Origin of the sequence: Azoarcus indigens, from assembly GCF_004361735.1 — a bacterium.
GTDB classification, from domain to species: Bacteria; Pseudomonadota; Gammaproteobacteria; order Burkholderiales; family Rhodocyclaceae; genus Azoarcus; species Azoarcus indigens.
This window is the reverse complement of sequence record NZ_SNVV01000015.1, coordinates 1-115343: the sequence shown is the minus strand read 5'-3', so window position 1 is coordinate 115343 and position 115343 is coordinate 1. Positions and strand designations below refer to the sequence as shown.

99 protein-coding genes and 1 tRNA gene (1 of these 100 running past the window's edge) are annotated in these 115343 nt (G+C 67.4%); 50 read left to right on the top strand and 50 right to left on the bottom strand.

Features of this window, described 5'->3' with window-relative positions; translation table 11 throughout:
- The 3 genes from C7389_RS16770 to C7389_RS25175 all read right to left on the bottom strand — a co-directional run.
- Positions 1 to 2271, bottom strand: partial view of an ABC transporter transmembrane domain-containing protein gene (locus C7389_RS16770; RefSeq protein WP_133593576.1) — the 5' portion only. The gene continues 414 nt to the left of window position 1, outside the view; 2271 of the gene's 2685 nt are visible here — the first part of the coding sequence; its start codon is at positions 2269 to 2271; its stop codon lies off the left edge, out of view.
- A gap of 223 nt (positions 2272 to 2494) precedes the next feature.
- Positions 2495 to 2932 carry a PRC-barrel domain-containing protein gene (locus tag C7389_RS16765; RefSeq protein ID WP_133593574.1) on the bottom strand — a complete coding sequence of 146 codons (438 nt, stop codon included), beginning with the start codon at positions 2930 to 2932 and terminating at the stop codon, positions 2495 to 2497.
- Positions 2933 to 3003: 71 nt separating this feature from the next.
- The gene (locus C7389_RS25175; protein WP_211342522.1) at positions 3004 to 4044 is read right to left on the bottom strand and encodes a BON domain-containing protein; all 1041 of its coding nucleotides are present in this window, start codon (positions 4042 to 4044) and stop codon (positions 3004 to 3006) included.
- A gap of 518 nt (positions 4045 to 4562) precedes the next feature.
- Here C7389_RS25175 and C7389_RS16755 point away from each other — a divergent pair.
- The 9 genes from C7389_RS16755 to C7389_RS16715 all read left to right on the top strand — a co-directional run bounded on the left by C7389_RS16755 (position 4563) and on the right by C7389_RS16715 (position 14564).
- Positions 4563 to 5825, top strand: coding sequence for a glycosyltransferase family 4 protein (locus C7389_RS16755; protein ID WP_133593572.1), 1263 nt, complete (start codon positions 4563 to 4565; stop codon positions 5823 to 5825).
- Positions 5822 to 6559, top strand: coding sequence for an SDR family oxidoreductase (locus tag C7389_RS16750; RefSeq protein ID WP_133593570.1), 738 nt, complete (start codon positions 5822 to 5824; stop codon positions 6557 to 6559). Before C7389_RS16755 ends, C7389_RS16750 begins: the two co-directional genes overlap by 4 nt.
- The gene (locus C7389_RS16745; protein WP_133593568.1) at positions 6550 to 7197 is read left to right on the top strand and encodes a D-glycero-alpha-D-manno-heptose-1,7-bisphosphate 7-phosphatase; all 648 of its coding nucleotides are present in this window, start codon (positions 6550 to 6552) and stop codon (positions 7195 to 7197) included. The genes C7389_RS16750 and C7389_RS16745 overlap by 10 nt, the downstream gene beginning before the upstream one ends.
- A complete protein-coding gene (locus C7389_RS16740; RefSeq protein WP_246034827.1) occupies positions 7194 to 8495 on the top strand; it encodes a glycosyltransferase family 9 protein in 1302 nt (433 codons plus the stop codon). The genes C7389_RS16745 and C7389_RS16740 overlap by 4 nt, the downstream gene beginning before the upstream one ends.
- Positions 8496 to 8498: 3 nt before the next feature.
- Positions 8499 to 10229: a carbamoyltransferase family protein gene (locus C7389_RS16735; RefSeq protein WP_133593566.1), complete on the top strand. Its 1731-nt coding sequence runs from the start codon at positions 8499 to 8501 to the stop codon at positions 10227 to 10229.
- Positions 10226 to 11224, top strand: coding sequence for a glycosyltransferase family 2 protein (locus C7389_RS16730; protein ID WP_133593564.1), 999 nt, complete (start codon positions 10226 to 10228; stop codon positions 11222 to 11224). The genes C7389_RS16735 and C7389_RS16730 overlap by 4 nt, the downstream gene beginning before the upstream one ends.
- Positions 11225 to 11292: 68 nt before the next feature.
- Entirely contained in the window at positions 11293 to 12282 is a 990-nt protein-coding gene (locus C7389_RS16725; RefSeq protein WP_133593562.1) for a glycosyltransferase, read from the top strand.
- Positions 12282 to 13232 (top strand): UDP-glucuronic acid decarboxylase family protein, encoded by a 951-nt coding sequence (locus C7389_RS16720; protein ID WP_133593560.1) that lies wholly within the window; start codon positions 12282 to 12284, stop codon positions 13230 to 13232. Before C7389_RS16725 ends, C7389_RS16720 begins: the two co-directional genes overlap by 1 nt.
- Positions 13233 to 13529: 297 nt before the next feature.
- A complete protein-coding gene (locus C7389_RS16715) occupies positions 13530 to 14564 on the top strand; it encodes a glycosyltransferase family 9 protein (protein ID WP_133593558.1) in 1035 nt (344 codons plus the stop codon).
- Positions 14565 to 14663: 99 nt separating this feature from the next.
- On the opposite strand, the gene C7389_RS16710 is transcribed toward C7389_RS16715, so the two are convergent.
- The 4 genes from C7389_RS16710 to C7389_RS16695 all read right to left on the bottom strand — a co-directional run bounded on the left by C7389_RS16710 (position 14664) and on the right by C7389_RS16695 (position 19440).
- Positions 14664 to 15395, bottom strand: coding sequence for a DUF4254 domain-containing protein (locus tag C7389_RS16710; RefSeq protein ID WP_246034825.1), 732 nt, complete (start codon positions 15393 to 15395; stop codon positions 14664 to 14666).
- Between the two features lie 138 nt (positions 15396 to 15533).
- A complete protein-coding gene (locus tag C7389_RS16705) occupies positions 15534 to 17846 on the bottom strand; it encodes a xanthine dehydrogenase family protein molybdopterin-binding subunit (RefSeq protein WP_211342521.1) in 2313 nt (770 codons plus the stop codon).
- Positions 17843 to 18880, bottom strand: coding sequence for an FAD binding domain-containing protein (locus C7389_RS16700; protein ID WP_133593556.1), 1038 nt, complete (start codon positions 18878 to 18880; stop codon positions 17843 to 17845). The genes C7389_RS16705 and C7389_RS16700 overlap by 4 nt, the downstream gene beginning before the upstream one ends.
- Entirely contained in the window at positions 18877 to 19440 is a 564-nt protein-coding gene (locus C7389_RS16695; protein WP_133593554.1) for a (2Fe-2S)-binding protein, read from the bottom strand. The genes C7389_RS16700 and C7389_RS16695 overlap by 4 nt, the downstream gene beginning before the upstream one ends.
- A gap of 315 nt (positions 19441 to 19755) precedes the next feature.
- On the opposite strand from C7389_RS16695, the gene C7389_RS16690 reads away from it, so the two are divergent.
- Both C7389_RS16690 and C7389_RS16685 read left to right on the top strand, forming a co-directional pair.
- Positions 19756 to 20361: a biliverdin-producing heme oxygenase gene (locus tag C7389_RS16690; protein ID WP_133593552.1), complete on the top strand. Its 606-nt coding sequence runs from the start codon at positions 19756 to 19758 to the stop codon at positions 20359 to 20361.
- 2 nt (positions 20362 to 20363) lie between these two features.
- Positions 20364 to 22010, top strand: coding sequence for a sensor histidine kinase (locus C7389_RS16685; RefSeq protein ID WP_211168235.1), 1647 nt, complete (start codon positions 20364 to 20366; stop codon positions 22008 to 22010).
- Positions 22011 to 22062: 52 nt separating this feature from the next.
- On the opposite strand, the gene C7389_RS16680 is transcribed toward C7389_RS16685, so the two are convergent.
- The 9 genes from C7389_RS16680 to C7389_RS16640 form a co-directional block, all read right to left on the bottom strand.
- Entirely contained in the window at positions 22063 to 22500 is a 438-nt protein-coding gene (locus C7389_RS16680; RefSeq protein ID WP_133593550.1) for a response regulator, read from the bottom strand.
- A complete protein-coding gene (locus C7389_RS16675) occupies positions 22500 to 25544 on the bottom strand; it encodes an EAL domain-containing protein (RefSeq protein ID WP_246034823.1) in 3045 nt (1014 codons plus the stop codon). The genes C7389_RS16680 and C7389_RS16675 overlap by 1 nt, the downstream gene beginning before the upstream one ends.
- Positions 25545 to 25761: 217 nt before the next feature.
- Positions 25762 to 25953, bottom strand: coding sequence for a nucleotidyl cyclase domain-containing protein (locus tag C7389_RS25505; RefSeq protein WP_162851769.1), 192 nt, complete (start codon positions 25951 to 25953; stop codon positions 25762 to 25764).
- Positions 25954 to 26350: 397 nt separating this feature from the next.
- A complete protein-coding gene (locus C7389_RS16665; RefSeq protein ID WP_133593548.1) occupies positions 26351 to 27475 on the bottom strand; it encodes a response regulator in 1125 nt (374 codons plus the stop codon).
- Positions 27468 to 28571, bottom strand: a complete 1104-nt coding sequence (locus C7389_RS16660) for an HDOD domain-containing protein (RefSeq protein WP_133593546.1) — start codon at positions 28569 to 28571, stop codon at positions 27468 to 27470. Before C7389_RS16660 ends, C7389_RS16665 begins: the two co-directional genes overlap by 8 nt.
- Positions 28562 to 29668, bottom strand: a complete 1107-nt coding sequence (locus C7389_RS16655) for a sensor histidine kinase (RefSeq protein WP_133593544.1) — start codon at positions 29666 to 29668, stop codon at positions 28562 to 28564. Before C7389_RS16655 ends, C7389_RS16660 begins: the two co-directional genes overlap by 10 nt.
- 2 nt (positions 29669 to 29670) lie before the next feature.
- Positions 29671 to 30786, bottom strand: coding sequence for an FIST N-terminal domain-containing protein (locus C7389_RS16650; protein ID WP_133593542.1), 1116 nt, complete (start codon positions 30784 to 30786; stop codon positions 29671 to 29673).
- Between the two features lie 225 nt (positions 30787 to 31011).
- Complete coding sequence (locus C7389_RS16645; RefSeq protein ID WP_133593540.1) at positions 31012 to 34728, bottom strand: PAS domain S-box protein; 3717 nt, start codon at positions 34726 to 34728, stop codon at positions 31012 to 31014.
- Positions 34729 to 35390: 662 nt separating this feature from the next.
- Positions 35391 to 35723, bottom strand: a complete 333-nt coding sequence (locus tag C7389_RS16640) for an antibiotic biosynthesis monooxygenase family protein (RefSeq protein WP_133593538.1) — start codon at positions 35721 to 35723, stop codon at positions 35391 to 35393.
- 315 nt (positions 35724 to 36038) lie between these two features.
- On the opposite strand from C7389_RS16640, the gene C7389_RS24915 reads away from it, so the two are divergent.
- On the top strand, positions 36039 to 36323 hold the full coding sequence (locus C7389_RS24915) for a hypothetical protein (protein WP_162851768.1): 285 nt from the start codon (positions 36039 to 36041) through the stop codon (positions 36321 to 36323).
- 51 nt (positions 36324 to 36374) lie between these two features.
- On the opposite strand, the gene C7389_RS16635 is transcribed toward C7389_RS24915, so the two are convergent.
- Positions 36375 to 36450: transfer RNA gene (locus tag C7389_RS16635), tRNA-Thr, on the bottom strand.
- A 147-nt stretch (positions 36451 to 36597) separates the two neighbouring features.
- Between C7389_RS16635 and C7389_RS24910 the strand changes: the two genes are divergently transcribed.
- Positions 36598 to 36768: a hypothetical protein gene (locus C7389_RS24910; RefSeq protein WP_162851763.1), complete on the top strand. Its 171-nt coding sequence runs from the start codon at positions 36598 to 36600 to the stop codon at positions 36766 to 36768.
- 28 nt (positions 36769 to 36796) lie between these two features.
- On the opposite strand, the gene C7389_RS16630 is transcribed toward C7389_RS24910, so the two are convergent.
- Together C7389_RS16630 and C7389_RS16625 are read right to left on the bottom strand one after the other, a co-directional pair.
- Positions 36797 to 37279: a CreA family protein gene (locus C7389_RS16630; RefSeq protein WP_133593536.1), complete on the bottom strand. Its 483-nt coding sequence runs from the start codon at positions 37277 to 37279 to the stop codon at positions 36797 to 36799.
- On the bottom strand, positions 37276 to 37689 hold the full coding sequence (locus C7389_RS16625; RefSeq protein WP_133593534.1) for a ProQ/FINO family protein: 414 nt from the start codon (positions 37687 to 37689) through the stop codon (positions 37276 to 37278). The genes C7389_RS16630 and C7389_RS16625 overlap by 4 nt, the downstream gene beginning before the upstream one ends.
- Here C7389_RS16625 and C7389_RS16620 point away from each other — a divergent pair.
- Complete coding sequence (locus tag C7389_RS16620) at positions 37577 to 38788, top strand: YcjF family protein (RefSeq protein WP_342773511.1); 1212 nt, start codon at positions 37577 to 37579, stop codon at positions 38786 to 38788. The genes C7389_RS16625 and C7389_RS16620 overlap by 113 nt on opposite strands.
- An 80-nt stretch (positions 38789 to 38868) precedes the next feature.
- Here C7389_RS16620 and C7389_RS16615 read toward each other — a convergent pair whose 3' ends face one another.
- The gene (locus C7389_RS16615) at positions 38869 to 39219 is read right to left on the bottom strand and encodes a DUF2141 domain-containing protein (protein ID WP_246034821.1); all 351 of its coding nucleotides are present in this window, start codon (positions 39217 to 39219) and stop codon (positions 38869 to 38871) included.
- Positions 39220 to 39828: 609 nt separating this feature from the next.
- Here C7389_RS16615 and infA point away from each other — a divergent pair.
- The 7 genes from infA (at position 39829) to C7389_RS16580 (ending at position 52232) form a co-directional block, all read left to right on the top strand.
- Positions 39829 to 40080 carry a translation initiation factor IF-1 gene (gene infA / locus C7389_RS16610; RefSeq protein ID WP_133593528.1) on the top strand — a complete coding sequence of 84 codons (252 nt, stop codon included), beginning with the start codon at positions 39829 to 39831 and terminating at the stop codon, positions 40078 to 40080.
- A 121-nt stretch (positions 40081 to 40201) separates the two neighbouring features.
- Positions 40202 to 42013 carry a GGDEF domain-containing protein gene (locus tag C7389_RS16605; RefSeq protein ID WP_133593527.1) on the top strand — a complete coding sequence of 604 codons (1812 nt, stop codon included), beginning with the start codon at positions 40202 to 40204 and terminating at the stop codon, positions 42011 to 42013.
- 6 nt (positions 42014 to 42019) lie between these two features.
- Positions 42020 to 43828: a GGDEF domain-containing protein gene (locus tag C7389_RS16600; RefSeq protein WP_133593525.1), complete on the top strand. Its 1809-nt coding sequence runs from the start codon at positions 42020 to 42022 to the stop codon at positions 43826 to 43828.
- Between the two features lie 119 nt (positions 43829 to 43947).
- Positions 43948 to 46035, top strand: a complete 2088-nt coding sequence (locus C7389_RS16595; protein ID WP_133593523.1) for a methyltransferase domain-containing protein — start codon at positions 43948 to 43950, stop codon at positions 46033 to 46035.
- Positions 46036 to 46051: 16 nt separating this feature from the next.
- Complete coding sequence (locus C7389_RS16590; protein ID WP_133593521.1) at positions 46052 to 49813, top strand: glycosyltransferase; 3762 nt, start codon at positions 46052 to 46054, stop codon at positions 49811 to 49813.
- A gap of 14 nt (positions 49814 to 49827) precedes the next feature.
- Positions 49828 to 50958, top strand: a complete 1131-nt coding sequence (locus tag C7389_RS16585; protein WP_133593519.1) for a DegT/DnrJ/EryC1/StrS family aminotransferase — start codon at positions 49828 to 49830, stop codon at positions 50956 to 50958.
- Positions 50955 to 52232, top strand: a complete 1278-nt coding sequence (locus C7389_RS16580; protein WP_133593517.1) for an ATP-grasp domain-containing protein — start codon at positions 50955 to 50957, stop codon at positions 52230 to 52232. The genes C7389_RS16585 and C7389_RS16580 overlap by 4 nt, the downstream gene beginning before the upstream one ends.
- On the opposite strand, the gene C7389_RS16575 is transcribed toward C7389_RS16580, so the two are convergent.
- From C7389_RS16575 to C7389_RS16560, 4 genes are read right to left on the bottom strand one after another with little or no spacing between them, the layout of a single operon-like run.
- Positions 52209 to 54110 carry a hypothetical protein gene (locus C7389_RS16575; protein WP_211168234.1) on the bottom strand — a complete coding sequence of 634 codons (1902 nt, stop codon included), beginning with the start codon at positions 54108 to 54110 and terminating at the stop codon, positions 52209 to 52211. The genes C7389_RS16580 and C7389_RS16575 overlap by 24 nt on opposite strands.
- A complete protein-coding gene (locus C7389_RS16570) occupies positions 54107 to 55189 on the bottom strand; it encodes an NAD/NADP-dependent octopine/nopaline dehydrogenase family protein (protein WP_133593515.1) in 1083 nt (360 codons plus the stop codon). Before C7389_RS16570 ends, C7389_RS16575 begins: the two co-directional genes overlap by 4 nt.
- Before the next feature lie 5 nt (positions 55190 to 55194).
- Positions 55195 to 56004, bottom strand: a complete 810-nt coding sequence (locus tag C7389_RS16565; protein WP_133593513.1) for a class I SAM-dependent methyltransferase — start codon at positions 56002 to 56004, stop codon at positions 55195 to 55197.
- Positions 56001 to 58403, bottom strand: a complete 2403-nt coding sequence (locus C7389_RS16560) for an O-linked N-acetylglucosamine transferase family protein (RefSeq protein WP_162851767.1) — start codon at positions 58401 to 58403, stop codon at positions 56001 to 56003. Before C7389_RS16560 ends, C7389_RS16565 begins: the two co-directional genes overlap by 4 nt.
- A gap of 326 nt (positions 58404 to 58729) precedes the next feature.
- On the opposite strand from C7389_RS16560, the gene C7389_RS16555 reads away from it, so the two are divergent.
- Positions 58730 to 60370: a flagellin N-terminal helical domain-containing protein gene (locus tag C7389_RS16555; RefSeq protein ID WP_133593508.1), complete on the top strand. Its 1641-nt coding sequence runs from the start codon at positions 58730 to 58732 to the stop codon at positions 60368 to 60370.
- A gap of 79 nt (positions 60371 to 60449) precedes the next feature.
- Here C7389_RS16555 and C7389_RS16550 read toward each other — a convergent pair whose 3' ends face one another.
- Positions 60450 to 62384, bottom strand: a complete 1935-nt coding sequence (locus C7389_RS16550; RefSeq protein WP_133593506.1) for an O-linked N-acetylglucosamine transferase, SPINDLY family protein — start codon at positions 62382 to 62384, stop codon at positions 60450 to 60452.
- 300 nt (positions 62385 to 62684) lie between these two features.
- On the opposite strand from C7389_RS16550, the gene C7389_RS16545 reads away from it, so the two are divergent.
- The 8 genes from C7389_RS16545 (at position 62685) to C7389_RS16510 (ending at position 69539) form a co-directional block, all read left to right on the top strand.
- Positions 62685 to 64331 (top strand): flagellin N-terminal helical domain-containing protein, encoded by a 1647-nt coding sequence (locus tag C7389_RS16545; RefSeq protein ID WP_133593504.1) that lies wholly within the window; start codon positions 62685 to 62687, stop codon positions 64329 to 64331.
- A gap of 73 nt (positions 64332 to 64404) precedes the next feature.
- On the top strand, positions 64405 to 64830 hold the full coding sequence (locus C7389_RS16540) for a flagellar protein FlaG (RefSeq protein WP_133593502.1): 426 nt from the start codon (positions 64405 to 64407) through the stop codon (positions 64828 to 64830).
- A 16-nt stretch (positions 64831 to 64846) separates the two neighbouring features.
- The gene (gene fliD / locus C7389_RS16535; RefSeq protein ID WP_133593500.1) at positions 64847 to 66292 is read left to right on the top strand and encodes a flagellar filament capping protein FliD; all 1446 of its coding nucleotides are present in this window, start codon (positions 64847 to 64849) and stop codon (positions 66290 to 66292) included.
- Between the two features lie 28 nt (positions 66293 to 66320).
- Entirely contained in the window at positions 66321 to 66731 is a 411-nt protein-coding gene (gene fliS / locus C7389_RS16530) for a flagellar export chaperone FliS (protein ID WP_133593498.1), read from the top strand.
- 14 nt (positions 66732 to 66745) lie between these two features.
- The gene (locus C7389_RS16525; RefSeq protein ID WP_133593496.1) at positions 66746 to 67072 is read left to right on the top strand and encodes a flagellar protein FliT; all 327 of its coding nucleotides are present in this window, start codon (positions 66746 to 66748) and stop codon (positions 67070 to 67072) included.
- Positions 67073 to 67165: 93 nt separating this feature from the next.
- The gene (gene fliK / locus C7389_RS16520; RefSeq protein ID WP_133593494.1) at positions 67166 to 68278 is read left to right on the top strand and encodes a flagellar hook-length control protein FliK; all 1113 of its coding nucleotides are present in this window, start codon (positions 67166 to 67168) and stop codon (positions 68276 to 68278) included.
- Positions 68268 to 68642 carry an EscU/YscU/HrcU family type III secretion system export apparatus switch protein gene (locus C7389_RS16515; protein WP_133593492.1) on the top strand — a complete coding sequence of 125 codons (375 nt, stop codon included), beginning with the start codon at positions 68268 to 68270 and terminating at the stop codon, positions 68640 to 68642. Before fliK ends, C7389_RS16515 begins: the two co-directional genes overlap by 11 nt.
- Before the next feature lie 120 nt (positions 68643 to 68762).
- Entirely contained in the window at positions 68763 to 69539 is a 777-nt protein-coding gene (locus tag C7389_RS16510; protein WP_133593490.1) for a flagellar brake protein, read from the top strand.
- A gap of 95 nt (positions 69540 to 69634) precedes the next feature.
- Here the strand turns inward: C7389_RS16510 and fliE are convergent, their stop codons facing one another.
- From fliE to C7389_RS16495, 3 genes are all read right to left on the bottom strand, one after another.
- Positions 69635 to 69955: a flagellar hook-basal body complex protein FliE gene (gene fliE, locus C7389_RS16505; RefSeq protein ID WP_133593488.1), complete on the bottom strand. Its 321-nt coding sequence runs from the start codon at positions 69953 to 69955 to the stop codon at positions 69635 to 69637.
- 171 nt (positions 69956 to 70126) lie between these two features.
- Positions 70127 to 71557, bottom strand: a complete 1431-nt coding sequence (locus C7389_RS16500; protein ID WP_133593486.1) for a sigma-54-dependent transcriptional regulator — start codon at positions 71555 to 71557, stop codon at positions 70127 to 70129.
- Positions 71554 to 72726, bottom strand: a complete 1173-nt coding sequence (locus tag C7389_RS16495; RefSeq protein ID WP_133593484.1) for a sensor histidine kinase — start codon at positions 72724 to 72726, stop codon at positions 71554 to 71556. The genes C7389_RS16500 and C7389_RS16495 overlap by 4 nt, the downstream gene beginning before the upstream one ends.
- Before the next feature lie 160 nt (positions 72727 to 72886).
- On the opposite strand from C7389_RS16495, the gene fliF reads away from it, so the two are divergent.
- The 13 genes from fliF (at position 72887) to fliR (ending at position 84490) form a co-directional block, all read left to right on the top strand.
- Positions 72887 to 74608, top strand: a complete 1722-nt coding sequence (fliF, locus tag C7389_RS16490; protein WP_133593482.1) for a flagellar basal-body MS-ring/collar protein FliF — start codon at positions 72887 to 72889, stop codon at positions 74606 to 74608.
- Entirely contained in the window at positions 74605 to 75603 is a 999-nt protein-coding gene (gene fliG / locus C7389_RS16485) for a flagellar motor switch protein FliG (protein WP_133593480.1), read from the top strand. Before fliF ends, fliG begins: the two co-directional genes overlap by 4 nt.
- A 12-nt stretch (positions 75604 to 75615) precedes the next feature.
- Complete coding sequence (fliH, locus tag C7389_RS16480; protein WP_133593478.1) at positions 75616 to 76419, top strand: flagellar assembly protein FliH; 804 nt, start codon at positions 75616 to 75618, stop codon at positions 76417 to 76419.
- Entirely contained in the window at positions 76416 to 77822 is a 1407-nt protein-coding gene (gene fliI, locus C7389_RS16475; RefSeq protein ID WP_133593476.1) for a flagellar protein export ATPase FliI, read from the top strand. Before fliH ends, fliI begins: the two co-directional genes overlap by 4 nt.
- A 93-nt stretch (positions 77823 to 77915) precedes the next feature.
- On the top strand, positions 77916 to 78359 hold the full coding sequence (gene fliJ / locus C7389_RS16470; protein ID WP_133593474.1) for a flagellar export protein FliJ: 444 nt from the start codon (positions 77916 to 77918) through the stop codon (positions 78357 to 78359).
- Between the two features lie 104 nt (positions 78360 to 78463).
- On the top strand, positions 78464 to 79780 hold the full coding sequence (locus tag C7389_RS16460) for a flagellar hook-length control protein FliK (protein WP_162851766.1): 1317 nt from the start codon (positions 78464 to 78466) through the stop codon (positions 79778 to 79780).
- 93 nt (positions 79781 to 79873) lie between these two features.
- Positions 79874 to 80455, top strand: a complete 582-nt coding sequence (locus tag C7389_RS16455) for a flagellar basal body-associated FliL family protein (protein WP_133593468.1) — start codon at positions 79874 to 79876, stop codon at positions 80453 to 80455.
- 16 nt (positions 80456 to 80471) lie between these two features.
- Complete coding sequence (fliM, locus tag C7389_RS16450; protein WP_133593466.1) at positions 80472 to 81482, top strand: flagellar motor switch protein FliM; 1011 nt, start codon at positions 80472 to 80474, stop codon at positions 81480 to 81482.
- Complete coding sequence (gene fliN / locus C7389_RS16445) at positions 81475 to 81942, top strand: flagellar motor switch protein FliN (protein ID WP_133593464.1); 468 nt, start codon at positions 81475 to 81477, stop codon at positions 81940 to 81942. Before fliM ends, fliN begins: the two co-directional genes overlap by 8 nt.
- 281 nt (positions 81943 to 82223) lie before the next feature.
- Positions 82224 to 82634: a flagellar biosynthetic protein FliO gene (fliO, locus tag C7389_RS16440; RefSeq protein WP_162851765.1), complete on the top strand. Its 411-nt coding sequence runs from the start codon at positions 82224 to 82226 to the stop codon at positions 82632 to 82634.
- Positions 82624 to 83397, top strand: coding sequence for a flagellar type III secretion system pore protein FliP (gene fliP / locus C7389_RS16435; RefSeq protein ID WP_133593462.1), 774 nt, complete (start codon positions 82624 to 82626; stop codon positions 83395 to 83397). Before fliO ends, fliP begins: the two co-directional genes overlap by 11 nt.
- Positions 83398 to 83418: 21 nt before the next feature.
- Entirely contained in the window at positions 83419 to 83688 is a 270-nt protein-coding gene (fliQ, locus tag C7389_RS16430; protein ID WP_133593460.1) for a flagellar biosynthesis protein FliQ, read from the top strand.
- Positions 83689 to 83695: 7 nt separating this feature from the next.
- Complete coding sequence (fliR, locus tag C7389_RS16425) at positions 83696 to 84490, top strand: flagellar biosynthetic protein FliR (protein WP_133593458.1); 795 nt, start codon at positions 83696 to 83698, stop codon at positions 84488 to 84490.
- Between the two features lie 23 nt (positions 84491 to 84513).
- Here fliR and C7389_RS16420 read toward each other — a convergent pair whose 3' ends face one another.
- The 12 genes from C7389_RS16420 to flgB all read right to left on the bottom strand — a co-directional run bounded on the left by C7389_RS16420 (position 84514) and on the right by flgB (position 95965).
- Positions 84514 to 85053, bottom strand: a complete 540-nt coding sequence (locus C7389_RS16420; RefSeq protein WP_133593456.1) for a hypothetical protein — start codon at positions 85051 to 85053, stop codon at positions 84514 to 84516.
- Positions 85054 to 85063: 10 nt separating this feature from the next.
- Positions 85064 to 86305 (bottom strand): flagellar hook-associated protein FlgL, encoded by a 1242-nt coding sequence (gene flgL, locus C7389_RS16415; RefSeq protein WP_133593454.1) that lies wholly within the window; start codon positions 86303 to 86305, stop codon positions 85064 to 85066.
- A gap of 14 nt (positions 86306 to 86319) precedes the next feature.
- Positions 86320 to 88314, bottom strand: a complete 1995-nt coding sequence (flgK, locus tag C7389_RS16410; protein WP_133593452.1) for a flagellar hook-associated protein FlgK — start codon at positions 88312 to 88314, stop codon at positions 86320 to 86322.
- Positions 88315 to 88505: 191 nt separating this feature from the next.
- Complete coding sequence (flgJ, locus tag C7389_RS16405) at positions 88506 to 89519, bottom strand: flagellar assembly peptidoglycan hydrolase FlgJ (RefSeq protein ID WP_133593449.1); 1014 nt, start codon at positions 89517 to 89519, stop codon at positions 88506 to 88508.
- Position 89520: 1 nt separating this feature from the next.
- Entirely contained in the window at positions 89521 to 90657 is a 1137-nt protein-coding gene (locus tag C7389_RS16400) for a flagellar basal body P-ring protein FlgI (RefSeq protein ID WP_133593447.1), read from the bottom strand.
- 16 nt (positions 90658 to 90673) lie between these two features.
- The gene (locus tag C7389_RS16395) at positions 90674 to 91348 is read right to left on the bottom strand and encodes a flagellar basal body L-ring protein FlgH (protein WP_246034819.1); all 675 of its coding nucleotides are present in this window, start codon (positions 91346 to 91348) and stop codon (positions 90674 to 90676) included.
- A gap of 13 nt (positions 91349 to 91361) precedes the next feature.
- A complete protein-coding gene (gene flgG / locus C7389_RS16390) occupies positions 91362 to 92144 on the bottom strand; it encodes a flagellar basal-body rod protein FlgG (RefSeq protein ID WP_133593445.1) in 783 nt (260 codons plus the stop codon).
- A gap of 131 nt (positions 92145 to 92275) precedes the next feature.
- A complete protein-coding gene (gene flgF / locus C7389_RS16385; protein WP_133593443.1) occupies positions 92276 to 93022 on the bottom strand; it encodes a flagellar basal-body rod protein FlgF in 747 nt (248 codons plus the stop codon).
- A gap of 42 nt (positions 93023 to 93064) precedes the next feature.
- Positions 93065 to 94402: a flagellar hook protein FlgE gene (gene flgE, locus C7389_RS16380; RefSeq protein ID WP_133593441.1), complete on the bottom strand. Its 1338-nt coding sequence runs from the start codon at positions 94400 to 94402 to the stop codon at positions 93065 to 93067.
- Between the two features lie 15 nt (positions 94403 to 94417).
- Positions 94418 to 95092 (bottom strand): flagellar hook assembly protein FlgD, encoded by a 675-nt coding sequence (locus tag C7389_RS16375; RefSeq protein WP_133593439.1) that lies wholly within the window; start codon positions 95090 to 95092, stop codon positions 94418 to 94420.
- A gap of 41 nt (positions 95093 to 95133) precedes the next feature.
- On the bottom strand, positions 95134 to 95544 hold the full coding sequence (flgC, locus tag C7389_RS16370; protein ID WP_133593437.1) for a flagellar basal body rod protein FlgC: 411 nt from the start codon (positions 95542 to 95544) through the stop codon (positions 95134 to 95136).
- A gap of 16 nt (positions 95545 to 95560) precedes the next feature.
- On the bottom strand, positions 95561 to 95965 hold the full coding sequence (flgB, locus tag C7389_RS16365; RefSeq protein ID WP_133593435.1) for a flagellar basal body rod protein FlgB: 405 nt from the start codon (positions 95963 to 95965) through the stop codon (positions 95561 to 95563).
- 260 nt (positions 95966 to 96225) lie between these two features.
- Here flgB and flgA point away from each other — a divergent pair, with 260 nt between their 5' ends.
- The 6 genes from flgA (at position 96226) to parC (ending at position 102945) form a co-directional block, all read left to right on the top strand.
- Entirely contained in the window at positions 96226 to 96924 is a 699-nt protein-coding gene (gene flgA, locus C7389_RS16360; RefSeq protein ID WP_133593433.1) for a flagellar basal body P-ring formation chaperone FlgA, read from the top strand.
- A 111-nt stretch (positions 96925 to 97035) separates the two neighbouring features.
- Positions 97036 to 97326, top strand: coding sequence for a flagellar biosynthesis anti-sigma factor FlgM (flgM, locus tag C7389_RS16355; protein ID WP_133593431.1), 291 nt, complete (start codon positions 97036 to 97038; stop codon positions 97324 to 97326).
- A 23-nt stretch (positions 97327 to 97349) separates the two neighbouring features.
- Positions 97350 to 97835, top strand: a complete 486-nt coding sequence (locus C7389_RS16350; RefSeq protein ID WP_133593429.1) for a flagella synthesis protein FlgN — start codon at positions 97350 to 97352, stop codon at positions 97833 to 97835.
- A 93-nt stretch (positions 97836 to 97928) separates the two neighbouring features.
- Positions 97929 to 99902, top strand: a complete 1974-nt coding sequence (locus C7389_RS16345; protein WP_133593427.1) for a DNA topoisomerase IV subunit B — start codon at positions 97929 to 97931, stop codon at positions 99900 to 99902.
- Positions 99903 to 99935: 33 nt separating this feature from the next.
- Positions 99936 to 100472 carry a tetratricopeptide repeat protein gene (locus C7389_RS16340; RefSeq protein WP_133593425.1) on the top strand — a complete coding sequence of 179 codons (537 nt, stop codon included), beginning with the start codon at positions 99936 to 99938 and terminating at the stop codon, positions 100470 to 100472.
- A gap of 130 nt (positions 100473 to 100602) precedes the next feature.
- Entirely contained in the window at positions 100603 to 102945 is a 2343-nt protein-coding gene (gene parC / locus C7389_RS16335) for a DNA topoisomerase IV subunit A (RefSeq protein WP_133593422.1), read from the top strand.
- Between the two features lie 102 nt (positions 102946 to 103047).
- Here parC and C7389_RS16330 read toward each other — a convergent pair whose 3' ends face one another.
- The gene (locus C7389_RS16330) at positions 103048 to 103530 is read right to left on the bottom strand and encodes a bacteriohemerythrin (RefSeq protein WP_133593420.1); all 483 of its coding nucleotides are present in this window, start codon (positions 103528 to 103530) and stop codon (positions 103048 to 103050) included.
- Positions 103531 to 103630: 100 nt separating this feature from the next.
- Positions 103631 to 104491: a flagellar motor protein MotD gene (motD, locus tag C7389_RS16325; RefSeq protein WP_133593418.1), complete on the bottom strand. Its 861-nt coding sequence runs from the start codon at positions 104489 to 104491 to the stop codon at positions 103631 to 103633.
- Between the two features lie 179 nt (positions 104492 to 104670).
- Between motD and C7389_RS16320 the strand changes: the two genes are divergently transcribed.
- Positions 104671 to 106293 carry a methyl-accepting chemotaxis protein gene (locus C7389_RS16320; RefSeq protein WP_162851764.1) on the top strand — a complete coding sequence of 541 codons (1623 nt, stop codon included), beginning with the start codon at positions 104671 to 104673 and terminating at the stop codon, positions 106291 to 106293.
- A gap of 37 nt (positions 106294 to 106330) precedes the next feature.
- On the opposite strand, the gene C7389_RS16315 is transcribed toward C7389_RS16320, so the two are convergent.
- The 8 genes from C7389_RS16315 to C7389_RS16280 form a co-directional block, all read right to left on the bottom strand.
- On the bottom strand, positions 106331 to 107071 hold the full coding sequence (locus tag C7389_RS16315; protein WP_133593414.1) for a flagellar motor protein: 741 nt from the start codon (positions 107069 to 107071) through the stop codon (positions 106331 to 106333).
- Positions 107072 to 107172: 101 nt separating this feature from the next.
- Entirely contained in the window at positions 107173 to 107949 is a 777-nt protein-coding gene (locus C7389_RS16310; protein WP_133593412.1) for an RNA polymerase sigma factor FliA, read from the bottom strand.
- A 124-nt stretch (positions 107950 to 108073) separates the two neighbouring features.
- Positions 108074 to 108877 (bottom strand): MinD/ParA family ATP-binding protein, encoded by an 804-nt coding sequence (locus C7389_RS16305; RefSeq protein ID WP_133593410.1) that lies wholly within the window; start codon positions 108875 to 108877, stop codon positions 108074 to 108076.
- Position 108878: 1 nt separating this feature from the next.
- Positions 108879 to 110381, bottom strand: coding sequence for a flagellar biosynthesis GTPase FlhF (gene flhF / locus C7389_RS16300; protein ID WP_133593596.1), 1503 nt, complete (start codon positions 110379 to 110381; stop codon positions 108879 to 108881).
- A gap of 215 nt (positions 110382 to 110596) precedes the next feature.
- Positions 110597 to 112714 carry a flagellar biosynthesis protein FlhA gene (flhA, locus tag C7389_RS16295; protein ID WP_133593408.1) on the bottom strand — a complete coding sequence of 706 codons (2118 nt, stop codon included), beginning with the start codon at positions 112712 to 112714 and terminating at the stop codon, positions 110597 to 110599.
- Between the two features lie 20 nt (positions 112715 to 112734).
- Entirely contained in the window at positions 112735 to 113877 is a 1143-nt protein-coding gene (flhB, locus tag C7389_RS16290) for a flagellar biosynthesis protein FlhB (protein ID WP_133593406.1), read from the bottom strand.
- 184 nt (positions 113878 to 114061) lie between these two features.
- On the bottom strand, positions 114062 to 114430 hold the full coding sequence (locus tag C7389_RS16285; protein WP_211168232.1) for a DUF192 domain-containing protein: 369 nt from the start codon (positions 114428 to 114430) through the stop codon (positions 114062 to 114064).
- Between the two features lie 124 nt (positions 114431 to 114554).
- The gene (locus C7389_RS16280; protein WP_133593404.1) at positions 114555 to 115142 is read right to left on the bottom strand and encodes a pseudouridine synthase; all 588 of its coding nucleotides are present in this window, start codon (positions 115140 to 115142) and stop codon (positions 114555 to 114557) included.
- Positions 115143 to 115343: the final 201 nt, after the last annotated feature.

Below are 115343 nucleotides of genomic sequence, written 5' to 3'. Positions count from 1 at the left end.
CACCACCAGCACGAAGGCGCCGGCGATGGAGGAGGCCGGCAGCACCGGCGGCGCGCCGCCCGCCGCCGCGGGCGCTTCCTCCACCGCCTGCACCGGGAACTCCACCCGCGTCTCGGTGGTGTCGCCATCGGCGGCGCGCACCTCGTAGCGGCCGCCATGCTGTTCGACGATGGCGCGCACGTCCGCCGGCGACAGGCCCTTGCCGTCCGGCAGCGCGCCGGGCGCCGCCGCATGACGGAAGCTGACGCGCAGATGGGTGCCGGCGCGCTCGATGCGCCACTCCACCCGGCCGCCGGGCGGGCTGGCGGTCACCGCGCGCAAGACCAGGCTCCACATCACCTGCTGCAGCCGGCCGGGGTCGCCGACGACGCGCGCCGACTCGGCGGCGATGGTGCTGTAGAAGCCGACGCCGCGGGCGTCGATCTCCGTCCGCAGGCCGTCTATCACTCCCGCCAGCAGGGCCACCAGGTTGACCTGCTGCATCGCCATGCCGTGCTCGGCCTGCTCCATTTCCTGCTGCTGGCGCTGCAGGTGCCACAGCTGGGCGTAGAGGCCGTCCTGCTGCATCAGCTGTTCGTGGGTGCCGCGCTCGACGATGCGGCCGTGTTCCAGCACCAGGATTTCGTCCGCATCCACCACGGTGGACAGGCGATGGGCAATGATGAGCGTGGTGCGGCTGCGGGCGAGGCGGTCCAGCTCCTCCTGGATGGCGCGTTCGGAGCGGGTGTCCAGCGCCGAGGTGGCTTCGTCGAACACCATGATGGGCGGGTTCTTGAGGATGGCGCGGGCAATGGCGATGCGCTGCTTTTCGCCGCCGGAGAGGATCACCCCGCGCTCGCCGACCTCGGTGTCGTATTGCTCCGGCAGGGTGGCGATGAAGTCGTGCACATGGGCGGCCCGCGCCGCCTCGATAACGTCCGCCAGGTTGGCCCCCGGCCGGCCGTAGGCGATGTTGTAGGCGATGGTGTCGTTGAACAGGATGGTGTCCTGCGGAACGATGCCCAGCACCGCCCGCAGGCTGCGCTGGGAGATGTCGCGGATGTCGGTGCCGTCTATGGCGATGCGGCCGCCGCCCACCTCGTAGAAACGGAACAGCAGGCGCGCCAGGGTGGACTTGCCTGAGCCGCTGCCGCCCACCACCGCCACGGTGGCGCCGGGCGGGATGGTGAAGCTCACGTCCCACAGGATCTGGCGGCTGGGCTCGTAGGCGAAATCCACATGCTCGAAGCGCACTTCGCCGCGCGCCACCGCCAGGTCGGGGGCAGCGGCGCTGTCCTCTATCTCCGGCTTCTGCTCCAGCAGGCGCAGCATCTTCTCGGCATTGACCACCGCGTCCCGCGCCTGGCGGAAGACGAAGCCGAGGGAGTTCAGCGGCAGGCAGATCTGGATCAGGTAGGCATTCACCAGCACCAGGTCGCCGACCGACATCGTGCCCTGCACCACGTTCTGGGTGGCGAGCAGCATCACGCTGGCCACGCCCACGGCGATTACCCCGCTCTGGCCGATGTGCAGGGTGGAGAGCGCCTTCTGGTTCTTCACGCCTATCTCCACCCATTCCTCCAGGATGGTGCCGAAGCGGCGCTGCTCGAAGGCTTCGTTGGTGTAGTACTTCACCGTTTCCTGGTTGAGCAGGCTGTCCACCAGGCGGCCGTTGGCGGTGGAATCCAGGTTGTTCAGCGCCCGCTGGTAGATCGCCCGCTTCTCGGTGAACACCACGGTGAAGGTGGTGTAGAACAGGAAGGTGAGCAGGATGATGGCGGTGAACCCGTTGCTGTAGTTGAGGCTCATGATCGCGATCACCGCCGCGATCTCCACCAGCGTGGGCAGGATGGTGAACAGCCCGACGCCGAGCAGGAAGCCGATGCCGGCGGTGCCACGCTCCACGTCGCGGGTGAGGCCGCCGGTGCGCCGCTTGGCATGGAAGCGGGTGCTCAGGCGATGCAGGTGGGCGAACACCTGCAGCAGGAAATTCGCCACCGTGCTCTGGGTGACGCGGACGAAGACGAGATCGCGCACCTCGCTGAAGAAGGTGCCGAGGAAGCGCAGGAGGGCGTAGCCCAGCACCAGGAACACCGGCAGCACCACCGAAGCCGGCACCGCGCCCAGCTGGTCGACGATGCCCTTCAGCGCCAGCGGCACCGCCACTGCCGCCAGCTTGGCGAGGATGACCAGCGCCAGCGCGGCCAGGGTGCGCTGGCGATAGCGCGACAGCGCCGACCCCAGCAGGCGGAGAGCGAAGGCGGTGGTCGACTGGGAGGCCGGTTCTGGCATGGGCGTAAGGGAGTGGGGAGCGTGGGCCGCTCAAGGCGCGCGGCGATCGAGGGTTTTCGGGGGATTGCAGGGCCGGCGCAGGGACGCTTCAAGAGTGCGCCGTCGTGGCCGCGCCCCACCCGGCCGCGGGGGACACAGGGGCGCATGCCCCGGCAGCCGCCCAGGCCCCCCGCCGTTCAGGGGCTGGACGGCTGCCGGGAGGCCAGCCTGGGGCAGGCCGTGCCTACAGGTAATCGGCCGGCTGCCAGTAGGCGCGCTGGCCGTAGTAGGCATGGACCTCGCTGGCCCAGGTGGTATCGGCCATGCTCGGCCAGCTGTCCTTGTCGAAGCCGGGCGCGTTCTTCAGCCGCTCGGCATCCACATCCAGCACGAAGCACTTGCGGCCGATGTCCAGCGTGAGGGCCATCCACGGAATGGCGTACAGCTTGTCGCCCAGGCCGAGGAAGCCGCCGGAGGACAGCACCGCGTAGGCCACCCGGCCGCTGGGCACGTCGATCATGATCTCCTTGATCTTGCCCAGGTCTTCGCCATCGGCATTGACCACCGCGTCGCCCTGCAGGGTGCTGGCGGCCATCACGTCCGGCCCCGGTCCGCGGGGCGTGCGGGTTTCGGTGCCAACGATGGCGGGGCGCTCCCCGTCGGGTGGATATTCTCCTGACATGGCCGTTTCCTCCATCGAGCGCGGCGATGCGCCTGTACCGCCGGTGGCGGCAAAGCGGCGCATCGCCGGCGTCACTCCTTTGATTGCGGCCCTCCCGCGACGGAAGCCACCGCCTGGGGATCGGCCTCCGAGGCGCCGACGGCGGAACCCATGCCGCGCTCGCTGCCGGCCCCGCCCCAGGCGCCGCCCCCGCCCTCACCGCTCCAGCCGCCACGCGGCGCAACCCGGATGTGGTTCACCACATCCCGCACGCCCCAGCAGTTGTCGGCGGTTTCCTCGATCGCATACTTCATCGAGCGCTCGGGCACCGTGCCTTCCAGGGTGACGCAGCCCTCTCTCACCTCCACGCCGACGTCGCTGACATCCAGCCGGTGGTGCTGGGCGAGGCGCTCGCAGATGAACTCGCGTATGCGTTCGTCGGAACGCACATAGCCGCGCGGGCCCTTGCGGTCGCGGGCGACATCGCTCCATGCCTGGCCGCCGGCATTGACGCCGTAGCCGCTGCTGGAGCCGCTGGCCAGCGTGGAGCGCAGATCGCCCTGGTCGGCCCCCCAATGCCCAGGCTGGCTGCGCCCGCGGCTGCCGCCGCCGGATTCCCCCCCGCGCTGGCCACCGCGCTCTCCGCCCCCGCCGGCGTTGCCACGGCCAAAGCCGCGGCGCAGGGCATAGCTCTGGTCATAGGGCGCTTCGTCGAAGTCGCGCCCGCCGAAGTCGCGCTCGCCGCGACCGCTCCCGTACTCGCCGGGGGCGCCGTAAGCCCCGCCGAAGCGCGGTTCATCCCGGCCGAAGGGATCGGTGGTGTAGTCCTCGCCGCCGTAGCGGGAAGTTTCGTCCTCGCGGTAGCCGCGGCGGCCGGCGGGGCGCAAGGCCTCCTCGCCAGGCCGGCCGCGCTGGCCGCCGGCGCGCTGCTCGCCGCTCTGTCTCTGGCCTTCGGAACCGGCCTGGCGGCTGAAGCGGCGGCCATAGATGTCCTGCATCTCCTGGTCGTCGCTCCAGTGCCCGGGCGGCAGGTCGTAGTCGGAATCCTCGCCCACGCCGCGCACACCGAGCTCGTTGCGCATCTGCTCGCGTTCGTTCTGGTAGGGGGAAGACTGCGGATATCGTGTTCTCATCGTCTCGGCTCCTCTTTTCTCCGCCCCGTCCGGGGCGCATGGGATGGAAGAGCGCCTCCCGGCACCACCGCGGCGCCTTCCGTCTCCACCCCGACGCAATCGCCGTGCCCCGCACCCGGGGTTCCGCACTGTCTTCGGCCAGAAGCGGCAGCGCCGGGGAGGGCCCTGCGGCCCGCCTCCCTGGCGGCCGGAGAGGGCCGCGGGCCGGGCGTCTGTCCCCTCTTGCAGCCCCGCGCGTGCGCGCGCTGCGGCGCACAAGGACAGGTGCCGCGCTCCGCCGCCAGCGTCAAGCCGGAAAGGCCTGCAGCCCACTGGCCGCGCGGCTTCCGGGTCCGGCCCGCATTTTCCGTTCCGTGGAAACCGGGCGCGCGCTTGCCGCGGCGCAGTAAATCTTTCCCCGCGCCGGGCGAACTTACACGGTGGGAAAAGCGCCGGGCTTCCCCGCGGTTCCCCCAAGGCCGGGCACAGCGCTTGCCCCAGGCGAAGCACAAGCGATTCCCCCGACATAGGTTCTCAAAATGAAAATTGCGCTGATCAGCGAACATGCGTCGCCGCTTGCCGTGCAGGGTGGTACCGACAGCGGCGGCCAGAACGTCTACGTCGCCTATGTCGCCCGCGAACTCGGCCGCGCCGGCCACACAGTGGACGTGTTCACCCGCCGGGACGACCCCGGCCTGCCGCCAGCCATCGCCTTCGCCCCGAATGTGCGCGTGCTGCCGATTGCCGCCGGCCCCCCGCGGCCGGTGCCCAAGGAAAAGCTGCTGCCCTACATGGCGGAATTCGGCGACGGCGTGGCGCTGCATTGCGCGCCGCCATCCCGCCCCTACGACGTGGTGCATGCCAACTTCTTCATGTCCGGCCTGGTGGGCCTGCGCCTGCGGCAGGCATTCGGCCTGCCGCTGGTAGTCACCTTCCACGCCCTGGGCAAGGTCCGCCGCCTCCACCAGGGCAGTGCCGACACCTTTCCTGAAGCGCGCCTGCGCATCGAGGAGCTGCTGGCGCTCCACGCCGACCGCCTGATCGCCGAGTGCCCGCAGGACAGGGAGGATCTGATCTCCCTCTACGGCGCGGACAAGCGCTGCATCTCCATGGTGCCCTGCGGGGTGGACAGCGCCGAGCTGGGGCCGGGCGACGGCGGCGCGCGCCGGCGCCTGGGCCTGGCGGAGGACGAATTCGTGGTGCTGCAGCTGGGCCGCATGGTGCCGCGCAAGGGCGTGGACAACGTGATACGGGCGGTGGGCGAACTGCGCCGCCGCCACGGCCTGCGGGCCAGGCTGCTGGTGGTGGGCGGCGAATCCGCCGAGCCGGATGCGGCCCTCACGCCGGAAATAGGCCGCCTGCAGGCGGTCGCCCGCGAGGCCGGCGTCGAGGACCAGGTGGTGTTCACCGGCCGCCGCGAACGCCATGCGCTGCGCGACTTCTATTCCGCCGCCAGCGTCTTCGTCACCACGCCCTGGTACGAGCCCTTCGGCATCACCCCGCTGGAAGCCATGGCCTGCGGCTGCCCGGTGATAGGCGCCAACGTCGGCGGCATACGCCATACGGTGGTCGATGGCTGCACCGGCTACCTGGTGCAGCCGCGCGACCCGGCGCAGCTGGCCGAGCGCCTCGCCCGCCTGCAGCGCGACCCGGCCCTGGCGCGCGCCTTCGGCCAGGCCGGCATGCGGCGGGTGCGCCGCCTGTTCACCTGGCGCCACGTCGCCAGCGCCCTGGAAACCGTCTATCGCAGCCTGCAGCCCTCCCCCACCCTCCAGACCACCGAAAGGATGATGAGCCTATGAACACCCAGACCCGCCCCCTGGAAGGCAAGACCGCCCTCGTCACCGGCGGCGCCCGCGGCCTCGGCAAGGCATTGTGCGACGCTCTGTGCGGCGCCGGCGCCCGCGTCGTGGTGGTGGACGTGCGCTCCGACCTCGCCGAGCAGGCCACCCGCCAGCTGGTGGAATGCGGCCACCAGGCCATGCACTGCGTGGTGGACGTTGGCGACGACATCCAGGTGGCCGACTGCATCGCCGCCGCCCGCGAACGCTTCGGCGCCATCGACATCCTGATCAACAACGCCGGGGTGGACTACACCTTGCCCATCGGCGAGCTGGAAGTCGCGCAGTGGGACCATGTGATGGCCACCAACCTGCGCGGCCCCTTCCTGTTCACCAAGCGGGTGGTGGCACAGATGCGGCCGGGGGCCGGCGGCCACATCGTCAACATCGCCTCCACCGCCGCCAAGCGCGCCTGGCCCAATGCCTCCGCCTACCACGCCAGCAAGTGGGCGCTGCTCGGCTTCTCCCACGCGCTGCATGCGGAGCTGCGGCCGCAGGGCATCAAGGTCACCGCGGTGATCGCCGGCGGCATGCGCACGCCCTTCCTGCTCGACCGCTTCCCGGACATCGACCCCGGCGTGCTGCAGCCGCCGGAGGCGGTGGCCGAGGCGGTGCTCCAGGTGCTCACGCTGCCGGCCGGCAGCGTGATCGGCGAGATCTCGGTGCTGCCGATGGGAGAGACCTCATGGCCGTGAGCATCACCGTCGATGCCGCTGCCGCCGGCTCCGGGCCGGCCGCCGGCCTGGCGCCGGCAGTCTTCATCGACAAGGACGGCACCCTGATCCACGACCTCCCCTACAACGTGGATCCGGCCCGGGTGCGCCTGCGCGAAGACGCCGGACCGGCGCTGGCGCGGCTGCAGCAGGCCGGCTACCGGCTGGTGCTGATCACCAACCAGGCCGGCCTCGCCCACCAGAAGTTCGAGGAAGAGGCGCTGCAGCCGGTGTGGGACATCCTCGCCAGCCTGCTCGGCCTCTATGGCGTCACGCTGGACGCCATCTACTACTGCCCGCATCACCCGCAGGGCAGCCACCCGGAATTCGGCCGCGGCTGCGACTGCCGCAAGCCGGCGCCCGGCCTGCTGCTGCGCGCCGCCCGCAAGCACCAGCTGGACCTGGCGCGCTCCTGGTTCATCGGCGACATCCTGGACGACATCGAAGCCGGCCACCGCGCCGGCTGCCGCACCGTGCTGCTGGACGTGGGCGCCGAGACCGAATGGCGCAACTCGCCGCTGCGGCGGCCAGACCGCGTCGCCGCCAGCCTCACGGAAGCGGCGGCCGACATCCTGGCCGCCGCCGCGCTGGCCGGCGCCACCATGGAAATGGCGGAATGACGCAGCCACCCGTTTCTTCCGGCCCGCCCCGGGGCGGCGAGGCCCCGGCCGCGCTCGAAGGCCTGCCCGGCAGCGCCTGGATGGCGCAGCGGGTGGCCGCCCCCGGCAGCGCGGCGGCACCGCCGGTGGAACTGCCGGCCGCCGCCAACTCGCCCTGGGCCCAGGCCAGCCGCATCCTGGCGATACGGCTGGACAACCTGGGCGACATCCTGATGACCACGCCGGCACTGCGGGCGCTGCGGCAGCAGCTGCCGGGCCGCCACATCGCCCTGCTGGCCGGCGGCGCCGGGCTGGCGCTGGCGCCCTTCCTGCCGGAGGTGGACGAAGTCATCCCCGCCGCCTGCCCGTGGATGCCTGGCCCGGCGCCGACGCCGGCCGCGCTGGCGGAAACCGTGGCCCGGCTGCGCGCCGGCCGCTTCGACGCCGCCGTCATCTTCACCGTCTACAGCCAGAGCGCGCTGCCGGCGGCCATGCTGTGCTGGCAGGCCGGCATTCCGCTGCGGCTGGCCTACGGCCGCGAGAACCCCTACCACCTGCTCACCGACTGGGTCGCCGACCCGGAGCCGCACGAACTGCTGCGCCACGAGGTGCGCCGGCAGCTCGACCTGGTGGCCCGCGTCGGCGCGGTGGCGGACGACGACCGCCTGTCCTTCGCCATTCCGCCGCAGGCGCGCGAGCGCGCCCGCGCCCGGCTGGCCGAGGCCGGCATCGACGCCGGCCGCCCCTATGTGGTGGTGCACCCCGGCGCCAGCGCGGCCTCGCGGCGCTATCCGCCGGCGCAGTTCGCCGCCGCGTTGCGCCGGCTCGCCGAACTGAGCGGCCTGCAAGCGCCGCAGCTGGTGTTCACCGGCGACGACGGCGAAGTGGCGCTGGTGGAGGAGATCCGCCTCGGCGCCGGTCCCTCGGCCACGCTGGCGGGCAGGCTGCAGCTGGGCGAGCTGGCCGCGGTGCTGGACGACTCGGCCCTGCTGCTGGCCAACAACACCGGCCCGGTGCACCTGGCCGCCGCCCTGGGCACCCCGGTGGTGGATCTCTACGCCCTCACCAACCCGCAGCACGCGCCGTGGAAGACCCCGGCGGCGGTGCTCTACGAGGACGTGCCCTGCCGCTACTGCTACCGCAGCGTCTGCCCGCAGGGCCACCACGCCTGCCTGCACCTGCTGGCGCCGGAGCGGGTGGCCGCCGCCGCCCGCCGGCTGCTGGACGAAGGCGCCGAAACCGCGGTGGCGGAGCCGCCCGCCCCGCCCCCGCTGCGCCCATCCTCCCCCCTTCCCCCCGCTCGCCCCAACGGAGGCTGAAACATGTACACCCTGGGAATCAACGCGGCCTTCCACGATAGCGCCGCCTGCCTGGTGCATGACGGCAGCGTCGTCGCTGCCGCCGAGGAGGAACGCTTCAGCCGCATCAAGCACGCTAAGCGGCCGGTGCCCTTCTCCGCCTGGGAGCTGCCCTTCTCCGCCATCGACTATTGCCTGGCCGAGGCCGGCATACGGCTGGACGATGTGGACCAGGTCGCCTACTCCTTCGACCCGGCGCAGTTTCCCGGCCGCAGCGAGACCACTCTGCTGACGCTGCCGCTGGAGCCCTCGGCGGTGGGGGTGGAGGGCGAATGGAACAGCCCGTGGGATCCGCTCTTCCTCTCCTACGTCATCAACGCCCCGCGCCAGCTGATGGACGGCGCCCCCCACCACTTGCGCGACCGCTTCGAGAACCTCGCCGCCCACGGCGGCTTCCGCTGGAACTACGTCGAGCACCACCTCGCCCACGAGGCCAGCGCCTTCCTCGCCGCGCCCTTCGAAGAGGCCGCCGTCCTCACCCTGGACGGCCGCGGCGAGCGCGCCACCACCACTCTGGGGGTATGGCGCGGCGGCAGCTACGAGCGCCTGCGCCAGATCGACTTCCCCCACTCCCTCGGCCTGCTCTACGAGGAAGTCACCCGCTACCTCGGCTTCCAGCACGCCAGCGACGAATACAAGGTCATGGCCCTGGCCTCCTACGGCAAGCCGCGCCACCTCGACCTCTTCCGCGACATGCTGGTGTGGGACGGCGACGGCGGCTTCACCATCGCCCCGCTGCTGCTGGAGAACCAGTTCGGCCCGCCGCGCCGCCGCGGCACGCCGCTGGAGGAGCGCCACTACGACGTCGCCGCCTCGCTGCAGGTGGCGCTGGAGGAGACGGTGCTGCACCTGGCCGACTGGCTGCACAAGGCCAGCGGCCAGCGGCGGCTGTGCATGGCCGGCGGCGTCGCCCTCAACTGCGTCATGAACGCCAGGCTGCGCGACCACGGCCCCTACGAGGAAGTGTGGGTACAGCCGGCCGCCGGCGATGCCGGCACCGCCCTGGGCGCCGCCCTGTGGGTGGATTACAAGGAACGCGGCCAGCCGCGGCAGTGGGCGATGGAGCACGCCAACCTCGGCCCCGGCTATGGCGACGACACCATCGAGGCGGCGCTGAAGCGCGCCCGCCTGCCCTACACCCGGCTGGACGACGTGGCCGGGCGCACCGCCGGGCTGCTGGCCGACGGCAAGGTGGTGGGCTGGTTCCAGGGCCGCATGGAGTTCGGCCCGCGGGCGCTGGGCGCCCGCTCCATCCTGGCCTCGCCGCTGGACGCCGGCATGCAGGCACGGCTCAATGAGCTGAAGGACAGGGAGGACTTCCGCCCGGTTGCCCCTTCGGTGCCGGAAGAGGATGTGGCCGAATGGTTCTCCTGCGAGCGCGACAACCCGGGCCGCTCGCCCTTCATGCTCTTCGTCTATGACGTAACGCCAGACAAGGCCAGGCGCATTCCGGCCGCGGTGCATGTGGACGGCACCGCCCGGGTGCAGACGGTGAGCGCCGCCACCCAGCCGCGCTACCACGCCCTGCTGCGCGCCTTCGGCCGCCGCACCGGGGTACCGGTGCTGATCAACACCTCCTTCAACGTCCGTGGCGAACCCATCGTGTGCACCCCGCGCGACGCCATCGCCGCCTTCTTCACCTCGCCCATAGACGCGCTGGTCATCGGCAGCTTCCTGGTGGAGAAGCAGCCATGAGGCCACTGCAGCCGGGCACTGCGCTGGTGGTATCGGTGGTGGTGCCCACCTGCCGGCGGCCGCGCCAGCTGCAGCGCTGCCTGCACGCCCTGCTGACCCAGGAAGGCGTGCCCGGCCGCATGGAGGTCATCATCGTGGATGACGGCCGCTCGCCGCGGCTGGCAGGCGCAGTGCAAGGCTGGCTGCGCCGCAGCCGCAGCCAGGTGGAGGTGCGCTGCCTGCAGCCGCCGGCCGGCCGCCGCGGCCCGGCCGCCGCCCGCAATGCCGGCTGGCAGGCGGCGCAGGCGCCGGTGATCGCCTTCACCGACGACGACACCCTGCCGGCGCACGACTGGCTGCGCGAGGGCCTGCGGGCGATGCGCACCGGCGTCACCGCCGCCTGGGGCGACGTCATCGTGCCGCTGCCGGAGGCGCCCACCGACTCCGAGCGCAACACCGCCGGCCTGCAGGGCGCCGGCTTCGTCACCGCCAACTGCTTCGTCCGCCGCGACGCCCTGGCCGCCATAGGCGGCTTCGACGAGCGCTTCGAGCGGCCCTGGCGGGAAGACTCCGACCTCTACTTCACCCTGCTCGAAGCCCGCGGCCTGGTGGTGCATGCGCCCGCCGCCATCGTCATCCACCCGGCCAGGCGCTCGCCGCCGGGCACCTCCATACGCCAGCACCGCAACCTGCTGTTCGACGCCCTGCTGTTCAAGAAACACCGCCGGCTCTACCGCGAGAAGATCGCCCGCTGGCCGCCGCTGGGCTACTACCTGACGGTGCTCGCCGCGCTGGCGGCGCTGCTCTGCCTGCTCGCCGGCGCCCGCCTCGCCGCCGGCATCGCCGGCGCCGCCTGGCTGCTGCTCACCCTGCGCCTCATGCTGCGCCGGCTGCGCGGCACCTCGCGTACCTGGAGCAACGTGGCCGACATCGTCGCCAGCTCCCTGGTCATCCCCATCGTCGCGGTGTTCTGGCGGCTGGCCGGCGCGCTGCGCTACCGGGTGCCCTTCGCCTGACGGCGCTTTGCGCATCCGTGCAGGCCGGCACCCGCCGGCGACATAACAAGAGACAAGGAGACCGAGGCATGCTTCCTCCCCCAAGCCAGCACTCCAGCCCGCGCGGCAGCAGGCGGCGGCCGCTGCGCATCCTCACCTGGCATGTGCACGGCAACTACCTCTACTACCTCGGCCATGTGCCGCACACCTTCCTGCTGCCGGTGGATGCGGCGCGCTCCCCCGGTTACAGCGGCCGTGCCGGCGCCCTGCCGTGGGGCGACAACATGGTGGAAGTGCCGGTGGACCAACTGCGCGACACCGCCTTCGACTGCATCCTGTTCCAGTCCGCCCGCCACTACCTGGAAGACCAGTACGATCTGCTCAGCCCGGCGCAGCGCCGCCTGCCGCGCATCTTCCTGGAGCACGACACGCCGCAGCGCCACCCCACCGACACGCCGCATCCGGTGGACGACCCGGAGACGCTGCTGGTGCACGTCACCCCCTTCAACGCCCTGATGTGGGATAACGGCCGCAGCCCGGTACGGGTGGTGGAGCACGGCGTGGTGGTGCCGCCGGAGGTGCGCTGGAGCGGCGAGCTGGCGCGCGGCATCGCGGTGGTGAACAAGCTTTCGCGCCGCGGCCGCCGCCTGGGCGCGGACGTATTCCTGCAGGCCCGCGACCAGGTGGCGCTGGACCTGGTGGGCATGGACGCGGAGAGCTGCGGCGGCCTGGGCGAGGTGCCCAATCCGCAGTTGCCCGCCTTCCTCGCCCACTACCGCTTCTACTTCCACCCGGTGCGCTGGACCAGCCTGGGGCTGGCGGCCATCGAAGCCATGATGGTGGGGCTGCCGGTGGTCGGCCTCGCCACCACCGAGCTGGTGACCGTGGTGCGCAACGGCCACGAGGGCTACGTCGACACCGACCCCGCCCGGCTGGTGGAGGCCATGCGCCAGTTGCTGGCTGACCCGGCCGAAGCCGCCCGCCTGGGCGCCCAGGCCCGCCGCAGCGCGCAGGAGCGCTTCAACATCCAGCGCTTCGTCGCCGACTGGCAGGAGGTTTTCGCGGAGGTGACAGGCTGATGGCTACCCGGTCCCACCCCCGCGCACTGGTGGCCGGCGGCGCCGGCTTCCTCGGCTCCCATCTGTGCGAGCGCCTGCTGGAGCGCGGCAGCGAGGTGATCTGCGTGGACAACTTCCAGACCGGCGCCGCCGACAACGTGCAGCACCTGCTGGCCCACCCCGGCTTCTCGCTGCTGGCGCACGACGTCACCACGCCGCTGGAGGCCGAGGTGGACTGCATCTTCAACCTCGCCTGCCCCGCCTCGCCGCTGCACTACCGCGAAGACCCGGTGCAGACGGTGCGCACCAGCGTCATCGGCACCCTCAACCTGCTGGAACTGGCCCGCCGCGGCAACGCCCGCATCCTGCAAGCCTCCACCAGCGAGGTGTACGGCGATCCGGCGGAACACCCGCAGCAGGAGGGCTACCACGGCAACGTCAATCCCATCGGCCCGCGCGCCTGCTACGACGAGGGCAAGCGCTGCGCCGAAACGCTGTGCTTCGACTACCACCGCCAGCACGGGCTGCGCACCAAGGTGGCCCGCATCTTCAACACCTACGGCCCGCGCATGCGGCCGGACGATGGCCGGGTGGTCTCCAACTTCATCGTCCAGGCCCTGCGCGGCCAGCCGCTCACCCTGTACGGCGACGGCGCGCAGACCCGCTCCTTCTGCTACGTGGACGACCTCATAGAAGGCCTGCTGGGCCTGATGGATTCGCCCGACGATTTCTGCGGCCCGGTGAACCTGGGCAACCCGGCGGAATTCACCGTGGGCGAACTGGCCGAGCAGGTGCTGCGGCTCACCGGATCGTCCTCCGGCATCCGCTACCTGCCCCTGCCGGAAGACGACCCGGTGCGGCGGCAGCCGGACATCGGCCTCGCCCGCAACACCCTCGGCTGGACGCCCGCCACGCCGCTGGAAGACGGGCTGAAGCGCACCATCGCGTACTTCAACCAGGTGCTGCGGTGAGGGGGTCGGCCGCAAGCTGGGCGACAAGCCGCCCCCTCGGGGCGCCCCCTCTCCCCGCCCCCCCGCAAGGGAGGAGGGAGAAAGGCAGGCCGCCGCGCGGCTGAAACGCCGAGGCCCGGCGTTTTTCACCCCTCTCCCCTCGCGGCCCGAGGAGGGGCCGCTGCGCCAGTACAAGCGTAAACGCCCTTAAGGGCGCCGCCTCTCCCCGCCCGGGGCGGAAAAACGACCGTCCCTGCGCGGACGATCCGCTTGAACGATATGCAACGCCGGCCTCAAGGTTCAACAGGAGAACAGCCGATGGAAACCCCGCTGCTGCAGCGCCACTGCCCGCGCAACATCCTCGTCTTCCGCGCCCTGCAACTGGGCGACATGTTGTGCGCGGTGCCGGCGCTGCGGGCCTTGCGGGCGGCCTGCGGGGATGCGCGCATCAGCCTGGTCGGCCTGCCCTGGATGCGGGCTTTCGCCGCGCGCTACCCCCGCTATCTGGACGACTTCATTCCCTTCCCCGGCTTTCCGGGCTTGCCGGAGCAGACGCCGGACATCGCCGCCATTCCGGGCTTTCTTGCCGAGCTGCAGGCGCGCCGCTTCGACCTCGCCATCCAGCTGCATGGCGACGGGCGCTTGAGCAATCCATTGGTGGCGCTGTTCGATGCCGGCCGCAACGCCGGTTTCTCGCCCGGGGAGGCGGCCGCGGCAGAGGGCGCTTTTCTGCCCTACCCGGCGCAGGGCCACGAGTTGCGGCGCTTGCTGGCGCTCACCGATTTCCTCGGAGCGCCCCGCCAGGGCGAACACCTGGAGTACCCCTTGCTGGCGGCGGAGAAGGAGGAACTGGCGCGCAGCGGGCTGGCTGCCGGGCTGGAGGCCGGCGGCTACCTCTGCCTGCATCCTGGCGCCCGCTCGGCGGCGCGGCGCTGGCCGGCGGGGTGCTTCGCCGCCGTCGGTAATGCGCTGCAGGCGGCCACCGGCCTGCCCCTGGTCATCACCGGCTCGGAGGCCGAGGCCGGGCTCGCCGCCGAAGTGCAGCGCGGACTGCAGACACCGGCGCGCAACGCCGCCGCCCCGATCAGCGCCGGCGCCCTGGCCGCGCTGCTGGCCGGCGCCCGGCTGGTGGTGTGCAACGACACCGGCGTCGCCCACCTGTGCGCCGCCTTGCGCCTCCCCAGCGTCACCCTCTTCCGCGCCTCGGCGCCGGAGCGCTGGGCGGCGCTGGACCGCGATCTCCACCGCCCGGTCTGGGCCCCGCCCGGCCATCACGCCGACGACGGCCTGGCGGAGGTGCTGCGGGAAGCGCGGGCGCTGCTGGCAAAGCCGCCGTCGGCCGGATGGCGCTGAAGCCGCCCCAGCCGTGCGCCGGCCAGAGGATGGTTCCGCCCGGCCCCCTTGCCTTTCCGCAGCGGCGGATGACAAGGCAGGCCGCCGCTGCGCCGCGCCCTAGCCCGGCCCGCCGCCTGCCCGCCCGTACAACTCCGGGTTCAGCGCCGGGTCGTTGTACATCTTGAACTGGCGGTAGAGCTTGAAGCGGGCGGTGCCGCAGCGGGCCTCCCACAGCAGGCGGTCCAGGCAGTTGGCGAGGTCGCCGCGCTGTTCGATCAGCACCTCCAGCTTGGCCCGGCAACGTGCCATGTGGGCCGCGCCCGCCTCCTCGCGCGCGGCCTGCAGCCGCATGTGGTGGATTTTCAAGGCGAGGATGGAGAGGCGGTCGATGATGGCGCCGGCGGTCTCGCTGGAGAGGCGCACGTCCGGCACCTCGGCGGCCGGGCCCAGCGCCGCCAGCAGGGTCTGGTCCAGGGCTTCCACCGCATCGTTGCGGCACTGGTTGTAGCGGTCGATGTTGCGCTTGCAACTCACGATCTCCGCATCCGCCACGTCGGTGCGCCGCGCCTTGTCCTCCTCCTTCCACAGCGCGGTGTTGCAGCGATGGTTCTCGGCGATCCAGCGCCACCAGGGGCCGGCGTGCTCCGGGACGGCGGCGCTGCCATCGGCCCCGCCCAGGTAGCGGTCGTGGAAGGCGACGATGGCCGGCGTCTCCAGATCTGCATAGGCCTGCGCCACCCGCTCGCCGCCTTCCTGCGGGCTGAAGGCGGCGGCGTTGCCGGAGTGGGGACGGTCGCCGCGCCGGCGGGCGGGGCGCTGCTGGCCGTGGGGCATCTGCTGCATGGACATGGCGGATCTCCTGTTGGAAACGCTCTGCCCCGGATGCGGTGCAAAGCCGGTTCCCGCCCTGGGTTCCACCTCCGCGCCCGTCACGATGCTGCACCGCACCGCCGGCCGCCCGAGGGCGGCGCCGGCTGGCGGAAAGAATTACAGCGCGGCCGAAACGCTTACATCGCCCTCCGGCGCCATCACCTTCTCTGGCGTCATCGGCGTGCTGCGCACCCGCCGGCCGGTAGCGTGGAAGATGGCGTTGCACACCGCGGCGGCGACGCCGACGATGCCGATCTCGCCCACGCCCTTGGCGCCGATGGCGCTGACGATGCGGTCGTCCTCGTCGACGAAGATGACGTCGATGTCGCCCACGTCGGCGTTCACCGTCACGTGGTACTCGGCCAGGTTGTGGTTCATGAAGCGGCCCAGGCGATGGTCGGCGTGAGTTTCCTCGTGCAGCGCCTGGCTGATGCCCCACACCACCGCGCCGCTGACCTGGCTGCGCGCTGTCTTGGCGCTGATGATGCGGCCGGCGGCCACCGCGCTCACCACCCGCGTCACCCGCACGGTGCCGAAGGCCTCGTCCACCCTCACCTCGCAGAACACCGCCGAATGGGTGGCGCGCAGGTACTGCTTCTGTTTCAGCACCTTGGGCAGCATGAGGTACTTCTCTTCGAGGCGGGCCTCGCCGGCGGCGGCCATCACCTCTTCCACGCTCATCGCCACGCTGGGCTGGCGGCGCAGGCGCAGGCCGCCGCCGGCGAACTCGACCTCGTCGAAGCGGGCCTTGGCGAAGGGCGAGTTATCCAGCCGCCGCGCCATACGGAACAGCCGCTTCCGCAGCTTTTCGCAGACGCCGGCCACGGCCGAACCCACGGTGGCGACGTGGGAAGAGCCGCCCTCTATCGGCGCCACCGGCAGGGTGGAGTCGCCGAGCTGGAACATCACCTGCTCCAGCCGCAGGCCGAGGGCATCGGCGGCCAGGGTGCACATCGCGGTGTAGGTGCCAGTGCCGATGTCGGTGGCGGCGCTGCTGACCACCAGCCGGCCGTCCGCATGCAGCACCGCGCCGGCGCGGGCGAACATCTGCATGGCGTCCCAGGTGCCGGTGGCCATGCCCCAGCCGACCAGCTCGCTGCCTGCGCGCATGCTGCGCGGCGCCAGCGGCCGGCGCGCCCAGCCGAAGCGGCGGGCGCCCTGCTCGTAGCAGTCGCGCAGGGCCTTGCTGGAGAAGGGCAACCCCTTCATCTGGTCCTGCTCGGCATAGTTGCGCAGCCGCAGTTCCAGCGGGTCCAGGCGCAGCGCCCAGGCGAGTTCGTCCATCGCCACCTCCAGCGCGTGCACGCCGTGGGCGGCGCCGGGGGCGCGCATGTCCATCGGGCTGGACTGGTCCAGCGCCACCAGCCGGTAGAGGAGCTTGACGTTGTCGCAGGCGTAGAGCTGGCCGGACCAGTTCACCACCACCTCGACGTAGTCCTCGTAGCGCGAGGTTTCGGCGACCGCTTCGTGCACGATGGCGCGCAGGCGGCCGTCGTGGTCGGCGCCCAGCTTGATGCGCTGCAGGGTTTCCGGGCGGTGGCCGAGGGAGAACATCTGCTGGCGGGTGAGCACCACGCGCACCGAGCGCCGCAGCTGCAGCGCCGCCATCACCGCCAGCGGCAGCTGGTACTGCGGCCGCAGCCCCGAGCCGAAAGCGCCGCCGACGTAGGGGTTGCGCACGGTGACCTTGTCCTTGCCCAGGCCGAACACCCGGGAGACGTACCAGCGGCTGTTCTGCGAGCTCTGCGTCTTGTCGTAGATGGTGAGATGGCCGTCTTCACCGCGGATCACGGTGGAGGCGAACAGCTCCAGCGGGTTGTGGTGCTCCACGCCGCTGTAGTACTCGGCCTCGATGCGCACCGGCGCGGCCAGCAGCGCCGCCTCGGCGTCGCCGCGCTCGTCCGGCGGTGGCGAGAAGCCGGCCTTCAGCGGCTTGGGCTTGTGGCTGCGCGCCAGGTGCGCCATCAGATTGGTCTCATGCTGCTGCGGCAGGTAGTCCACCGCCACCAGCGAGGCGGCGTAGCGCGCCGCTTCGAAGGTTTCCGCCACCACCAGCGCCACCGGCTGGCCGCTGAAGTGGATTTCGCCGTCGTACAGCGGGCGGAAGGGGGCGCCGGCGGGGGCGGTCATGTCCTTGTAGAAGAGGTCGAAGCTGCGCATGCGCGGGCGATTCTCGTGGGTGATGATCTCCACCACCCCCGGCACCGCCAGGGCCTCCCGCAGGCGGAAGCCGGCGATGCTGCCGCGGGCGATGGTGCTGCCCACCACCACGCCGTAGGCGAGGTCGTGCGCCGGGTGTTCGGCGGCATAGCGCGCCTCGCCGGTGACCTTGGCGCGGCCATCCACCCGCGACACCGGCATGCCGACGCGGACGAAGCCGGTGCCGGCGTCGGCTACCGGCGACTGCAAATCCTGGATCAGATCGTTCACCGTTCTTCCTCCCCGCAGGCCGGGCCGGGCGTGCCGGCGGCGGCGACTTCCAGGGCGCGCACGATGGCCCGGCGCGCCATGGGAATCTTGAAGTCATTCACGCTCTCGCCACGGGCGCCGGCCAGCAGCACCGCCGCCGCGGCGGCGAAGTGGGCCGCCTCCGGCGGCTTGCCCGCCAGCACCGCTTCCGCTTCCGGCTGGCGCCAGGGCTTGTGGGCGACGCCGCCGAGGGCGAGGCGGGCGGAGACGATGCGGCCGCCCTCGTCCAGCGCCAGCGCCGCCGCCACCGACACCAGGGCGAAGGCGTAGGAGGCGCGGTCGCGCAGCTTGAGGTAGGCGGAGTGGGCGGCGTAGCGCGCCGGCGGCAGCTCGATGTGGGTGATGAGCTCGTCCGCCGCCATGGTGTTGTCGTGCTGCGGCGTGTCGCCCGGCAGGCGGTGGAAGTCGGCGAAGGCGAGCTGGCGTTCGCCGCGCGCGGAGCGCAGGTGCACCACCGCCTCCAGCGCGGCCAGCGCCACGCACATATCGGAGGGATGGGTGGCGATGCAGTGCTCGCTGGCGCCCAGGATGGCGTGCAGCCGGGTGAGGCCGCCCCGCGCCGCGCAGCCGCTGCCGGGGCTGCGCTTGTTGCAGGGCGTGCCGGTGTCGTAGAAGTAATAACAGCGGGTGCGCTGCAGCAGGTTGCCGCCGTTGCTCGCCATATTGCGTATCTGCGGCGAGGCGCCGGCCAGGATGGCAGCGCTGAGCAGCGGGTAGCGGCTGCGCACCAGCGGGTGGTAAGCGGTGTCGGCGTTGCGCGCCAGCGCGCCCAGCAGCAGCCCGCCGGCGGGCGTTTCCTCTATGCGTGCCAGCGCCAGCTGGTTGAGATCCACCAGCCGCATCGGCCGCGCGACGTTCTCCTTCATCAGGTCCAGCAGGTTGGTACCGCCGGCGAGGAAGCTGGCCGCCCCCAGGGGCGTGTTCCCGCCGGGCGCGGTGAGGGCGGCGAGCGCGTCGGCGGGGTCGCGGGCGAGGTGGTAGGCGAAGGGTGTCATGCCGGCACCGTCCCGACGATGACCGGGCGGTCGCGCTCCTCGGCGCCGGCGCTGCCGAACATCACCTCTTCCACCGCATCCACGATCTGCGGATAGGCGCCGCAGCGGCACACATTGCCGCTCATCAGCTCGCGCAGATCGTCGCGGCAGCGGGCCTGGCCCTCGTTCATCAAGCCCACCGCCGAGCAGATCTGCCCCGGCGTGCAGTAGCCGCACTGCAGCGCGTCGTGGGCGACGAAGGCGCGCTGCAGCGGGTGCAGGCGCGCACCCTCCGCCAGCCCTTCGATGGTGAGCACCTCGCGCCCCTGCTGCATCAGCGCCAGGCTGAGGCAAGCGTTGATGCGCCGGCCATCCACCAGCACCGTACAGGCGCCGCACTGCCCCTGGTCGCAGCCCTTCTTGCTGCCGGTGAGATGCAGGCGTTCGCGCAGCAGGTCGAGCAGCGTCACCCAGGACTCCACCTCCAGCTCGTAGGGCTGGCCATTGATGCGCAGGCTGAGCGGATAGCGCGGCGCCGCCTGCGCCCCCGCCCCGCCCTCGTTCCTCACCGGAATGTCCATGAACGCCACCTCCTCGCCGATAAAGCCTCCACGAGCGCCGGGAGCGGCGCCGGAAGTACGCGGGAGAACGCAGCAAGCGATATGCCCCGGGGGGCCCGGCCGGTACTTGCCGGCCTGCCGGGCGGCCGCCGCCGGAGCGGGGAAAGCGCTGCCGGGCCAGGCCCTCATCCCCGCCGCACGGCCCCGCCGGTGGGCGCGCGCAGCGCGATGTAAGCGCTGAAAGTGCGGTGAGAGCTTCCTGTACCATACCCGCGCTCCGCCCCGTCCCGTCGACGCCCGGCATGCGCTTCCTTCAATCTCAGCGGTGTCGCTTTAGTGAGCCATACCCCCGATTTCCTGCCGCAGCCCCCGGACGTGCTGGCAGCCCTGCGCGAGGCGACGGGCAGCCGGCATGCCGTGATCGACGAGGCGATGCCCCTCTCCCGGCCGGCGCCCGGGCTGGCCGATTACCGCGACCACCTGCTCCTGCTGCGTCAGTGGCTAGTGCCGCTGGAGCAGTGGCTGGCACGCCACGCCGACGGCCCCCAGGCCGAGGCGCTGCTGCCTCGCATATGGCGGCTGCCCTTGCTTGAAGCGGATCTCGCCGATGCGGCGCTGCCGTGCGGCGGGGTGGCAGCCGCGGAACCGGCGGACCTGCCGGCGCTGCGCTCCGAACCTGCGTGGCGCTGGGGCGTCTGTTATGTGATCGAGGGCTCTCAACTGGGAGGAGCGGTGCTCCATCGACGCCTGTCGGCGGCCTTGCGGCCCCATCCCCTGCGCTTCCTGCAGCCGGACGAAGCCGGCCCGGGAGCGCGCTGGCAACAGTTCATCCAGGCGCTGCGGGCGCAGGTGCGGACCGAGGCCGAACTCGCGCTCGCGTGCCAGGGCGCGCGGGACGCTTTCGACCGCCTGCTGGCGCTCGCCGCGCCCCGGGGCCGCTGACCATGGACGACATCGTGCGCTCCCGGCCCGAGCCGGACCTTTCCGCCAGCCAGATGATGATCTTCGACGTCCTGCCGGAGGCCTATCTCGTCACCAACGAGCGCTACGAGGTATTGACCGCGAACAGCCGCTACCTGGATGTCATCGGCACTTCGCTGCCGCAGATCGTCGGCAGATCGGTGTACGACATCAACCAGCATGTGCCCTACGAGCAGCGGGAGACGCGGCGGGCGTGGCTGGACTCGGTGCTGCCCTCGCTGCGACTGGGCGAGACGCGGTCCTCCCCCATCCTGCGCTACGACCTGCCGCTGGCGGAGGATGCCGCCGCCGGCCAGGTGCCGGAGCGCTACTGGCAGGCGCGCGTCAGCCGGGTAAGCAGCGGCAACGGCCTGCCGGGCACCGACCTGCTGGTGTTCTGCCTCACCGACGTGACCGAATCGGTGGATGCCTCCGAGCGCAACAAGCGCGAGCGCGCCAAGCTGCGCTCCCAGGCGCGGCTGCGGCAGGTGCTGATCGACGAAGCCAATGCCGAGTTGCGCAGCCAGCAGGCGCGGCTGCAGGAGGTGCTGACCTTCGCCCGCGTCGGCGCCTGGGAATGGGACCTGGCCAACGGCGAAATGAGCTGTACCGAGCAGTGCTACCGCAACATGGGCATTCCGCTGGGCGAGCCGCTGAACGCCCACCGCCTGTTCACCGAGCTGATCGATCCGGAGGACCGCGCCCGGGTGCATGCGGCGGTGGAGCGTTCGATCAGCTCGCACGACTACTTCGAGGTGGAGTACCGGGTGACCTGGCCGGACGGCAGCGTGCGCTGGCTGCTGGCCCGCGGCGCCCCCCACGGCCCGGCCCACGGCGCCCCCACCTCGCTGGTCGGCTTCATCCTGGACATCACCGAACGCAAGCAGGCGGAGCTGCACCACCAGGCGGTGGCCCAGGAAGAGAAGCTGGCGCGGGAGCGCAGCGAGAGCGAGGCGCGGGCGATGGACCACTTCATCACCGCGGTGAGCCACGAGTTGCGCTCGCCGCTGCACGCCATCGTGTCGTGGACCATGTTGATGCAGCGCACGTCCGACCCCAGCTATGTGGCGCGCGCGGTGCAGGTGATAGAGCGCAACACCCGCCAGCTGTCGCTGATGGTGGACGACCTCCTGGACAGCGGCGCCATCGCCACCGGCAAGCTCTCCATCACCCCGCGGCCGGTGGACCTCGGGGCGCTGGCGGGGCTGGTGGCGGAGGACATCCGCTTCAACGCGGAGGCGCGCCACATCAGGCTGATCGCTGAAGCCCTGTCGCCCTGTCTGGTGATGGCGGACGAGGGCCGCATCAAGCAGGTGATCTGGAACCTGCTGACCAATGCGATGAAGTTCGCCGACGGCGGCACCATCGAAGTCTCGGTGACCGCCGACAGCACCCACGCCGAGCTGATGGTGCGCGATACCGGCATCGGTATTCCGCCGGATGCGCTGGAGCGTATCTTCGACCGCTTCCAGCAGGCGCAGAACGGCCAGGCGGCGCGTGTCGCCGGGCTGGGGCTGGGCTTGTGGCTGGTGAAGAACCTGGTGGCGCTGCACGGCGGCACGGTGAGCGCCCACAGCGAGGGCCTGGGCCAGGGCGCGACCTTCCGGGTGAGGTTGCCGCGCTTCCGCTAGGACGGCGGGCGGTAGCGCGACCGACGCTGGCGCGGGCAGGCGGCGCTGGCGCTCAGTCCTCGAACGGCGGCGGTTCGTTCAGCACCGCCCAGAACATGCCGAGATCGGTGATCGCCGCCATGAAATCCTCCAGCTCCACCGGCTTCACCACATAGGCGTTCACCCCGAGGTCGTAGCTGCGCAGCAGGTCCCTCTCCTCGCGCGAGGAGGTGAGCATGACGATGGGGATGCGCTTGAGCCGCTCGTCCGAACGCACCGTCTGCAGCACGTCGTGGCCGTCCAGCCGCGGCAGCTTCTTGTCGAGCAGGATGACCGCCGGATTGACGTCTTCCCGGTCGGCCCATTTGCCTTCACGGCGCAGGTAGTCGAGCGCATCCACGCCGTCCCTGACGGAAACCACCGGATTGGCGATGCGCGCCTTCTCCAGGGCGATCATCGTCAGCTCTATGTCGTTGAGGTCGTCTTCCACCAAAAGTAGGGGTCGTAGCATTACTGGTTTCCGTCCTTGCTTGTGTCTTTCAGCACCGGCTTGTAGGACTGCGCGGACGACAGCGCCGCGAGCCGCGCCGCCGCTTCGTCGAGCGAGGGGTTGTGGGCGTCGGCCTCCGCCCGGTGGATGTTCGGCAGCGAGAAGTACATGGTAGCGCCCCGGCCCGGCTCACCGCGGGCCCAGGCCCTGCCCCCGTGCCGTTCGACGATGCGCCGCACGCTCGCCAGCCCGATCCCGGTGCCGGGGAACTCCTCTTCATGGTGCAGCCGCTGGAACACGCCGAACAGCTTGTCCACATAGCGCATGTCGAAGCCGACGCCGTTGTCGCCGACATGGAAAACATCCTGCCCGGCCAGTTCGCCTTCGCCGGCGCTGCGGCCGATCTCGATGCGGGCGGGCGGCTGGCCCTCGCCGCCATTGCCGCCGCCCCGGTTGGCGGTGAATTTTACTGCGTTGGCGATCAGGTTCCGCATCGCCACCTCGATCAGCAGCGGATCGGCGCTGATCTGGCCGAGCTCGCCCACCCGCCATTCGATGCGCCGCTCGATGCCGCGGGTCTCTTCGGTCGCGAGCCGGGCCACCAGCCTGTCCATGTCCACGCGCTGCACCCGCAGCGCGGTGCGGCTCATGCGGGAGAAGCCGAGCAGATCGTCCACCAGCCGGCCGCCGAAGCGCGCCTGGGTGAGGATGCGTTCGAGGAAATCCCGCCCGCGCTCGGAGAGCCGATGGGCTTCGCGCTCGCGCAGCAGATCGGTGAAGGCGGCGATATGGCGCAGCGGCGCGCGCAGGTCGTGCGACACGGTGTAGGAGAACTCTTCCAGCTCGCGGTTGACGCGGCCGAGGTCCAGCGCGAGCTGGGCCATTTCCTCCGCCCGGCGCAGCACGATGCCCAGCAGCGCGGCGCGGAAGGCCTGCACGATCTCGATCTCGGCGCCGCGCCACGGCAGCGAGCGGCCGCGCACCGTCTGCGTCCACATCTCGAAGCTGGCGCGCGGCGACAGCGAGGCCGGCTGGCCCTGCAGCTTGGCGCGCGGATCGCCCGCCCATTTGATGGTGCGCACCGTTTCCGCACGGAACCAGATCACGTAGTTGCGGAACAGGCGGGAAATGGAAACGGCGAGGATGCCGGCGCAGCCCTCGTCAGGAACGGCGCCCTCCGCGCCTGCGCCGGCGGGCGGCCAGTGGCCGGCGAGGTGGTCGGTGGCGAACACGTCCTCGGTGTGGCTATCCAGCCAGGCCACCAGCTTGCCGATCACCTCCAGCCCGGGCGCCGCGCCCATGCGTTCGATGCGGCCTTCGAACACCACCGCCGCGCCGCTCGCGCCGGTCAGCGCCATCAGCTCCTGTTCCTGGCGGGCCAGACCGTCGACGAAATCATCGGTATCGGCCAAGGCGGCCAGCAGGCGGGCCTGGCGCTCGCGCAGCTGCAGGCGGTAGGTGGCCTCGGCGTGGTCTTCCTTGGCCTCGATCTGCAGCGACAGCAACTGGGCGATGTGCTCGCAGGCGCTGCGGACCTCGAAGGTCGGCAGCATGGGCCTGGCGTTGTGGCAGGAGATCAGCCCCCACAGCCGCCCGCGCACGACGATGGACATGGACATGGAAGCCCAGGTCCCCATGTTCTTCATGTACTGCACATGAACCGGCGACACGCTGCGCAGCGAGGCGTAGGACAGGTCGGTGGGCCGGCCGGTGTGCGGATGCAGGGGCGGCACCAGCCGCGCGGGCTGGTAGTCGGCATCGGCGATCAGGCGAATGCGGTTGCGTACATAGAGGGCGCGCGCCTGCGCCGGGATGTCCGAGCCGGGAAAATGCTGGTCGATGTAGGAGTGGTAGCCGGCCTCGATTTCCTCCGCCAGCACATGGCCGGCGCCGTCCTCGTCGAAGCGGTAGACCAGGGTGCGGCCGAAGCCGGCGACGCGATGCACCTCGCCCGCCGCCAGCCGGGCGAGGCATTCCACCGTTTCGGCGCCCTGCAGGCTGTGGATGAAGGCGCGCACCAGCGGGTACAGGGAGGCGAAAACGTCGGCGGTGGCGCGCGCCGGCTCCAGTTCGACGATGGCGGCGCCCTCGTAGCGATGCACCAGCAGTGCCAGCGGCGCGTGGGCGGTACCGGAGGAAGATGCCGCGCCCGGCCCGCCTGCGGTGTCACGCGGGTCGGCTATCGTACCGGCATGGACGGGCGCGCCATCCGCCTCCAGCCCGCGCAGCGCCCTTACCGCAAGGCCGGCCGCCTCCGCGCCCAGCACCCTCTCCAAGGGCTCGCCCAGCAGGGCTTCCACCGGCGCGCCGGCGAGCGCGGCAAGGTTCTCGCTGGCCTGCACCACCCTGCCCGCCTCGTCCACCGACAGCAGGAAGCCGTGGGGCTGGATGCCGCCCGGAATGTGGATGGGCTCGCGGGAGCAGTCCGCCATGCCCGCCTCGTTGATGGCGATGGCGGCCTCGTTCGGGTCGTCGATGGAACGGCGTGGGCCGTGTGCGGCAGGGTTCATCGGGAGCGGCGCCAGGGGAGCGGGTGGGGCCCATTGTGCCACGCGGCCCCGAGCGGCCCGGGCGCGGGGACGCTTCAGGATGCAACAGGCGCGGGCCCGCGGAGAGCAGACCGCGCAGACCCGGCTGACCAGCAAGGGCACGAGGCCGAAGCCCCTTGCCCAGGCCGGAAACGCCTCCACCGGCATCGGCCGGGCGATGAAGTAGCCCTGCGCCATGTCGCAGCCCAGGCCGGCGAGCAGCTGCCAATGCCCCAGGGTCTCCACGCCTTCGGCCATCGCCTTGCAGCCAAGGTCATGGACCAGGTCGATGGTGGAACGGACGATGACGGCGGAATCCCGGTCGCGGGGCAGGGCCGCAATGAAGGACTGGTCGATCTTGATGTAGTCCACCGGCAGTTTCTGCGGGTAACTCGGCGAGAAATACCCGGTGCCGAAGTCGTCCACGTAGAGCGAAATGCCATCCTCCCGCAGGGCGTTCCCCACCCGCAGCGCACACTCGGCATCGTCCATCACCCTGCTCTCGATGATCTCCACCCCCAGCAAGCCAGGCGCCACATTCCGCTCCGCCGCGCCAGCGGCGGTAGGTGCCGAACAACGGGTCGTCGCGAAACTTGCGGGCGGAAAGGTTGATGGCGTGCCCCCCGCTCCTGCCAGCCGCGGAGCAGGTCCAGCCCTGCCCACCCCGCGCAGCAGTTCCTGCGGCGTGGCGCCGTGCCCCGGGGTAAAGCGCGATGCCGGTCTTGGAGTTGACGTCCAGCTGGATGTCGGCGAGTTAGAAGGGCTGGGCCAGGCGCCCTTCCAGTTCGGTGGCGAAAGCCATCGCGGCAGGGCCATCGGTGGCGGGGGCAAGAACGGCGAATTCGTCGCCGCGCAGGCGGGCAACCCCGGAGCCGCCCGGCGCATTCCCACGCGGGCGCTGGCGGAACTCCCGCTGGAACGGGTCGCCGTGGACGAAGCCGAGCACCGCGTTTCTCGCCCAGACGCTCGATGTTGAGCAGCAGCGCCAGTGGCTGAGGAGCGGGGAGCGCTTCCAGTGCAGCGCCGAGGGCCTCGCTTAACTCAAGGGGGTTGCGCAGGCCGGTGAGGGCGTGGTGACGCGACCTGGGGTGCAGTTCGGCCCTCGCCCTCTCCTGTTCGGCACGGGCGCGCAGGGTCCCGATGCCGAAGGCCGGCCATCGGCACTGCACCGGCTCGCGCGGCTGCTCATGAATGAGGCGGAACACCTCCTCCACCGGCCGCCCCCGCGCCAGGCTCCCGCTCCGGCTCGCGTTTCCACCGTGCTGGCCGCGCCACCGGTGTCCACGGAAACCCGCGCCGCCGCGACTTTTTTGGCGAACGGCTCCGCGCCGGCCGCGCAGACCCTAAGCCCCGCAGCGCACCCTCACCGGCTCGGTGATGGCGTGCACCGCGTGCAGCCGGCGCAGCGTGGAGATGGCGGTTTCGCTGAGGCGGTGGCCGCGGGTGAGCACCATCAGCCCGTTGGTGGTGCGGATGTCCTCATCCACGATCCAGCCGGCGACCAGGTCGCGAATGCGGACGGTGCGCTCGGTGTCGGCGTCCGGCTGGAAGCCGGCGACGGCCTTGATGATGTACTCCGGAATGCGCGGACGGCTCGCCGCCAGCGCGGTGGCCGGCGGCATCTTCCCTTGCCCCCTGCGGCTGTGCCGCTCCAGTTCCAGCGCGGCATGCAGCAGGGGGATGCCACGGATGAGTTCCAGCGCAGCGCCCTCCGGCACCTCGCCGCGCTGGTGGCGGATGATCTGGGCGACGGTTTCCATGCGCGGGATGCGCTCCACCAGCCGGCCGGCCACCTCGGGATGTTCCTTCAGCAACGTCTCCTCATCGGCGCTGAGCGGTCGCTGCTTGGCGTCGGCCTGCACGATGTCCGCCGGAATGCCGACGCAGCCGATCTGGCTCAGCGAGGCCGCCATGATGTAGATCCACTTGTCCGGCCAGTCGAGTTCCTTCAGCGCGAACTCCACGCAGTCGCGGGCAAAGGCGGCACGCTGGAAGGCCCAGGGCGCGACCATCGCAAGCAGTTCGGTGAGGGTGGCGACCGAGGCGGAGAGCGTGGTTTCCAGCAGCTGCCGCTCGGCCTGCTCCAGCTGGTACTGGCGCAGGGCCTCGGCCAGCGTCGCTTCCAGCATGTCCTGCGGGCAGGGCTTGCATAGGTAGCGGAAGATCCCGCCCTTGTTCACCGCGGCGATGGACGAGGCCACGTCCGCCTGGCCGGTCAGCAGGATGCGGACGCTGTGGGGCGCGACCTCCCGCGTCTTTGCCAGGAACTCGGCGCCGTCCATGCCCGGCATGCGCATGTCGGACAGAATGATGGCGAAAGGCCCGCTCCAGTGCACCGCGTCCAGGCCGGCAGCACCGCTGGGCGCGACGGTGACGTCGTACTTGCCGAACAGGCTGCGCTCCATCGCGGCGAGGACATTCGGCTCGTCGTCCACGCACAGGAGGCGGGCCAGGGGGGTCTCACTCATCGTTCTCTTCCTCGAGGAATTTGCTGCTCGCCGCCTGCCAGGCCGGCAGGCGGTCGAGCATGCCGGCGGCGGCCAGGTAAGCGCCGTCGGGCTGCTCGCCGCTGGCGAGCGCGGTGGCGACGTGGGTCATGCCGGTAATGCCGAACTCGGTCGGCGAATCGCATTGCGGCAGATGGTGATGGGCGACCGCACGCACGATGTCCATCGGCAGCCCCCACAGGCCGAGCAGGTAGGCGCCGACGGCGGCGTGCAGGGGTGCACCGCAGACGCAGCAGGACTCCGGGGCCGCAGTGGCCGCCGGCACCGGCGCCACCAGCAGGCCGACATGCGCCAGCAGCGCGGCGGTGGCTGCCGGCCCAGGGGTGCCGATGACGCGGGCCGCGATCTGCGAGGCGCGCAGCGCCTGGCGTTGCAGGGCATCCACCTGGCCATTGGCCGAAGCGCCGTCGAAGACCTGGGCGGCGATGACGACGCGGGTCACCACCTCCGTGCCCAGGCGGGCAACGGCGGCGGCCACGTCGGGCACCGGCTTGCCGCCGCCGAAGAAGGCGGAGTTGGACAACTGCAGCACCTTGGCGCTGAGCGCCGGATCGGCGCTGATCAGCTCTCCCACCGCGCGGGTGTTGCCCAGCGGGTCCGCCAGCATGCGGTTGAGCTCGCCGAAGATGCGGGGGGCGGAAGGCAGGCGGTTGATGCCGCCTACGGCGGCGACCACCTCGGGCGCCGAGAACATGTCGCGCAGGCGCACCGCGCTTTCGATGATGGAGAAAAGGCGGGCGTTGTCGCAGGGCTTGGCGAGGAACTGGTGGGCCACGTCCAGCATGCGGCGCATGGCTTCGACGTCGGCATGGCCGGAGAGGATGATGCGCATGCTGGCAGGCCAGCGCGCCCTCACCTGCTGCAGCAGCTCGGCGCCATCCATGAAAGGCATGCGCATGTCGGAAACGATGACGTCGGCCGGGCAGCTCTCCAGCCCGGCCAGCGCCTCCGGCCCGCTGGTGAAGAAGGCGCAGTCCCACTCGTCCTCGCGTATCGCCAGCGTTCTCTCGAAGCCGGAGAGCACCAGCGGCTCATCGTCGACGAACACTACCCGCATGCCTGCTCTCCCGCCGGCCCCTGGCGGAGCGGCAGGCGCACCACGAAGGTGGTGCCCACGCCCAGGCAGGATTCGCAGTAGATCTCTCCGTGGTGCTTGTCCACCACGGTGGAGTAAGTCAGCGCCAGCCCCTGGCCGGTGCCCTTGCCCACCGGCTTGGTGGTGAAGAAGGGGTCGAACATCCGGTTGCGGGTTTCCTCGCTCATGCCGGTGCCGTCGTCGGTGAGCCTGAGCTCCATCCAGGGGCCGACGGTTTGCGCCGAGACGAGGATGCGCCCCTTTTCCTTCACCCCTTCCTTCAGGGTGTCGCCGATGGCGTGGGCGGCATTCACGATCAGGTTCAGCAGGGCCTGGCCGACCAGGTCGCGGATGCAGGGCACCGGCGGCAGGCCCTCGGCAGGCAGCACTTCGAGGTCGGCCACATACTTCCATTCGTTGCGGGCCACGGTGGCGGTGGTGCGCACGAGGTCCAGCATGTCCACTTCTTCCATCTCGCCGGAGGAAGGATGGGAGAACTGCTTGAGCGCGGCGACGATGCTGGCGATGTGGCGCAGCCCTTCCAGCGACTGCTCCAGCGCCTCCGGGATCTGGCGGCGCATGAACTCGATGCGGCGGCCGCCGAGTTCCTTGCGCAGGACGACCAGCGCCGGGTCGGCCTCCGTCGCCGGCAGCGTGCCCAGCAGGCCGCTGGCGGTATCCAGCAGGTCCAGCAGCGTGCCGGCGGCGGATCTGACGAAGTCGATGTTGCTGGAGACGTACTGGGTGGGCGTGTTGATTTCGTGGGCGACGCCGGCCGCGAGCTGGCCGATGGACTCCATCTTCTGCGCCTGCACCAGTTGGGCCTGGGCCGACCTGAGCTCTCTCAGCGCGGTCTCCAGCTCCTGCCTTTCGGCCTCCAGCTCCGCCGTCTTGCGCGCCACCACCTGTTCCAGGGAGATGTTCTGCGTCAGCAGGGCGAAGGGCGTGTCGCGGTCGCTCTGGGCCTCCTGCATCAGGCGGCGCTTCAGCGCGGCGATGGTCTTGTCGCGGGCGGCGAGCAGGCGGGGATAGTCGGGAGCGGCATCATCCGCGGTGGCTTCCACAGGGCGGGGGTCCATGGTCAAGCTCCCAGGGCGATGCCGGTGAAGGTCTGGTTTACATGAATGCCATTGAACTGTTCGCCGTAGGTGGAGAAACCGAACACCTTGTTCTCCGCCATCAGCCGGCCTATCGCCCGGAAGTCGCCGGTGTGCTCGAACTCCAGCCGGCGCAGGATGCAGTCGCAGGCGAGGATCAGGGTGGTGCCGCCCAGGGCTTCATTCACTTTGTCCAGCGCCAGCCGCAGGGTTTCCAGCGGACTGTCGGCAACGCCCAGGGTAACGATGAGCCCTTCTTCGATGGCGCAGTAGCAGGTCAGCGATTGATCGGGATTGCAACGCAGGATGGAGCGCACATAGGTCTCCGCGCCATAGGTGAGTACCAGTGGATGCTTGGAGAAGAGTTCCGGCCCGAGCGCAGCCACCGACCGGTTCAGGGCCTGGGCGTAGGCGAGCGCCGCCGGCTCGCCATTCATCTCGTAGATGATGCGCTGCTCCGGATCTGCCGCGGTGATGACGAATTCGGTGTCGCTGGGACGGAAGTGCTGGACCTTGAAGGGCAGGATGGCGGCGTCGGTGTCTATCAGCGCGAACACGGCCGCACCGGAGAGGAAATGGCCATCGCCGTCATAGACGGCGGTGCCCTCGAACTTCAGGTCATCGCCGGCGGAGCCGCCGATGATGGGCACGTTGTCCAGCGCCTGGTAGAGGCTGGCGGTAACCCGCTCCTCCAGCATGGAGAGTCCGTCGATCAGCAGCAATCCGAACCGGTTGCGGCCACCTTCCCCGCTGGCTGCGCGGGCCTTGGTCGTGCTGGCGATGGCGACCGCCTGCGCCGCATGGTCGGCCAGCGGAGAGATGGGAAAGAGCTGGACATGGAAGTTGCCGCTGATGCCGATGCCGACCAGGCCTGCGCGTTCGAAGCCGCCCAGGCCGATCTGGCCGGACGAGGTACAGGCGATGACCGGGCAAGGGAAAGCCTGCTTCAGCGCTCCGCCGAGTTCGGCGAGGTCGTACTGGGAAGCGCAGAAGATGATTGCCGCCTGCAGCGCGGCGGCGTCGAGCTGCCGTGCCAGCTCGGCAACCGCCTCTGCCGGCGCGGCCTGGCTGGTCTTTCCGTATTGCACGCGTATGGGCACGAGACCTCCCCTCCTCCTGGCCTTGCCGTGGCGGCGCGCTGTGCGCCTTCCGGCGGGTGGAAATGGCTTGCACCGGGGTGCAGCCTCCTGTTCTTCCACGGCTCGTGAATACCGGCCGTTCTTCTATTCCTAGGGGGTAATCCTGCTCCTTTCAAGCGCCGCCAATCCGGCAGTAATTCACGCTGCCCGCCAGGGAGAAGCGCCTGCTCGCACGACTGGCTTCGCTCAGTCGGGCCCCGGCGCGGCGGCGTGTACCTGGAAGCGGTTCTTGCCTGCCTGCTTGGCGGCGTACATGGCCTGGTCGGAGAGGCGGAGCAATACGTCCGGGTCGGTGCCATGCTGCGGATAAAGGGCGATGCCGATGCTGCCGGAGACATTGCAGGCCTGGGTGCCGAGTTCGATGGGGGCGGCGACCGCCTCCAGCACGCGACCGATCACATGCTCGCACTCCTGCAGGCCGCCTATGCTGCCGAGCAGGAGCACGAACTCGTCGCCGCCCAGGCGCGACACGGTGTCGCCAGCGCGCACGCAGTCCTTGAGGCGGTGGGAGATCTCGATCAGCAGCACGTCGCCGGCCTCGTGGCCGAGTTCGTCGTTCACCGCCTTGAAGCCATCCAGGTCCAGGTAACACACCGCGACCAGGCTGCCGGAGCGGCTGGCCTGCGCCAGCGTCTGGTGCAGGCGGTCGGCCAGCAGGGCGCGGTTGGGCAGCTTGGTGAGCGGGTCGTAGTGGGCGAGGAATTCCAGCTGCTCGCGCTGGTTGATCACACAGGTGATGTCGGTGAAAGTGCCGATGTAGTGGCTGACCTCGCCCTGCTGGTCGCTCACCGCCGAAATGGTGAGGCGCTCGGCGTAGGCGGAGCCGTCGCGGCGGCGGTTCCACAGTTCGCCCTCCCAGTGGCCCTGGGTGCGTATGGCCTGCCACATGGCTTCGTAGAAGGCATGCGCCTGGCGCCCGGAGGCGAGGATGTTGGGTTTTTGCCCCAGCACCGCTTCCCGGGAATAGCCGGTGATCTCGGTGAAGGTGGGATTGACGTCGATGATGGCGCAGTTGGCATCGCAGATCATGATGCCCTCGTGCGCATGGGTGAAGACGTTGGCCGCCAGCCTCAGTTGCGACTCGGCGCGCTTGCGCAGGGTCACGTCGCGGGTCACGCCCAGCACCGCGGTGATGACGCCGTTGGCGTCGCGCAGCGGGGCGGCATGGGTATCCATCCAGCGCACGGTGCCGGCCTTGCCGACGATCATGAACTCCAGGGTGGCCGATTCGCCCTCGAACACCCGCTGGCACAGCTCAGCATAGGCGGCCCGGTGCTCGGGGACGATGAAGTTCATCGCGCCGAAGGTGTTGGCCTCCTCCAGGCTGCCGATTTCCAGTACCTCCATGGCGGCCCGGTTCATCTCCACGTAGGCACCGTCGCGCCGGCGGATGCTCACCGCTTCCGGTTCGTTGTCGATGATGGTCTGCAGCCGGGCCTGGCTGGCGGCCAGTTCCCTGGCCGCGTGCTCGCGCTCTATCGTGGAGCCCATCCACCGCGCCAGCAGCGCGACGAACTCGATGTCGCCTTCATCGAATCCGCGCGCATAGCTGTGGGGCGAGCTGAAACTGACGGTGCCGAACACCTTGCCGCCCACCTGTATGACCGCGCCGATGTAGGCCTCCATTTGTAAGGTCTGGTAGCTGGGGTGGCGGCGGTAGAGCGAGTTGCCCATCTCGGCGATCGCGACCACCCGCATCTCGCTCAGGGTGATGTCGCAACAGGTTTGCCCCAGTTCGAAATCCTGTCCTTCCCGCAGCTCGCCGTGGGGCGAGACCTCGCTGAGGATGGTGTAGCGCCGTTCGCTCACCTGGCTGACGATGCCGAAGGGCAGTTCGAGCTGCGCGCTGGCGATGGCAAGCGCCTGCCGCAGCTGGGTGGCGAGCGGCAGATGGGAGAGCGCGGCAACCTCGTTGAGCTTGGCCAGGCTCTCGCGCTGGCGTCGCCCGGCAGCCTCGATGCGCTTGCGGTCGCTGATGTCGCGTGCGCTGACGAAGCGCAGGTAGCTACCCTGGAAGGCCACCGGCGTCAGCAGGATCTCGACCGGGAAACAGGAGCCATCGCGCCGCCGGTGGGTGGATTCGAAGGGCGCGAGGCGGCCGGTCTGGTCCGCCGGCAGGGGCTGCACCCGGCGCCCGTCCGAGTACGCCGGATCGACATCGCCCACGCCCATCTGCAGCAGTTCCTCCTCGCTGTATCCCAACTGCTCGCAGGCCATGCGGTTTACGTAAAGGAAGCGGCCCCGCTCATCGACCAGGAAGGTGGCGTCGTTGGCGTTGTCGCTGAAAAAGCGGAATTTCTGCAGCTCGTTCTCGAAGCGCTTGCGCTCGGTGATGTCGCGCTCGCAGGTGAATGCCAGCCACTGCCCCTTGACCAGCAAGGCGGTGGAGTTGATCTCAAGCGGAACGCAAGTGCCATCCTTGCGCCTGTGCTCGGTCTCGAACGGCGGCATGCGGGTGCGCTTGCCCTGTTCGAAGTGGGCCACCACCCGCGCAAGGTCATAGTGGGGGTCGATGTCGGGCACGCTCATCCGTAGCAGTTCCGCCTCGGTGTAGCCCAGCTGCTCGCAGGTCATGCGGTTCACGTAGAGGATGCGCCCCTGCTCGTTCACCAGCATGTAGCCGTCGTTGGCGTTGTCGTTGAAGAACTTGAACTTCTGCAGTTCGTCCTCGACCTGGGTGCGCTCGGTTACATCGTGGAGGATCGCGTAGATGCGGGCGCGGTCGCCGGTGCCCACCAGGCCAGCGTAGATTTCCACCTCCCGCTCTGCGCCGGAGGCAAGCCGGTGCCTGGCCTTGAGGGACCAGCCAGTGCCGGCAGCGGCGTTGGCGGCCATGCAGCGGTCGAATTCATCCGCGTCGGTGCCGATCTCGCGCAGGCTGCTGCCCAGCAGGCGGGAACGGGGATAGCCGTAGAAATCGCAAGCGGCCTGGTTGGCATCGAGGATGCGGCCGTCGCGGGGATCGAAGACCAGCTTGATGGCGTGGTTGCTCTCGAAGATCTGCCGCAGCCGGCTTTCGCTGGCCTGCAGTTCTCCCAGCAGAACGGTAATGAGCACGGTGGTGATGGAGGCGGCGGCCATGTAGCCCCATAGCATCGCCAGGCTGGCATGCAGATCGCCGTTGTGGAAAGGGCCGCCGCCATGAGCCGTTGCCCACACCGCCTGGGCGGAGAGCAGCAGGGCCGCAGTGGAAGCCAGGCCGGTGCCGCCGCGGATGGCGATCCACATCAGCAACAGGAAGGGCAGGAACATCAGCGGCGTGGCCGCCGAAGTCAGCAGGTGCCCATCGAACACCAGGCCGCCGATCAACAAGGTCATCAGCAGCGCGCAGCCCAGTTCCACGCCGCGCCGGCCATGGAACAGCGTGCGCCATTGCTGGCGCCCCACGGTGAGCAACGGCACGCCGAGCACCAGGGCTCCCATGGCGTCGCCCAGCCACCAGGTAGTCCAGGCGGAGAGCATGTTCTCCGTGGGCAGGATGCCCGCCAGCCGCAGGCTGAGCACTCCGTTGCTGGCGCTGAGCGCCATCCCGCCGGCCACGCCGATGGCAAGAAAGTGGAGCAGATCCCGACGCCGCGGAATCGCCGGATCGAAGCCCCGCTTCTGCAGCAGGCTGGCCGCCACCCAAGGCCCCAGGGTGTTGCCGCCGGCAATCGCAAAGGCAAGCCAGGGCGGACTGCCGATATCGAGATTGACGGCGAAAGCAGCCAGCCACACCGCCGGCCAGAGCGAGCGCTGCCAGCCGAGGAAGGCCGCGAGGGCGATACCGGTGGGCGGCCAGATCAGCGTGATGTGGGAACCGACGAAGGGCACCGACAGCCCAAGCTGCCCCCCAAGGTAATAGGCCAGGGCAACGCTGACGAAACGGAATATCCAGCGCGGACTGAGAGGGCAAGCAAGCATGGGGGCAGGAAGGACGGCCCGCCGGTGGCAATGCCGTCTTGAGTTCTGGTTGTACTTATCGGCGAGCCTCTCTGTGCAGTCTCACCGTCGCCGGTAAATCCTGTAGTCAGGTCATCTACGGCATGCCGCAGATATTAATTAATTAATTCGTTGGTAATAGTGCATTTACTCACGGCCCAGCCTGTTGCACTACGGGCGGCTACCCATTCCCGTTGTCATCGCCTGCCTCCGAGTATGCAGCCCCGCCGCGGCGGGGGAAGCCGGGGAAGACTGTGCGAATACCTGCCTTTGGTTATACGTCCGCCCGGACCGGCGGAGCATTGTTCCCGATCAATGCCGCGCGGCTCTTCCGGCCTCCGCCTTGCGCGGGGGGCGTGCCGCAGTCCAGGGCGGGCCGGCGTGCGGGCGCCGCGTCGGCCACCACTCCGGCTTGCCCGGCCCGTCCGCATGCTGCCGAGGTGGTTGCGCAGGAGCGCGACGAAGCGGGCGACCTTGGCGGGGAACTTGACGTCGCCGCCTGGCTACCCGCCATCGTTCTGGCGCAGTGCAATGCGCTGCGGCTGCGCCAGTTCTCTGGAGTGGGCCGGCCCTCCCGCAGCGTCGCAGCGCTCCTCACCCGCCGTCCTTTACGGACCTCCCCCTCGCCGCCCGTGTCAGGCTGCCTACGCTAGCCGCCCGATGTGCGCCAACGGATGGGGAATGCCGCCATCGCCGTAGCTGCCGACCACCTGGGCGATCACCACCTGATATCCCTTGAGCCACTCGCCCTGGCGCCGCTTCGCCTCCAGATGCGCGGGATGGGTCATCAACTGCTGCAGCGCCTCCATGCTTTCCCAGTAGTACACATTGGAAACGAGCCCGCTCACCGGATTCTCCCAGGCCTCCTCGCCCAGATAGCCGGGGATGGCTTTCGCCGCTTCGGCAATGACCTTGTCCAGGGCATGGAAGGCCTCGTCGAAATGACCGGCAGCGAAGGTGAAGGTGGATGTATACATGGAGCGCCCAAAGCCTGCAGGAAACCGGTCGGGCCGCCGATCCACTCGGGCGGGAATTCCGCCCGACCGCGAAAGAAAAGCCTGCGTCGCTGCAGGCCTCTGCTTTTTTGTTGGTGGCGGTACCGGAAGCCGGCCCGCGGGGAAAAAAGCTGCGGAGTCTAGCCGGAGCCATGCGGGGCGGCAATGGCGGGCCGCGGCTTTTCCACGCTCCGAAGCCCGCATCGTCTTCCTGGGGCAATTAGGCGGAAATGTGCTCCGCGGACTCAAAGAGGCGGCAGGAGATGATCAGTCCCGCCCAGGAGCGCCACCACACCCATGCTGCCCGCGATGGACACGCCGGCAAGCTTCCCGCCACCAGGATGGGCCTGCCATGCGCAGGGTCTGGTTCGCGATTCAGGACAGGTCGGACAGACCGGCAATAGCCGCGAGCAGACTGCCCTCGACGGCGATGATTGCGATACGCATGCGCGCTTCACGGCGGAGTGGCGGATTTTCCATGGAGTCAGTCCGACTTCGCAGAAACACCGCACCGAGTACGTCCCACTTCAGATCGATGTCTCACCGGATGGCGAGAACGATCTGACACCTGCCCCGGCGTAACACCAGCTTCACGACAAAAAGGCTTGCATTGCTGCAAGCCTTTGATTTTTCTGGTGCCCCCGGCAGGAATCGAACCCGCGACCTTCGGTTTACAAAACCGTTGCTCTACCAACTGAGCTACAAGGGCGACGCCATTTACGGCGGGGGCGGATTATAGCCCAAGACAGCAGAAAACCGCCTGCCGCCATTCAGCACTTCCCATACAGCAAATTTACTGTATAAAATTACAGCCATCGAGACAGCACTTGCCGCTGACGTTTTAGGAGCTTCTTAGATGGAAACCAAGGTCAATCGCGTTCTCATGGGGTTCGGTCTGCTTGCGGGTCTGGCACTGGGTGTAGGCAATCCGGGGGGCAGCATTGCGCTGGCCTTTGCTGGTGCGGCATCCGCCTGGCTGCTGCGCCATGGGTTCCTGCAACGCAAAGGCGCCTGCCAGCGCCCGTAAGCCGGCACTGCGCCGGCCGGGAGAAGTGTTACTTCTTCAGTGGAATCTGGAGAGCGGCATCGACCGGCACCGCGGTAATCGCGTTCTGCGGGCTGCCTTCGATCAGCTTGTCGGAATAGGTGAGATAGACCAGCACATTGCGGGTCGGATCCACCATGCGAACAACCTGCAGGCGCTTGAACAGCACCGATTGCCGCTCGGAGAAGACTTCCTCCTTCCTCGGCAGGGGTTCGCGGATACGCAGGGGGCCAACCTGTCGGCAGGCAATGGATGCTTCAGCCTTGTCCTCGGCCAGGCCGACCGCGCCGGAGAGCCCCCCGGTCTTGGCGCGGGAAACGTAACAGGTAACCCCTTCGACCTTGGGATCGTCGTAGGCATCGACCACGATCTTGTGATTGGGGCCGATCAACTTCCAGACGGTGGAAACCTCGCCTACCGTCTCGGCCCAGGCACCAGTGGAAAAAAGCGCAGCGCCCACCAGCCAGGCAGCAGCTGCAGCTTTCGTCTTCACTTGGCGAACTTCCCCACCAGTTGCTGCAGCTTTTCGGAACGCCGCTTGGCTGCCTCTTCCGCTTCCCGCTTCTCGCGCTGCTGCTTCGCCGCGGCGGCAAAACGCTCCTTCAGCGTGGTGGAGGCGTGGGTGCGCTGCTCCTCGGTCACCTCCCCGGCCGGATTGCCATCGAAGTCATAGCGCTCGGTGGAGCGTTCCATCGCCTTCAGGTAACGGGTGGTGGCCGTATGGAAGCGCAGCGCGGCGCGCAAGGTCTTGCGCTCGAACTCAGGGAAACGCTCCAGGATGGCTGCGTCTATGCGCAGGGCCAAGGGCTTGCAATCACGGAAGGTGGGAGACAGTTCCTGCAGCCGCTGGAGCAGCGCGCGCGGTTCCAGGGAGGTTTTCTGCGTAGGCGTTTCGTTACTCATCGATTCTGAGACTCAGAGATTTCAGGCCCCGACGGCGGGTCCCACGTGCGGCGGCACGATGGACCATTCTACCCGAGCCCGCCTGGCGAAACCCAACCGGGTGCGCGTTGTCCATTCGCCGTCCAGACAGGAGAACACCATGCAACCGGAACAGACCCGCGCCCTGCTCGCCCTCTGCCTGATGGCGGCCTTTGCCGATCAGCGCAAGGACGACAAGGAGCGCGAACAGATCAAGCGCGTCGCAGCCTCGCTGGGCGAGGGCAGCGGTATCGATCTGCTTGCGCTCTACCAGGATGTCTTGCTGAAGCGGATCACGCTGGAAAACGCGGTCGGTGCACTGGATGCACGGGAGCTTCGCCACCTGGCCTACGAGATGGCGGTGGGCGTTTGCGATGCCGACGGTGTGCACGACGCGCAGGAGACGGCCTTTCTGGAGAAGCTGCGGGCTTCCCTGGATCTGCCGCCGCAGCAGGCCGCGACCATCCTCGACGATGCGGACAGATTGGCAGCGGCTCCGCCCAGCGCACCGCTGCCGGCAGAACTCGACCCGCCGCGACCTTCCACGGCGGCGGCAAAGCCGGCTGTCGATACCGCCGAGTTGGACAAGCGCATCCTCAACGCCGCCATCCTCAACGGCGCCCTGGAGCTCCTGCCCCAGTCCCTCGCCTCAATGGCCATCATTCCGCTGCAGACGCGGCTGGTTTATCGCATCGGCCAAGCTTATGGCTACAGCCTGGACAAAGGGCATATCACCGACTTTCTCGCCACCGTCGGCGTCGGCCTCACCTCTCAGTACGTGGAGCAGTTCGGCCGCAAGCTGGTCGGCGGTCTGCTCGGCAAGGTGCTGGGCAAAACCGGCCGCGCCATCGGCAGCGCCGCCACGGGCTCTGCCTTCTCCTTCGCGACCACCTACGCCCTCGGCCAGGTGGCGAAGCACTACTACGGCGGCGGCCGCAAACTGGACGGCAGCGCGCTGAAGACCAGCTTCAACGACCTGTTGGGCCAGGCGCGTGGCCTGCAGCAGCGCTACACGCCGGAAATCGAACAGCGCGCCCGCACCCTGGATGTGAGCAAGCTGATGGCGGAACTGAAGGTCTGAGACCCGGCCTCCAGGCGAAGCAGCCTGGCGGTCAGGCCTTCACCACTGGCGGGCGCCCGGCGGGTGCCCGCCAGCTGCTTTCAGTACTTCATCACCACATTGATTTGCGACGGACGGTCTGCCGCCACTTCGAAGGCGCTGTCCTCGAAAGCCGGCGGGCCCATCACCCGGGGGTTGTTGGACAGGCCGTAGCCCTCAGCGGGAAACATGCCGAAGCGCATATTGAGCTTCCCGTCGCCGTCCTCGTCGTGATAGGCCATCACCGCGTAGCGCCCTGCCGGCACCGCGTCGAACACCACCCTCACCACGCCGGGTGCCGCCGGCGCCTCATGCACCGCCAGCGCGTGCATTTCCTTGCGGAAGGAACTCGGCGTGGCGTACAAGCCGACGCGCACGCTGCCCCGCTCGTGTGCCACGCCCTCCAGCACCACGGTAAGCGTTTGTCCATGAGGCTGGCTCGCCGCGGGCGCGGCAGTCTGGGCATGAACGGACCCGACAAGCGCCACGCTCGCCAAGAGCGAACGGCACATGAACAGCCTCGGTCGGCCTGCTTCCATTTCCTGCACCTCGTCTAGAACAAACCGCGAAGGATGTCTGCCAGCGCGAGATAGGGCAAGCAGACCCAAGCCCGTTGAAGGCGCGCGAAAGAGCCCCTGCCGGACCACCGCAGGAGCCAGCTTCGCCCAAAGGCGTAGGAGAGGATACAAAAGTGTTGTATAATCCGGAGCTTGCCGTTGCCACTCGTGGTAGCGCCTGCCGGCGAGCATCGCCGGCACTGCCGGGCCCAGCGCCCTTCCCCATCGACCCCCGGCCGACACGGCCTGCGGTTAGACCCGTCGGCACCCGGCCGGCTGCGCCACTCCACCCCATGGAGCCCGGCACACCGCCCCATGCCGTCCTCCCTGCCATCGGCCCCGCCGGTGGCGCTAAAGCCGGATCGCCCGGTTTCGGTCCCGTACCGTTCCGCTCATTCCGCCCCTGCCAGGCCCCGCTTGGCAGACGCCGTGCTTTTCGCGCGGCCAACGACAAGGAGCAAGACAATGGCTAAAGAAGAACTCGTCCAGTTCGAAGGTGTGGTCCAGGAAGTCCTCCGTGACGCGCGCTTCCTGGTCAAACTGGAAAACGGCGTCGACGTTGCCGCTTATGCCTCCGGCAAAATGCGCAAGTTCCGCATCCGCATTCTCGCCGGCGACAGGGTGACGCTGGAGATGTCGCCTTACGACCTCTCCAAGGCGCGCATCTGCTTCCGCCACAAGGATGAACGCAGCCGCCCGCCGGCCACCGCCCACTGAGCCCGCATCGCTTGTAAAAGTCGCGCTTCCGGACATCGTCCCCCGTGGTTTTCACCCCGCGGGGCAGGCATAATCCGGCCAATCCTGGCGGCTCCTCCCGCCTGCTCGATTGGAATGCCGAATGGCGCGCACGCCGTCACCGTCCCTCCCCCCAGCGGAGCTCTCCGGAACCGATTTCCGCCGCGGCCCGGCGGGCGGGGGCGACACCTCACCCGAAGCCGCATCCCCCTCCGACATCGCCCGCGAAGCGCTGCACCAGCTCGCGGTGAAGCGCATCCCGCCGACGCCGGATAACTACCGCACCCTGTACCACCAGATCGCCGGCATCGCCGAGGAAGACGCCTTCCCCGGCCGCAGCCTGCGGGCGCTCAGTTCGCTGCTGCCGCGCGACACCCCGGACGGGCTGCGCATCGCCCACCGCTTCGAGGCCGCCGTGGCCAGCGAACAATGGACCCAACTGCGCCAGGTGCTGGTTGAAGTATGCGCGGCGCGCAACGCAGGCTCCCTGCCCTGGGGGCGGATGATCCGCGAGCTGATCGTCGAACTCGAACGCCGCCAGGAGGGGCTGACCCGCGCCCGCAAGAACGAATCCCTGCAGCACGTGCTGGCCGCTTCCACCACGGACAGCGAACAGCTCTTCCTGCGCCTGCAAGGCCTGCTCGGCAGCTGGGCAAGGCGGGACGAAAGCGAGCCGCTGGAGCTTGCCGGCCTGCCAGCACTGGAAACCGCCGGCGACATGCCTCACCCGCTCGCGCCGCTGATCTCCCAGCTGCTGCAGCGCGGCCTCACGCCGCTGGTCGCGGGCGATCCAGCGCTGCTCGAGGAAACCCGGGAACTGGCGAGCACTTTCGACCAACTGGAGGGCGCCATCCCCGACGCCCTCGTCCGGCGCCTGGACACCTTCTCCGTCCGCCTCAACTGGATGGCCGAAGACAACAGCGCGGTGCGCAGCGCCCTGCTCGGCCTGCTGCGCCTGCTGGTGGACAACATCCGCGAGCTGGTGCTGGACGATCAATGGCTGCACGGCCAGCTCAGCGTGCTCGCCGAGGCCTTCGCCGGCAGCCCGGACATCCGCGTGCTGGACGAAGTGGAGCGCCGCCTGCGCGACGTCATCGACAAGCAGGGTAGGCTGAAACGCGAACTCACCGACGCCCAGCACCGGCTCAAGACCATGCTGGCCGGCTTCATCGACCGCCTGGCCGAGTTCTCCGACACCACCACCGAGTACCACGACGCCCTGGGCCACTGCGCCGAGCGCATCAGCAGCGCCTCCGACATCTCCGAGCTCACCGACGTGGTCGAGGAAATGCTGCGCGAAACCCGTAGCGCCCAGGCCTCCGCCCAGCGCTCTGGCGCCGAGCTGAGCGAGTTGCGTGCCCAGGTGGACCACGCCAACCAGCACATCCTGAAGCTGCAGCGGGAACTGGACGAAACCAGCGAGCTGGTGCGCCACGACCCGCTCACCGGCGCCCTCAACCGCAAGGGCCTGGACGAAGCCCTGGCACGGGAGATCGCCCGCATGCGGCGCAAGGGCAACAGCCTCTGCCTGGCCCTGCTGGACGTGGACAACTTCAAGCAGCTCAATGACACCTTCGGCCACACCACCGGCGACGACGCCCTGCGCCATCTCGCCGCGGTGGTGCGCGAGTCGCTGCGACCGCACGACACCGTGGGCCGCTACGGCGGCGAGGAATTTCTCATCCTGCTGCCCGAAACCGAACTGGAAGACGCCCACGCCGTACTCGTGCGACTGCAGCGCGAGCTCACCCGGCGCTTCTTCCTCGCCGGCGAGCAGAAACTGCTCATCACCTTCAGTGCCGGCATCACCCGCCTGCAAACGGAAGAAGAAGCGCAACTGGCGATAGAACGGGCCGACAGGGCCATGTACGCCGCCAAGCGCGCTGGCAAGAACCGCGTTCTCACCGCCGCATGAGTTGCCATGGCCGCTGCCACCAACCCTTTCGAGATTGCCCGCGAAACCCTGCGCCAGCTGGCAACCCGCCGCGTCGCACCCACCCCTGACAACTACCTGCGGCTGTACTACGAGATTGCCGGCAGCGAGGCGGTGGAGGTCTTTCCCCTCGCCTTCGTCCGCGACCTCGCCCGCCGCATACCGCGCGACTCGCCCGAGCGCCAGCGCCTCGCCCGCCAGCTCGACCAGGCCCTGACTTCGGATGAGCCGGCCCCGGTGCGCGAAGCACTGGACGGCTACATCGACAGCCTGCGCCTGGAGCCGCCACCGGCCTGGAACGAACTCATCGCGCAGCTGCTGCGTCAGTGGGAAGGCCGCCAGCTCGGCTGGACCACCGCCCGCAAGCGCGAATCCCTGGAGCGGGTGCTCAGCGCCAACGACCCGGCAACGCTGCACGGCCGCCTCCAGGCCCTGCTCCGCGCCTGGGGGCAGAGCCCCATTGACCCGGAACAATCGCTGCCGCCGGAAACGCCGGAACTCTCCGCCGGCAGAGACCATCTCCTGACTGCCGCCCCCACCGACAGCGTCATCGGCGTACGCCTGCTCGCCAGCGATGAAAGCCGGGAACTGATGACCGGCCTGCGCGACCTGCTATTGCTGGCGCTGGAAACAGTCATCCCCGCTTTCCTCGGCGAACACCCCGAGCTCATCAACGACGCCGGCCTCATCGCCGCCGACGTGCGCCGTGCCGCCAGCGAGCGCGATCTCGCCAACGTCCGCCGCCAACTCGCCAAGTTCAGCCATCGCCTGGAAGGCACCGCCGCCGACGCCGCCGAGATCCGCGCCGGCCTGCTGGACCTGCTGCGCCTACTGCTGGACAACATCGACGAGCTGGTGGTGGACGACCAGTGGCTGCACGGCCAGATCGAGATGCTGCGCGATGTCATCGACCAGCCCGCCACCCTGCGCATGATCGACGACGCCGAGCGCCGGCTGAAGGAGCTCATCTACAAGCAGAGCCAGCTCAAGCACAACCTCGCGGAAGCCCAGCGCAACCTGCGCAACATGCTTGCCGGCTTCGTCGACCAGCTCGCCCGCTTCGCCGAAAGCACCGGCAGCTACCACGACCGCATCGGCCAGTGCGCGCAGAAGATCGCCGCCGCCCGCGACATCGCGGAGATCAGCGACGTGCTGGACGAAGTCATGCGCGACACCCGCGCCGTCCAGTTCGAAACCGCCCGCTCCCGCGACGAACTCCAGGGTGCCCGCCTGCGGGCCGAAGCCGCCGAAGCCAAGATCGCCGCCATGCAGGCCGAGCTGGAAGAGGCCAGCCGGCTGATGCGCCACGACCAGCTCACCGGCGCGGCCAACCGGCGCGGCTTGGAAGAGAGCTTCATCAAAGAGGCCGCCCGCGCCGAACGCCGCGCCCTGCCCCTGTGCCTCGCCCTGCTGGACGTGGACAACTTCAAGCAACTCAACGACACCCTGGGCCACCAGGCCGGCGACGACGCCCTGCGCCACCTCAGCAACGTGATCCAGCACCAGCTGCGCCCGCAAGACACTCTCGCCCGCTACGGCGGCGAGGAGTTCGTCATCATCCTGCCCGAAACCGACTTGACCCAGGCCAGCCAGGCCCTGGTGCGACTGCAGCGCGAACTCACCCGGGCGCTGTTCATGAATGGCGCCGAGCAACGCGTCATCACCTTCAGCGCCGGCGTCACTCAAGTGCTGCCGGGCGAGAACCTGGACGTCGCCCTCGGCCGCGCCGATTCGGCGATGTACCAGGCCAAACAGAGCGGGAAGAACCGGGTGGCGACGATAGAAGCACCGCGCTGAACAAAGCTGGTGGCGGAGAAATAGCCGGTTAAACCAGACGTATTCCGCACACACGCCGTCTCCATCCAGGTTCATAGTGTCAAGCGGCCAATTGCCCAGCAAAGAGCCTGGATCACACCATGCTTCCTCCAGCATCAGAATCAGACCCCGACCTCGCGTTTACCGGCGCCTTCATAAAGGCGCAGGCGCCTTACTACATATACGCAGTGGATTACCGCGAAAACTCTAGCGGAGTCCTGGCTCTACACGTGCTGTGCGACGTGCTCAATCGGGCGGGCCAGGCGGCCTATCTGCTTAATACCCGCAAGACGCACCCCGCCTTCAACGTACGCCTGCTCAGCGAAGAGGATCTCACCCGTCACGCCTCGGCTGGTCTCGCCCCCATCGTTATCTATCCGGAAGTGGTCAGCGACAATCCCCTTCGGGCCCAGGCCGTCGTACGTTGGATGTTGAATCGCAGCGGCGCCCTGACGCAGAAGCCGGTTGTCCTCGGCGAACATGACCTTGTCTATTACTACTCGAAGGACTTCGTTCCTAGCGGGCAGACAGCACCGCGCTTTCTGCGGCCTTCAGCCCTGGCGCCTACCTATGAACCCGCGAATATACATGGCCCGCGCAGCGGCGCCCTGCTGTACCTGAATCGCCTGCGAGCAGACGAGATCGACTTCACCCGTCTTCCCGCCGACATCCGCATACTGGACAACAAGCAGCCGATCTCCCTGCCGGAGCTGATCCAGCTTTTCAGCCGTTCGGAAGTCCTGTACTCCGCCGAACGCAGCGGCACATGCACACATGCGATGCTCGCCGGCTGCCCGGTGCTCTACTTCCGCAGCCGCCTGCTGACCGAGATCCCTGAGGTAGAAACTTACTCTGCCGGCTGCGACTGGGCCGACACTCCCGGCGCCCTGGAACGACTCAAGGGCACTGTCGCCCAAGTGCGCTGGGAATGGCGACGCTGGGTCGACGCTTTCGCACAGCAACTACCAGCCTTCATCGAGGAAACTCAGGCTCTGGCCGCGAGCAGGAATTCAAGCGGGGTGATTACCCCGGAAATGCGTCAGGCAGTGCTTCCCTCCCTCAAAGCTGCAACCCCCGTCCAGGCCAGCGCCGCACGATCACGCCGCCCCCCAAAAAAACGCCCCGCTCCGCCTCACCCGGATCAAGCTATCGTCGAAGAGGCACTTCAACTGCAGGCGGCAGGAGACGTCGGCACGGCGTTCTCCTTGTTCCAGCAACTCGTCAATACCGATACGCCGCTTCCCCGTCCCTATCTGGAAATCGCCCGCATCGCACTCAGCCAGGGGGAGCGGGCCATCGCGCTGGAGTTCCTGGAACTCGCACAAGCACGGGAACAACCGCCGGCGGAAGCACATCTCGAGCTTGCCCGTCTGCACAGCGCCGAACAGCGCCACGAAGCGGTGCTTGCCGTGCTGAGTCCCCTGCTGCGTCAGCCCGGCGAGCATTTCGAGGCGCTGGACCTGATTCGCCAGACGCTGGGCAAACTGCCTGCGCTCGGGCCAATCCCCTGGGCGCGCCTTCTCGCCGATCTTCGCCGCCCTCTTCCACGGGAAGAGTCAGTAGAGGAGATCGGGGAGGAAGACACGGCTGACGAGGACGCGCCGCCCAACGGCAGCCTATTCCCGGACTCCGCCCTGGCCCACCGCCTGCTTGATGGCAAGCGCGGAATCGAGGTCGACCCCTCGGCGCACAATGCCTTCCACATTCCCGACTGCCTCTTCGTCGACAAGTGGGTCGAGTCCCGTTACACCAAGGAGCAGATGGAACTGAGCGGCGAAATCCAGCGCATCGACATCCTTGCCGCCGGCAATCGCCTGCCCTTGGCGAATGGCAGCCTGGACTACGTGCTGACCTCCCATGTACTCGAGCACTTCCATGACACCATCGGCACCCTGAAGGAGTGGTACCGGGTCGTGCGCGACGGCGGGCTGATCTTCACCATATTCCCGCACAAGGAGCGGACTTTCGACAAGGTGCGCCCCCGCACCACCCTTGCCGAGCTCGAAGAACGCCATGCCTCCGGCACCCTGGATGCGTCTGACCGCCATCACACGGTGTGGATCACCGAAGATGCCGTCGAACTGGTCCGGCACCTCGGCTGGAAGCTTATCGAGGTCATGGACGTGGATGACAAGGTCGGCAACGGCTTCACCTTCGTGATCCAGGTCGAAAAAGCCCGCGCGGCTTGAGCAGATGGAGCCCCGAGTGCCGCCCCGCCAGATATCCGTTTTCTCCACCGACGCGCTGGACAGCGCCTGCGCCCGCCTTCGTCTGGCCGACCCGATACGTTCCGCCGGCCTGGTGCTGAACTGGCACGCCCGGATCGGCAAGGACAGCATGGAGATCAACCTCAAGGGCCTGGAACAGGCGGACTTGATCGTCATCCAGCGCGCCTTTCCGCGGGCGACCGGCGTCGAAACCTTGCTGGACACGCTCTTCAGCCTCGGCATCCCGGTCATCTACGAGACGGACGACCTGCTCACCGGCATCCCCGGCGACAACCCAATGGCAGACTACAGCGAAGAAGCCGCCGACATCCTCGTCGCCTTGATGCAGCGCTGTTGCGCGCTCACTGTCTCCACCCCTGCCCTGGCCGGGCATTACCGGCACTACAACCCCAAGGTACATGTCCAGCCCAACCCGATCGACGAGCAAATCTGGACTGCGCGCCCGCCGGCAGTGAAACCCAACCGGCGTCTGCGGGTGGGTTTTGCCGGCAGCGCCACCCACGTTTCCGACCTGCGCCTGGTGGAGGAGGCCTTGCTGGAGATACTGGCGCGCCATGGTGACGAGGTGGAGTTGTGCCTCTTCGGCTGCGCCACCGAGCGGCTGGCCTCGCAACCGGGCGTCCTCACCATTGGCGGCGGCCTGCCCTACGCGGCCTATGCGGAAACCCTTTGCCAGCTCCAAGTGGACATCGGTATTGCGCCACTGGTCGATACGCCCTTCAACCAGGCCAAGAGTGACATCAAATGGCTTGAGTACTCGATGGCCGGCATCGCCGGCATCTACAGCAGGCTCCCGCCTTACGGGCAGATCGCCGATGGCGAAACGGGGCTGCTGGTGGGTAAGGAGCCCGCAGAGTGGGTCGCAGCGCTGGAGAGGCTGCTGCAGGACCATGCCCTACGCCACCGCATCGCCAGCCAGGCCCAGCGCGAGGTGCTCGCGCAAAGAACCATGGCGCAGGCGGGCAAGAACTTGGCCTCGATCTACGAGCAGATCATCCTCGAGCATTCCCATGGCCAGGGCAGCCGGCGCTCTCTGGCAAGCGCGGGGAGACAATTGCGCTACGCGCAGTGGCTGGATGCCAACCTGGCCTCGCGCGCAGATCTCGTCGTCTGGGCCGCGCATCATGCCGCCGACCGCGCGCTGCAACTCCACGCCATCGTCATCGACGATGGCGCCCGACCGGAAGCCACCGAACGCACGCGGCAGACCATACAGCGGCTGTGGCACAGCCAGGTGCGTACCGACCTCCTCGCGCCGACAGATGGCTGGGCCGACCGGGCCAACCATCTGCTCGCCAGCAGCGGCGCGGAATGGGTGGTGCTGCTATGGTCGGGGGATCAGCTGGCTGCTGCGAGCACTTGGTACCTCCAGCAACGGCTGCACAGTCATGCGGATGCCTGGGCCGTCTATTTTGACGAGGACGGCATCTCCGCCACTGGCGGACACGACGACCCGCTGCTCAAGCCCGATTTCGACCTGCAGCGCCTGCGCTGCGCCAACTACCTCGGTCGCAACCTCTTCCTTCAGCGCGAACAGTTGCTCGCCCACGGCGGCCTGGCCCCGGTGGCCCCCGACCTCGCCGGCACCGACGCCCTGCTGAGGCAGCTCGACGCCGGGCTGCCCGCCACCGGCATTGTGCACATCGCCCGCCTCGCCGTGCATCGCGATCAGGCGCCGCTGGAGAACAGTCGCCAGCAGGCGCTGTGCGAAGGCTACGCGCGGGTGATCAACGCCCACCTCGCCCGCCGCCGGCTGGCAGTTGAAGCCCAGCCCCGCCTCCCCTCCGGGGCGCGCTGGCCCGGCACCAGCCTGCAGTACCAACTGAAGCGGGCTCCCCTGCTCAGCGTCATCATCCCCACCCGCGACGGCGGCAAGATGCTGCAGCGCTGCCTGGAAACGCTGGTGGGCGAAGGCGGCTACCCCGACCTGGAAATCCTGGTGCTGAACAACCAGAGCCGCAGCCACGAGACCCTGGACTACCTGAACGGCCTGCACCAACTGGGCAGCGACAGGCTGCGGGTGATCGAAGTGGATGAGGCCTTCAACTTCTCCCGCCTCGCCAATCTCGGCGCCAGCGCCGCCCACGGCGAATTCCTGCTCTTCCTCAACGATGACACTGCGGGCCTCTCCTCCGGCTGGCTCGCCGAACTGGCTGCACGGCTGGACGAAGCCGACGTCGCCGCGGTGTCCCCCCGGCTCCTGTTTCCCGACGGCCGCGTGCAGCACGCCGGCATCGTTCTAGGCCTGGGGGGCGCGGCTGACTTCGCCTACATCGGCGCCCCCATCGAGGAGGCCGGTTACGCGGAACGCTTGATCTGCGAACAGGAAGTCTCTGCCGCCAGCGCCGCCTGCCTGCTCATCAAGCGCGCCGCATTCCAGCTTGCTGGCGGCTTCGATGAAGAGGAACTGGATCTTGCCTACGGCGACTTCGACCTGTGCCTGCGCCTGCGCGAACATGGCTACCGCATCTTGTGGACGCCTTCAGTCAGCCTGCTGCATGAAACCGGCCACTCCCTGAAGGCCCACACCGTCACGCCGGAAGCGATTGCCAAGCGCAGCGCAAGTTTCGCCCGCAACAGGGCGGCCTTCATGGAACGCTGGCTGGAACGGCTGGCGCATGATCCCTACTACAACCCCGGCCACAGCCTGCAAGCCAACAGCTATCCGCTGGATACCCGGCAGGAGCTGATGCGGTCGCGCCTGGCGGAAGCGAACCTGCCGCGCCTGGTCGCACTTCCCGCCGACGCCTCCGGCTCTGGCTATTACCGGGTCACTGCGCCAACTGAATTCGCCACCAAGCAGACGCGCATCGACGGCCGCGTCCTGCCCGGCTACCCCGATGCCCTCACCCTGAGCCGCCTGGATGTGAACACGCTGTTCACCCAGCGCCAGGTGGATGACAACCACCTGCAGGCACTGGCCGCGCTGCGGCGCGATCTGCCGGGCATGCGCGTCGTCATGGATTTCGACGATCTGCTGACCGCAGTTCGTGCGGATAACCCCCATTCCGCCGACGTCTGGCCCGACATCGAACGCCGTATCGCCGACGCCTGCGGCCTCAGCGACTGCGTCACCGTCTCCACCGCAGCGCTTGCCGACGCCCTGCGCCATTTCCATGACGACATCCGCGTCATCCCGAACGCCATTAACCCGGAGGACTGGCCCAATCTCCCTCCCCGAATCCTGCAACCAGGCCGCCGCCTGCGCGTTGGCTGGGCAGGAGGCATGAGCCATGCGGGCGACCTCGCCCTGCTCGCCGAGGTCATCCCCGCGCTTGCCCGCAAGGTGGATTGGGTCTTCTTCGGCCTGCGTCCGCCCGGTGTCTCCACCAAGCTGTACGAGTTCCACCCCGGAGTGCCCTTCGCTGACTACCGCAGCAAGCTCGCGTCCTTGCGGCTGGACCTCGCCCTTGCGCCCCTGGCCCATCACCGCTTCAACGAATGCAAGAGCAATCTCCGCCTGCTGGAGTACGGCATTCTCGGCATTCCAGTGATCGCCTCCGACATCACGCCCTACCAATGCGGCCTGCCGGTGACGCTGCTGCCGGGCAAGGCGCAAGCCTGGAAGGCGGAAATCCTCGCCCGCAGCGACGAGGCCCGCGCCTTGCAACTGCAGGGTGAAGCCCTGCGCAACGCCGTCATCACCGACTGGAAGCAGAACCGCTTCCAGAACGCCTGGCTCGAAGCCTGGACAGGTGACACCAGCGCCAGCAGCACCGATTACTCCATCGCCCCCTGAAAGGGATACCGGCCATGAGCAACAAGACTCCAGTCACCAGCCCTTTCCTGCCGCCGCTGGAAGAGTTCGTCCCCTACTTGCAGCAGATCTGGGACAACAAGTGGCTGACCAACAACGGCCCCTTCCACCAGCAGTTGGAAGCCGAGTTGGCCGCCTACCTGGGCGTGGAGCACCTCAGCCTGTTCGCCAACGGCACGCTGGCGCTGGTCACCGCGCTGCAGGCGCTGCGCATCGGCGGCGAGGTCATCACCACGCCCTACACCTTTGCCGCCACCTCGCACTCCCTGCTATGGAACGGCATCAAGCCAGTGTTCGTGGATATCGACCCCAGCACCTGCAACCTTGATCCAGACCGTATCGAGGAAGCGATAACCCCCGCCACCACCGCCATCCTGCCGGTGCACTGCTATGGCATCCCATGCAACGTGGAGCGCATAGAGCGCATCGCCGACACCTATGGCCTGAAAGTGATCTACGACGCCGCCCATGCCTTCGGCGTGCGGCAGAACGGCAGCAGCATCCTGCAACATGGCGATCTTTCCATCCTCAGTTTCCACGCCACCAAGGTATTCAACACCTTCGAGGGCGGCGCCATCGTCTGCCCGGATGCGAAGATCAAGCAGCGCATCGACTACCTGAAGAACTTCGGCTTCGCCAATGAAGTCACCATCGTCGCCCCCGGTATCAACGGCAAGATGAACGAGGTGTCCGCCGCCATGGGACTGCTCCAACTGCGCCACATCGACGCCGCGCTCGGAGCCCGGGCCACCATCTTCCAGCGCTATGCGAAGGGCCTGGCAGAAATCCCTTCTCTGAAACTCATACACCCTCCCTCCGACGTCGCCTGGAACCATGCTTATTGCCCAGTCCTCGTTTCCGAGGACTACCCCCTGAGCCGGGACGAGCTTTACGAGCTCCTGAAGTCTCAGGACATCCTCGCCCGGCGTTACTTCTACCCACTGATCAGCTCCTTTCCGATGTACCGCGGCCTGCCCAGCGCAGCACCGGCCCGCCTCGCCCATGCGGCTCACATCGCCGAACAGATCATCTGCCTGCCGATCTTTCCTACCATCGCGCCCGAGGAAGTGGGACGTGTGATCGGCATCCTCCATCAGCCGTTGACCAAGCAGGCGTCGTCTCAATGAGCCTCGATGTGCCTTCTCCTGCAGTTGCAACCGGCAAACCCAAGGCCATCGTCCTGGCAGGCGGCTTCGACCAGATCGGTCTCATCGAGGAACTGAAGCGACGCAACTGGAAAGTGGTGCTGGTGGATTACAACCCGGCGCCACCTGCCGCTCCGCATGCGGATATCCACTATCAGGCAAGTACCCTGGATGCGGACGCCGTAACCAGAATCGTGCAGGCCGAACAAGCCAGCCTGCTCACCACAGCTTGCACCGACCAAGCCCTGCTGACCGTCGCTCAGGTCAGCGAGGCGCTCCAACTCCCCTGCCCCTTCAACACCCAAGCCACGCGCCAACTGACCAACAAGCGCTGGATGAAGGAGCGGATGCGGGAGGCCGGCATCCCCACTTCTGCCTTCACCATCCAACACGAGAAGGCTGACACCCCACCTTCCGGCCTCATCTTTCCCTTGGTATGCAAACCAGTGGACAGCAACAGCTCCAAGGGCGTCACCCTGGCTGAAACCCCAGAGCAGTTCCCTCAGGCTTACGCCTGCGCCCGCGCCGCCAGCCGCTCGGGCGAGGTGATCTGCGAGGAGTACATCGACGGGGCGGAGTTGTCGATAGACGCCTTTGTCATCAATGGCACAACGCACGTGCTGATGGTCAGCGAATCGCAGAAACTGGCCAACGAGCAGGGCGCCTTCCCCATTCATCGCAGCATCCAGCCCGCGCCAGCGGCTCACCTGCTGGCAGACCGGATCAAGATGGTGGTATCGCAGATCGCCCGGGCTTTTGATATCGACAACTCACCGATGATCGTGCAGGCCATCGCCTCCAGCCGCGGCCTGTACATCCTCGAGCTGAGCGCGCGCATCGCCGGCGGCGCCAAGCATTGCTTCATCAAGGCGGCCACCGGCTACGACGTCATGCGGGCTTATGTCGATACGCTGTTCGGGCAGCATCCGTCCATACCGCCGACAGTCTTTCCTATGCCCGCCGACGCACCTCTGCATGCCATGCAGTATCTCTATGCCAGACCCTGCATGCTGGCGAAACTGGAGGGCTTCGACATGCTGAAGGCCCAAGGCGTCATCCTGGACTACTTCCCCACCAAGACGCCGGGCATGGAGGTCGGCTCGGCCCTGAACAGCAGCAACCGCGTTGCCGCTGCTCTGCTTTCCGGGGTGAGCACCGCAGCGCTGGATGAAAAACTGCATCAGTTGTTCGCCAGCGCCCGCGCCCTCGATCACAACGGCAACGACATGCTGCTACGGCAAGCCCTGCAGCAATGAGCCGGCTAGCGGGGGAAACACCCGGGGCAAGCGGCTGGCGGCCAGTTCGGCACGCTCGGCCGGCGGCACCGGCACGCCCCGCGCGTCCACCACGCTGACGCCACCATCGACCAACGCAGTTTCCCAGGCCGTCGCGAAGCGGAATTCGTCCTTCCCTTCCCATAGATAGGGCACCGGAAGGAATCCGGCCGCGAAGATACGGTACAGGCCATCCACCGTGTAAGGGTCGGCAATTTCCCTCTCAATCACCGCGAGCACAGACTGGGCACCTGCGAGCAACTGCTGGGCGCGGCCTTCCACATGCAGGTCGAAGCCAAACACCGGAGCCTGACCCGCCTTGCGCGCACCACGGTAGGCATCTAACGCGCCCCGCACGATGCGTATGCTGTCTTCGATGACAGGAGGGTCCGCCAGATAGGCCGCTTCACTGTAGCTGACCACATGGATGATGGGCGGGCTCTCTGGCTGATCCGGCTCAATGTCATCCATCATCAGCGCGGAGGCGGCCAACTGTACGCGCGCTCTATCCAGGTTCGGTGAGAAATAGTCCAGCCCGGCACGCGGCTGCAGAATCACACGGAAGTCCTTGTCCTCCAGCGTGCGCACCAGCCTCAGCATGGCCCGTGATTTGGCCAGGTCCGACAGACCGGAGGTGTACTTCGGCGTATTGAGCATGTTCTGCAGCACGAAGCTGCGGATCCCCAGCCGTTTGGCCGTCCTGGCAGCCAGATAGGCAGACAGCACATAGCTGATGTCATCTGCTCCCCGGAACGCGAAGTGATGTGGCACGTTCGCTTCCAGAGGCTTGCCGCTGGCGGCGATGCTGCGGATGGCCTCCAGGTGCTCCGTCAGGTTCTGATGGACGGTGTTCTCGCCTCGACCATCGATCTGACAGAACCACCACAAAGACAGCGCATGCCAAGCAATATTGAGGGTGCGCTCATGCATTTCGGCGAGGCGGCGGACATGCCGGGTTCCCGCATAAGTCCTGACCAGCATGGGCCTGGCTGCATCCCAAACCCGGGTGTACTCCTCCTCCGAGTTAATCGGTACCCCGCCGCCGTTCGGACGATCGCCCCATTCTTCGCCGAAATTGGACTGGGTCAGCTGGGAGGTACCGATGCTGAGAATATCCAGAAGGCCACCCGCCGCCAGTCGCTTGGACCACTGCAGGAACTCGGCCACCGCCGTTTCCCTAGGCGTGCCGAAGGGGCCGACGTGAACACGCATCAGGGGGGGCAGGCCCGCGCGCTTACCGTGATCCACCCGGTCCAGCAGGTGTTCGGAACGGGTACCGAAGTTTTGCCCGCCGCTGCGGTCAACCGGCCCCACACCGAGATGGGTCGCCGGCTCCAGCACTTCGCGGGCAAACCGCATGCGCTCGTTGTCATAGGTGGACTCGAGTTGCAGGAAGGCCGGCATGCGCTCTTCGGGAATGCCGAGGCGGGCCAGCGTTTCCGCCGGCGATTCATCGCCCTCGAAGGTTTGCACGCGCTCACCGAACTCTCGGCGAACCAAGGCGCAGGCCTCCGGGAGACCTGCGAAGTAGATCGCCCGCAATTGGCCGCCCTGGTCGGCAAAGGCGTGCTGCGAATGGAGCAGGTGGTAGAGCCGGCCGAAGGTATCCCGGGCCATGTGCGGATCGAGGCGAAAGCTGAAGCCCAGTCGGCTTATGCGATGGAGCTTGACCCAGCCATACAACCCGGCAGAACTGCTCTCCGCATTCATATCGCCGACCAGCTCAACAATGGCCCGATCGCCGATCACACAGCCATGGCCCGAAGCTTCTATCAGCCGCGCCACATAACTGATGCCCAACGTATGGGCATCTATCGAATGGCGCAGGAAGCCGAAAACCTCTCCAGGAATGACACTCACAGTCCCGCTCCGCCCTCGATCACTGTCCTGATATCCAGTGCGCTCATGCCCTCCAGCCCCATCCTCTTCAATGTCCGCCCGCTCCGGCGGAAATCCCGCCCCAGAATGGCAGAAGCCAGATCTACCAATGCCCGCGTCAACGGCAGCTCCATGCCGGCCGCACGCGCAAGCTCTTCAAAAGGCACCAGCCCAGTCGGCACATCCTCGCTCAGCAACCGCGAATCCAGCAAACCGGGGGCCAGGATGTCGTAATACGAAGGGCTGGTACGCATCTGCTCTGCCAGCGAAACCGCATGGGTCTGGGGATAGGCCTTCAGCATCCACTCCTGCAGAGAGTCGAGTTCCAGGCCGTAGGCACGGCCCAGACCGATGCGCTCTGCATCCAGGCGAGCAACCAGATCGGCAATCCTCTCGGTGACGTCTTGGTAAAAGAAGAAGCGCTGTCCACGATCTATCGTGCCGGCATTGAGCAAGGTAATCGACGGATGCAGTACTGCACCCATGTTGGCCAGCCCAGTCTCGAGCAGGTTGCGCGCCGGCTGGAAGCAATCGAACAAGGGCTTGATCCGCTCCACCGCGGTCACCGCCCGCTCCGCCGGCCAAGTGCCCAGCAGCACTCTTTCCTTACGGCCAATGAGCTTGACCCGCCCCGGCCCTTCGAGGCGGCAGGCATAAATCAGGCTCTGCGCCTCTGCCACACAAACCTCTGCCTGGCAGTGTTGCCGCAACGCCTGGCGAAACTCCAATACACCACCGGTACGCCCAGGGCTCAGCACAACCAGTTGCCCATGGCGCAGATAGGGCGCCATCTGGACTGCCAGCTCGCCATGGGCATCGGCGGTAGTAACCACGAAGATCACGTCCGCCGCCCCGAGCGCAAATTCCAAGCTATCCGTCACCACAGCCAGCGAAGCAAGCCAGCTCTCTACGCCATAGCCACGGATGAGACGGCTGTGGCGCACCTCGCCCAGTTTCTCCAGATTCCGCGCATACAGGCAGACCTCGAAGCCCCGACTTGCGAGGCTGCCCGCGAGCGCTTGGCCACCGTTGCCAGCCCCCAGAACAGCAACCCTATCCACGATCCCTATCCCCCTTTCCCGAACAACATCAGGGCATTGCCGTAATCGCCGAGATCGCGCTTGAGACGATTTCGGGAGAGCATCACAGAGAGTCTCGACAGCCCTCGGAAAAGCCTGGACTGGTTGGCCTGCAAACGTCGCTGAGTATCTGTTTCCGCATCGTACCAATGCGTATACAACAGCTTGGCAACGTGGCGCTCGAACCAGCGATGGGCATCAAAACTCAGGCGCCATGCATCCTGAAGCTCATATCCGGCAGCGGTAAATGCGGCGAGATAATCATGCGCGGCCCGCCTCACGTAGCCAGCCCCGCGGCTGGTATGTGGTCCCACTTGTTCGAATATCAGTATGCGTCCGCCCGGAGCCAGCCGCGTGGACCATTCACTCAGAATCCTCATAAGCAATTCGTCATCGACATGGGCCAGCACGGCAACGCAATAGATCAGATCGAAGCGCTGCCCCCAATCCTCGTCCGGCAAGAACAGCCTGGCTTGCGGCGCCGCTTGCGCTGCCAGCTCCAGCATGCCTGGCGCAACATCGACCCCGGTCCATTCCACCGCCGGACTCAGTTGAGCGAAGTGCCGTAGATACCAGCCATCCCCACAGCCGTAATCGCACACCCGTGCTGCTGCAGCGACATGGGACTGCATGAGCTGGACCAGCAGACGCCGCCGAGCCAGATAAAAGGGGATGGGCGTAATGGTGTAAATGGACTCGCCGCGATATTGGAACGACCAGCGAGCGCGCTCGCTCCATGCGTCGGCACTCCCACCGCTTGAAGTCAGCGGCGGCCTGTCCGAAGCGCGCCCGCTCACTCTTCATCCCTATCCGGGATCTGCCGCGAGCGCGGTGCTAGACCTGCGCACCAGTCGCGCCAGATAGACCTGAACGCCCGCTCCAGGCCACGGGTGACGAAACGGATATCCCGGTACGGGCACTCTGCAATACGTTGTCGCAGCCCGGCACGCAGTTCAACAAGCGTTTCCGGCGCGGCGGCAATCTGCCGCGCCCGGCTCACGAAATCGTCTTCGTCACGGGCAATGAAATCATCCAGCCCGATACGGCTCATGGCACCCGCACCACCGTGGGAGATACGTGAATTCCCTTGCATGGTCAGCACCGGCACGCCCATCCATACCGCAAGGTTGCTCGTGGTACCGCCCGGATAGGGAAAGGTGTCGAGGATGAGGTCCACTTCGTTGTGCAACTTCAGGTAATCGAGCATCGGTTTGCGTAGCTCGAAACGCAACCGGTCACCAGCCACTCCGCGCTTGCTGAACTCCTCACGCAGTGCGTCGGCCACCGACTCCGATGGCACCGCCCCCAACAACATCCGGGCATCCGGGCATTCACGCATTACCCGGGCCCACAGATCGAAGGTTGGCGCCGACACTTTGCCCAGGCGATTGAAGCTGCCAAACGTCAGATGGCCATTGCTCAGCGCCGGCAGGGCATTCACCCCCGGGCTCCGGTCAGGGTGGATGAAGGTACCGTTGCTGGGAAGGCGAACGATCTGCTCGGTAAACAGATGGTCGAACAATCCCTCCGGCGAATTGAAGCGGTCAGCGAAGTGATAGTCCATGCTGACCAGGCCGGTGGTATTCGGGTAACCAATCCAACTCACCTGCAGCGGCGCTGGCTTGCGGGCGAAGGCCAGCAGACGGTGGCCGGCGGTATGGCCGGAGAGATCGACCAGGATGTCAATCCGGCAGGCGCGAACAATCTCTGCCACATCCTTATCCGATACATGGGGAATCGACACCCAGAACTTGAACAAGGCCTTCAAGCGCTCCGAGATCGCATCGAACTTGACCGTGTTGTGGAAAGCGTAGAGGTCGAAGCGATTGGTATCCAGATTCTTCAGCACCGGCTCGATGAAGCTGGCCACGGCATGGTCATAAAAGTCACCGGAGACGAAGCCGATCCGCAAGCGTCGCTCAGGGTCCCTGTCGTTCTCATGCGGACGATGGGTGGAGAGGAGGGGTACTTCGAAGCGACGGCCGAACTCCAAATGTTGTTCGAAGACATCTTCAGGCGAAAGACGATAGTCGTGTGCCGTGAAGAACAGCAGATTGGAATAGGTATTGGGGTTGTCCGGGTTGTGCTCCACCGCCTGCTCGCTGGTACGAATCGAATCGTCCAGCCGGCCCTGGTTGAAGTAGGCGTAACCGAGATCCTGATAGGCACCTCCAAAACTGGGGTCGGCCTGAATTGCCCTTTCCAGATACGGAATCGCCTCATCGACACGCCGGGTGGAAAGCAGAACCAGCGCCATCAACTGGCAGGCCATTGCATTACCGGGTGCAATCTCGACCGCCTTGCGCGCCAGCCCCTCGCCCTTATCGAAGGCGCGGCGGTTGACCTCCATATTGCCGTAGCGCACCAGCGTATCGATCTTCGACGGCCTTATTTCCAGGCTGAGCTTGAACAGCGCTTCAGCCTCGGCCAGATAATTGAAAGTGGAAAGGGCCGAGCCCAAGTGGTCCAGCATCTGCGCATCGGCAGGGAATGCCTCATTGGCCTTTACCAGCGATTTCAACGCAGACATTCGCTCACCCAGCCGAAAATGGGCCATCCCGAGAAAATGCCAGCCCGCGGGATTCAGGGGATGCGTCTTCGTAAGCTGCTGCGCACGCTTTTCCAGTTCATGCAGTTCTCCCTGGTTGAACAGTTCAACCAGGCGGTTGAAGACCTTGCTATCGACTGGCCGCCCCTTTATTGCCGCACGCTTGCCGGAGGCCATCTGTGCCCGGCTGCGGCGGATGATCTGGGCAACGGCGGCGAGCAGTTCCTTCTCCTGCTCGTCCGCCGCCAGCTTCACCGGCCCGGCCACCGGCGCCTCTTCCACCACCGGCGCGGTGGCGGCTTCTATGCGCTGCCGCATCTTCTGCAGCTCATCCTCGGTAATGCCGCTGCCAGCGGCCTGCTCCAGCATCTGCACCGCATGGCCGGCGGCACCCGCCGCCAACAGCACTTCCAGCAGGGAATGCCAGAACTGGCTTTCCGCCGGCCGCGCCTCGATCGCGTTCATCAGCCGTTCCAGCGCCTGATCCAGGTTGCCGCGGGAGAACTCCAGCAGCCCCAAGTTGTGGTTGCCCTCGGCGTGGGCCGGCGCCTCGGCCAGCAGCGCGTGGTAGGCCTGTATCGCCTCGTCGTTCTTCCCCGCCAGTTGAGCGGCCAGGGCTTCTTCATATAGCGACTGCACTGAAGTCATCGAATGGAGTCCGTCAGGTGATGGGCCGGGGTGCGCCGGAAAGTCGATGCATTCTGCCACGGCCCTCCTGCGGTCAATCCGCGAAGGAGGAGCGGCAAAACCGGCCATTACCGGCGACGGCAAGCGGCAAGGCTGCCCTGCCGCAGCTGCCGGCAACCGGCAATTTCTTCCGCCCAGCCTCTGTCATATCCTTTCATCTATTTGATATTTAAAGAAAAAAATACCTGGCACGCTCCTCGCTATTAAGAGCTCAGCTCGGAGGCCGGATGCGGAGGCAACGTCCTGCCGGCCCGGACAACCTCTGATCCGTATGCAAGGAGATGAACATGGCACAGGTCATCAGCACCAACATCCAATCGCTGAATGCGCAGCGCAATCTGAATAACTCAGCCAACTCGCTGCAGACCTCGCTGCAGCGCCTGTCATCCGGTCTGCGCATCAACAGCGCGAAGGACGACGCCGCCGGCCTGGCCATTTCCGAGCGTTTCACATCGCAGATCCGCGGCCTGGACCAGGCGGCCCGCAACGCCAACGACGGCATCTCGCTGGCGCAGACGGCCGAAGCCGCGCTGCAGTCCTCCGGCGACATTCTGCAGCGTATCCGCGAGCTGTCCATCCAGTCAGCCAACGCCACCAACTCGGCCGGCGACCGCGCGGCGCTGAACGCGGAAGTGCAGCAGCTCACCCAGGAACTGCAGCGCATCGCAACCAACACCGAGTTCAACGGCCAGAAGCTGCTGGACGGCTCCTTCACTGCGGCTACGTTCCAGGTGGGCGCCAACGCCAACCAGACCATCACCGCCACCTCGGGCAACTTCCAGGTGGACGCCTACGGCAACTACCGCGTCGGCGGCCTCGCCACCTCGACCAATACGCCCAATGGAGTGGGCGACCTGGTGGTGGGCAGCGTGGCGCAGGGGCAGCTCTCCACCGCGGTTGCCGGCAGCAGCTCCGGCATCGCCGGTGACACCATCACCCTGTCCAGCAGCCTGGGCAGCAAGGAGATCACCTACTCTGCCGGCGCCAGCGCCGAGAGCATCGCGGCCAAGATCAACCAGGCCGGCACCGGCGTGCGCGCCTCCGCCAACACGACTTTCGTGCTGGGCGCGGGCAGCACCGGCTCCTTCACCCAGGGGCAGAGCTATACCTTCATGCTGGCGAACGACACCACCTCCGGGGTCGATCCCTCGTCCTACACCACCGTGTCCTTCACCATCGGTGGTGCAGCCACCGGCCAAGGTGCCAGCAACGCCAGCCAGCTCTCCTCCGCGGTGCAGGCCTTCAACGATGTGGCCGGCAAGACCGGCTTCGTGGCCAAGATCGTGGAAGCGGACGACGGCACGCTGGGCGTGATGCTGACCAGCGAGGTGGGCAAAGATCTGCGCATCACCAATACCTCGGTCGACAGCTCCGGTGCAGGCGTGGATGTGTCGCTGAACGACATCCGGGTGATGGACGGCGACACCACCAACGATGGGGCAGCGGCCATGAACGGCGGCAGCATCGTCGGCGTGACCAACGCAGCGTGGAGCAGCGGCTCTTCTGCCTGGATCACCGGCCAGCTCATCCTGGACTCGGACCGCTCCTTCTCGCTGACGACCACGACCGATGACCTGACGATCTCCTCTGGCACCTTCGGCGGCCAGTTGCAGGCAACCGGGAGGATGGACATCAGCACGGTGGAGGCGGCCAACCGCACCCTGAGCATCGTCGATTCGGCGCTGGCGGCGATCAACAACCAGCGCGCCCGTTACGGCGCCCTGCAATCCCGCTTCGAGAACACCATCTCCAACCTGCAGAGCACCTCGGAGAACCTGTCGGCCTCACGATCGCGCATCCGCGACGCGGACTTCGCGGCGGAAACCGCCAACCTGACCCGCGCCCAGATCCTGCAGCAGGCCGGCACTGCCATGCTGGCCCAGGCCAACCAGATTCCGCAGCAAGTGCTGCAGCTGCTGCAAGGCTGATCTTCAGAACGCGGAAAGCCGGAGGGCCGGCGCACAAGCTGTGCGCCGGCCCTCCGTTCTTCTTGCTACCCAGTGCAGCTCAGGCCCGTGCGCCCTGCTCCGCGCACCGCTGCCGCCACATGCCGCGCCAGGCGGCCTGGAGATTAGCGGCATAGCGCGGCGCATCGCACAGCGGCGAGGCCAGCAGCTCTGCGCGCAGGTTCTGCCGCAATGCCGCCAGCCGCGCCTGGTCGGTCGCCAGCCCGCGCGCCAGCGCCCGGTAAGCCTCGCCGTCGGCCGCGATCCATTCCGGATGCCCGACTCCGCGCAGCAGCATCTCGCCCTGGTGCGAGATCCAGCGATCACCCTTGAGGGTGACGTGGGGTACGCCCATCCACAGGCCCTCCACCGTCGTGGTGCCGCCAGGGAAGGGAAAGGGATCCAGCATCACATGCACCCGCCGGTAGGCCTCCAGGTAGTCATACCGCGGCGCCGGCCCTTCCAGCAGCAGCCGGCTGGCGGCAACACCGCGGCGGGCAAAGCGTTCGACGATCACTGCCCGCGCCGGCTCCTGCGCCAGGGCGCGCGCCTTCAGCAGCAGCTTCGCCTCCGGCATCTCCTTCAGTAATTGGCTCCAACAATCCAGTACCGCGTCGTTGAGCTTGGCCAGGTTGTTGAAGCAGCCGAAGGTCACCCCGCCCTCCGGCATCGCCGGCACCACCTCTTCCTGGGGCGGGGTGAAGCACAGGGCGAAGTCCGGCAGACGCCACGGCTTCTCCACGTATAGCGGCTCCTCCGCTGGCGGCAGCACGTGCGCGTCGCACAACAGGTAGTCGATCTGCGGATTGCCGGTGGAGGCGAAATAGCCTAGCCAGGCGTGCTGCACCGGCGCCGGCTTGCGGGCGAAGACGCCGGGCCGGCCATGGGCGGTATGACCGGCGAGATCGACCAGAATGTCTACACCGTCCTGCTCAACCCGGTTCGCCAAGGCCTCATCGCTCAATCCGGCCGCTTCGATGACTTCGGCAAAGGCCGGCCGTAACCGCGCCCACACCGCGTCGTCGCGGCGCCGGGTGCGGTAGGCCAGCAGCCGGCATTCATTGCCGGCCAGCGCCGCCAGCACGCTTTCCAGGAAGTAGCCGACCGGGTGGGCGCAGAAGTCGCCGGAAACCAGGCCTATGGTCAGCGGCCGCTCCGGATCTGAATCACGCCGCCAATGGGTGCGCGGCGGGATGCGCGCCTGCAGGAGTTCGCAGTAGCGCCGGGTTTCGGCGATCACCGTCTGTGGCGCCACCTGGGTGTAATTGAGGAGGAAGAGCAGATTGCCCTGCGCCTCCAGCGCGTCCGCCGGAGACTGCGCCGCCGCCCGGAAGCACCCGGCCGCCGCGTCCAGTTCGACATTGCGCATCAGCGCAATCCCCAACCCGATGAGCAGCTTGGGCTGGCCCATGGGCAGGTTGGGCTGGCCCATGGGCAGGTTGGGCTGGCCCATAGGCAGGTTGGGCTGGCCCATAGGCAGGTCGGGCTGGCCCATCTGCGGTGCGGGCTGGCCCGACAGGGCCTGCAGCCCCTGCCGGTAGGCCCCGATCGCTTCCGCGAGCCGGCCCTGCTCCCGCAGCGCGTTGCCGAGATTGACCCGGGCAGCCAGATCGCCCGGGCTCAGTGGCACCGCGATGCGCGCATGCAGCTCGGCGTCCTCATACTGCCCGGCCGCATGCAGGGCCGCGCTCAGGTTGATGTGAGCCTCCGCGAGGGCAGGCGCCAGCGCCACCGCCTGGCGGCCACTGCGTAGCGCATCGTCCAGCCGGCCCGCTTCCCGATAACCGTCACACAGATTGGCATGGGCGCCGGCATCGCCGGGCAGCAGGGCAGCCGCTCTTTCCAGTTCCGCCAGTGCGGGCAGCCCGAGGCTCTGCAAGGCCACGCCCAGGATCTTCCAGGCGAAGCCGAAAGCGGGGTCGCGCTGCAGCACCTTGCGGGCTTCCTCGACCAGCCCATGCAGCCGCCCCGCCCGGTAGAGGTCGATCAAGGTCATGGCCGCCGCATCCCGGGTTGACGGGGAAGGCGCTGCCATACCGGATAGGGGCCGTTCTGCCATCGGGGTCGCTCTCGAATCGTTGGAAACCGGATTCTAGCGGGGCACCCCGGCTACCCTGCCAAGCTCAAGCTTTGGAGGGAAAAACCGTTATCACAACCAGACCCAGGAACTGGCGGCAAGGGCGGCAAAAATTTCCTAAAGCTTTTACCGGAACATCCGTTAATGGTTCCAACGGCACCGCAGATCAAAGTGCTCAGGCCGGGTTAACGGAAAGACCTCTCCTCAAGGAGCCTCAAAATGGCACAAACCATCAACACCAATATTCAGTCGCTGAATGCCCAGCGCAACCTGAATAACTCGTCGAACTCCTTGCAGACCTCTCTGCAACGGCTTTCCTCCGGCCTGCGTATCAACAGTGCCAAGGACGACGCCGCCGGCCTGGCGATCTCCGAACGCTTCACCTCTCAGATCCGTGGCCTGGATCAAGCAACCCGCAACGCGAACGACGGCATCTCCCTGTCGCAGACCGCTGAAGCCGCCCTGCAATCCTCCGGCGACATCCTGCAGCGTATTCGCGAACTGTCGGTGCAGTCCGCCAACGCCACCAACTCCGCTGGCGACCGTGCCGCGCTGAACTCCGAAGTCCAGCAGCTGACGCAGGAACTGCAACGCATCGCGACCACCACCGAATTCAACGGCCAGAAGCTGCTGGACGGCTCCTTCACCGCCGCCACCTTCCAGGTCGGCGCGAATGCCAACCAGACCATCACCGCCACCTCGGGCAACTTCCAGACCAACGCCTACGGCAACTACCGCGTCGGTGGCTTGACGGTATCCGCCAAGACCCAGACAGGCACGGGTGACCTGGTACGCGGGTCCAATGCCGATGGCCAGCTGACCACCGCCACCACCGGCGCCAGCTCTGCGATCACCGGTGACACCATCACCATCTCCAGCAGCCTGGGCAGCAAGGACATCAGCTACTCCTCCGGTGCCAGCGCCGAAGAGATCGCCGCCAAGATCAACCAGGCACAGGCGGGTGTGACGGCTTCTGCCAACACCACCTTCGTGCTGGGCGCGGGCGATGCGTCCTCCGGCGCCTTCACCCAGGGCCAGAGCTACACCTTCCTGCTGGCGACCGATACCACCGCTGGCGCGGATCCCTCGTCCTACACCACGGTGTCCTTCTCCATCGGCGGCTCCTCCACGGGTACCGCTGCGGCCAACGCCAGCCAACTGGCCTCCGCTGTGCAGGCCTTCAACGACGTGTCCGGCAAGACCGGCTTCGTCGCCAAGATCGTGGAAGCGGATGACGGCAGCTTCGGCCTGCAGATCACCAGCGAAGCGGGCAAGGATCTGCGGATCACCAACGCCTCGGTGGATAGCAGCGGCGCGGGCGTGGATGTGTCGCTCAATGACATCCGTGTCATCGATGGCGACACCGCCAATGACGGCAGCGCGGCGATCGCCGGCGGCACCATCGCCGGGGTGACCGACGCCTCCACCTGGAGCAGCACGAGCGCGGCCTGGATCACCGGTCAGGTCATTCTCGACTCCGATCGCTCCTTCTCACTGAAGACGAATAAGGCGGAGATCACCACGACCTCCGGCACGTTCGGCGGCCAGCTCCAGTCGGTGGACAAGATGGACGTCTCCACCGTCGAAGCCGCCAACAGAACCTTGGCGATGGTCGACTCGGCGCTATCCGCGGTCAATGCCCAGCGCGCACGGTACGGTGCTCTGCAATCCCGCTTCGAGAGCACGATCAGTAACCTTCAGGCGAGTTCCGAGAACCTGTCGGCCTCCCGTTCGCGGATCCGTGATGCGGACTTCGCGGCGGAAACCGCCAACCTCACTCGGGCACAGATCCTGCAACAGGCTGGTACCGCGATGCTGTCGCAAGCCAACGCCCTGCCGCAAAACGTCCTGAGTCTGCTTGGCTAATTCGGGTAAGATCGGGTAGTCGCGGCGCGGGGCTCCAAGAGCCGCCGCGCCGTTTCCCCATCAGGAGGCCAGGATGAACATTCAGTCCATACCCTCGGCATCGCCCGCCCTGCCTCCGGCAGCAACGGCGGGCACGGCAAGCGACAATCTATCGCCCATACCGGCAGTTCCTGCCCCCGGCCCGGCAGAAACTGCCATTACTCAACCTGGCCTTGCCGCGCCCCCTACGCCATCCGGCTCAAGCGGACAGGAGAGCGGCTTCGACCCCGTCCAGACATCGGAAGCACTGCAGCAGGCCCTGGCTGATTTCCAGGCCGCGCTGAAACCGGTGGCCAGCGGGCTCGACTTTTCGGTGGATGACGACTCAGGCCGCGTCATCGTGAAAATCGTGGACTCGGAAACCAACGAGGTCATCAAGCAGATCCCGTCCGAAGAGATGATGCGCATCTCCAAGGCGCTGGACAAACTGCAAGGCCTCCTGGTGAAACAGGAAGCGTGACAGGAGGAAGCGCACCATGGCAACGATCACTTCCAGCGGCATCGGCTCCGGCCTCGACATCGAATCGCTCGTCACCCAGTTGATGACGGCCGAGCGGACGGTGCCGGAGAAACTCATTGCCGCCAAGGAAACCAGTGCCCAGACCAAGCTCTCGGCCTACGGTCAGATCACGTCAGCGCTGAACGCCTTCAAGTCCTCCATGGCGACGCTGAACAACGCGTCGCTCTTCACCTCGATGAAGACCACGGTCAGCGACAGCAGCGTCATGACCGCTACTGCCTCCGGCACGCCGAAGGCAGGCTCCTATTCGGTTGAAGTGCTGCAGATGGCCCAGGGCCAACGGGTGGTCAGCAACGCGACCACCGCACCCACCGTTGCCGCCGGCACGCTCACCTTCAACTTCGGCACCTACGAAACAACCGGTACCGGCGACGACGCCGTCACCACTTTCACCGGCACCTCTTCACAGACCATCACGCTGCCGGAAGGCAAGACTTCCCTCAGCGATCTGCGGGATGCGATCAACTCCGCCGGCATCGGCGTGACCGCGTCCATCGTGAACAACGGCAAGATCGACCAGCTTGTCATCGCCAGCACCGCCGAAGGCGCCACCAGCGGCTTCACCATGAGCGGAACCGACGGCCTTGCCGGCTTCAGCTACGACACCTCCACCGGTGGCACCAGCACGCTCAGCACCCTGGATGCGGCTCAGGATGCCAAGCTGAAGGTGGGCGGCATCGAGATCAGCCGCAGCACCAACGTCATCGACGACGCCATCGAGGGGCTGACGCTCAATCTCCTCGACAGCAAGCCCGGCACCACCCTGCGGGTGTCCGTCAGCAACGACCGTGAGGCCGCCAAGACCGCCATCACCGACATGGTGACGAAGTACAACGAGGCGATGACGCTGCTGCAGAACCTCACTAGCTATACCCCGGCGGAAAGCGACGACGAAGAAGCGGTCTCCGGCACGCTGGTGGGCGACGGCACCACCCGCAACCTGATGCGGGCGCTGCGCTCCACCATGAGCGAGGGCATCTCCGGCCTCGGCAAGATCCTGGGCATGTCGCTGGACGACGACGGCAAGGCCTCGCTGGGCATCGCCATCGGCAGCGACGGCATGATCACCCTGGACACCGGCAAGCTGGACACGGCCTTGGCCAACTCCAGCGCCGATCTCTCCAGCTTCCTCACCGGCACCAGCGGCTTTGCCTCGCGCATGCAGACGACGCTGAATGGTTACCTGGACAGCACGACCGGCGTGCTCACCGCCCGCACCAAGAGCCTGGACAACCAGATCGACGACCTCGCCGACCAGCGCACCAAGCTCGAAGCCCGCATGGAGATCCTGGAGACCCGCTATCGCGCACAATTCACCGCGATGGACTCCACGCTCGCCAGCTTGAACACCAGCAGCAGCTACATCACCCAACTCATGAACAGCTTGTCTTCATCAAGCTGAGGCAAGCGGCGTCAGGAGGAATCACATCATGTTCGGCTCATCCGCAAATCGCGCATCGGCCTACGCCCGTGTCGGCGTGGAAACCGGCGTCACCGCGGCAAATCCTCACAAGCTCGTCCTCATGCTGTTCGACGGTGCCCTGGCCTCCATCTCGGTTGCTGGTGCGGCCATGGAACGCAAGGACATCCCGGCCAAGGGCCAGGCCGTGTCGCGCGCCATCGAGATCATCGCCAATGGCCTGTCCGCCAGCCTGGACAAGGAGGCCGGCGGTGAGCTGGCCTTCCGCCTGGAAGCGCTCTACGAGTACATGACCGACCGCCTCCTGCACGCCAACCTGCGCAACGATCCGGCCGCGCTGGAAGAAGTCGCCGGCCTGCTCCGCCAGTTGCGCGAAGCCTGGGAAGGCATCGGCGAACAGGTGGGCGCCCAGCCCGCCTGAGCGAGAACAAAACCATGTCCGCCCTGCAACATTTCCAGGCCATGGCAGAGTGCGCAGCGCAGATGCGGGAAGCTGCCGTGGCCCACGACTGGGACAAGCTCACCGCCCTGGAAAAAGATCTCGCCGCGATGCGTGACACTGCGCGGGCAAACATCGATCCGGCAGGGATCACCGACGCCGCCGAGCGCGAAACCATCCTCGGTCTGCTGCAGCAGATACTCGATGATGAAGTCACCATCCGCTCCCATGCCGATCCCTGGATGGAGAGCACCCGCAAATGGCTGGCCCAGGCCAATCGCGGCAAAGCGATGAAGAACGCATACAGCCGACTGGATTTCTAATGCGCCCCGCCGGGGCAGGCGGTCTGAGGTCTGGAGCATGAAACAATCCACTCCCGCTTCAATCAACCTCACATACTGCCCCCGGAGTTCCTCGTGATTCCCCCAGATCTCGCCGCCCGTCTCCGGATGATCACCGAGGCGAGCTTCTTCAACGCGGACCAGCCGCTTCCCGGCGTCCAGCGCGCCCGGGAGATCCCCGCCAGTCTCCCGGACCTGCTCCCGGGCCAGCGCATCTTCGCCACCCTGCAGCGGGTGCTGCCGGATGGCACCTTCCGCGCCCTGGTGGCCGGCCAGACACTAACCCTCTCTCTGAATCAATCAGCCAGCCCGGGCGACACGCTGGAACTGGAAGTAACCCAGAACACCCCGCGCGCCGTCTATGCCCAGGTGGTGGGCCAGCAAAGTGCGGCAGCCAACAGCAACGCCTCCAGCCAACCGGTGCTCAGCCAGACCGGCCGGCTGATCAGCTTCCTGCTCACCGGCCAGCCTACGCCCGAACCGGCGAAGCTCGCTGCCAACCAGCCACTGCTGAACGCTCCACCACTCACTGGCGCGCCGCTGACTCCCGCTCTCAGGCAGGCCCTGGTGCAGAGCGGGCTGTTCTACGAGTCTCACCAGTCCCAACTGCTGAGCGGAAAGATGGACCTGCAGACGCTCTCGAAGGAACCGCAAGGCCAGGTCGCCAGTTCGCCACTTCGCGCGACACCAGGGGCAAGTGGACAGCCGGCTGTAGCCGCGAGCCCGGGCGGGGAAAAGAGCGCCCTGGAGCGACTCGCCAGCGTCTTCAGCCAGACAAGCCAGGAAGAGCTTGCGCCCGTTCGCACCGGCCCGGTTGCCGACCGACTGCTTCCGGTCGTCCATCAGCAGCTGGATGCCCTGGCCACCAATCAATACCTCTTCCATGGTCAGCTCTGGCCCGGCCAACCGTTCGAGTGGATCATCGACGATCCTCGCGACGGCCAGGGCGACGGCAACGACGAAGCCTTGCAGGAGTGGAACACCACCCTCCGCGTCACCCTGCCCCGCCTGGGCGGCCTAGAAGCTCAGCTGCACCTCACGCCAGCCGGTGTCGCGGTGCGCCTGCGCGCGGCGGAAAGCGGCGCGATCGACGCGCTGGAAAACAACCGCCAGTCGCTCGAAGACGCCCTCGCCGCGGTCGACGTACCCCTCACCGGCATGGTGGTGGAGCCCAGCGATGGCGCCTGAGGACGATCTGCCCGCAGGCCGCGGCGAAGCGGTCGCGCTGACCTACGCCGCCGGGGACGCTGCGCCGCGTGTCATCGCCAAGGGCCGCGGGCTGATCGCACAGGAAATCATTGAACGCGCCCGCGAGGCCGGCATCTACGTTCACGAGTCGCCGGAACTCGTCTCGCTGTTGATGCAGGTGGACCTGGATGCGCATATTCCGGCCCAGCTATATGTCGCCGTCGCCGAACTGCTCGCCTGGCTCTACCGGGTGGAACAAGGCGTGGATGCGGGCGCTCCGCCCAGCACCAGATCGCTCGCCGATCTGCTGACGCCGCCCCCGGCCCAAGCCGATGGCAATGAAACCAAGCCCGGTCCATCCTGAGGAGTGAAGCCACGCATGAACTCCGCAGCCGCCACGCCCTCAGGCGGGCATCCACTTCCACTGGCGCTCGTGTTATAACCTCCGGCTAGCCTTGCAGCAGCGCTACCAGATTCCAAAAGCATGCAAAACCAGAACGAACAGACGCGCGTGGAACTATTGCAGTCAGACGATTACGCCAAGTACCTGCTTCACGGTCAGCGCGAAATTCAACAAGTCCTTCAAGGCTTGGTCGAAAGTCGCACGCTCGTTTCGGCTCACATCGCTCCGGGCCAACAGTCCTTCCTCACCGCGATCATCCAGGTGGAGGGTGACCATGTCGTCATCGACGCCAGCGCAGACGAGCTCATCAACCAAAAGGTCGGGAACGCCGAGAAGCTAGTCTGCTCCGGTCATCTGGACAAGATACGCGTCCAGTTCGCGCTTGAGTCGCCCTCGGCATGCGTGCTGGACGGTCACCCCGGCTTCCGCGCGGCCCTGCCCACCGAAGTGCTGCGGCTGCAGCGGCGTGAGTTCTACCGGCTGCAAACGCCGGTCACCCATACCATCAACTGCCTGATTCCCGTCATCCAGGCCGACGGCAAAAGGGGTACGGTGGAGGCGCGGGTGGTGGACATCAGCGCTGGCGGAGTCGCCGTGGTAGTCCCGCCGGAAGGCATGCAATTCTCCACCAACACCGAGTTCGCCGATTGCCAGCTGACCCTGCCGGGCGTTGGTTCCATTCCGGTTCGGCTGCGGGTACGCAACCTCTTCCGCCTCACCAACCGCAACGGCATCGAGATGCTGCGCGCCGGCTGCGAGTTCATCGATCTGCCGGGCTCCGCGGACAACGCCATCCAGCGCTATATCTTCAAAGTGGAACGGGACCGCAGCGCCCGCGAGCGCGGCACCGGCCTGTGAATGGCACAGGCTCAGACCGTGGCGTAAAATCCTCAGCCTGCAAACGAAGAAGCCGCCCCGGAGGGCGGCTTCTTCGTTTGCAGGCTGAGGATTACTCAGACCGGCATGTTCATCATGTCCTGGTAAGCGGTAACCAAGCGGTTGCGCACCTGCACCATCTGCTGGAAAGAGAGGCTGGCCTTCTGCAGGTTTACCATTACATCCTGCAGGTTCACATTGGGATCGCCAGCGGAGAAATTCTGCGCCATCTCGCGCGCCTCGCTTTGGGCGGCACTGACATCCTTCAGCGCATTGTTCAGCACGTCGGCAAAATCTACGTTGCCCGTTGCTTCGGTGCCCTGGACTGGCTTGTTCTGAGCGGCCTGCGATACGGATCGCAGTTCGTTCAGCATCTGGTCAATTCCGCGGCTATCCATGTGTTACTCCCGGCATCGGGTTCTCTCGGTTCTCAGTCTAGCAGAGCAACGCCCATGCCACCAAGCCGATGTCAAGGCCAAGTGTGCACGATGCCCAAGGGAGGCAAGGTGGCGTCCAGCCCAAGTAAAAAGCAAAAGACGGGCCAGCTGAAACCTGTATTGCCAGCCGTTTCAGACGTCGTAGCCTTCATCCCTGTACTGCTGCAGCTTGTATCTCAGCGTACGTTCTGAGATTCCCAGCTTCTCCACCGCTTTCTTGCGGGAACCTCCCATCTCCCGCAGCGTGGCAAGGATGTGCTCCCGCTCCAGATCCTTCATGTTCGCCGGCCGCGCGGGAGATGAGCCCCCGATTTCCCCGGCCGGCTGGGCAGAAATTGCCGGCAAGCCAATGCCGGGCACGAAGGCGGGTGCCGGCAACGGGGAGGCGGGGGGCCGAGGCGACGCACCTACCGCTGGCGCCACCTCCTCAGCCGTCCAGTGCGGCAGGCAGAGGCGGACGGTCTCGGCGCTCACCGTGTCGCCCGGCGTCAGGATCAGGGCACGGTGCATGGTGTTCTCCAGTTCGCGCACGTTGCCCGGCCAGCCATAGCGCGCCAGCAATGCCTCCGCCTCGGCCGATAGCCTAACCAGGCGGCGGGCGCGTTCAGCATGGCGGGTAAGGAAGTGGCGGGCGAGCGGCAGCACGTCACCCGGCCGCTCCCGCAGCGCCGGGATGGCAAGCGGGAAGACATTGAGGCGGTAGTACAAGTCCTCCCTGAAGCGGCCAGCCGACACTTCACGCGACATGTCGCGGTTACTGGTTGCAAGGACTCGGATATCCAGGGGAATCGGCTTCTTGCCGCCCACCCGCTCCACCTCGCGCTCCTGCAGCACCCGCAGCATCTTGGCCTGCAGCCCCAGCGGCATCTCGGAGATTTCGTCCAGCAGGATGGTGCCGTCCTGCGCCTGCTCGAACTTGCCGGGCTGGGCGGTCTGAGCGCCGGTGAAAGCGCCCTTCTCGTAACCGAACAGGGTCGCCTCCAGCAGGTTCTCCGGAATGGCGGCGCAGTTGATGGCGATGAAGGGGCCGCTGCGGCGCGGCGAATGGTGATGGATATAGCGGGCGAAGACTTCCTTGCCGGTGCCGGATTCGCCGGTGAGCAGTACGGTGGCGTCGGTCTCCGCCACCCGCGTCGCCAGGGCCAGCAGGTTGCGGGTGTGGATGTCCTCCGCCACGGTATCGTCGGCCGAAGGCTGTACCGCTGCATAGCGGCGCACGTTCTCCAGCAGTACTTCGGGCTCGAAGGGCTTCATCAGGAAGTCGCAGGCGCCGCCGCGCATGGCTGCCACCGCCTTGTCGACGTCGCCGTAGGCGGTCATCAACAGCACCGGTAGCTGCGGCAGGCGGGCCCGGATCTCGCCCAGCAGTTGCAGGCCGTCCATCGGCTGCATGCGCAGGTCGGAGATGACGAGGTTGAAGGCGTGGTCTTCCAGCACCGCCAGCGCCTGCGGGCCGCCTTCGACGCCGGTCACGCCGTGGCCGGCCATTTCCAGCGTGAGGCAGACGGCATCGCGCAGGGCGGCGTCGTCCTCGACCACGAGGATGCTCAGTTGTTCGATCATGGTGCTTCCGTCCCGCTGCTGATCGCCGTTTCCCCGCGCAGCAGGGGCAGGCTCAAGGTGAAGGTGGAACCCTGGCCGGGTACCGATTCGAGAATGATGTCGCCGCCATGGCCACGCGCCACGCCGCGGGCGATGGCCAGGCCCAGGCCGGTGCCTTCGGCCCGGGTGGTGAAGAAGGGTTCGAACAGGCGCTCCTGCAGTTCCGGCGCAATGCCGCGCCCGCTGTCGCGGACGATGAAGCGCACGCCGGCATGGACGCCACTCTCAGGCACGACTTCGCAGGACACGGTGCCACCGGCCTCGGTGGCCTGGATGGCGTTTTCCAGCAGGTTGGTAAGCGCGCCGCCCAGCGCCTTGCGGTCGCCATAGAGTTCCAGCTCGCCGCAATCGCACCGGCTGTGGAACTCCAGCTGGCGGGCGCGGGCCAGCGGCTCCAGCGTATGGGTGAGTTCCGCCGCCAGGTCGCAGACGCCGAAGTATTGCCGCCCCAGGCTGTCGCCACGGGCGAAGAGCAGCATGTCGCGGATCAGGCGTTCAAGGTAGCGCAGGCGTTCGATGGCACGGTCCGCCACCTTGGCGCGTTCCGCCGGCCCCAGCTCCGGCTGGCGCAGGTTGCCGGTGTAGAGCAGCGCCGCCGCCAGCGGGGTGCGCAGCTGGTGGGCCAGGCCGGCAACCATCTCGCCCATCGCCGCCAGCCGCTCGTTGCGTTCGGCGGTAAGGCGCATGCGGTGGGTTTCGGTGACGTCGTGAATCAGGAGGATGCGCTCGTCGCCGGACTCCAGTGCGGTTTCCGAGACGGCGAGGCGGCGCGCGCCGTCGGCCAGCTCCAGGGTCATCTCGCCCGGCGTCTCTGTGGCCTGCAGGCCCTGGGAGACCTCGCGCCACACCCGGCCGGCCAGCCCGGTGCCGAACAGCGTTTCCGCGGCGCGGTTCACCTGCACCGCCACACCCGCGCGATCCAGCACCACCACGCCAGCGGGCAGCGCACCCATCAATACGGTGAGCCGCTCCGTCAACTGGACGACTTGGCCCTGCAGGGCGTTGTACGCGGTGGACAGCTCCTCCGACGCCCGGCTGAACAGGGCAAAGGCTTCCGCCAGCTGGGCCGCGTCCATGGGCGGCGCCGCCGGCGTGGAATCACCACCACTCGCGGGCGTCAAAGGGGACATTGCAGTCGCTCCGTTTTCACAGCCGGCACTCTAGCCGGCGGCCGGTCCATGTTAACCGGCAAAGAGGCGGCAAAAAATGCCGCTTTTTCCCCGTTCGGGCTTGCGCGGGCTGGAAGAGAATGCCGTCATCCATAAAAGGGGATGTACCGGGAACTCCACCATGGCCACTGCAGAGAACGTCGCCGAAGGCCTGCCGGCCGCCGATGCGCCACCCGCCTCCGGGCCGCCCTCGCGCTTCCAGCAAACGCTGCAGAACATCAATGGGCTGAGCCAGCGGCAGAAAATTGCCGCTGCCGCGGCGATTGCGCTCGCCATCGCGCTGGTGGTGGGCGTGCTGCTGTGGAACCGGGAACCGGCCTACGCGGTGCTGTTCTCCAACCTGGACGACCGCGATGGCGGCACCATCATCAACACCCTGCAACAGCAGAACGTGCCCTATCGCATGTCTGGCGATGGCCGCGCCATCCTGGTTCCCCAGGAACAGGTGCACCAGATCCGGCTGCGCCTGGCGGCAGAAGGCCTGCCCAAGGGCGGGCTGGTCGGTTTCGAGCTGCTGGAAGCTCAGAAGCTGGGCGTTTCCCAGTTCCATGAGCAGGTGAACTACCAGCGCGCGCTGGAGGGCGAACTGGCGCGCACCATCCAATCCATCGCCACCGTGTCCAGTGCGCGGGTGCACCTGGCGATGCCGAAGCAGACCGCCTTCCTGCGCGACGACCAGAAACCGACCGCCTCGGTGATGGTGAACATGCGCCCGGGCCGCTTCCTCGACCCCAACCAGGTCGCCGGCATCGTGCACCTGGTGTCGTCCTCGGTACCGCGCATGAGCGCGGACGGGGTGAACATCGTCAACCAGGATGGCGAGCTTCTCACCAACAAGCCGGACCCGCTGCGCCAGGCCGGGCTGGACCCGACCCAGCTGCAGTACGTGAAGGAAATCGAGACCGGGCTGATCCGTCGTATCGAAACCATCCTCACACCGATGTTCGGCAAGGACAACTTCCGCGCCCAGGTAGCGGCGGACGTGGACTTCAACCAGGTCGAGCAGACTGCCGAGACCTACAAGCCCAATCCAGCGCCCGACCAGGCCATCCGCAGCCAGCAGACCACCGAAGAGTACAAACGCGACCGTACCCCGCAAGGGGTGCCCGGCGCGCTCACCAACCAGCCGCCGGTGCCGGCCACCGCGCCCATCACCAACCCGCAGGTGCCGCCCAACCAGGCTGGCACCACCCAGCAGGGCGACAGCAGCCGCAGCGCGGTGCTGAACTATGAGCTGGACCGCACCATCCAGCATGTGAAGCAGTCGCTCGGCCAGATCAAACGCCTGTCGGTGGCGGTGGTGGTCAACCAGCGTCCCGGCCCGGGCCAGGAAGGCCAGCCGCAGACCATTCCGCTGTCGGACGAGGAGATCGCCCGCATCACCAATCTCGTGCGCGAGGCGGTGGGCTACAACCAGAACCGAGGCGATACCATCAACGTCGCCAGCAGCCCCTTCACCGCCGGCGACGCCGAGCCGTCGCTGCCGCTGTGGAAGGACCCGGACGTGCTCGAACTGGCCAAGGAGGCGTGGAAGTACATCCTCATCCTGGCGGTGCTGGCCTTCGTGTATTTCGCCATCCTGCGGCCGCTGATGCGTACCGTGATCCCGCCTCCTCCGTCGCCCGAGGGCGAAGGCGCCGCTGGCGGCCCCGGTGGAGAAGGCGGGCCGGGCTTCGGCGACGAGGACGAGGATGCCGAAGTCGAGCTTTCCCCCGAGGCACTTGCAGGCCAGACTTACGAGAACAGGCTGGAGCGCGCCCGCGAGTTGGCACGCCAGGATCCCAAGCTGGTCGCCGGTCTGATCAAGGAATGGATGGGCCTGAATGAGGAGGGACGCAAATGACGCCGGAAGAAGGCCTGGAGAAGAGCGCCCTGCTGCTGCTCACGCTGGGCGCGGATGAAGCGTCCGAGGTTCTCAAGCATCTCGGCCCACGGGAAGTGCAGAAGCTGGGCATGCAAATGGCCACCATGGCGCCGCAGCCGCGGGCCAAGGTGGAGGCCCTGCTGGACGAGCTCGAAGCCCACTTCGCCAAGGGTGCGCTGGTGCATGCGGACGAGGAACAGATCCGCCTGATGCTGACCAAGGCGCTGGGCGACGAGCGCGCCGCCCACCTCATCTCCCGCGTACTGCAGGGCTCGGACACCGCCGGCATCGAGAGCCTGAAGTGGATGGACGCCCCGACCGCCGCCGACCTCATCAAGAACGAGCATCCGCAGATCATCGCCACCATCCTGGTGCACCTGGAGGTGGACCAGGCGGGCGACATCCTCAAGCACTTCCCCGACCGCCTGCGCAACGACGTGGTACTGCGCATCGCCACGCTGGACGGCGTGCAGCCGGCCGCGCTGAAGGAGCTGAACGACTCCCTCACCCGCATGCTGGCCGGCGCCTCCACCGTCAAGAAGGCGGCCATGGGCGGCGTGCGCCATGCGGCGGAAATCCTCAACTTCGTCGGCTCGGCGGCGGAAACCGCGGTCATCGACAATGTGCGCGAGTACGACCCCGACCTGGCGCAGAAGATACTGGACGAGATGTTCGTGTTCGAGAACCTGATGGACATCGACGACCGCGGCATCCAGACCATCCTGCGCGAAGTCCAGTCCGACTCGCTCATCGTCGCCCTCAAGGGCGCCTCGCCCGACCTGCGCGAGAAGGTCTTCAAGAACATGTCCAGCCGCGCCGCCGAAATGCTGCGCGAAGACCTGGAGGCCAAGGGTCCGGTGCGCCTGTCCGAGGTGGAAGCCGAGCAGAAGGAGATCCTCAAGATCGTCCGCCGCCTGGCGGAGGAAGGCCAGGTGATGATGGCCAGCAAGGGCGGGGACGATGGCTTCGTCTGATAGGAGCGGCCGGTGAGCATCACCCGCAACCAGGCCTCGGGCGCCTATCGCCGCTGGCAGCCGCCCTCCTTCGACGGCCGCGAGGAAGCCCCTGCGCCAGAGGCCACGCCTCAGCAGGACACGCCGCCGGCAGAAGACCCCGCCGCGCCGCCCCGGCCGCAACGGCCGGTCGCTGCGCCCACGCTCGAGCCCGAAGCCGAGATCCCCCCGCCCTACCCCGGCGTGCAGCTGCCCACGGTGGAGGACATCGAGCGCATGCACGAGCAGGCGCGCGAAGAAGGGCGCAAGGAAGGCCACGCCGAAGGCTATGCCGCCGGCCACAAGGAAGGCGAAGCCGCCGGTCGCGAGCAGGGCCACGCCGCCGGCTATCAGGACGGCAAGGCCCGGATCGAGGCAGAAGCCCGGCGTTTCGGCGAACTGGCGGACAACCTGGATCAGGCGCTGGCGAAGATAGACGAGGAAGTCGCCGAGGAACTGCTCGGGCTGGCGGTCGCCATTGCCCGCCAGATGGTGCAGCACACCCTCGCCACCCATCCCGAAGCGGTCGCCGAAACCGTGCGCGCCGCGCTCATGCAATTACCGCAGGGGCATGCCCATATCCGCCTGCATCCGGACGATCTCCAACTGGTCCAGGAACACCTGGGCGAACAACTCGCCCACAGCGGCCACCGCCTGGCCGAAGACGACAGCCTGACCCGCGGCGGCTGCCGGGTGGAATCGCCCGGCGCCCAGGTCGACGCCACCATGGAAACCCGCTGGCGCCGCGTGCTGGAACAACTGGGCCGCGAAGACGCCACCTGGGAGCCGGAGCGGTGACCGAGCGACACGGCGAAACCTGGCGCGCCTTCCTCCAGGACGGCCGGCAACTGGTGGAAAGCGCCAGCCCCTTCCAGTACGCCGGCCGCCTCACCCGCATCAACGGTCTGGTCATGGAAGCCGCCGGCCTCAAACTGCCGCTGGGCTCCGGCTGCCGCATCCTGGTGCCCGGCGGTGGCGCGGTAGAGGCGGAAGTCGTCGGCTTCAACGGCGAGAAGCTCTACATGATGCCGACCGACGACGTCTTCGGCCTCGCCCCCGGCGCCCAGGTGCTGCCGCTGGAAGCCGGGCACCCCAAGCTGATCGCAGGCAAGCGGGTCGGCCCCCGCCGCCGCGCCGCCGACCGTGCCAAGCACTTGCCGGTGGGCGAAGCCCTGCTCGGCCGGGTGGTGGATGGCGCCGGCCGGCCGCTGGACTCCCTCGGCCCTTTGGTCACCCAGGAAAGCCGCTCGCTGCAAGGCCGCTCCTACAACCCGCTCAACCGCGCCCCCATCACCCAGCCGCTGGACGTGGGCATACGCGCCATCAACAGCCTGCTCACCGTCGGCCGCGGCCAGCGTATCGGCCTCTTCGCCGGCTCCGGCGTCGGCAAATCGGTGCTGCTGGGGATGATGGCGCGCTTCACCATGGCGGACATCATCGTCGTCGGCCTGATCGGCGAGCGGGGGCGCGAGGTGAAGGAGTTCATCGAGCACAACCTGGGCGCCGACGGCCTCGCCCGTTCGGTGGTGGTCGCCGCGCCGGCCGATACCAGCCCGCTGATGCGCATGCAGGGCGCCGCCTATGCCACCACCGTCGCCGAGTACTTCCGCGACCAGGGCAAGCAGGTGCTGCTGATCATGGACTCCCTCACCCGCTACGCCATGGCCCAGCGCGAGATCGCCCTTGCCATCGGCGAACCGCCGGTCACCCGCGGCTATCCGCCGTCGGTGTTTGCCCGCCTGCCAGCGCTGGTGGAACGCGCCGGTAACGGCCCGGAAGGCGGCGGCTCCATCACCGCCTTCTACACCGTGCTCGCAGAGGGCGACGACCAGCAGGATCCCATCGCCGACTCCGCCCGCGCCATCCTCGACGGCCACTTCGTGCTTTCCCGCAGCCTGGCGGACCAGGGCCACTACCCGGCCATCGACATCGAGCAATCCATCTCCCGCGCCATGCACAACCTGGTGGACGACACCCACTTCGAGCTCGTACGCCGCTTCAAGCAGTTCTTCTCCCGCTACCAGCGCTCTCGCGACCTGATCGCCGTCGGCGCCTACCAGGCCGGCGCCGACCCCATGCTGGACCTCGCGGTCGCCCTCTACCCGCGGCTGGAGGGCTTCCTGCAGCAACGCATCAACGAACGCGAAGGCTATGAAGGCGCCATCAGCGAGCTCGGCGGGCTGTTCCCGACCAAGCCCTGAATCCCCACGGGGAACCAGACTGGCGACGAACGGACTATTTGTCATCAAACTGCGCGCGTAGCATCTTTTCATTCCCGCACGAAGAAATAAGCCATGAACGGGAAATTCCCCCTACAGCCTCTGCTCGATCTTGCCCAGAACCGGATGGACGATGCTGCACGACGGCTGGGCGAATTGATCGCCTCCGAGCGAGACAGCCAGCAGAAACTCGACATGCTGCAGAACTACCGCAACGAGTACCACGAGCGTTTCATGCAGGCCGCACGCGAGGGTATCGGGCCGGATGCCTGGCGCAACTTCAGCACCTTCCTCGGCCGCATCGACGAAGCCATCGCCAGCCAGGCCAAGCTGCTCGAACAATCCCGCCACCAGACCGTCCAGGGCCAGCAGGCCTGGCTCGCCCAGCGCAACAAGGTGAAGGCCTTCGACACCCTCTCCCAGCGCCATCAGGCCGGGGTGGTGCGCAGCGAAAACCGGCGTGAGCAGAAAATGACCGACGAGCACGCCGCCAAGCGGCGCGGCCAGGAAGAAGAATGAGCCCGGCGGAGGCGGCCTCGCCGGCCCGCCTCCCGTCATCCCCGCCACAGCTTGGCACGGGGCTTGCTGAACGGTAGCCGAACACGCCACCGAGGTCATAGAGCATGCCAGCCAACGTCACCCAATCCAGCCTCTCCTTCTCTGCCGCCAGCCTTTTGGGCAGTACCTCGGACGCCACCGGCACCCCCCGCGCCGCCACCCGCAGCGCCACCTCCAGCGACAACTTCTCCCGCATGCTGGCCGGCCAGATGAGCAGCACCCGCAGCGAATCCCGCGGCGCGGTGCAGGACACTACCGCCAGCCGCGGCACCGAGCGCCAGCAGGCCCGTGAAACACAACGGGAAAGCAGCCGCAGCCGAGAGAACGGCAACACCGAGGCCACCCGCCAGCGCGAGCGCACGAGCAACGAGAATACCCGCGCCAGCCAACCGCAGAAGAGCGCCGCCGAAGCCACCGACTCCCAGGCCACCACCGCCGGCAGCAACAAGGCCGCCACCCCATCCAGCGAGGACACGGCCGCCACCGGCGGCGACAAGGCCGCCCAGCAGACCGCCGCCACCGACGCCGCGGCCCAGCAACAGCAGGCGGGCCAGCCCGCAACCGCCCTTGCCGGGCTGCCGGCAGCCATTGCCGCCCTGATGAACAAGGTTGCCGGTGAAGGCACCGAGGGCGAGGCTGCACTTGCCGGTGCCACGGACAGTGGCAAGCCGGTGACGACCGGCATCGTCGCGGATGACACCTCGGGCAAATCGCTTCAGAATCCCGCCGATGCGCTGCGGGCCGCGGTGGATGCCAAGGTTTCGGCCGCCGACAAGCCGAATTTTGCGGCGCAAGCCCAGGCCCAGGCGGCAGCGGCCGCTTCGAGCGCGGCAGACCGGCCGGCCACCGCCCTGCAAGCGGGGCCGGGCGAAGCCGGATCCGCCCTGCAGGGCGCGGCGGCACTCACTGCGTTGCGCCACCAGGTGTCGTCTCCGCAGAGCACCACCCCGCAACTCCCGGTGCAGACGCCTGCCGGCCAGAATGGCTGGGCAGAAGACGTCGGCAACAAGGTGGTGTGGATGCTGGGGCGCGCGGAGAGCAAGGCCGAACTGGTGCTGACGCCGCCGAACATGGGCAAGGTCGAAGTCTCCATCCATCTGAATGGCGACCAGACCACCGCCCATTTCGTTGCCGCCTCGCAGGCCGCGCGGGATGCACTGGAGCAGGCGCTGCCGCGACTGCGCGAGATGCTGCAGCAATCCGGCATCAGTCTGAGCCAGGCAGATGTCAGTACCTCTGGCGAGCAGCAGGCGGGCACACAGGACGGCAGCGGCAAAAGCGGCGGCGGCAACCGCAGCGTAGGTGGAATCGAAGGCACCGAGGGCGGCAGCGCGCCGGTCTGGGTCAAGCAAACCGAAGGGATGGTCGACACCTTCGTCTGAAGCGTATGAATTGGGGCGGCTCTGCCCCACTTTTCCGCGCTTGGCGGGGCGCGACGATCCCGGATAATGGAATCGTGAGAAAAGGAGAGTCGCATGGCGAAAGCCCCCGCCAAACCGGAAGAAGGCGCCAAGGAAGCCGCGCCCAAGAAAAGCGGCAAGCTGCTGCTGATCATCGTCATCGTGCTGCTGCTGGTGCTGATCCTCGCCGCGGGGGGCGTCGCCCTGCTGCTGCTGCTCAAGAACAAGGGGGGGGGCGGCGGCGACAGCCATGCCGAGGCCCCGCCGGCTGCCGCGGCGCCCGCCGGGCCTGCCAAGATCGACCTGGCCAAGCCGCCCTCCTTCGTCACCCTCGACCCCTTCACGGTGAACCTGCGCAGCGACGAGGGCGACCGCTACCTGCAGACGGTGGTGGTGCTGCGCGTCAGCGACGAGAAGCTGGCGGAGAGCCTGAAGGGCTTCATGCCGGAGATCCGGCACCGCATCAATCTGCTGCTGTCCAACCGTCTGCCGTCGGAGGTCGCCACCGTCCAGGGCCGCGAAGAGCTGGCCAGCGACATCCTCGACCAGGCCAACGAGGCGCTGGGCTTCCCGCCGCCGCGCGAAACGTCTTCGCGCCGGGCGCCGCCCACCGGGCCGGTGCAGGCGGTGCTGTTCAACTCCTTCATCATCCAATAAGGCAACTGGAACGGCCATGGCCGCGGATTTTCTCTCCCAGGAAGAAGTCGACGCCCTCCTCCGCGGCGTAAACGGGGAGAGCGACGAACCGGAGGCGGCCGACTCCGAACAGGGCGGCATCAAGCCGTACAACCTGGCCACCCAGGAGCGCATCGTGCGTGGGCGCATGCCCACCATGGAGCTCATCAACGAGCGCTTCGCCCGCTATCTGCGCATCGGCCTGTTCAACTACATGCACCGCAACACCGAGATTTCGGTAGGGCCGATCAAGGTGCAGAAGTACGCGGAGTTCGTCCGCAACCTGGTGGTACCGACCAACCTCAACCTGGTGCAGGCCAAGCCGCTGCGCGGTACCGGGCTGGTGGTGTTCGACCCCAACCTGGTGTTCCTGGTGGTGGACAACATGTTCGGCGGCGACGGCCGCTTCCACACCCGGGTGGAGGGCCGCGACTTCACCCAGACCGAGCAGCGCATCATCCAGGGCATGCTCAACGTGGTGTTCACCGAGTATGGCCGGGCCTGGGCGCCGGTGTTCAAGCTGGAGATGGAGTACATCCGCTCGGAGATGAACTCCCAGTTCGCCAACATCGCCACGCCCTCGGAGATCGTCGTTTCCACCAGCTTCTCCCTGGACCTGGGCGGCGCCCAGGCGGAGATGCACATCTGCTTCCCCTACTCCATGGTGGAGCCGATCCGCGACCTGCTCTACTCCACCATGCAGAGCGACCACCTGACCCAGGACAAGCGCTGGATCACGCTGCTCACCCGCCAGCTGCAGACCGCCGACGTGGAGCTGACCTGCGTGCTCGGCCACGCCCGCGTCACCCTGCGCGACATCGTGAACATGCGGGTGGGCGACGTGATTCCGCTGCAGGTGTCCGACCTGCTCACCGCCGAGGTGGACGGCGTGCCGGTGCTTGAATGCCGCTACGGCACCCAGAACAGACAATACGCAATGAAGGTGGAGCGCTTCCTCGGCCCCGAGGAAACCGACGCGCCGCCTGTGCCCGGAGCCCAGCATGGCTGACGAAGAGAATCAGATTACCGAAGACGACTGGGCGGCAGCCATGCAGGAGCAGGCTGCAACCGAGGCCCAGGCCGACCCTGAAGCCGCCCAGGTTGCCGCCGACCTCGCCGCCGCCGCGGCCGGCTCGCCTTACCAGGCCAAACCGGCCAGCCAGCTGTTCGAGGATTTCGGCAACAGCGGTACCAAGCCCGGCTCGCTGAACGACTTCGACATGATCCTGGACATCCCGGTCCAGATCACCGTCGAACTCGGCCGCACCAAGCTCTCCATCCGCAACCTGCTGCAACTCGCGCATGGTTCGGTGGTGGAGCTGGACGGCCTCGCCGGCGAGCCGATGGACGTGCTGGTGAATGGCACCCTGATCGCCCAGGGTGAAGTGGTGGTGGTGAACGACAAGTTCGGCATCCGCCTCACCGACATCATCACGCCGGCCGAGCGCATGCGGAAAATCCGCAACTGAGCGGCGGCTGCGCATCATCCGCCCGGACGCAGCGCACCCTTGGAGCCCCCTGGCGAACCTGCCAAACGCCTGCTCGCCGCCTCAATCCCTCTCTTCAGCCTTCTCCTCGGCCCGGCTCAGCGTCCCCGCCAAAGCGGGGAATAGTCGGGCTTTTCCCCGCTTTATCGCCGCCTGCCCCACGTGCGCGCGGGATTAGGCTAGCCGCGTCGGTAGCCTATCCTCGTCCCGTGCGCCTCCTCCTTACCTCACTCCCCTTGCTTGCCATGCCCGCCCTGGCGGGCATGGCCCCTCCAGCCATTGCGGCCGATCCGGCACCGCCGGCTCCTGCGCCACTGCCTACGACGGATCTGACCTCCAATGTCGGCCAGATGATCTTCGGCCTCGTCATCGTCATTGCCCTGCTCGTCGTCTGCCTGTGGCTCATCAAGCGGCTGGGCGCGCCGCGGGGCAGCGCCGCCGCGCTGAAGGTGCTGGGCGCCGCCCCAGTGGGACCGCGCGAGCGGGTCGTGCTGGTGGAACTGGGCGAAAAGGTGCTGGTGCTGGGCGTCGCCCCCGGCAATGTGCGCACCCTGCACGTGATGGGCAAGGACGAACTGCCGCCCGCCGCTGCCGGCGGGCCGGCCGCCTTTGCCGGCAAGGATTTCGCCGGCTGGCTGAAACAATCGCTGGAGCGGAGCCGCAATGCGGGTTGAACGTTTGATCCGCCTGGGCGCGGGCCTCGCCCTGCTGGCCGGCGCCGGCCTGGTGCTGGCGCAATCGCCCACCCTGCCGGTGGCACCGGTGCTGCCGGCGGTCACCACCACACCCGGTAGCGGCGGCGGTACCACATACAGCCTCACCATACAGACGCTGGCCCTGCTCACCCTGCTGAGCTTCATTCCGGCGATGGTGCTGATGATGACCAGCTTCACCCGCATCATCATCGTCTTCTCCCTGCTGCGGCAGGCCATGGGCACCCAGACTTCGCCGCCCAACCAGGTGATGCTGGGGCTGGCGCTCTTCCTCACTTTTTTCATCATGTCGCCAGTGGCGGACAGGGTTTACACCGAGGCCTACCTGCCGATGTCCGAGGGCCGCATCGGCATGGACCAAGCGATGGAGCGCGCCTCGGTGCCGGTCAAGGCCTTCATGCTGAAGCAGGTGCGGGAGCCCGATCTGAACCTTTTCTCCGGTCTGGCCAAGATCGAGCCGGTGGAAAAGGCGGAAGACCTGCCCATGCGGGTGCTGATCCCGGCCTTCGTCACCTCCGAGCTGAAGACCGCCTTCCAGATCGGCTTCATCGTCTTCATCCCCTTCATCATCATCGACATGGTCGTGGCCTCGGTGCTGATGTCCATGGGCATGATGATGATGTCGCCGGTGATCGTCTCCCTGCCCTTCAAGATCATGCTGTTCGTGCTGGTGGACGGCTGGACGCTGATGATCGGCTCGCTGGTGCAGAGCTTCGCCGTCTGAGCACGGCACGCGAGGAATCCCATGACTCCGACTACCGTGATCGACCTCGGCCGCCAGGCCATCGAAGTGACCTTGCTGATCTCCGCCCCGCTGTTCCTCGCCGCACTGGTCACCGGCCTCATCATCAGCATCTTCCAGGCGGCCACCCAGATCAACGAGATGACGCTCTCCTTCGTCCCCAAGGTGGTCGTCATGTTCGTCACCCTGGTGGCGGCGGGGCCGTGGATGCTGACCCAGCTCACCGACTTCATGCGCCGGCTGTTCGAGTCGATACCGCAGATGATCGGCTGAGGCGCCGGTGCTCAGCGTCACCTCCGCCCAGCTGGATGCCTGGCTGGCCGCCTTCATGTTTCCGCTGGCGCGCCTGCTGGGCCTGTTCGCCACCGCGCCCATCTTCGGCAACCGTGGCGCACCGGCGCAGGTGCGGCTGGGCATAGGCCTGGGCATCTCGCTGGCGCTGCTGCCGGCGCTGCCACCGATGCCGGAAGTGCCGCCGGGCTCTGGCATCGGCCTGCTGATCATGATCCAGCAGATGTTCATCGGCATCGCCATCGGCTTCGTGGTGCGCCTGGTGTTCGCCGCTGTGGACATGGCCGGCGCGCTGATCGGCATGCAGATGGGCCTGTCCTTCGCCATCTTCTTCGACCCGGATGCCGGCGGCCAGACCGCGGTGCTGTCAGACTTCCTCACCCTGGTGGCCACCCTGCTCTTCCTCGCGCTGGACGGCCACCTGCTGCTCATCCATGTGCTGGTCAGCAGCTTCGAATGGCTGCCGGTCGGGGTGGAGCCGCTGCGCGCCGAAGGCTGGGGCACCATCGCCCGCATGGGCGCGAGCATCTTTTCCGCCGGCCTGCTGCTGTCCCTGCCAGTGGTCGCCATGCTGCTGGTGGCCAACATCGCCATGGGCATCCTGACCCGGGCGGCGCCGCAACTGAACCTCTTCGCCATCGGCTTCCCGATCACGCTGGCCGCCGGTTTCCTCGGCGTCGCGCTGGTGATGGCGAGCTTCGCGCCGGTGGTGCAGAGCATGTTCGAGCACAGCCTGGACAACATCGCCCGCATGCTCACCGCACTCGCCCCCCTGCCCCGCTGAGGCTGCGGCCAGCGGCTGGCGGCCTAGAACTCTGGGAACTGGCGGGATTTCACCAGGCGGATCTCGGCGCTGGCCACGCGATGGGCGAAGGGCCGCGTCGACTCTATGCCCTCTTCGTAGCGCAGGATGTCGAAGCCGGCGTAGCCGCCCTCCTGGGCCACCTGGCGGGCGTTACGCATCAGCACCTGGCGCGCCTCGCCCTCGCCGCCGGTCACCAGCCGCTTCATCGCCAGGTCGAAGCGGACCACGTCCTCGCCCATGGGCGCGGCGCGCACTTCCCAGGTCGGCGAGAAGGGATCGTAGATGGCGTAGGCGACCAACGCGCCGGCGATGAACTCCGGTTTGAAGTAGCCGCTCTGCCGGGCCATCATGTAGCCGCCCACCGTGCCGGCGGCGATGCCGCCGTAGTCCCGCACCGCGTCGGCGGTCTGCTGCCTGGCCTTTTCCGCATCGAAGTTGTCCACATAGTCCTGGACGCTGGCGCAACCGCCCAGCAGCAGCACGGCCAGCGCGGCGAGCACCGGCCGGCCCAGGCTGCCCCCCTTCTCCCTCACCGTGTCCATCGTCGCCCTCTTACAGGTAGTTGAACAACGACAGGTTGGAGACCTGCATGAAGGACTGCTGCGCCGCCTGCAGATAGGTCTGCTGCTGGGCGAGGCGAGAGATGGCATCCACGTAATCCACATCCATCAGCCCCGAGATCACCTCCGAGTACTGCAGGTTGAGGTCGCTGCCCAGGCTTTGCAGGCTCTCGGTCTCGGTCAGTTGGGAGCCGACCTGGGCACGCACCTTGAGGATGTTCTCGAGGGCACCATCCAGGTTGTCCAGGCCGACCGCCACCGCGCCGCCGGCCATGCCGGAGGGCCCCGGCCGCTCCATGGAGTCGATCAGCAGGCCGAGGTTGTCGAACATGTTGTTCGACGACACGAAGACCTCGAAGCGGTCGCCGTCGCCCGGCGTGCCGCTCACCGCCAGGTTCACCCCGATATAGTTGGGCGAGGTCGGATCCGCCAGGCTGGTGAGGTCGGCCAGGCCGGTGGCGATGGTGACGCGGTCCGGGTTGCCGGGCTCGTATTCATAGACGTCGTAGCCGGCGGGATCGTTGTAGACGATCTCGTAGCGGCGGCCCAGCTTGTCCATGTCGATGGAGCCGTCGGCCAGCGGCGCGAGGGTGCCGGTGAGGCTGGCGTCGCCGGTGTTGGCGGTGCCGTCGGCGTGTTCGCCGGTCAGGGCGGCGACGAGGTCGTCGTTCACTTCCCGGGTGGCGGTGAAGATGTCCGAACCGGGCAGGCTCACCGGCATGTAGCGCGAGGCGGAGACTTGTATGGTCTGGGTGCCGTAGTCGCCGGCGTAGCTCACTCCGGCAACGCTGCCGCTGAAGGGCTGGACGTTGGAGCGGTAGCCGGAGAACAGGTAGTCGCCGGTACCGTCCTGGCTGTTCGCCAGCGCCAGCAGGCTGTCGAACTGGGCACGCAGGTCGGTGGCCAGGTAGCCCAGGTCCTCTTCCTTGTAGATGCCGTTACCGGCGGCCACCGTCTTCTCGCGGATGTACTGCAGGGTGTCGTCCACCCCGGTCAGCTTGTTCTCCAGCAGCTTCAGGCGGTCTTCGGCATAGCCGGTGTTGGTCATGAACTGGGTGTTCACGCCCTGGGACTGGCCGATCTCCAGCGCGCGGGAGGCGGCGATGGGGTCGTCTGCGGGGGTCAGCACCCGGCGGCCGGTGGAAAGCTGCTGCTGGGTGTGCAGGAGATCGCTCCATTGCCGTTGCATGGAGCCGACGCCCTTGTCGTAGATCATGTTGGTCGAGATGCGCATGATGACTTCTCTCCTTAGCGCGCGATCGACAGCACTTCGTCGAACAGGGTCTGGGCCACCGACATCACTTTGGCCGAGGCCTGGTAAGCCTGCTGGTAGCGGATCAGGTTGGCCGCCTCTTCATCCAGGTTGACCCCGGAGAGCGAATCCCGCGCATCGGTGGCCTGGGCCAGCAGCGACTCCTGCGCCTTGAGATTCACTTGCACTTCCCGCGCCTTGTTGCCGACCTGGGTCACCATCTGCGCATATACCGATTGCAGGGTGGCGGTGGATTCGCCGTTGCTGCCGGCCAGCATCACCTTGGTGGTCTGCAGCGCGCCCATGGCGACCGCGTTGCGGTTGTCGGCGGTGCCGGCCTGGGTGGGGCCGAAGGATAGCGACTCGCCGTTGGTCCAGGCGCCGACGGCGGTGAATTCGAAAGTGTAGGTGTCCGGCGCGGTCCCGCCAGTGATGCGGAACTTCGCCCCGGCGCTGTCGGTGGAGGGGTTGTAGGCGCCGCTGGCCACCCAGGTGCCGGTGCTGCTGTCGTAGCGCTCCAGCGTGCCGCTGGAGGCGGTAAAGGTGTTGGTGGCGGAGTCGAAGCTCAGGGTGATAGGCGCGAAGTCGGCCACGCCGTCGCCGCTGCTGTCCAGCCCGGCCACCGAGGTGGTCTTCACATTGGTGATGCGCTCGCTGACGGTGCCGGTGTAGTTGCCGGGCGACACGCTGACCGGGTCGCCGGCGGCAACCTTGCGCGGGTCGGTGATGGCGACGGCGATGTCGCGCGCAGCATAGCGGGTGGGCTGGATCAGCAGGCCGTCGGTGGGGATCTCCGACGGATCGGTGATATTGATGTTGAGCCCGCCACCGCTGTAGCTGCCATCGGCCTGCAGAGTCAGCGGAATGTTGACGCCGCCGGTGGTCCTCAGCGTGTAGTTGGTGCCGTCGTACTTCAGCACGTAGTCGGCAGCGGTGAGCTGGGAGACGTTCTCCACCGACACCGAGACGGTGTTGATGGCCGGCGTCAGCGACGGCGTCGGGCTCTTGAAGAACTCGCCGCCGAGCACGCCGTCCAGGTCGATACCGAGCGCCTGCTGGGCATTCACCGTTTCGGCGATGCCAAGCGCGATCAGGCCCAGGGTGTTCTGGGCGGTATCCAGCGTTTCGCTGCGGAAGGTGAGCAGGCCGCCCAGCGTGCCGCCGCTGAGCAGGCGCTCCGGCAGGATGTTGGCGACGCCGTTGTCCGACACCAGGGCGATGGCATTGCGCTGCGGGTCGTTGGGATCGGGCACCGCGGCGAGCTGGGTCACCGTGCCGCCGGCGACCAGCGCCTGGCCGGAGCCGACGAAGATGCTGACGGAGCCGTCGCTCTCGGTCACCGTGCTCACGGAAACCAGCTTGTTCAGCTCGGCGATCAGCTGGTCGCGCTGGTCCAGCAGGTCATTGGCGGCAACGTTGGCGCCGCCCACCTGGGCCACGGTGATGCGCTGGTTCATGTCCGCGATCGCCTTGGCGTACATGTTCGCCTGCTCGACGGTGGACACGATCTCGCTCTCGGTACCCTGGCGGACCTCGGAGAGGCGGGCATCCATGGTCTGGAAGCGGGCCACCAGCGCCTGCGCGGTGGAGATCAGCGACTGGCGCGAGGCCACGCTGGTCGGGTTGGAGGCCACTTCCTGCACGCCGGCAAAAAAGTCCTCCAGCGCCGGCGACAGGCCGGAGGTGGAATCGGCAAGCAGGTTGTTGATCTGCGAGATCTGGTCGTTGTACGCCGAGTACTGGGCGACCTTGGTTTCGCTGTTCTTGACCTGGTTTTCCAGATACTGGTTGTAGGCGCGCGTCACCGCGGCGATCTGGGTCCCCTGGCCGAAGAAGCCAACACCGGTGTACAGCGGATTGGCGGTGGTCTGGATCACCGTCTGGCGGTGATAGCCCTCTACATCCGCATTGGTGATGTTGTGGCTGGTGGTCAGCAGCTGTGCCTGTGCGGCTGAGAGGCCGGTAAGACCGATGTTGAGCAAGCCTGCCATGGGAACTACCTCGATTCGCTGGGTTTTGACCCACTACTGCAAGATGCTTGCCAGCGCAAAAACGGCAAAATCCGCCGGCTGGCGAGGGCAGACGCGGGCGAATGCGGGCGAGGAAGGCGGGAGGGCGGAAACGCGCCGCCGCGGCCACAGAACCGCCAGCCAGCGCGGTGGCAAGACCGGCCAGGCCGGACTCAGCCGGCCAGCGCGGTGCGCAGCGTGGTGCCGCGGATGACGCGGGTGAGTTTGTCCGCGTACATCGGGTCGGTGGCGTAGCCGGCCTGCTGCAGGCTGCGGGCGAAGGAGGCGGCGTCGGTCTGGCCCAGCACGCCGGCGTAGCGCGTGCTGCCGGCCAGCAGGTTGGCGTAGTCGCGGAAGGAGTCGGCGTAGGAGTCGTAGCTGCGGAAACGGGCACGCTCGGTGTAGGCGCCGCCGCCGTTGTACTCGGTGACGTCGCGGGCCACGGTGTCGCCGCTCCAGCTGGAGCCCGCCTTGATGTTGAACAGGTTGTAGCTGGAGGAGCCGTCCTTGTCGCGCAGCACCTTCTCGCCCCAGCCGGTCTCCAGCGCCGCCTGGGCCACCAGGAACTGCGGCGGAATGCCGGTGGCGCGGCCCGCCTCCACCGCATGCGGCCAGACTTCGTCGACGAAGGCGCGGGCGCGGGACGAAGCCTGGCCGCCGGCCTCGCGGGCGCCCTGGATGGCCATGTCCAGCCGGCTGGCGAGCGCGCTGGCCTCGCCGTCGTCGCCGTAGATGGCGGCAAACGCCTCCTGCGCCTTGCTCAGCGCGGCGGTGGCGGAGCTGGCGGCATTAATTGCCGCCGGCCGGCGGATCACATTGCCGATGTCGAAGCCCTGGTTCTCTTCCTTGCCGGCGTTCAGCGGCTGGATGACCGCGCCCGGCAGTTCCGTCTTGCCGCCGAGCTGGCGGTAGATGGCGTCGGACAGGCCGGTGCCGCGGCCTTGGGCCATCTCCAGCGCCAGCTGCTGGTCGAGCATGCTCTGGTACATGCGCGTCTGCTCGCTGTCGAACATGCCGTCCTTGGGCGTGGCGTCGCGCATCGCCTTCAGGGCCATCTGCAGGAACAGCGCCTCGAACTGCTTGGCGGCAGCGCGCAGGGTTTCCGGCGAGTCCGGCTTCTCACGCGCGAGCCGCTTCAACTCGTTGAACGAGTTGGGGTCCATCGCGTTGAGCTGGCCGACGCTCACCTCAGATCACCTCGAGTTCCGCCCGCAGCGCGCCGGCGGACTTCATCGCCTGCAGGATGCTGACCAGGTCCATCGGCTTGGCGCCGAGCGCATTCAGCGCCTTGACCACGTCGGCGAGGTTGGTGCCGGCGCGCACGTTGAACAGGGCGCCGGCATCCTGCTGGATGTCCACCTGGCCCTGCTGGGTCACCGTGGTCTGGCCAGCGGCCAGCGGGTTGGGCTGGCTCACCTGGTTCTCGTTGTTCACCGTGACGGTGAGGTTGCCGTGGGCCACCGCGCAGTTCTGCAGCGTCACCCGCTGATTCATCACCACCGAGCCGGTGCGGGAGTTCACGATCACCTTGGCCGCCTGCAACATCGGCGTCACCGTGAGGTTCTCCAGTTGGCCGATGAAGGCTACCCGCGCCGAGCTGTCCTGCGGCGCCCGCACCCGGATGCTGCGGCCATCCAGCGCTTCGGCGCTGCCGGGCGAGGCGATGTTGATCGCGTCCACCACCCGGCGGGCGGTGCCGAAGTCGGTGTCGTTCAGTTCCACCATTACAAAGTCGCCCTGCCCCACCGCAGTGGGCACCGCGCGCTCCACGGTAGCGCCGCCGGGCACCCGGCCGGCCGACAGGTGGTTGATGGTCTGCGAGGCGCCGCCGCCGGCCTGCGCGCCCGCGCCGCCGACCACCATGTTGCCCTGCGCCATCGCATAGACCTGGCCATCCACGCCCTTCAGCGGCGTCATCACCAGGGTGCCGCCGCGCAGGCTCTTGGCATTGCCGATGGAGGAGACGGTGACGTCGATCTGCTGCCCCGGCCGGGCAAAGGCCGGCAGCGTGGCGGTGACCATGACCGCGGCCACGTTCTTCAGCTGCAGGTTGGTGCCGGTGGGTAGGGTGACGCCCATGTTGCCGAGCATGTTGGAGATGCTCTGCACGGTGAAGGGCGTCTGCGTGGTCTGGTCGCCGCTGCCGTCCAGGCCGACCACCAGCCCATAACCGATGAGCTGGTTGTCGCGCACGCCGGCGATGGAGGCCAGATCCTTGATGCGCTCCGCCGCGCCGGTAACGGCCGGGGTGGCGGCCAGCGCCGGCGCAGCCGGCAGGCCGAGGGCAAAGACCAGCAGGAGGGCGGGAAGTGTGGGGCTGCGCATGAACGTCGTCTCCGCTTTAGAAGGGCAGGATCACGCCGAAGAAGCGCTGCAGCCAACCCATGGTGGTGGACTCGTCGATGAATCCGCTGCCACGGTACTCGATGCGCGCATCCGCCACCTGGGTGGACTGCACGGTATTGCTGCCGGTGACGGTGAAGGGATTGATCACGCCGGAGAAGCGGATGTACTCATTGCCCTGGTTGATCGCCACCTGCTTCTCGCCGGATACCAGCAGGTTGCCATTGGGATAGACCTCGATGACGGTGACGGTGATGGTGCCGTTGAACACATTGTTGGCGCCCGCCGCGCCAGTGCCGGTGAATTCGGAGGTAACACCCGCGGTGGCATTCAGACCGTTGAGGCCGGACAGCGGCATGTTGGTGCTGGCGGTGATGCCGCCGGTGAGGTTGGAGGTGCGGCTGGCGTTGGCGTTGGCGTTCTTGGTCGCCGTGGTGCGCTCCACCAGGTTGATGGTGATGACGTCGCCGATATTGCGCGCTCGCCTGTCCTCGAACAGCGGCCGCACCTGCGCCGGCTGGTAGATGGCGCCGTTGGCGTTCACCATCTGCGGCCGCGCCTCCGGCCGCGCGGTCATCGGCTGATGGACCATGGTGGCCGGCGTCGGGTAGATGGAAGCGCAGCCGGAGAGCAGTGCCAGGGCAGCGGTGGCGATGAATGCGAGGGCTTTCACGATGCCCCTCCTGTTACAGCTGGGTCAGACGGCCGAGCATCTGGTCGGAGGTCTGGATGGCGCGGGAATTCATCTCGTAGGCGCGCTGGGTCACGATCATGTTCACCAGCTCTTCTGCCACGTTGACATTGGAGGTTTCCACGTAGCCCTGGTTGATGACGCCGGCGCCATTGGTACCCGGCTGGGTGGGCGTGGCGACGCCGCTGGAGGCGGTTTCGTAGAACAGGTTCTCGCCGGCGCTCTGCAGGCCGCCGGTATTGACGAAGGTCGCCAGCTGGATATTGCCGACCTGCACTGGGGTGGTCTGCCCGGCCTGCAGCACGCTGACGGTGCCGTCCTTGCCGACGGTGATGGTGAGCGTGTCGGCCGGAATGTTGATGGCGTCGGCCAGCGGGTAGCCGCTGGCGGTGACCACGTTGCCCTGGTTGTCGAGCTGGAAGGCGCCGTCGCGGGTGTAGGCGGTGGTGCCGTCCGGCATGGTGATCTGGAAGAAGCCGTTGCCCTGCACCGCCACGTCCAGCGAACCGCCGGTCTGCTGCAGGTTGCCCTGGGTGAACAGGCGGTCGGTGGCGATGGGGCGCACGCCGGTACCAATCTGCAGGCCGGAGCCGACCTGGGTCTGCTGGGTGGTCTGGGCACCGGGCTGGCGCACCGTCTGGTACAGCAGGTCCTCGAACACCGCGCGCTGGCGCTTGTAGCCGTTGGTGGAGACGTTGGCCAGGTTGTGGGAGATCACGTCCAGCGACGTCTGCTGGGCATCCAGCCCGGTACGGGCGGTCCAGAGTGAGCGGATCATGATGAGCTCCTGAGTGCGTTCTGTTGTGCGGTTGCGGCCCCGCGCCGTGGAAACGGCTCTGCCGACGATGGAAGCTTAGGCTTGCGGGGGCGCGGTCAATCGATGGATTACCGGGGCAAAAGCCCTGCTGATCACCTGGCGGAGATCACCTGGGTGGCGGACTGGTCATTCTGTTCGGCGGTCTGCAGCATGCGAGTCTGCATCTCGAACTGGCGTGCCAGCGAGATCATGGTGACCATCTGGTCCACCACGTTCACATTGCTGCCTTCCAGGTAACCGCCGGCCACCCGCACGTTGGCGTCCGCCGGCGCCGCGCCGCCCTGGCGCAGGCGGAACAGGCCGTCGTCGCCGCGCACCAGGTCGGCCTCGGCCGGATTCACCAGCTTGAGCTGGTCGATCACGTTCACCACGTTGCCCTGGCCCAGGCCGGAGGGAATGGCGGAGACGGTGCCGTCCTCGCCGATAACGATCTCGCTGTCCGGCGGCAGCGTGATGGGCTGGCCGGTGGCACCCAGCAGCGGCAGGCCGTCATGGGTCTGCAGTACGCCGTTCACGCTCACTTCCAGGCTGCCGTCGCGGGTGTAGGCCTCGGTGCCGTCCGGCATCTGCACTGTCAGCCAGCCCTTGCCCTTCACCGCCACGTCGTAGGCATTGCCGCTGAACTGCAGTGGGCCGGGGGTAAAGTCGGTGGCGACGCTGGCATCGACGACGAAGGCGCGGCTGTGGAAGGCCTCGGTCTGCATTTCCACCGCGCGCAGCTTGTGCATCTCGGTGCGGAAGCCGGTGGACGTCGCATTGGCCAGGTTGTGCGCCACCGCCGCCTGCTGTTCCAGGGTCCACTTGGCGCCGGTCATGGCAGTGTAGATCAGACGATCCATTAACTTTCTCCTGTCCTTGCAACGTGTGCGGCCGGCCGCCGCTTACCTCAGGTTCACCAGCGTCTGCAGGACCTGATCCTGCGTGCGGATGGACTGGGCGTTGGCCTGGTAATTGCGCTGCTGCACGATCATCTGCACCAGCTCGGTGGTGAGGTCCACGTTCGACTCTTCCACCTGGCCGGAGGTGACCGAGCCGAGGATGCCGGTGCCCGGCGCGCCGACCGTGGGCTGGCCGGAGTCATAGGACTCGGCCCACAGGTTGTCGCCCAGTGAGGTCAGGCCCTGCGGGCTGGCGAAGGTGGCCAGCGCAAGCTGGGCGATGTCCTTCGTCAGCCCGTTGGAATAGGAGCCCTGCAGCACGCCGGTGGAGCTGACCGACACACCGGTGAGCGCACCGGTGGTGTAGCCGTCGGTGCGCGGCGAGGTGGTGACGCCGAAGCTGGTGTTCCACTGGGTGGACTTGGTCAGGTCCAGGCTGAAGCTCAGCGCATCAGCGCCAGTGCCGATCTGGGCCGCCGTGCGGGAAATGGTGAAGTTGCCATTGTTGGCCACCGTAGTGTCCAGCACGCCGAAGGAAGTGAAGGTCATCTGCCCCAGCTCTTCCAGCGGCGTGCCGATGTTGGTGGCCGGGTCGGTGGGATCGGGCACCACGTCGTTGGAGAGGCGGCCATACACCGTCCAGGTGTTGGGCGACACGCCGGCCACGTCCGGGTCGCGCACGAAGTACAAGCTCATCAGCGAGGAATTGCCCAGGCTGTCATACACCGTGATGGAGGTGGTGTAGTTGTAGCTATCCACCGGGATGCTGGTGGCGTTGAGGTAGCTGGTGATGTCACTGCCCACCGGATCCTGGTTCAGCGGGTTCTTCTCGGAGGAGTTCAGGTTCACCCCCACCGAGGCGGTGCCGCTCTCCCGCGGCGCGACGTTGGAGGTGTCGATGTAGATCACCGAGGGCTCACCGGCGAACACGGTGGAGGTGCCGCTGTTGTCCACCACCGCGTAACCGGTCAGCTTGTCGCCGCTGGAGTTGATGATGTAGCCATCCTTGTTCACATCGAACTGGCCGTTGCGCGAGTAGGCGATGGTGCCGTCGCTGCGCTGCAGGCGGAAGAAGCCGTTGCCGTTGATCGCCATGTCCAGCTGGTTGCTGGTGGCGGTGAGGTTGCCCTGGGTGAAGGACTGCCACACCGCGGCCACCTTGCTGCCGATGCCGACCTGCAGCGAGGAAGTGCCGCCGACCATCGCCGAGGCGTACATATCGGAGAACAGCGTGCTGCTGGCCTTGAAGCCGACGGTACTGGCGTTGGCCACGTTGTGGGAGATGACGTCGAGCGCCTTCGAAGAAGAATTGAGGCCGCTCAAACCTTGCTGGAATGCCATGTTCGCCGCTCCGGATCAGAGGATCTGCTTGATGTCGTCGAGCTTGAAGATGCCCAGGTTGCCAACCTGCAGGTCGGTGCCGCTGGAGCCGCGGATGACGCTGGTGACCGCCGCGAACTGGAGCGGTCGGGAAACGACGGTGTTGTCGCCCTGAACCGCCTTCACCGACACGGTGTACATGCCTTCGGCGGCCATGCTGCCGTCCTTGGCGGTACCGTCCCAGAGGAAGTTCTGGCTGCCGGCTTCCATGTCGGTGAACTCCAAGCTGGCGACCTCCACTCCCGAGGCATTCTTGATGGTGATCGTCACCGTATCTGCCGGGCCATCCAGCTCGAAGCCGCCCACCGCGCCGGCCTCGGTCAGCTGAAGGCCGGAGCCTTCGACCAGCACGCCGCGGCCGACTAGAGCCGCCGCCTGCAGACCTTCGGCAGACTCCTGTGAGTTGATGAGCTGGGTCATCATGGTGTTCAGCTTCTCGATGCCTTCCACCGTACTGAGCTGCGCCAGCTGGGAGGTGAGCTCGGCGTTCTCCATCGGGTTCATCGGGTCCTGGTTCTGCAGCTGGGTCGTGAGCAGCGTCAGGAACTGGATGCGGGTGTCCGCCGCGGTGCTGGTGGACGAGGTATCCGTACGCGCCAGGCTGGCGAGGACGGCGTCCGAGGTTGAGGTGCTGCTGTTCACGGTGGCCATGCTGTATCTCCGAAATCTGCCCTTCGATTACCGTTCGGCGCTTACTGGCCGATCTGCAGGGTCCTCTGCAGCAAGGTCCGTGCCGTGTTCATCACTTCCGCGTTGTTCTGGTACGAACGGGAGGCGGAGATCATGTTCACCATCTCCTCCACCACGTTCACATTCGGCATTTCCACGTAGCCCTGCTCGTTGGCCGCCGGGTTGGTCGGATCGTAGGTGAGCCGCATCGGCGCGGCGCTCTCCACGATCTGCGTCACCCGCACGCCCACCGAAGCGTCGTCCGCGCCTTCGAGCTGCTTGGCGGCGAAAACCACCTGCTTGGCGCGATAAGGCTGGCCGTCCTCGGCGATCACGCTGTCGGCGTTGGCCAGGTTGGAAGCGGTGGTGTTGAGCCGCAGCGACTGCGCGTTCAGCGCCGAGCCGGCGATCTGGAAAACGTTGAGCATGCTCATGGCCGTTACCCCGCGCTTACTGGCCGTTGATGGCAGTCTGCATGGAACGCAGCATGCCGTTGATGAAGGTGATGCTGGCCTCGTAATGCACCGAGTTCTCGGCGAAAGCGGCGCGCTCCACGTCCATGTTCACCGTGTTGCCATCCACCGCGGACTGCAGTTCGGTGCGGTACTTGGTGGCATCTTCGAGGACGTTGCCGGTGCCGCCTTCAATATGCTTCGGCTGGGTGCGGGACAGCGCCATGCCGTTCTCCTTGCCGCTGAGCACGCCTTCCAGCGCCTCGCGAAAATCGATGTCCTTGGCCTTGTAGTGAGGCGTATCGGCGTTGGCGATGTTCGAGGCCAGCAACTGCTGCCGGTAGGCCTGGACGTTCAGGGCCGTCTGGTGAAACTGGATCTGCTTGTCGAACTGGGTCTTCATCGCCTTACCTCACTCTCCATCGTCCGCGCCGCAGTTGGAAGGCTGGGTGCGGACACTCAGGCCATTGCACCTTCCATGCCACGAATGGTAGCGAGCACCCCGCACGCACCTTGGCGAGATAAGGCCCCGAAAGCCCGGCCAATTTGGCCGCTAGCCGGCGGCCGGCCCGCGGGAATTGCCGGGCCACGGCAATCTTTGCCGCAGGCGTCCGCAAGCGCTGCGGGTTGCCGTGGGCGGCGCGGGCGTGATGCAATCCCGGCATGAGAAAGACAACACGCCTGCTCCGCCACGCCCTTCCCTACGCGCTGCTGCCCCTCGCCTGCCCCGCCCTCGCCCAGCAAGCGCCAGAACCGGTCAATCGCACGGTGCTCACCTTCCTTCAGCAGGAAGCCCGGGGCCTGCCCGGCAAGGTGGAGATCGAGGTCGGCGGCCTGGATCCGCGCAACCAGCTGCCCGCCTGCGCCAGCCTCATCCCCTTCCTGCCCGCCGGCACCCGCGCCTGGGGCCAGATCAGCGTAGGCGTGCGCTGCGACTCGCCGGTTACATGGACGGCCTACATCCAGGCGCGGGTATCCGTCACCGCCGACTATCTGGTGGCGGCACAACCCTTGCGTGCCGGACAGATCGTCGGCCAAGCCGACATCAGCCGCCGGCGCGGCGACCTGGCGGCGCTGCCGGACAACACGCTGACCGACCCGGCTCAAGTCCTGGGTCTGCACACCCGTTATGCAGTGGCCGCGGGCAGCCCGCTGCGCGGGGACATGCTGCGCATTCCGCATGCGGTGCGGCAGGGGCAGAACGTGCGCGTGGTAAGCGCCGGCCCAGGCTTCAGCGTAAGTTCGGAAGGACGCGCAATGAACAACGCCGTGCCCGGCGAGATGGTCCGGGTGCGCATGCCCAACGGCCAGGTGGTAACCGGCACCGCGCGGCCGGGCGGCGACGTGGAGATCCCGCAGTGAAGCGACCGCGCGGGAGATGCCGGGACAGCCGGAACGATTGGTGCTTTAATTGCTAAAGTTTTTCCCCAGCCTGCCGATGACCGGTTGGAGAATCCATCTTGGAGCGGCATCATGAAAATCGAAAGTTCCGGCCCTTCCGTCGGCGGAGTCTCGACCGCCGACACGCGCCAGCGCACCGTGCCGTCTAAGCCGAGCGAGAGCGGCGAGCAGGTTCAGCTCTCCTCGCTGTCCTCCACCATGCAGAAGGCCGAAGCCGCCATCGCCGATACGCCGGTGGTCGACCAGCAGCGCGTCGATGAAATCCGCCAGGCCATCGCCGAAGGCCGATTCAAGGTGGATGCCAATCGTATCGCCGACGGCCTGATCAAGGACGTACGGCAGATGCTGGACGCCCAATCCTGACCTTCCCCATCGCCGCTAATTAGATGCCAGCTCCCACTCCGACTCCTGCCGACATTCAGCGCCTGGCCCTCCTCATCGAAGCCGAGGCCATACAGCTGCGCGAGTTCATCGGCGTGCTGGAGAAGGAGACGGCGCTGCTGATCGCCGCGGACATCGACGCGCTGATGGCGCTGACCAAGGACAAGACCGACCGCTACCGTCAGCTGCAGCGCCTGCACGACGACCGCGCCATGCTGCTCGGCCGCATGGGCCGCAGCCATTCGGACGCGTCCATCCGCGAACTGTGCAAGAACCTGCCGCGGGTACTGGCGCGCTGGGAAGAAGTGCTCACCCTCGCCCGGGACGCCCGCGAGCGCAACCAGCTCACCGGCAAGCTCATCCACGAGCGCATGCAGCACAACCAGACCGCACTGTCGGTACTGCTCGCCGCCGCCGACCAGCCCCAGCTCTACGATGCCGCCGGCAACGCCCGCCCCACCGGCGGCGGCCGCATGCTTGGCAGCGCCTGAGCCGCCCGCTCCCGCCGGGAGCCACCGAAGCCCGCGCCCGCCCTTCCCCGGTCTGTTATTCTGGCGCCCGTTTTTCCGCACCACGCCCCCAGCATGACAGCCAAGCAATACGACGAATCCTCCTTCCGCGTCCTCAAGGGCCTGGAGCCGGTGCGCGAGCGCCCGGGCATGTATACCCGCACCGACTCGCCAGCGCACATCATCCAGGAAGTCATCGACAACGCTGCCGACGAAGCCCTGGCCGGCTTCGCCAAGAAGATCCACGTCACCTTGCATCTGGATGGCTCGGTGACGGTGGCCGACGACGGCCGCGGCATTCCGGTTGGGCTGCACCCGGAAGAAGGCGTGCCGGTAGTGGTGCTGGCCTATACCCGGCTGCACGCCGGCGGCAAATTCGACAAGCGTGAAGGCAACAGCGCCTACGCCTTCTCCGGCGGCCTGCACGGCGTCGGCGTGGCGGTGACCAATGCGCTGTCCACCCGTGTCGAGGTCGAGGTAAAACGCGAAGGCAAGCTGCACCGCATCGACTTCACCAACGGGGGAGAACAGATCGGCGAAGTGCGGGTGGAAGGCGAATGCGGCCGTCAGACCGGTACTCGGGTCCGGGTGTGGCCGGATGCGCGCTACTTCGACAACCCGCGCGTGCCGGTGGCCGAGATAGAGCGCCTGCTGCGCAGCAAGGCGGTGCTGCTGTCCGGCGTCAGCGTGCGGCTGGACACCGAGCAGGCCAGCGGCGCGGCGCTGACCAAGACCTGGTCCTACCCCGAAGGCCTGGCCGGCTACCTGAAGGAAGTGGCAGGCGATTTCGAGCCGGTGGCGCCCATCTACACCGCCGAGAACTACGCCGGCAAGGACGACGCCAGCTTCGCCCCCGGCGAGGGCGCGGCCTGGGCCATCGCCTGGTTCGAGAGCGCGGTGCCCAGCGAATCCTATGTGAACCTGATTCCGACGGTGGCCGGCGGCACCCATGAGTCCGGCCTGCGCGCCGGCGTGTTCGAGGCCATCAAGTCCTTCATCGAACACCACGCGCTGCTGCCGCGCGGCGTCAAGCTGCAGCAGGAAGATGTCTGCGGGCGCATGAGCTTCGTCCTCTCCGCCCGCCTGCTGGACCCGCAGTTCCAGGGCCAGGTAAAGGAGAAGCTGAACTCCCGCGAGGCGGTGAAGCTGGTCTCCTCCCAGATCCGCGACCCCTTCGAGATCTGGCTGAACAACCATGTCGAGGCCGGCAAGGCGATCGCCGAGCTGTCGATCAAGCAGGCGCTGGCACGGCAGAAGAGCGCGCAGAAGGTCGAGAAGAAGAAGACCTCCGGCGTGGCCGTACTGCCCGGCAAGCTGTCGGACTGCGAGTCCGAGGACATCGCCGAAAACGAACTCTTCTTGGTCGAAGGGGACTCCGCCGGCGGTTCCGCCAAGATGGCGCGCGACAAGGAAACCCAGGCCATCCTGCCCTTGCGCGGCAAGGTGCAGAACGCCTGGGAGATAGACCCCGACCGACTGTTTGCCAATGCCGAGATCCACGACATCGCCGTCGCCCTGGGCGTGGATGCCCACAAGGCCGGCAGCAACCCGGACCTTTCCGGCCTGCGCTACGGCAAGGTCGTCATCATGTCGGACGCGGATGTGGACGGCTCCCACATCCAGACCCTGCTGCTCACCCTCTTCTTCCGCCATTTCCCGGCGCTGATCGCGCGCGGCCACGTGTACATCGCCCAGCCGCCGCTGTATCGCGTCGACGTACCGGCCCAGGGCAAGAAACGCCCGGCGCGCCGCCTCTACGCGCTGGACGACGGCGAGCTCGCCGCCATCCGCGACCGCATGCAGCAGGAAGGCTTCAAGCTGGAACAGCTGGAGATCGGCCGCTTCAAGGGCCTCGGCGAGATGAACCCCGACCAGCTGCGCGAGACCACCATGGCACCCGCCACCCGCCGGGTGCTGCCGGTGCAGGTGCGCCCCGGCGCCGACGAGGAAACCCAGCGCATGTTCACCCTGCTGATGGGCAAGGGTGAGGCTTCCGGCCGCCGCGCCTGGATGGAAGACAAGGGCGACACGGTGGAAGCCGACATCTGAGGTTTCTACCCGGCGGGCAGAGCGGAATGCATCTTGCTTAAGCGCAGGATCCGCGACTCCATCCTGCCCACCATGGCCCGCCCCAAGCCCGTCGAAAACCTGGTCGATTTCGGTCCGCTGCCGCCCCACGTCAACGCCCTGCTGCAGGAAGGCGTGGGCTGCCATCGCAGCGATCCGGCACGCGCCCGCGCGTTGTTCCGCCACGCCATCGAGATCTCGCCCTCCTCCCTGCCCGCCTACCGCTGCCTGTTCAAACTGCAGAACCAGCAGCGCGACCTGGACGACGCCCTCGCCGTCGCCCTGGACGGCCTGGCCGAAGCCGCCCACCAGGCGCGCGTCAGCCAGGATTGGCGCACCTGGACCCCAACCGACGTCGGCGAAAGCAGGCGCCGCACGACACCCCAGCGCTTTCTGCTCTCCTTTCTCAAGGCGCTGGCCTTCATCGAACTGCGACGCGGCAACCCCGAAGTCAGCCGCAGCGTGCTCGGCCATCTGCAGTTGCTGGACCCGGACGACGGCGTTGGCCACTCGGTGATTGCCGCACTGCTGGAAGACGCCGAGGACGAGTGAACACCGCCCCGGTGGCAAAACCGACAAGCGCCGCAGCCGCGTCGCATCCTCGCCGCCGCGGTTGGCGGCTGGCGCCGCGAACGGGGTAAGATCGGGGCCCTTTGCCAATCCGGCCCGCGCTTCACCTCCGATGAGTAACGATTCCCTCGATCTGTTCGACGCCGCAACGCCCCCGGCTCCCCCCCCGCCCGAAACCCCGGTTTCCGGCGAACTCGACGACGGCGCGCTGCCGCTGGACCGCTACGCCGAGCGCGCCTACCTCGCCTATGCGATGAGCGTGGTGCGCTCGCGCGCCCTGCCCCAGGTGGAAGACGGCCTCAAGCCGGTGCAGCGCCGCATCCTGCATGCGATGAACGAGATGCGCCTGAGCGCGCAATCCAAGCATGTGAAGTCCGCCCGCGTGGTCGGCGACGTCATCGGTAAATACCACCCCCACGGCGACAGCTCGGTGTACGACGCCATGGTGCGGGTCGCCCAGGACTTCTCGCTGCGCTATCCGCTGGTGGACGGCCAGGGCAACTTCGGCTCGCGCGACGGCGATTCCGCCGCGGCCATGCGCTACACCGAATGCCGGCTGACGCCCATCGCCGAACTGCTGCTGTCCGAGATCGACCGCGGCACAGTGGATTTCATCCCCAACTACGACGGTGCCTTCGAAGAGCCGCAGCTGCTGCCCGCCCGCCTGCCCATCGTGCTGATGAACGGCGCCTCCGGCATCGCGGTCGGGATGGCCACCGAGATTCCACCGCACAACCTGCGCGAAGTCGCCGAGGCCGCCTGCCATCTGATCCGCCATCCGGAAGCCGGCCTGGACGAAGTCCTGCCGCTGCTGCCCGGCCCCGACTTCCCCGGCGGTGGCCAGCTCATCTCCACCCCGGAAGCCATCCGCGACGCCTACGCCAGTGGCCGCGGCAGCCTGCGCATGCGCGCACGCTGGCGCATCGAGGAGTTGGCGCGCGGGCAGTGGCGCGTCATCGTCGAGCAGCTGCCGCACGGCGTATCCACCGCCCAGGTGCTGTCCGAGATCGAAGGCATCACCAACCCGCAGCCGCGCGCCGGCAAGAAGGACGTCTCCCAGGAGCAGAAGAACCTCAAGCAGCTGGTGCTGGGCGTGCTGGATACCGTGCGCGATGAGTCCAGCGACAAGTCGCCGGTGCGCATCGTGCTCGAGCCCAAGTCCAGCCGGCAGAGCCGCGACGAGTTCATGGCGGTGCTGCTGGCCCACACCAGCCTTGAAAGCTCGGTCTCGCTGAACCTGACAATGATAGGCCGCGACGGCCGGCCGCAGCAGAAGAACCTGGTGCAGATCCTCAAGGAGTGGATCGACTTCCGCTACCACGCGGTGGAGCGGCGCACCCGCCACCGGCTGGGTGAAGTCGATCGCCGGCTGCACATCCTGGAAGGCCGCATGATCGCCTTCCTGCACATCGAGGAGGTGATCCGCGTCATCCGCGAGTCGGACGAGCCCAAGCCGGCGCTGATCTCCGCCTTCGGCCTCAGCGAGATCCAGGCGGAGGACATCCTCGAAATCCGCCTGCGCCAGCTCGCCCGGCTGGAAGGCTTCAAGATCGAGAAGGAACTGGCCGAGCTCAAGCAGGAGCGCGAAGGCCTGCAGCACCTGCTGGACAACCGCAATGCGATGACCAAGCTCATCCTCAAGGAAATCCAGGAGGATGCGAAGAAGTACGGCGACGACCGCCGCACGCTGCTGGAAACCGTTGCCCCGGCGGCCAGCGCCGAGCTCAGCGTCGCCGACGAGCCGATGACGGTCATCCTCTCGCGCAACGGCTGGGTACGTGCCCGCCAGGGCCACGGCATCGACCCGGCAGCAGTGTCCTACAAGGCCGGCGACTTCGGCTTCGCACTGCTGGAAACCCGCAGCACCTGGCCGCTGATCGTCATCGACACCAACGGCCGCGCCTATACCATCAAGGTCTCAGAGCTGCCCGGCGGCCGCGGCGACGGCGTGCCCATCACCACGCTGGTGGACTTCCAGGACGGCGGCAAGCTGGCGCAAGTGGTCTCCGACGCACCGGACACCGTCTGGTTCTTTGCCAACAGCGGAGGCTACGGCTTCCTCTGCTCAGTGACCGATGCCAGCAGCCGCCAGCGTGCCGGCAAGGCCTTCATGAGCCTGGAGAAAGGCGAACGCCTGCTTGCGCCTGCCAAGGCGGTGGGCAACTGGATCGCCGCCGCCTCCGAAGGTGGCCGCCTGCTGGTGTTCCCGCGCACCGAGATGAAGGTACAGAGCGGCGGCCGAGGCGTCATCGTGATGGCGTTGGACGAAGGCGAAGCCCTCGCCGCCGTCGCGATACCGGCAGACGAGGCGGTGCTGGTGGTGGAGGGAACGGGTCGGGGCGGCAAGGCCACCAGCCAGGAGCTCAAGCCGGCCCAACGGGAAACCCTGCGCCATCGCCGTGCCCGCAAGGGTGTGCCGCTGGCGCCCAGGATCAAACCTGAGCGCATGCGCTGATCCTGGCGCACCTGTCCGCAATACGCACCGCCGCAAGCGGAGCAGCATGAAAAACGGCCGGGAACCCCGGCCGTTTTCGTTTTCTTTCACTGCGGAAGCAGTTCAGCTCCGGGCGCGCCAAAACTGCCACCAGCGGCGCTGACGCATGGCCCGCTGCGCCTCCTCCATCCACGCCGGGCGGGAGCCGTTCTCCACGTACCAGCCACCGAAGCGCTGATCCACGTCGCAGATGTGGCGGATCAGCCATACCCGCAGAAAGTGCAGCAGCTCGAAAGTGATGGAGGTTTCGCCCTTGTCCAGCTTGGCCTGCAGGGCGTGGATCTGGTCGATCAGCGCCTCGTGGTAGCTGCGGTGCTCCTCATACTCAGGGTAACCGGACTCCCGCATCAGCCGCTCTTCGATGGCGAAGTGCTCGCGGGTGTAGTTCACCAGTTCGTCCAGGGTACGCCGCACCGCCTTGGAGCCCTGACGCTCGTGGATCGCCGCATTGAGACGGTTCAGCAACGCAACCAGCTCTTCGTGCTGCTCGTCGATGTCACCGATACCGACGTGATACGCATCGCTCCATTCGAACAGATCAGCCATGGCCCTGCCTCCTATACCGTGTGGTATGGATTGTTTGCTTCATACCGTATGAAGGCCTTGACTCTCGTCAATGGGTCACGGCTTTGGCCCACGCCGTTCGTCAGGGGGTGGCGGTGGTGGCCGGCTCAGGAGGCAGGATGGAGCGAATGGGGTCGTTGCGCGGAATGCGCCCCGGCGCGGCCGGAGCCGGTTCGCCCATGCGCGACTCGATCATGATCGTTACCCGCCGGTTGCGCGAGCGGCCTTCTTCGGTGTCATTGGCTGCCACCGGCCGCTGGTCGGCATAACCGGCCGCTGTCAGCCGCTCCGGCTGCACGCCGGCGTCGACGAACAGCCGCACCACCGAGGAGGCACGCACCGCGGAGAGCTCCCAGTTGGAGGGGAAGCGGAAGGTGTTGATCGGCGTGTTGTCGGTGTGGCCCTCGATGGTGATCGGGAAGTCCGCCCCTGCCAGCACGTCTGCCACCGCCCGCAGCGCGGACACCGCCGGCGCGCCCAGCATCGCGTCGCCCGGCGCGAAAAGCACGCTGGCGTTGATCTCCACGGTGATGCCGAAGGCGCCCTCGGAAACGCTCACCTGTCCGCCCCGCGTCAGGGGCTCCAGCACGCGCCGGATTTCATCCGCCATGTTGCGCATGCGCTGCGCCACCTGCTGCCGCCTGGCCTCCGCCGCCTCCTGCTCAGGCGTGCGCGCCGGTGCCGCGGCCGGCGCCGGCAAGGCCGGCGATACGGCGCTGATCTGCGGCAGCACGATCTGCTGGCCGCCCTCGTCCTGCACGTTGATGTTGCGGAAGGCCTGTACCAGCGAGTCCGACAACACCCGGTACTTGCCTTCGTTGATGGACGACAGCGAGTACATCACGACGAAGAAGGCGAACAACAGCGTGATGAAATCGGCATAGGAGACGAGCCAGCGCTCGTGGTTCTCGTGTTCCTCTTCCTGGCGTCTTCTGCGTGGCATGGCTGGGCTCCGTTTGGGGGCATTCTACGGACAAACGCCGCATTCCTTTAATGACGGCGCCACGGCGCCAGGCAACGAAGAACGGCACAGCCCGGCGGCAAATGCAATACCGCCGCCTCAAGGCGGGGCTGACGCTGCCGTATATAGTGATAACGGAAAGCGTCCTCCGAGGCCGAAAAATGGACTTCATCTTCAATAGCGTGCGCAACAAGCTCCTGCTCATCTGCGGCGGCGGCACGACGCTGGTGCTGCTGGCCGCGGGCATCGGCCTGTTCCTGCAATACCAGTCGATCAACCGGCTGACTTCCGGCGAAGTCGCCGAACTGCAGAACCAGCGGGCCTCGGTGCTGGAGAGCAAGGCCACCTACAACGGCCAGTTGCTGGAGTGGAAGAACACCCTGCTGCGCATCACCGACGCCCAGGCGCAGGCCCAGCACTGGAACACCTTCCTCGCCCGGGAGAAGGAGGTCCGCGCCCAGGTCGACCGCCTCGCCACCGTCGACAATGCCCGGATCCGGGAGATCGTCGCCGAGTTCGGTCGCGCCCACTCCACGCTCAGCCAGACCTACCAGGCGGCGCTGAACGACTACAAGATCGACTTCAACCTCTACGACCTCGAAGAGAACGTGCGGGGCGCGGATGCCAATTCCAGCGCCCTGCTCGACCAATTGGTGGGTGCGATGGTGAGCTACATCGACATGCGCACCAAGGCGATAGACCACAGTTCGAACCGCATCGTCGCCATCAGCGTCGGGCTGATGGCGGCCGCCTGCGTGCTCGCCTTCGGCATTTTTCTGTGGCTGCTGCGCCAGCAGATCACCCAGCCGGCCGAGGAACTGGAGCGGGCACTGCAGTCCCTCGCCCGCGGCGATTTCAGCCAGCCGGTGCGCGCCCGCACCCGCGACGAGATTGGCCGTATCGCCACCAGCGCGGAAACCATACGCCGCGACCTCGGCGCGCTGATCCAGCGCGTGGCCGCATCGGTGAAACAGGTGGACGAAGGCGCCGGCGGGCTGGCCGGCGAGAGCCGCAGCGTAGCTTCTTCCGCTGCCGCGACATCCGAAGTGGCGGCCTCCACCGCGGCGACCGTGGAGCAAGTCACCCTCTCCATCCAGAGCATCAGCGACAACGCCGGCAGGGTCAGCGAACTCTCCCGCACCGGCGCCAGCGAGGCGCGGCTGGCGGAGGCCAAGCTGGCCTCCCTGGCCGGCTCCATCGACGAATCGACCGCGATGATGAACACCGTGACCGAGACGGCCCAGGATTTCATCCACAACGCCCGCGACATCGCGGCCATGACCCAGCAGGTGCGGGAGATCGCCGATCAGACCAATCTGCTGGCGCTGAATGCCGCGATCGAGGCGGCACGGGCCGGCGAACAGGGGCGCGGCTTCGCCGTGGTGGCGGACGAAGTGCGCAAGCTGGCGGAGAAATCCAGCCAGTCCGCCAGCCAGATCGACGCCATCACCTCCGGACTGGGCGACCAGGCGGGCAGCCTGGAGAAGGCGCTGAACCGCGGTCTGCAGGCACTGGAATCCAGCCGGGAAAGCATGAACGAGGCGGCGACCGCGCTGAGCACCGCCAGCCGCTCCTCCGAACGCGCCTCGGAGGAGGTCGAGCAGATCAACCAGTCGGTGAAGGAACAAAGCGAGGCGAGCAACCAGATCGCCCGCCATGTGGAAACCATCGCCGAGATGGTGGAGCAGAGCCACGCCGCGGTCGGCCGCATGGCCAGCACCGCCGACGGCCTGCATCACGTGGCCGACGAACTGAAAGCCTCCATCGACAGCTTCCGCCTCTGACCGCCGGCACCGCGCCGGCGCGGCAGCGATGCCGCGCTCAGACGATGTAGCCCTGCATGCGGCTTTCGATGATGCGCGGGTTGTCGCCATTGGCGATGCCCACCAACCCATCGACAAACATCTCGCGCTGGGCCACCAGCACGCCGATGTGCGCCATCAGCTTCTTGGCGATGGGGAGGAAAATGAGGTTGGCCGAGCCCACGCCGTAAATGGTGGCGACGAAGGCCACCGCGATGCCGGCGCCGAGCTTGGACGGATCGCTGAGATTCTCCATCACATGGATCAAGCCCATCACCGCGCCCAGGATGCCGATGGTGGGCGCATAGCCGCCCGCCCCTTCCCAGATCCGCGCGCACTGCTTCAGCTGCCCTTCCCAGGCACCGATCTCCACCTCCAGCACTTCGCGCAGGCGGCCCGGCTCCACGCCATCCACCAGCATCTGCAGGCCCTTGCGCATGAAGGGATCGGGCAGGCGGTCGACATGGTTCTCCAGCGCCAGCAGGCCTTCCTTGCGGGCGATCTGGCTCCAGTTGGTGACCTGCTGGATGACCTGCGTCGGGCTGCTGGAAGGGGGCACGAATACCCACTTGCCCATCTTCATGCCCTGGATGAAGATTCTCAGCGGGCTCTGCAGCATCACCGCTCCCAGGGTGCCGCCAATGACGATGAGGAAGGCGGTGGGCTGCACCAGTGAGCTGATGTGCCCCCCTTCCAGCGCCTGACCGAGCACGATGGCGGCGAGCCCGAGCGTCAGGCCGACGAGACTGATACTGTCCATGCTTAATGGCTTCCGGTTGGCAAGCTCGGGAAAGGCTGGCGGGCCGGCAGCCCCGACGCGACGGCCTCCGGCCGCAACATGCGCAAGCCGGCAGGCACGCGTCAGGCCTCGGCCGCCGGTTTCTTGGGCGGACGGCCGCGCCGGGCACCGCCGCCGGCGACCACGCTGCGCCCGCCCAGCATGTGCGAGCGCAGGCGGGCAACCGCCTGGCTGTGCAGCTGGCATACGCGCGACTCGGTGACGCCCAGCACCTCGCCGATTTCCCTGAGATTGAGTTCTTCTTCGTAGTACAGGCCCATCACCAGCTTTTCCCGCTCCGGCAGGGCCTCGATGGCACGCACCAGATGCGAGCGCATGTCGGCGTCTTCGAGCAGGTCCAGCGGGTTGGTTTCGTGTTCCCCCAGGTGGCGCTCGAAATAGTCTTCGCCCTCGCCATCGGTGAAATCCTCGAAATAGACCAGTTGATGGCCGCGAGCGTCCTGCAGCATGCGCTGGTACTCCGCCAGCGGCACGCCCAGGGATTCGGCCAGTTCTGTCTCGCTGGGCGCGCGGCCGAACTGCTGTTCCAGCAGGTGGATGGCGCCTTCGATGCGGCGCATGTCGCGGCGCAGGCTGCGCGGCAGCCAGTCGTTCTCGCGCAGGCCGTCCAGCATGGCGCCGCGGATGCGCTGCACCGCATAGGTCTCGAACTGCGCGCCCAGACCTTCCTCGTAACGGTTGATCGCGTCGAGCAGGCCCATCATGCCGTTCTGGATCAGGTCTTCCGGCTCGACACTGGCCGGCAGCTTGACCATCAGTTGATAGGCGATCCGCTTCACCAGCGGCGCGTAGGCCGTCACCAGGTGATCCTTGTCGAGATTGCCCTCAGCGTCGTACATCCATTTCGCCTGTATCTTCTTGCGGCGGGAACGCTCCGTCGAGGCGCCGCCCGAATCCGCGGACGGCCATTTTCCCGCACCGGCGGCACCATTACCAGCGGGATAGGTAAAGGGCATCACAGGCTCACCGTTCCCGCGGCGATGTCAAGACACCGCCGCTCCCATCCAGCTTCGCCAGTTGACGCAGGAAAGCCGCTTCCGGTTCGCGGCCACCCCCTACCACGGGGATGCGCGCCAGCCCGTTGGCGAGGTCATCGCGCTCCACTTCACCGAGCCATGTGAGCGGCACGCCGACATGACGACGTACCAGCGCCTCCAGGCTGGCGAAGAAGGCAGTTGCTTCCTCCCGGCTGCGGGCGCGGGACACGGCGACGTGCAAGGAGCCGGCGCCAGCAGCGGCAAGCTGCTTGATCACCTGATAGGCCTCGGTGGCACCCGGGGCACTGGCCTCGGCCACCAGCAGGCGGCGCGGTGCGGCGTGCACGAAGGGGGAAGGATCCGCAGCGGAATCCGGTGCGGCATGCACCAACACGAAGCCGGCATGCCGGTGCAGCACCTTCAGCGCCTCCACCAGGCAGGCGCGGCGGGCGTTATCCAGCAGCGGCAGCGCCAGCGCCGCGGCTGCGGCCGGTACCCTGCCCATCAGGCCGGGAATCGGCTGCAGCAGTTCGGCCAGCGTCAGCCGGCCATCCAGCATCTGCAGCAGGTCCGGCCCCGGCGCCAGGCCGAGCATGCCGCCCAGGGCGTCATCGCCGCCCGCTTCGTCCAGGATCAACACCCGCTCTGCCTGACCAGCGATGCGGTGGGCGGCACGCACCGCGTGGTGAACCCGGTAGCGGCCGGTGGCATAGAGCGCCACCACCACCGGCGGCGCCCGGCGGAACAGCCGGCGCAGGCCGGCAGCCTGATCTTCGCGTCCGTCCAGCATGTCAGGCTCCTGCGCCGCCCGCCGCCAGCATCAGGCCGGCTTCGTCGCCCTGCAGACGCCACGGCGATTCGGCCGCCGGCTCACGCATGGCACGGTGCAGCAGGTAGGCGCGGTTGGGCAGGTGCAGATCTTCCGGCACCCGCTGACCATTGGCCACGTAGAAGACGTCCAGCTTGCGGCGCACCGCCACATCCACCGCTGGTGCGAGCGAAGCCGCCTCGTCCACCTTGGTGAAGATGCAGCCTTGGAGTTCCGGGCCAGCGTAGGCGCGCACCACATCGTCCAGGGTGTCGCCGCGGCAGGTGGCGTTCAACAGCAGCAGGCGGCGCACGTCGCCGGCGCCGGTGAGCATGGCGGCCTGCTCGGCCACCGCCTTGTCGCGCTGGCTCATGCCCATGGTGTCGATCAGCACCATGTGTTTGCCGCGCAGTTCGGCGAGGGTCTGGCGGAGGTCCGCGGCGTCGCGCACCGAGAACACCGGCACACCGAGGATGCGGCCGTAGATGCGCAGTTGCTCCTGGGCGCCGATGCGGTAGCCATCGGTGGTGATCAGGGCCAGCCGGCTGGCGCCGTGGCGCACCACGCAGCGGGCGGCCAGCTTGGCGGTGGTGGTGGTCTTGCCGACGCCGGTGGGACCAACCAGGGCGTAGACGCCGCCGCGGTCGATGATGTCATCGTCGGAGGAGCGCGCGCGCAGCAGGCGGTCAAGCACGCCGCGCACAGAGGCGCGGGCCTGCTCCGGCGTGGCGTCCTCGGCCACCGCCTCGCACAGCTTGCGCGCGGTGGGGCCGGAGAAGCCGGCTTCCAGCAGTTCGCCGACGACGGTGGCACGGGCCGGCGCATGGCGGCGGGTTTCGCCCCAGGCGAAACCGGCGAGTTGGCGCTCGATCATGCCGCGGATGCCGGAGAGTTCGTCCATCAGTCTGGCATTGGTTTCCTGCAGCGCCTGCACGCGGGCGTCTTCCGCTTCGCGGGCAAGCGATGCCGCCGGCGCGGTCGCAGCGGGCTGATGCACAGGTTCTGCCAGCGGACGCTCCATGGACGGGCGTGGCTCCGGCATGTCCAGCAGCGGCGCCGGGCGGAGCGCGGCCGCAGGCGCAGCCGGGCGGCGGCTGACGATGTGATCGTTGGGCTCGGCACGCGGCGGGGTGAACGGCCGGATCACCTGGGGCCTCACAGCCGGCTCGGCAGCGGCGCGGCGCGGCATCTCAGCAGTGGCATTGCGCGGAATCGCACCGGCGGCGAGGCCAGACAGGCTCACATGAAAATCGTCGTCGTCGAAGGGGAACGGGGCAGGCGCGGCGGGGGCACGCGGAGCCGGCGCGGCTACCGCCGGCTTGGTGGGCGATTGCATCGCGCCGACAGCGTCGGCAGGAAGCGCCAGGATTTCGACCCCGCCTTCCACCGCCCTGTTGGACAGCACGATGGCGTCGGCACCGAGTTCTTCCTTGAGGGCACGCAGGGCCTCGCGGGCGGTTTGGGCAAAGTAGCGCTTCACGTTCATCATGGATCTCCGAACAACCCCGCTTTTGGCGCAGGTTCAGCCGGATTATCGGCGGCGTGGAGGTGGACCGATGGCAGGAATAAAGCCCGCTTTTCCCGCTTATTCGTCGTCGCCCCTGTTGCCGTCGCCCCCAGCGCAAACGGCTTTCCGCGGACGGCCGGAAGCGGCCTCAGGCATGCCTTGCCCGGGACCGGAAAGCTATGCAGAAAGTACTATCAGGCGGCGCCGCCGACCACCGAGGTGACGCGGATGATGCGCGACTCTGGCACCTCGGCGTTGGAGATGACCTTGAGCGAAGGCACCGAGCGGCGCAGGAAGCGCGACAGCAGGGTGCGCAGTTGCGCCGGCACCAGCAGCACCGGCGGCAGGCCGATGTCCTCCTGGCGCTGGGCGATCTGCGCCGTCTGGCGCAGCAGGGTGTCGGCCAGGCCCGGCTCGATGGCGCCGCCCTCGCTGCCGGCGGACATGGCCTGCATCAGGATGCGCTCCAAGCCCGGCTCCAGCGCCATGACCTGCACTTCGGCGTTGCCGGGGAACAGGCTCTGGATGATGGCGCGGCCCAAGGCTTCGCGCACCCTCGCGGTGAGCTCGATCGGGTCCTGTACGCGCGGCGCATGCTCCGCCAGGACCTCGATGATGGTGCGCATGTCGCGGATGTTGACGCCCTCCTCCAGCAGGTTCTGCAGCACCCGCTGCACGGTGGAAACTGGCAGCTGCTTGGGCACCAGATCTTCGATGAGCTTGGGCGATTCCTTGCCGATGTGGTCCATCAGCGCCTGGGTTTCCTGGCGACCCAGCAGCTCGGCGGCATGGTTGAGGATGAGGTGGTTGAGGTGGGTGGCGACCACGGTGCTGGCATCCACCACCGTATAGCCCAGGGCGTGCGCCTGCTCACGAGTTCCGCCGTCGATCCAGAACGCCGGCAGGCCGAAGGCCGGGTCCTTGGTCTCGCGGCCGTTCAGCGGGCCGGAAACGCGGCCAGGGTTGATGGCGAGGAACTGGCCGGGGTAAGCCTCGCCGCCGCCGATCTCCACCCCCTTCAGCGCGATGCGGTAGGCGTTCGGCTTCAATTCCAGGTTGTCGCGGATGTGTACCGGCGCGGCGAGGAAACCTACCTCCTGCGCGAACTTCTTGCGCAGGCCCCGGATGCGCTTCAGCAGTTCGCCGTCCTGGCCCTTGTCCACCATCGGGATCAGGCGGTAGCCCACTTCCAGGCCGAGCACGTCCACCGGCGCCACATCGTTCCAGCTGGCCTCCTGCACTTCGGCCTGCGGCTGGGCGGCCGCGGCTGCTGCTGCGGCCGCCTTGGCCGCGGCCGGCTTGGCCTCCTTGCTGCCCGCCTCCTGTTTCTTGTATCCCCTCCAGGCCAGGTAACCGAAACCGGCCGCCAGCAGGATGAAGACGAAGTTGGGCATGCCCGGGATGAGGCCGAGCACGCCGATGATGCCGGCGGTAAGCGCCATCACCTGCGGATTGGCGAAAATCTGGGAGATCACCTGCGCGCCGATGTCGCCTTCGTCGTCTCCCACGCGGGACACCACCAGGCCGGCGGCCACCGAGATGATCAGCGACGGGATCTGCGCTACCAGGCCGTCGCCGATGGTCAGCAGCGTGTAGGTGTGGGCGGCATCGCCCACTTCCATCTGGTGCTGTATCACTCCGACGAAGAGACCACCGAGGATGTTGATGACCAGGATGAGGATGCCGGCGACAGCGTCGCCGCGCACGAACTTGGAGGCACCGTCCATGGCGCCGTAGAAGTCCGCTTCGTTTGCGATTTCCTTGCGCCTGGCCTTGGCGGTCTTCTCGTCGATGAGGCCGGCGTTGAGGTCGGCGTCGATCGCCATCTGCTTGCCCGGCATCGCGTCCAGGGTGAAGCGGGCGCTCACTTCCGCGATCCGGCCCGCGCCCTTGGTGATGACGACGAAGTTGATCAGGGTGAGGATGATGAACACCACGATGCCGACCGCGGTGTTGCCACCCACCAGGAAGTGGCCGAAGGCCTCGATCACCTTGCCTGCAGCGTCCGGCCCGGAATGCCCCTCCAGCAGCACGACCCGGGTGGAGGCGACGTTCAGCGACAGCCGCAGCAGCGTGGTCACCAGCAGCACCGTGGGGAACACCGAGAAATCCAGCGGTTTCCTGGAGTACATCGCCACCAGCATCACCATGACCGAGACCGCGATGTTGAAGGTGAAGAACACGTCCAGCAGGAAAACCGGCAGCGGCAGCACCATCATCGACAGGATCATGATGATGAGCAGCGGCGCCGCCAGCGGCTGCAGGTTCTCCGGCGTGATCAGCCGGCGCAGGTTGAGAACGTTGATGGCCATGGCTCAGGCGGTCTCGGCGTTCATTCTTCGGGCACTCCCGGGTCCATGCCTTCGGGCACCGGCAGCTCGGACGGCTGAGTGGGCTTGACCCCACCCTGGCTCATCCACTGGTTCAACTGATAGACGTAGGCCATGACTTCGGCTACCGCGGTGTAGAGCTGGGTGGGAATCGCGTCCTCCAGCTCGCAATGGGTGTAGAGCGCACGCGCCAGCGGCGGTGCCTCCAGCATCGGAACCTCGTGTTCCTGGGCAATCTCCCGGATCTTCAACGCCAGTTCGCCACGCCCCTTGGCAACCACCACCGGGGCGCCCATCTTCTCGGCGTCATACTTCAGCGCCACCGAGAAGTGCGTCGGGTTGGTGACGACCACGTCCGCCTTCGGCACCGCGGCCATCATGCGGTTGCGCGCCATCTGGCGCTGCACGCTGCGGATGCGCCCCTTGAGCTGGGGATCGCCCTCCTGCTCCTTGTACTCCTGCTTGACCTCTTCCTTGGTCATGCGCAGACGGCGGTGGTACTGCCAGAGCTGGAACGGAACGTCGAGCAGCGCCAGGAAACCGAGGCTGGCGGCAATCAACACAGCGGTGAAGATCACCGTGTCGGCGAAGTCGGACATGCCCACCTCCAGCGGCTCCGCCATGAGGTCGAACAGGTGATCCTTCTGTGACCACAGCACCATGCTGCCCACGCCGCCCACCAGCGCCGCCTTCAGCATCGCCTTCAGCATTTCCGCCAGCCCATGTACCGAGAACATGCGCTTGATGCCCTCCAGCGGATTCAGCCGGCCGAACTTGAACCCTAGGGCCTTGGAGGAAAACACCAGGCCACCCAGCGCGATCGGCGCCCCCACCGCGGCGATCAGCAGCACGAGGAACAGCGGCATCAGGGTAAGCAAGGCGCCGCTCAGGAGGTTCTGCAGCGTGGCCAGCATCAGCGTGGGATCGAACGCCAGCTCGCGCTCGATGATGAGGGCGCGCCGCACCATGCCGAACATGCGCTCTGCCATCCAGCCACCCAGCGCCCATAGCGTGAGCACGCCGGTCATGGTGACGAGAAAGGTAGACAGTTCCCGCGACTGCGGAACCTGTCCTTCCTCGCGGGCTTGTTGCAGCCTTCGCGGTGATGCGCTTTCTGTCTTTTCGAGATCGCTGTCTTCGGCCACGGCCGGCTCCGGGAACCCAGGTCCCCGCGCCCAACAGGCCGGACGCAGGACGAGATGCGGCAATTATCGCCGCCGTCCGACAAGTCCTGCCGCCGAAAAGACCGGGGAAAGCCGGCTTATTCGGGCTTTGTTCCGCTACCGTAGCCGCCGCTTACGCCGCGTTTCAGGAGAGTTTCGAGGTCGCTCAGCGCGCCTCGGGAAGCCTGTCGATCCCGCGGATCTGGTCGCCGCGCTTCAGGCCCCGGTCCTTGAACCATCCCAGGTTCATCTCCAGGGCGTAGCGCGCCGGTGCCGCAGCGCAGTGGTTGTCCTCGGTCTGCGGCTGCATGTCCTCGATGTTGATGATGCGGCCCTGCGCATCCAGGAAGGCCACCGACAGCGGCAGGAAGGTATTCTTCATCCACATGCAGTGGCCAGCGTCCATCGGGAACACGAATACCATGCCGTGCTGCGCCGGCATGCTGCGCCGGTTCATCAGGCCAAGCTGCCGCGTCTGCATGGTGTAGGCCACCTCGGCCTCGATGCGGTACATGCCCGCCCCGAGCTCGGCCATAGGCATCTGCGCCTGAACCTGCGCGGCCACAAGCAGCGCCATCCCCCCCAGCACCAAGGACGCGCAAGCGCCCCATCCTGCCCGCTTCATCATGTTCTGGCCCGACCTTGGAAAGAGCAGGATTCTACCGCTTGCGCGAGAGAAGCCGCGGCGGCCGAGGCGAAGCGGCAGCCACCGCCACCTCCCGCCACTCACCCGGCGCAAGGCCATCCAGCGCCCACTCGCCGATGCGCGCGCGCACCAGCCGCAACGTCGGAAAGCCAATCTTGGCCGTCATCCGCCGCACCTGCCGGTTCTTGCCCTCGCGCAGCACGATCTCCAGCCAGGTGGTCGGCACCGTCTTGCGAAAACGCACCGGCGGCACCCGCGGCCACAGCCATTCCGGCTCGGCCACCCGCCCTGCCTCACACGGGCGAGTGATGAAGTCACCCAGGTCAACGCCGGCACGCAGCCGGGCGAGCGCGGCATCGCCCGGCTCGCCCTCCACCTGCACCAGATAGGTCTTGGGCTGCTTGTGGCGGGGATCGGCAATACGGTGTTGCAAGGCGCCGTCATCGGTCAGCAGCAGCAGGCCCTCGCTGTCGCTGTCCAGGCGCCCGGCGGCATAGACCTCCGGCACCGGCACGTAATCCTTCAGGGTGGCCTTGCCCGGCTCGGCGGTGAACTGGCAGAGCACGCCGTAGGGCTTGTTGAGCAGGATCAGCCGGGACACGGGAGAAAGGCTCGAATCGTGATGAAGCGGCAGCGCCGGCGCTTGTCCTCGGCTGGGGCGCGGGAATTCGCGCGGGGGACAGGCTGGCCGGACTAGCCAGGCGACATAATTTGGCGGGGGCTGTGAGATTCGAACTCACCTAATTAGGTATCACAATCAGAAACTTGCCGCGCAAAGAACCTGACTTGGGGCACATTTGGG

Bases quoted from the DNA above. Each gene is read 5' to 3' on its own strand.
- flgE (WP_133593441.1), bottom strand. From the start codon at position 94,402: ATGGCATTCCAGCAAGGTTTGAGCGGCCTCAATTCTTCTTCGAAGGCG.
- C7389_RS16330 (WP_133593420.1), bottom strand. From the start codon at position 103,530: ATGGCTGATCTGTTCGAATGGAGCGATGCGTATCACGTCGGTATCGGT.
- flgM (WP_133593431.1), top strand. From the start codon at position 97,036: ATGAAAATCGAAAGTTCCGGCCCTTCCGTCGGCGGAGTCTCGACCGCC.
- C7389_RS16315 (WP_133593414.1), bottom strand. From the start codon at position 107,071: ATGGACAGTATCAGTCTCGTCGGCCTGACGCTCGGGCTCGCCGCCATC.
- C7389_RS16515 (WP_133593492.1), top strand. From the start codon at position 68,268: ATGGCGCCTGAGGACGATCTGCCCGCAGGCCGCGGCGAAGCGGTCGCG.
- C7389_RS16285 (WP_211168232.1), bottom strand. From the start codon at position 114,430: ATGGCCGAGCTCGGGGCGGGCATGTACCGCATCGAGGCCGAGGTGGCC.
- C7389_RS16350 (WP_133593429.1), top strand. From the start codon at position 97,350: ATGCCAGCTCCCACTCCGACTCCTGCCGACATTCAGCGCCTGGCCCTC.
- C7389_RS16745 (WP_133593568.1), top strand. From the start codon at position 6,550: ATGGCCGTGAGCATCACCGTCGATGCCGCTGCCGCCGGCTCCGGGCCG.
- C7389_RS16765 (WP_133593574.1), bottom strand. From the start codon at position 2,932: ATGTCAGGAGAATATCCACCCGACGGGGAGCGCCCCGCCATCGTTGGC.
- C7389_RS16710 (WP_246034825.1), bottom strand. From the start codon at position 15,395: ATGTCCATGCAGCAGATGCCCCACGGCCAGCAGCGCCCCGCCCGCCGG.
- C7389_RS16310 (WP_133593412.1), bottom strand. From the start codon at position 107,949: ATGTACGACGCTGAGGGCAATCTCGACAAGGATCACCTGGTGACGGCC.
- C7389_RS16620 (WP_342773511.1), top strand. From the start codon at position 37,577: ATGCGCAGGGCCAAGGGCTTGCAATCACGGAAGGTGGGAGACAGTTCC.
- C7389_RS16625 (WP_133593534.1), bottom strand. From the start codon at position 37,689: ATGAGTAACGAAACGCCTACGCAGAAAACCTCCCTGGAACCGCGCGCG.
- C7389_RS16700 (WP_133593556.1), bottom strand. From the start codon at position 18,880: ATGACACCCTTCGCCTACCACCTCGCCCGCGACCCCGCCGACGCGCTC.
- fliS (WP_133593498.1), top strand. From the start codon at position 66,321: ATGTTCGGCTCATCCGCAAATCGCGCATCGGCCTACGCCCGTGTCGGC.
- C7389_RS16495 (WP_133593484.1), bottom strand. From the start codon at position 72,726: ATGTCCCCTTTGACGCCCGCGAGTGGTGGTGATTCCACGCCGGCGGCG.
- C7389_RS16545 (WP_133593504.1), top strand. From the start codon at position 62,685: ATGGCACAAACCATCAACACCAATATTCAGTCGCTGAATGCCCAGCGC.
- C7389_RS16525 (WP_133593496.1), top strand. From the start codon at position 66,746: ATGTCCGCCCTGCAACATTTCCAGGCCATGGCAGAGTGCGCAGCGCAG.
- C7389_RS16550 (WP_133593506.1), bottom strand. From the start codon at position 62,384: ATGACCTTGATCGACCTCTACCGGGCGGGGCGGCTGCATGGGCTGGTC.
- C7389_RS16695 (WP_133593554.1), bottom strand. From the start codon at position 19,440: ATGGACATTCCGGTGAGGAACGAGGGCGGGGCGGGGGCGCAGGCGGCG.
- fliD (WP_133593500.1), top strand. From the start codon at position 64,847: ATGGCAACGATCACTTCCAGCGGCATCGGCTCCGGCCTCGACATCGAA.
- C7389_RS16685 (WP_211168235.1), top strand. From the start codon at position 20,364: ATGGACGACATCGTGCGCTCCCGGCCCGAGCCGGACCTTTCCGCCAGC.
- C7389_RS16660 (WP_133593546.1), bottom strand. From the start codon at position 28,571: ATGCGGGTAGTGTTCGTCGACGATGAGCCGCTGGTGCTCTCCGGCTTC.
- C7389_RS16665 (WP_133593548.1), bottom strand. From the start codon at position 27,475: ATGAGTGAGACCCCCCTGGCCCGCCTCCTGTGCGTGGACGACGAGCCG.
- C7389_RS25175 (WP_211342522.1), bottom strand. From the start codon at position 4,044: ATGAGAACACGATATCCGCAGTCTTCCCCCTACCAGAACGAACGCGAG.
- flgK (WP_133593452.1), bottom strand. From the start codon at position 88,314: ATGGCAGGCTTGCTCAACATCGGTCTTACCGGCCTCTCAGCCGCACAG.
- flgL (WP_133593454.1), bottom strand. From the start codon at position 86,305: ATGCGCATCTCGACCAACATGATCTACGACAAGGGCGTCGGCTCCATG.
- C7389_RS16655 (WP_133593544.1), bottom strand. From the start codon at position 29,668: ATGGACCCCCGCCCTGTGGAAGCCACCGCGGATGATGCCGCTCCCGAC.
- parC (WP_133593422.1), top strand. From the start codon at position 100,603: ATGAGTAACGATTCCCTCGATCTGTTCGACGCCGCAACGCCCCCGGCT.
- fliM (WP_133593466.1), top strand. From the start codon at position 80,472: ATGGCCGCGGATTTTCTCTCCCAGGAAGAAGTCGACGCCCTCCTCCGC.
- fliO (WP_162851765.1), top strand. From the start codon at position 82,224: ATGGCCCCTCCAGCCATTGCGGCCGATCCGGCACCGCCGGCTCCTGCG.
- C7389_RS16740 (WP_246034827.1), top strand. From the start codon at position 7,194: ATGACGCAGCCACCCGTTTCTTCCGGCCCGCCCCGGGGCGGCGAGGCC.
- C7389_RS16720 (WP_133593560.1), top strand. From the start codon at position 12,282: ATGGCTACCCGGTCCCACCCCCGCGCACTGGTGGCCGGCGGCGCCGGC.
- flgF (WP_133593443.1), bottom strand. From the start codon at position 93,022: ATGGATCGTCTGATCTACACTGCCATGACCGGCGCCAAGTGGACCCTG.
- C7389_RS16750 (WP_133593570.1), top strand. From the start codon at position 5,822: ATGAACACCCAGACCCGCCCCCTGGAAGGCAAGACCGCCCTCGTCACC.
- C7389_RS16500 (WP_133593486.1), bottom strand. From the start codon at position 71,557: ATGATCGAACAACTGAGCATCCTCGTGGTCGAGGACGACGCCGCCCTG.
- C7389_RS16580 (WP_133593517.1), top strand. From the start codon at position 50,955: ATGAGCCTCGATGTGCCTTCTCCTGCAGTTGCAACCGGCAAACCCAAG.
- C7389_RS16715 (WP_133593558.1), top strand. From the start codon at position 13,530: ATGGAAACCCCGCTGCTGCAGCGCCACTGCCCGCGCAACATCCTCGTC.
- C7389_RS16305 (WP_133593410.1), bottom strand. From the start codon at position 108,877: ATGCTGGACGGACGCGAAGATCAGGCTGCCGGCCTGCGCCGGCTGTTC.
- flhF (WP_133593596.1), bottom strand. From the start codon at position 110,381: ATGAACGTGAAGCGCTACTTTGCCCAAACCGCCCGCGAGGCCCTGCGT.
- C7389_RS16755 (WP_133593572.1), top strand. From the start codon at position 4,563: ATGAAAATTGCGCTGATCAGCGAACATGCGTCGCCGCTTGCCGTGCAG.
- infA (WP_133593528.1), top strand. From the start codon at position 39,829: ATGGCTAAAGAAGAACTCGTCCAGTTCGAAGGTGTGGTCCAGGAAGTC.
- C7389_RS24915 (WP_162851768.1), top strand. From the start codon at position 36,039: ATGCTGCCCGCGATGGACACGCCGGCAAGCTTCCCGCCACCAGGATGG.
- C7389_RS16735 (WP_133593566.1), top strand. From the start codon at position 8,499: ATGTACACCCTGGGAATCAACGCGGCCTTCCACGATAGCGCCGCCTGC.
- C7389_RS16555 (WP_133593508.1), top strand. From the start codon at position 58,730: ATGGCACAGGTCATCAGCACCAACATCCAATCGCTGAATGCGCAGCGC.
- flgC (WP_133593437.1), bottom strand. From the start codon at position 95,544: ATGAGCATGCTCAACGTTTTCCAGATCGCCGGCTCGGCGCTGAACGCG.
- C7389_RS16600 (WP_133593525.1), top strand. From the start codon at position 42,020: ATGGCCGCTGCCACCAACCCTTTCGAGATTGCCCGCGAAACCCTGCGC.
- fliP (WP_133593462.1), top strand. From the start codon at position 82,624: ATGCGGGTTGAACGTTTGATCCGCCTGGGCGCGGGCCTCGCCCTGCTG.
- fliJ (WP_133593474.1), top strand. From the start codon at position 77,916: ATGAACGGGAAATTCCCCCTACAGCCTCTGCTCGATCTTGCCCAGAAC.
- fliE (WP_133593488.1), bottom strand. From the start codon at position 69,955: ATGGATAGCCGCGGAATTGACCAGATGCTGAACGAACTGCGATCCGTA.
- flgA (WP_133593433.1), top strand. From the start codon at position 96,226: ATGAGAAAGACAACACGCCTGCTCCGCCACGCCCTTCCCTACGCGCTG.
- C7389_RS16460 (WP_162851766.1), top strand. From the start codon at position 78,464: ATGCCAGCCAACGTCACCCAATCCAGCCTCTCCTTCTCTGCCGCCAGC.
- C7389_RS16645 (WP_133593540.1), bottom strand. From the start codon at position 34,728: ATGCTTGCTTGCCCTCTCAGTCCGCGCTGGATATTCCGTTTCGTCAGC.
- fliF (WP_133593482.1), top strand. From the start codon at position 72,887: ATGGCCACTGCAGAGAACGTCGCCGAAGGCCTGCCGGCCGCCGATGCG.
- C7389_RS16400 (WP_133593447.1), bottom strand. From the start codon at position 90,657: ATGCGCAGCCCCACACTTCCCGCCCTCCTGCTGGTCTTTGCCCTCGGC.
- C7389_RS16595 (WP_133593523.1), top strand. From the start codon at position 43,948: ATGCTTCCTCCAGCATCAGAATCAGACCCCGACCTCGCGTTTACCGGC.
- C7389_RS16560 (WP_162851767.1), bottom strand. From the start codon at position 58,403: ATGACTTCAGTGCAGTCGCTATATGAAGAAGCCCTGGCCGCTCAACTG.
- fliQ (WP_133593460.1), top strand. From the start codon at position 83,419: ATGACTCCGACTACCGTGATCGACCTCGGCCGCCAGGCCATCGAAGTG.
- C7389_RS16510 (WP_133593490.1), top strand. From the start codon at position 68,763: ATGCAAAACCAGAACGAACAGACGCGCGTGGAACTATTGCAGTCAGAC.
- C7389_RS16320 (WP_162851764.1), top strand. From the start codon at position 104,671: ATGGACTTCATCTTCAATAGCGTGCGCAACAAGCTCCTGCTCATCTGC.
- flhA (WP_133593408.1), bottom strand. From the start codon at position 112,714: ATGGCCATCAACGTTCTCAACCTGCGCCGGCTGATCACGCCGGAGAAC.
- C7389_RS16455 (WP_133593468.1), top strand. From the start codon at position 79,874: ATGGCGAAAGCCCCCGCCAAACCGGAAGAAGGCGCCAAGGAAGCCGCG.
- flgG (WP_133593445.1), bottom strand. From the start codon at position 92,144: ATGATCCGCTCACTCTGGACCGCCCGTACCGGGCTGGATGCCCAGCAG.
- C7389_RS24910 (WP_162851763.1), top strand. From the start codon at position 36,598: ATGGAAACCAAGGTCAATCGCGTTCTCATGGGGTTCGGTCTGCTTGCG.
- C7389_RS16680 (WP_133593550.1), bottom strand. From the start codon at position 22,500: ATGCTACGACCCCTACTTTTGGTGGAAGACGACCTCAACGACATAGAG.
- C7389_RS16345 (WP_133593427.1), top strand. From the start codon at position 97,929: ATGACAGCCAAGCAATACGACGAATCCTCCTTCCGCGTCCTCAAGGGC.
- fliN (WP_133593464.1), top strand. From the start codon at position 81,475: ATGGCTGACGAAGAGAATCAGATTACCGAAGACGACTGGGCGGCAGCC.
- fliG (WP_133593480.1), top strand. From the start codon at position 74,605: ATGACGCCGGAAGAAGGCCTGGAGAAGAGCGCCCTGCTGCTGCTCACG.
- C7389_RS16725 (WP_133593562.1), top strand. From the start codon at position 11,293: ATGCTTCCTCCCCCAAGCCAGCACTCCAGCCCGCGCGGCAGCAGGCGG.
- C7389_RS16585 (WP_133593519.1), top strand. From the start codon at position 49,828: ATGAGCAACAAGACTCCAGTCACCAGCCCTTTCCTGCCGCCGCTGGAA.
- C7389_RS16375 (WP_133593439.1), bottom strand. From the start codon at position 95,092: ATGGCCACCGTGAACAGCAGCACCTCAACCTCGGACGCCGTCCTCGCC.
- C7389_RS16605 (WP_133593527.1), top strand. From the start codon at position 40,202: ATGGCGCGCACGCCGTCACCGTCCCTCCCCCCAGCGGAGCTCTCCGGA.
- motD (WP_133593418.1), bottom strand. From the start codon at position 104,491: ATGCCACGCAGAAGACGCCAGGAAGAGGAACACGAGAACCACGAGCGC.
- C7389_RS16420 (WP_133593456.1), bottom strand. From the start codon at position 85,053: ATGGACACGGTGAGGGAGAAGGGGGGCAGCCTGGGCCGGCCGGTGCTC.
- C7389_RS16640 (WP_133593538.1), bottom strand. From the start codon at position 35,723: ATGTATACATCCACCTTCACCTTCGCTGCCGGTCATTTCGACGAGGCC.
- C7389_RS16540 (WP_133593502.1), top strand. From the start codon at position 64,405: ATGAACATTCAGTCCATACCCTCGGCATCGCCCGCCCTGCCTCCGGCA.
- C7389_RS16730 (WP_133593564.1), top strand. From the start codon at position 10,226: ATGAGGCCACTGCAGCCGGGCACTGCGCTGGTGGTATCGGTGGTGGTG.
- flgB (WP_133593435.1), bottom strand. From the start codon at position 95,965: ATGAAGACCCAGTTCGACAAGCAGATCCAGTTTCACCAGACGGCCCTG.